Below are 113,007 nucleotides of genomic sequence, written 5' to 3'. Positions count from 1 at the left end.
CTACTCGACAGACGGGACCACTGCCGAGCAACTGCCGGACCTGCCGATTCCCGACGGCGTGACCGCGCTCATCGTCTACCTGCCCGGCAATGCCGGAGACGTGTTTCTCGGTGACGACGCCGAGCAGTTCATCCCGCTGACAGACTCGGGCCACGTCTTCGAGTGGGAAGGCGCGACGACGGCCGACCTGCACATCAAGACCAACACTGCCGGCGACGGCGTGGGCATCATCTTCGAGGGAGGTGGGGCCTGATGGCAGGACTCTCCGCAAGTTCCGGCGGCGGCTGGGACTACATCCAAGCCGCGGAACCGGCCGACCCGGAGATAGGCGCGCTCTGGTTCGACACGGATGCGGGTCCTGATGGACAGGGCGAGGCGAAAGTCTACGACGGTGGCGGGACATGGCAGGCTACGGGCTACATCAGTCACGACCAACTCGACAACGTAGCCCCTGCCGACCATCACGACCCTGTGACGGTCTCGGAGCCACTCACTCGCTCCGGGCAGTCGCTCGGAGTCGATGAGTCGGGTATCTCGCTCTCAAACCTGTCGGGTTATCCCATCGGAACCGGCGACCTGAGCTTTGACACGGCCACACAGGCAGAGTTAGACAACCACGCGAGCAACGCGACGGCCCACCACTCGAAGCCCGGACAGACGCAATCAGCCAGTCCCGGAGAGTCGTGGGTGACGGTGGGTTCTGGCCTGAGTAACGGAGACACGCTCAATCTGCCCCAACCAGTCAATGCAATCCGGATTAGCGCGCTCTACGATAGCAATGCGGACGACAAGTATGACAGGGATGTGGTAGTCTACGAGACGACAGACTCCGATGTAGCACCGAAAGAACTCTACACTGAGAATCTGCTCCCGGGAGAGTCAACCACCGCAACGGCAACAGCACAAAATCCCTCTGGGGGTGGGTTCTTGTGGGCTATCAATCGCATAGAGATCGACACGACATCGGACATGATCGTTGATATTGAGGCGCGAGTCCTCGGCGCACCCCACCAGCATCAGATATGATTCGGGACTACACAGTGCTTGACACGTCGCATTATAGCAATATGGGCGTGGATAAGACAATCGAGCTGAAGGTCAAAGTCGAGAATAGCGGGACCGGTCCCGGCGGCTCGTGGCACGCCTTCAACGACCGGCTGAAATTCGTCGTTGTGAACCGCGTTTACGGCAGATCTCAGTATCTGACCATGCGGGACGGAGAGCGGTTGCCCGTCGAGATCGGCGGCGTCGAAACGACGATGATTGAGGTGCCAGAGGATGAGGCATATGGAGAGCGGCAGTTTGTCGACATCCCGGTAACTGTCAAAAGCGGGACTCACACGGTCACAGTCGACGGTGTGGATATCGGACAGATAGAGGTTTACAACCCCGATTACCCGCCCGAATCGAAATCGACCGAGCCGGACGTGCCGGGGACGACCGACAGCGATCAGACCGATCAAGCGGCCGCCTCGACGCCGACGGCCGACAGTGAGTCGACCGGACAGTCCGACAGTCAGCAGAGCGAGACGACCGGACAGTCCGATAGTGAGCAGCAGGGGAGCAGAGTCACGACGAAGACGGTTGCGGCGGCCGGTATCGCCGCACTTGCACTACTGATATGGGTACGCTAATCACAGGCGGCAGCTACGACGGAGACGCGGGAGAATCGTATGACGGGGTAGTCATCGACGCGGGCGACTACGACTCGACTGAAGAACTGAACGACGCCAACGACGAGGCCATGACCGACGAGTGGGCCGAGGAGGTAAGCAACGTCGAGCATCTGGCGGAGGCTGTCGAGTCGTCCGATAGCAGTCTCTCGCAGGACGAGGTGGAGGCTCTGGTAGAGGCCAGCGACGGCAGCCTATCGGGCGGCGATAGCACTGACGACAGCGGCGAGCCGCAGCCGGACTCCGGCGCCGACGACGGCCAGCAGTCGACCAACCAGCCCATCATCGTACCGCCTTCGAGCGGCGACGACGACGGCGGCATGGGCATGGGCAACCTGCTGTTGGTCGGCGGTCTGGCCCTGCTCGGCGTGGCGGTGGTGACTCAGCGATGATTCCCTTACAGACCATCCCACAGATTACCCCAGACCCGCAGGTCATCAGCCTGTGCCTGCTGTTTTTCATGGGTGGGCTGGCAGTGCCGACCCGCTACGGGATGCAGCAAGTGGAGGGGTTCGGCCGCCTCGTGGCGTCTCAAATCCCGACCAAGAGCAAGTCAGGGGTTGAGCCGTCCGAAACCGAAATCCCAGAGGAGGGTGATAAGTGAGCTTCCCGTATCACGCGGTACCTGACGGCAGCGCAACGCTCCCGCATCACTACGTGACGATGATGGTGGCCGCACTGGTGCCGCTACTCATCATCTGGGACAACCACCCACGACGCGAGCCGTGGATAGTGCTGTGCGGCGTTCTGAGCGGTTTGGTGGGGTTCCTGCTGATATGGCCCCGCTATCCTCGCATCGGCGCGAGTCTGACGCTGGCGGCTAATGGAACAGTGTTACTCGCCCCCCTCCGGCCGGGATGGCGAGAGTGGCCCCGGCGGCACGCTGTGGCGGTGGTCATCGCGGGGCTGGTAGCGGCCGACGACTCCCTACAGCACGCACTCGGCTGGGTGACGCCGATAGACTGGGCTTGGAAGGCCGGCGGCCGAGCGGCCCTGGTGCGTATCTTCAAGATGGTGGCCGGTGCGGTCTGACGACTCACCGCCGCGATAGCTGTCCGGTTCTGCGGTGAGACTCGGACATTCCAGTGCCCAAAATCCCATCCTGTTGTATACCTATCCACTTTCCAGATGATATTTTGATAAAATTCTTGAGCAAGCTACTCCCTGAAGATGTCGAGCGTAAACTCAGGGTTCCGCCAAAATGCCAGCAAGTAACAATATTCCTAAGCATACTATAATGAACCCACCAACTGCAAAGACTACGATATTCAAGGTAGCTCCTAAAACCAGTACATCTTGAGTCAATGAATTATGAATAGTGGATACTATTTTTCCCGGCTCAATTATCCCAGATGGAATGAATTCGAATACTCCAAAAAGGAGCATCCCAAGTGGAGACACTCCTTTTGCAAAGTAGTCTACGGCCCGCCGAATCTCACTTGATTGTTTTATTATATCTGTGCCATGAGCTAACATCAGTGAAATTGTCATAAAAATAAGTGCTGCGCTCAGTGGTGAGACACGAACACGGAATAGCCAGAAGCCTACCAGTATAGTAGATGCTCCTAGATATGCAGAATGCAAACTGGATCCTCTATCGCTGATTGCTCTGCCATAATAATGTCCAGCAGTGGAACCAATAAAATACGATACTAAAAGGGCTGAGTAACTGTTGATGATCCCACTAGACGACATCCCAGATACAGAGTTAATAAACGCACCTCCGGCTATCAGCGACAAAATAAAAAACGCACCTGAACCAAATCCTCGCCAGTCTATCTGTTCGGACGACTGAGTGGCTTCTTTACCTAAATTTTTCTTTGATTGATTGTCGCTTTGTTCAGACACTGTCTGCTTATTTACTATTTACATACAAATCAGTTGCTCCTGATGGTAGCAATCTTTTGGATAGTTCTGCGCTTGGGAATCCGGTAATCCAGTGCAGTCATGTCCGGTTCTCCTCTGAGACCCGGACACATTCGGCCCGATTTTTCCACCTGACTCCCCGAAATGACCCCAAGATTCTAGGATATTGACCGCAAAGCAGAATTTACGGACACCAGATGAACTTAGAGAACTACGACGATCAAGACGGGATGAAAGCATGGCTCTCGGAACAAGAGGTTCAGCAGCTACTCGACCAGTTCGACGACACCGAGAAACGGATAGCGGTCTCGCTCGCGGTCCGGTGTGGTCTCCGGTCGGCGGAGGTGCTGGACATCGCCCCCGAGCATGTTGTCGACACCGATGCGGGCACCATGCTCCGGGTGTGGCAGTCCGCCAAGACCGGCGAGTACCGTGAGACGCCGATTCCGCCGAACCTTGCCACGACCATCCGCACCGTTGGCGACGTGCGAGAGGAGCCGACAGACGCGCCTCTCGTGGACTCTACGACGCGGACCCTCCGGCGGTGGATGGACCGTGCTACGAGCGACCTACTCGAAGAGACCGGCGACGACGGTTGGCAGTTCGTCGGGATGCACGACCTTCGGCGGACGTGGGCCACATCGCTCCGATCTGCCGATGTTGACGCGATGGTAGTCTGTGACTGGGGCGGCTGGGACGATCTACAGACATTCCTCGACCACTACCGCGGGACGCACACGCCTGAGGCTCAGCTGCGTGAGCGCGAGAAAGTCGACTGGCTATAGCGCTTTAATATGTCGTAGCCCTACTTACCAGATTAATACTTTTTTGTTACTAGTTGTCTACGTCTACCGTATGCCGATAGAGCCGCATCTGATGGATGACGAGCAGTTACAGGAATACTGTGTCACAAGTAGTTGGAGTTGGGTTGCAACTAACAAACGTGTAATCAAATATCGAGAGTCCAACGAAACCGTAACCGACCTACACGACCTCTCTTACAGCGAAATAAGGGGTATTAGCCTCGAAACAGACGACCGGAATCATTTCTATGCTGCGTTAGGCGTGAGTGCCTTGATTGTATCTCCGTTCCTTATCCTTGGAACCGCGTTACCCGCCCTCGGAGGACTACTTATTGTTGGTGGTCTGCTCTCTCTGATTAAGTGGTACTTAGATGCTGAAACCTCATATTTTGAGTTTCGGGGAAGTGGTCTAATAGAGAAAGAACCAGACCAGTGGAAACTAGAGGCTGATGCCGATTCAGACGACGCAAGAGAGTTTGTGAAGGCTGTCCGGTCACAGCTGTAGTTCAGCCACGCAAAACACGTTTTACCGCTGGTTCTGGGCGGTGCTGTGCATCTATCATACCATGCAAATATAGAATACCATCTGTCGTCAATTCGTACAGATCGCCGGCATATGGTGATACAAATTCTATATCACGAAGCATCAGACACCGCTCCTCGATGTGCCCCTCAGAAGCTGTGAACTGCTCTGTTCGGGACATCATCCGTGGGGACGCCCACCCATCGGTGTAGAGGTGTTCTAATATGCGTTCATCCAACTGCTTCATCCAGAAAGCCGACTTTCTCTTTTGCATGGATTAGACGTTTTCCTTGGTGTCACCTGCGCTGGATCGCTTTTCATTAGAGGACTTAACTCGGTCGGGGGCGTCTTCAGATGTGTCTATTTCTCCACGAAGGTACTGCTCCCCACGCTCTGTGATCGCATAGACGCCTCTCCCGAGGTTATTCACCAAACCTTTGTCAGCCATTTTTTGGCATCTTTCTGAAACATAGCCGTTTGAGTACCTAACAAACCCGCTTTTCACCATTTCCCCAGGTGTTGCAGTTTCAACTTCACTCAAGTATTCGAGGATTCTGTCATCTGCAAGCACCATCCAGTCACCCGAGTAGCGCTTATTCATGAATGATTGAATCACTATTAGCCGGTGTCTGGTATTATACCACCGCTCGATCACTTTACAGGCCGCTAAATAGGCCGGTATATCGAGTACCGTTAGCTATATCTATTCCCTCTCGTTATTGAATGATTGCATGCCACACGCAAATGTGACTGTGGGCATGGAGCCGTCCATGCTTGCGGACATCGAAGAAGAACGGAAACGGCACGGAATGAGCCGAGCGGAGTATATTCGCCACTGTATCCGGCAAGCACAGGATTCGCCATTTGAGGTTCCTGAGACGATTCTGTGTGCGGATGAGAACCGACGACCTGAAGAATCTGAGACGGGGGCCGCCTAAACTATGTCCAGTAGCAGTCAGGCCCCCACGTCCGGAGACGAGTCGGACGATCAAGAGAGTGACGACGCGACGGAGGACGGCCCATGAGCGGCGACGACACAGAGGCCGTCGATGTAGACCCAGAGATGTTTCAGCGCGGTCTCGATGCACTAGAAGCCGCTGAGTCGTCGCTGGAGCAACTCGGTGAGGAGATCCACGAACTCGACACGGGGCTGACCCATAGCGACACAGTGGCCCTGCTGTACGGCCGTGCGAACTCGCTCAACAAGACGGAGATACGGGACGCCTTCGACACGCTCGAAGATGTGCGCTCGAAGCAGACGCACACTCTTCTGAAGCGACTGCTGGCCGACCAGTCCGCCGAGTTGAATCTGAAGGAGGCCGATGCCTTTCTGGATGAACTCGACCGGCTGACCCGGCGCTACGGGGAGGGTTCGGCATGAGCCTCGCCGACAACCCGGACCCGGAGAACCTGACCAACGTCGACAAGCCGGCTGTTGTCGACGTGGACGGGGCTGGGAACGTGTACGTTGCATCCGCGAAGGTCCGCGACAACGGCTGGCTGTGGCTCAAGCAGTGGGACGGACAGACATTCAAACTGCCGCCTCACCGTGTGAACGCCGTCCAGAGAATCCGAAAGGAGCGGTACGGCGTAGCCGACGATAGGGGGATGAAACCCCAGCGCATCGCCGACAAGAACTGGCGACGGCGAGCGCGGGAGATGACCGCCGAAACTGCCGACGCCGACGGGGCCGGCGAGGCCGTGGTCGGCGATGACTGAAGACGCATTCACCTACACGGTCAAGCTGAAGCGCGGCGACGACACCCAGAAGTGCAAGGTCACCGCACCGGACATCGAGACGCTGACCGAGCGCGTCGACGCCGTCCGTAGGAGGCTGGGTGAGTGGGCGGGCGACTACCGGGAGATTCAGCCCGACGAGGAAACTCGGCTCGCTGATGACCAGAGCGAACTGGGCGAGGTAGGAGCATGACTGAGAGACCGTCACTCTCTCCGCGCGAGGCGAGAGACCGCTATCTTGCCCACCGCCAAACGGATGCGGCCGACGCTTCGATCAAATCGTTTCGGTACCGTTTGAAGCACTTTGTCGAGTGGGCAGAAGAGCGCGATATCACCGCTATGCGAGAGCTGACCGGTTGGAAGCTCGATGAGTACGAGACCTTTCGTCGCGGCTCGGAGGTATCACCGGCCACGCTGAACGGTGAGATGCAGACTCTCAAGAACTGGTTAGAGTATCTGGCACGCATCGACGTGGTTGATGAAGACTTACCCGAGAAAGTCCACGTCCCTACGATACCCGACGGAGAGGAGTCCAACGACGAGATGCTGGAGCCGGAGGCAGCCAAGAAACTGCTTCGAGCTATGCGGTCAGACCCTACGCATTACGGGACTGCGAAACACGCTATGCTCGAACTTCTTTGGTTCACAGGGTGCCGTGTCGGTGCAGCTCGTAGCCTCGATCTACGGGACTACCACAGCGGCGAGCGGTTCGTGACTTTTCACCATCGAGAAGAGACGCCGTTGAAGAACGATAGCGATGGTGAACGAGCGGTTGGTCTGCCGGAGGCAGTCTGCGAGGTACTGGATTACTACATTGAGCATCACCGGGAGAGTAGCCACGACGACCACGGCCGCAAGCCGTTGTTCACCACGACTCAGGGCCGTGCGAGTGAGAACACCGCCCGGGTGTGGACGTATCTCGCTACTCAACCGTGCCTGCATGGCCCGTGCCCCCACGGGAAGGAGCGAGAGACTTGTGCGTATCTCCACATTCACAGCGCGAGTAAGTGCCCGTCCTCGCTCTCTCCCCACCGGATTCGGACGGGGAGCATCACGTGGCAGCGTGACTGTGGCTTACCGGCCGAGGTGGTTTCGGAACGGGTGAATGCCACTCTCGAAGTCATCGAAAAGCACTACGACCAGGCAACGAAGCGCCAGCGGTTGGAGGAGCGCCGACGCCCCTACATCACCAACTTAGAACTCGACTTAGAGGCCGATTCATGACGAATCCACCATCACCAAAAAAGGTATTAAGCGGTTCAGTACGGTACAGTGCGCCAATTTTCCTACGAGGGAATTCTCGGCGGTCCCACTTCAACTTCTACAAAGCCAGATCGGATAGCGACAGCGTTCCATCGCTGAATTGTGTACTAAATCAAGCGAACCGTGGCAGACACGAATAGACTAACAGCGAGGTGAAACTATGGAGGCTGGAAGTGGAAACGAGTGTCGTGTAGCCGTGACGGCGTGAAACTGATTTCCTCTACACTTTTGTAACGCCGATAGCAAGCGAGGGGTATGGGAAAGGCAAACGACGTAGACTACGCTGACCTGCACGACCCGAACGCAGAGTACACGATGCGGGAGCTCTCTGCGGAGACAATGGGCGTTACTGCCAAGCGCGGTGGCGGCCGTGACGTGGAGATCACCGATGTCCAGACGACGATGGTCGACGGGAACTTCCCGTGGACGCTCGTTCGAATCTACACCGACGCAGGCATCGTCGGCACGGGCGAGGCCTACTGGGGCGCGGGCGTCCCGGAACTCATCGAACGGATGAAGCCGTTCGTCGTCGGCGAGAACCCACTGGACATCGACCGACTCTACGAGCACCTCATCCAGAAGATGAGTGGCGAAGGGAGCGTTGAGGGTGTCACAGTGACGGCTATCGCTGGCATCGAAGTCGCACTGCACGACCTCGCGGGCAAGATCCTCGAAGTGCCGGCCTACCAACTTCTCGGTGGGAAGTACCGCGACGAGATGCGCGTGTACTGTGACTGCCACACCGAGGAGGAGGCCGACGCCGACGCCTGTGCCGAGGAGGCCCGCCGCGTCGTCGACGAACTGGGTTACGACGCCCTGAAGTTCGACCTCGACGTGCCGAGCGGCCTCGAAAAGGACCGTGCGAACCGCCACCTCCGCCCGGGCGAGATCCGTCACAAGGCCGAGATCGTCGAGAAGGTCACAGAAGAGGTCAAAGACGAGGCCGACGTGGCATTCGACTGTCACTGGACGTTCTCGGGCAGCTCCGGCAAACGCCTCGCCGATGCCATCGAGGAGTACGACGTCTGGTGGCTCGAAGACCCCGTCCCGCCGGAGAACCTCGAAGTGCAGGAGGAGGTCACCAAATCCACGACGACGCCGATCACTGTGGGCGAGAACCGCTACCGCGTCACCGAGGAGCGGCGGCTCATCGAGAATCAGGCCGTCGACATGATCGCGCCGGATATGCCGAAAGTCGGTGGAATGCGCGAGACGCGCAAGGTCGCCGACGTGGCGAACCAGTACTACATCCCGGTCGCGATGCATAACGTCTCCTCGCCCGTTGCGACGATGGCGAGTGCCCACGTCGGGGCGTCTGTTCCGAACTCACTGGCCGTCGAGTACCACTCCTACGAACTCGGCTGGTGGGACGATCTGGTCGAGGAGACCGTCATCGAGGACGGCTACATCGAGATTCCGGAAGAACCGGGCCTCGGGCTGACGCTCGATCTCGACGCTGTCGAAGAGCACGTCGTCGAGGGCGATACCGTCTTCGACGAAGCGTAAGGTTCGGCTCCCATCGTTGGTGTTGACTGGGACGGCACCGGGTGACGTGGTGGTCACCCGATACCACTCACGGCGGCATAGTTACGCCGTCTCGAACTCGACGCCGGTGATCTCGAAGCGAGCACCACCGGCGTCGCTTTCTGCGACTCTTATCGACCAGCCGTGGGTATCGACGATTTGATCGACGATTCGGAGGCCGAACCCGGGCCCCGAAGCCAGCGAATGGCCGCCATCGAACACGTCCCCTCGCTCGTCGGCCGGAATCCCGACGCCGTCGTCCGCGATATAAAACCCGTCGTTCAGTTCACCGACGGTTACCGTCAGGTCGACGGCTGCTTCCTGCGACTGTGAGACCGAGGGTGTCGCACGCTGCTCGCCGGTGTCTTCCTGTCTCTCGGTGTGTGGCGTCTGTCCGTGTTCTACGCTGTTGCGGATCAGGTTCTCGAACAGCTGCCGGAGTCGGCTGGGGTCCGCGCGGACTACGGCCGAGGTCTGTAGCTCCAGTGTCGCGTCGCCGGTCTCGACGGTGTGCCAGCACTGCTCGACGACGGTCTGGAGCGGCACCGGCTCGCTGTCGAGTGCGGCCTCGCCGTTCCGGGCCAGCGTCAGGAGGTCCTCGATGAGCTGTCCGATACGGTCGTGGGCTCGCTTGACTGCATCGAGATGCTCGCTGTCGTGTTCCATCTGGGCGAGTTCTAGCTGGCCCCGGGCAACGTCAAGCGGGTTCCGGAGGTCGTGACTGACGACGCTGGCGAACTCGTCGAGGCGCTCGTTTTGTTGTTCAAGAGCCTGTTGATGACTGTCGCGGGTAGAAATCTCCCGTCCGATACCGGCCACGCCGAGCGTCGAGCCGTCAGCAGCTGTTATCCGGCCGCCGGTGAATTCGTACGGGACTGTCGTTCCGTCGGCGGTCAGCAGATCGGCTTCGAACGATGTCTCACCGGTCTCAAAAGCCGACTCGATACTTTGGCGAACGGTCTCACGATCGGATGTGGCGAAGAGGGCTGCCAGAGTCATCGATGCGAGATCAGCGTCTTCGTGTCCGGTGTCTGCCGCCAGTGCGTCATTCCAGCGAATCAGATCGCCGTTCTCGTCGAGTTCATAGAACAGATCTGGCACTGCATCGACCGGCGTGTCGGGGCTATCCAGTTCCGTAGCGCGTTCGGACTCGCGTCGCTTCCGCTCGGTGATGTCACGCGAGGCCCCGACGATTCTGGTGACTGTGCCATCCTCGACAATGGGTTGCGCCTCGGCCCGCACCCAGCGCTGTTCGCCATCCGGTTTGGTGATCCGGAATTCGAGGTCGGCAGCGTCGCCGGCTGAGACGCGTTGCATCGCCTGTATGACCCTCTTCTGGTCCGTGTGGTGGATTGCTGTCATGAACTCCGCGGGGTTCGCCTGCAAGGAATCCACGGAGCGGCCGTAGATCGTTTCGTATGCCGGATTGACGAACTGTATCTCGGACCAGTCCCCGGAGAACACCCACAGCAGTTCGTTCGACTGTTCCGCCAGCTCCCTGAGTCGCCGTCTGGTCTGGCTAGCGATCTCTGTCGACTGGTGATGCTCGACGAGCAACCGAATCCGATTGGCGAGGAGGTGGCTATGGTCGACAGCCGCGTCTCTTCTGAAAACGTCGGTGACCCCGTTCGAGACCGCGTCACTGGCGACGGATTCCGACTCGGTCAGCAGCAGTACCGGAACAGTGCTGTCCCGCTCGCGGACCGTGTCAGCGAACGCACGACCGGACCGGTCCGGGAGGTCGTCCGCGACAACGATGCCATCGATAGCGTCGTCTTCGAGATGTTCCAGCGCACTGTCAGCCCGGTCAGTCGTAGTCAGTGTAAACGAATCCGGTCCCCGTCTGTCCGGGAACTCTGCGGTCTTGTCGAGTAGCGGGGTCTCATCTACCTGCAACACGTGTATTGAGTCCGCAATTGCATACGTGTCAGACATATTGTGTAAATAGAACTGCATCATCCCTCTTGAAGTTACGCCTGCAATGACGGATTACGCCCCGAAGCGGTCCGAAACTGCACCCCGATCTATTTTGTCCGGGCCGCTTGTCGGCATCGCCTCGACGAACGCGATGTCACGGGGGTGTTTGTACCGGGCCAGACGGTCATCGAGGAACGTCCGGAGTTCGTCGAGGGTCAACGGCCGACCGTCAGCATCGTCCGAACGAACGCCGGTGGCGGGTTCGATCACGGCCTTCCCGACCTGTCCCCACCTGTCGTCGGGAACCGGAATCACGACGACTTCACCGACCGAGGGATGGTCGGCGATAGCGTCCTCGACCTCCGCGGGATAGACGTTTTCGCCGCCGCTGACGAACATGTGCTTGGTGCGGCCTTCGATGTAGTAGTAGCCGTCCGCGTCGACGCGAGCGAGGTCACCGGTGGACACCCAACCGTCGCCGAACGTCTCGGCAGTGGCCTCGGGATTGTCGAGGTAGCCCGTCGCGGCGTGGGGCGAGCGCAACTGGAGTTCCCCGACGGTGCCGGGATCGACCGACTCGCGTGGACCGCTGGGGCCGCCTTCGTCGTCACTATCTTCCGGCTCAACAACTCTGGCGTCGACGTGCATCGCCGGCTTGCCGACCGAATCAGCCTTCCCTCGGGGCCAGCCCTCGGGCATCGCGAAGTTGTTCGGGCCGCATTCGGTGAGGCCGTATCCCTGTGAGAGATTGACACCACGATCCCACCACGTCTCCATCACGCTCTTGCGGCAGGGGCCACCCCCGGACTTGGCGAAGCGGAGTGACGAGAGATCCGTCTCCGTCCAGCGGTCGTGCTGGGTCATCATCCGCAGGATTGCCGGGACGGCAACGAGGACGGTCCCGTCCTCCGCGTCGATGGTTTCAAGCACGTCGCCGGGGTCGAACTCGCGGGCGATGACCACTGTCCCCCCCATGTGCCACAGCGGGACGGTGAGGACGTTCCAGCCGCCGGTGTGGAACATCGGGAACACCATCGGCGTCACGTCATCCTCGCGCAGACCCCAGGCTGTGATCGTGTTCAGGGAGTTCCAGACGATGTTGCGATGCGTGATCTCCGTCTCCTTTGGCGTCCCCGTCGACCCGCCGGTGTGGAGGAGCAGGTGCGTGTCGCCGGGGGCCGGTGTCGCTGTCTCGACGGGCGTGTCGTCCTCGGGGAGGGCCGAAGCGTAGGGCGTGCTGTCGAGCGTGGCAGCCGAGGACGCACCGTCGGTGGCGGTTTCGAGATGGATGAGTTGGGGAGCAGCCGTATCTGCACGCTCCAGAGCGGCCGAGACAGTCTCGGCAAAGGGAGCCTCGACAACGAGGATTTCCGGGTCCACACGGTCGAGAAGTTCGGCGAGTTCCGGGGGCGCAAGTCGATGGGACAGTGGGGCCAGTCGGCTCCCAGTCTTGCCGGTAGCAAAGAACAGGTCGACGACGGCGGGGCGGTTCCGCGAGACGACGGCAACGGTGCCGGCAGCGTCAGAGCCAGCGGCCTCGTCGTCCGCGCCGACACCGTACTGCCTGAGCAGTCGAGCAGTCTGGTTCGCCCGCCGGTCCAGTTCGGCGTACGTGAACCGCTCGCCGGTGGTCGCGTCGATCAGTCCTTCACGGTCCGGCGTGAGCGCGGCCCGGCGCTCGCTCCAGGCACCGACCCACTTTTGTGGGGTTTCGAGACCTATTTTAGACATCGTCGATAAAATTCTGGATCTGTGTGTTGACACGCTCGTACTCTTCAATGAACAGCAGATGCGGACCCCCGTGGACGGTGACGAAATCGGCGCTCGGCAGGCCCTGCGCCAGCAGTTTTCCGTTCTCGTAGGGAACCACCTCGTCGGCGGTCCCGTGGATGACGAGGGCTGGAACTGTGATCTCACTGAGGCGGTCCGACGCGTCGAACGCCTGGACCCCCGCGCCTTGCCATTCCAGTGCCTGGTCGCTGGCGTCGCTGTCGATGCGCCAGTCGATGATGCGCTCGATGAGGTCCTCGTGGGCGCCCATGAACGAATCCGAGAGCGCTGGCTGCATCTTGTACCGCCGGAGTTCGCGCTCGTCGAGGTCATTGGGGACGGCGAACATCCGCTGCTGTGTCTCCTCGGGGACAGGCTTCGCCTCCGGGCCGCCCGGTGAGGTACACATGAGCGTCAGCGATCTGGCCCGGTCGTACTCTAGGGCGTACTGCTGGGCGATCATCCCGCCCATGCTGGCCCCGACGACGTGGGCCTGCTTGATGCCGGCGTCGTCGAGTACGGCCTCCAGATCACTCGCCATCTGACTCATCGTGTACGGCCCCTCCGGTTCGTCGGAGTCCCCGGTGCCGCGGTTGTCCCACACGATGGTCTGGTACTCATCGACGAGCGTCTCCTGTTGCCACAGCCACATCCAGCGGCCGTAGCCAATGCCCTCGACGAAGACGACGGTCTCTGCGTCGGGCGGCCCCTCGCGCTCGTAAGCGAGCGAGACGCCGTCGTTGGTTGCGTATTGCATACTCTCCGTTTCTGGTTGGATTTTCTTCAAGTGGTTCGGTTCCGCGTTCATTGCTCTACTGGCTCCCTCTCCAAGTGACCACACTGCGTGTCGTTTCCCTGGCGATGCCGCTCCATAGGACGGCCGGGCAGTGACCGGCCACCCCACGCCCAAGTCGTCGTTCTGTCAGGCGGTTCGACGGTCGTTTTCACTGGTTTCGTCATTCCGAATCACCCCAGAGCTTCGCCGGCAACGCCTCGGCAAACGTCCCGCCGAGACGCGCCCGGAGCGTCCCCAGCAGGCCGTCGGGGACGTAGAGGACGAACAGCACGAACACGAGGCCGACGTAGAGGCTTGCGTGGCCGTTCAACAGCAGGTCGATGAGCCCGCCGATGGTCGTGTCCCCGACCAGGGTCGCGTCAAGCGTTTCCTGCCCCAGCAGCGCACGGAGGTAAGGCAACAGGCCGCCGCCCTGCCCGGCTTTCGAGAGGAACTCTCTCACCGTTTCGTCGAACAGGTGGCCGTACAGCGAGCCAGCGAGGGTCCCGAAGCCGCCGATGATACTCGCCAGCAGGGCGTCGCCGGTCACCAGAAAGTAAAAGGCGTTCTCCGGGCTGGCCGAGCGCTTGAAGCCGGCGAACAGTCCGCCGGCGACCGCGGCGAAGAAGCCGCTGATGGCGAAGGCCCCGAGCTTGTACAGATATGTGTTGTAGCCGATAGCAACGGCGCGCTCCTCGTTTTCCCGGATAGCGATCATCACCCGTCCGAACGGGGAGTGGATGACCCGCTGCATGGCGAAGTAGCAGGCCAGGACAACCAGGCCGATCATGTAGTAGGACACTTCCGTGCCGGACAGCGTCGACCCAAGCAGAGCCACCTCGTCGCCGGTGAGGACGCCGATCGACAGCGATAGCTGGTCGATACCGGGGACCCCGATCTGAAAGCCCTCTGCGTGGCTCGGCCCGACCGCCGGGCCGTCCCGGGGGTTGGTCGCCACGTAGTCCCAGCCGCGGACGAACACGTAGAAGACCTGTGCGAAGCCGAGTGTGATCATCGCGAAGTAGACGCCCGACAGGCGGAACGAAACGAGGCCGACGAGCATCGCCAGCACAATGGCGATGAGACCGCCGACCAGCAGCGACAGCATGAACGGCGTTCCGGGACCGAGTAGCGGCAACTTCCCATTAGCGATGAGGATGACGGTGTACGCGCCGGTACCATAGAACACCGCGTGGCCAAACGAGAGGTAGCCGGTGTAGCCGCTGATGAAGTCAAACGAGATGGCAAAGAGGCCGAAGTACAGGACGCCGACCATCGTCTCCACCGTCGGCAGGAGCATCTGTGTCTCGGCGCTGACCGGCGAATTCAACAGGATGTGATACACCGGCGGGTACAGCGCCAGCAGGGCGATGACGAGGATGTGAGCGGTGTGGTCCCGCAGGTATTCGCGGGGCCATCCAGCTTCCACAGTCGTCGCCGGTGGCTCGGACGCCGCCTCAGCGTCGGCCTCGGTTTCGGCGCTAATGGCCGCCCACCTCCTCGACGCCGAACAGGCCTTGCGGGCGGACGATAAGCGTCACCACGAGGACCAGAAACAGCACGAGTTCCGGCAGACCCGTGAACTCGATGGCGTTCTGGAACCACCAGGTCGTCACCGCGTCGGCCATCCCCACGACCAGTGCGGCGACGACGGTGCCTCGGAAGGTTCCGAGGCCGCCGACGATGACGACGATGAACGCCGGCAGCAGCGTCTCGGCCGCGAGCGGGACGCTCGCACCCCAGGTCGGGTCCCACATCAGCAGCGTTCCGGCTGCGCCGGCCAGGCCGATACCCAGCGCGAACACGACGGTAAACACCTGGCGGACGTCGATACCGAGCGCCGACGCCATCTCCGCGTCCTCGCTCCCGGCGCGGATGTACAGGCCATAGCGGGTCCGCGTGAGGAACGCCCAGATGCCAAGCACCGTGACCGTCCCGAGGAGTATCTGGAACAGCGACATCCACCCGGCGCTGACGGGACCGAGGGCGACCGGTTCGCGCAGGAACTGCGGCTTGGTCGCCAGCGCGGCCTGCCAGTCCGACAGCGGCTGGAGGCCGTAGACACCCAGCACAATGCGAACGACCTCCTCGATGACGAGCGTCAGGCCGAACGTCAGCAGGATCTGGTATATCGGCGGCCGGTCGTACAGCGGCCGGATGATGGTTGTCTCGATAGCCCCGCCCAGCATCGTCAACAGTGCGAAGACGACGACGATGGCGACAAAAAACAGGCCGAGGCGGGTCAGCGGCGCTGTTCCGCCAGTGACTGTGACCACCATCAGGAGGCCGCCGAGGTACGCCCCGACCATCGTCAGCGACCCGTGGGCGAAGTTCAGCACGCCCATGAGGCCGAAGATGAGTGTGAGGCCGCTGGCGATCATCACGTACAGCGCCGACTTGGCGAGTCCGTTGACGATGACACCACCGAGTTCACCGAGGGTCAAAAACTCCGCGAGCGCTTCGACAATCATGCCGAGAGATACCTCCTGAACCGCTCGTCGTCAGCCGTCACCGCCGCTGTCTCGCCGTCGTCGACGACGCAGCCCTTGTCGAGGATGTAGAACCGGTCGGCGAGGTCGAGCGCCAGCGGAAGGTTCTGCTCGACCAGCAACATCGTCACCTCCTCGCTCGCCTTCGACAGCGCCTCGGCCACGTCGGCGACGATCTGTGGGGCCAGTCCTTCGCTCGGTTCGTCGACTAGCAGCAGGTCGTTATCGCCGACCAAGCCGCGAGCGATGGCAAGCATCTGCTGTTGGCCGCCCGACAGCGTGCCGGCGTCCTGCCCCCGCCGCTCTTCGAGGATGGGGAACGAATCAAAGGCCAGTCGGAGGCCGTCGCGCACGTCGTCGGGGTCCGGTATCGCCGCCCGGAGGTTCTCCTCGACACTGAGTTGGCTGAACATCCGACGGTCCTCCGGAATCCAGCCCAGTCCGCGCTCGGCGACCTCGTGTGTCTCCAGCCCGACCAGCGACTCGTCGCGGAACGTGATCGACCCCTCGCGAGGCGGCGTCAATTGAAGGATGGTCCGGAGTGTCGTCGTCTTACCGACGCCGTTGCGCCCCGCGAGTGCGACCACTTCTCCCGCCTCGACGGAGAGGTCGACGCCTTCGAGGATGTGGCTGTCGCCGTAGTACGTGTGGACGCCGTCGAGTTCGAGCAGGCTCACGCCATCCCCTCCTCCGAGTCTCGGTCGGACCCGGCCGCAGTCGTATCGTCATCCAGACTGCCCGGTTCGTAGCCACCGAGGTATGCCGACTGTACGTCGGGGTTGGCCCGCACCTCCGCCGGCGGCCCGTCAGCGATGACTGCGCCCTGATGGAGTACGACGACGCGGTCGGAGACACCCATCACGATGTCCATGTTGTGCTCGACCAGCAGGACTGGGTAATCCTCCGCCACTGCTTCGATGAGGGCCCGGATCTCGTCGACGCTCTCCGAGGAGACGCCGGCGTTTGGCTCGTCGAGCAGGAGGACCGTGGGGTCGCCCGCTAGCGCGATAGCGACTTCGAGCTTGCGCTTCGCACCATGGCTCAGTGTGCTCGCGAGGTCCTCTGCCCGGTGGGAGAGCCCCACCCGGTCCAGAATCTCGTGGGCGCGCTCGGTGAACTCGTCGTAGTGGTCGACGTTGCGCCAGAACGACGTGGCGTCGTCGCTGTGGGCCTGTTCCGCGACCCGGACGTTCTCCAGAACCGTGCTGTTGGGGAAGACGTTCGTCACTTGGTAGGAGCGGTGGATGCCCTTGCTGGCCGTCTCGTGGGGCGACGCGTCGGTGATATCCTCCCAGGTCCCGTCACGACGGAGTTCGACCGTACCCTCGGTGGGCGAGAGGGTCCCGGTCAGCAGATTGAAGAACGTCGTCTTGCCGGCCCCGTTCGGGCCGATGAGCGAGCAGAGTTCAGCGTCGAGTTCGAAGTCGACGCTGTCGACGGCGGTAAGCCCCCCGAACTCCTTGGTCAGTCCCTGTGTTCTGAGCATACTTACAGTGAACAGTCCATCTGGTCGCTGTCCTGCGGAATGGTCGTCTCGTCGGCGCTGATGCGGGCGAGCGGTTCGCCGGGCATAATCGCAGCTCCCCAGTTGTCGGCCCACTCGTCGGTCGTGGGAATCGGGTTTGCGACGGTCATCGCCGAGCGCGCCTGGTTGTTGTACCCTTGGAAGGTGTAGGCGCCCTCGCCTTTCGGCGTGTCGGTGACAGTCATTCCTTTCAGGGCATCGGCGATGTCCGCACCCTCGGTCGACCCGCTCTCCTGGACCGCCTGGTGGATCGCCGACGCACCGGTGAAGGTCCCCGCCGAGAACAGGTCCGGGACGACGCCGTACGCGCTGGTGTAGCTGTCGACGAACGCGTCGTTGATCGGGTTGTCGTACTGGTTCCAGTGGTAGCGGGTCGTGAACGGCCCCAGTCGGGAGTCCCGTATCTTCTCGGCTGTCAGGGGCTCGCCGAGCACGCTCTGCATCGTCCCGCCGACGACGCTGTTGGTGATTCGCGTGGCGAACCCGCCAAACACCCGATAGGAGTACTCGCCCGAGAGGAAGGCGTTAAACATCGCGGGAAGCGTCGCGACGGTGAACCCGCCAACGACGCCCTCGGCACCCGCTTCTTCGGCGTTGTCCAGCAGCCCCTCCCACTCGGCGTAGCCCTGCTCAACGAAGCGTTCGCCGACGATATCGACCCCTTCGGCTTCCAGCACGTCCCGGTAGTTGTTAACCACTGCCCGGCCGAAGCTGTAGTCCGCGCCGAACAGATAGACGCTCGACACGTCCGTCTCTCTGGCGACGTACTTCCCGCCCGAGCGGGCGTCCATCGCGGTGTTCTCGCTGGCCCGATAGACGAGGTCGCTACAGGTATCCGAGTTGGACGTGATGTCGGCCGACGCCGCCGGCCCGAGCATGATCGGGACCTGCGCCTGATTGACGACCGTCGTGACGACCCGGCTGGCGACTGCTGAGGACGCACACCCGGCGAGCATGTCTACGTCCTCGTTTTCGACGAGGTTCGTCGCCGCTGTCTGGGCCGTATCCGCCGAGAACTCCGTGTCCCGTATCAACAGGCGATACTCTGTGTCACCGGCGGTAATCGTAATCTCGCCGCTGCCGGGGTCAGTCGGTGGGTCGGTCTCTCCCTTGTATGCCAGCCCGGAGAGGAACCCCCACAGCGACTGATCGCCGTAGTACTTCAGGTCGCCAGCGCGGGGCTGAAGGACGCCGATACTGACCGTCTGCATCGAGCCGCCGCCCGATTCACCGTTCGTGCCACTGTCCGTCGTGCCGCCGTCCGAATCGTCCTGTTCAGTCATGGATGAGTCGTCACTGACACAGCCGCTGAGCCCGACAACACCGGCACCGAGCGCGCCGAGAACGCGCCTCCGTGTGGCCGTATTCTGCATAACAAATTATTGTAGATCTGCCGGCCACATAGTGTTCTGAGTTAACATGTTAATGCAGCGGCCAGAACGCAGTTCTCGTCCGTATCAGGACTGGCACAAAAACGGCGGCAGATCGCCTATATCGTTCCTCACTCGGCGAATTATACACTCAGGACTATTTGCCATCTGCTACGTAGCTGCTTCAGCAGCCGTTATCCGGTACACCTCAGCGGTCACCCACGTTAGTAACGGTGGAATAGCAGAGAGTCCCAGACCAAGCGCCACCACGAACTGTGTGTTAGACGAAATAGAGTAGACGTCTGCGACAAAGGACACTTTGACCGCGGCTAGCCAAACAAGGACCACTGTCGGTATCACTGGGCGCTGACGAAATGATGCCCACACAGACACAGCCAGTAGCGTACTGCCGAAGAGCAGGTACACGAGAGTTATAATTTCGGCTAGGAGCCCGAGTTCGTGGCTGGGATCTATTCGCAGTGTCTCTGATACTCCCTGATCCCCACCCAACAAACATAGAGGCCAGCTAAGTTGAGAACAATAGATGGAATTTGATCCCGAAGTCTCCTACCAATTTCCATGGACGGAATCCATTCTCATATTGTGAAGATCTTGTGTATATTTTCCCACATCCCTGCCGGTGTCTCCCGCAACTTGGTGAGGATGCAGTGAACAGTCCTACTGTATTTAGAACGTTTCACAGTCCACAGCGTGAATCAGGGAACTGGGTATCGGCGGAATTAGATTCTAACCAAGAATGGGTCGTTACTAGCCGTCTCAATCGCACTACGTAATTAGAGAATTTCGTGGTCAGTGTACCGATGCAGGATACCGAGGATGACCACCCACGGCAACATCATTCCGACGGTGATTGAAACCAGAAATCCAATCCGACGGTTCACACCGAGGAAGTCAAACAGTTCCATCCCTCCCGCGAAACCTGCGAAAATGAACACTCCGAGGAATCCGGCAATTGGGATCAGGATGGCCCCAGCAAGCAACCGCCTTGCAAACCTACGATACGGTGCGAGTATAATTCCCAAGAGTAGCCCGAATACCGTTTTGAGGGCTAGCCCAAGCGCTGAGAGTAGTCCTCCAGAAGATGATTCGGCGTCTTCGCCAGCCATTATTATGTCAAATATGGCGTTGTATAAAATACTTTCAGTCGAGATATTATACCCGTCGGCTCCGCTTCTGCACTCATACTGAGTCCGGACATAGGAATGTGACGATCAGCTCACAGTCCCGAAATCATGCGCGGCAGCCGGTTTCGCTTTGTCTCTCTGGATGGAACCAGCGGGGACGGTCTATATTTTGACCCACAGCATCAGTGTTCTCTTGTGGCGATGGAGGTCTTGTGACGGTCTATTACTCCCAGCGGAGAAACGATTAGACCGACCGGGACATCGAACTCAGTTCTCGATGTCGTCCAGTGCTTCGACGACGCGCTCGATCATCTTCCGCTCGCCGCGCCGGAGGTTCTTCGAAACGGCAGGTTTGGACACGCCGAAGTCTTCGGCCAGCGACCCCAGCGTCGCATCACGGGGTGACTCGAAGTACCCTTCGGAGACGGCGGTTTCCAGCGTCTCGCGTTCGGTATCCGAGAGGTCGCGACAGCCGTCGACGAGCGTCATCGCCGCGCCGGCGTTCTGGACGAGGTCCTGCAGCTGTGGGAGCGTCGTCGACGTGCGTTCGATTACGTCGTACTCGTTGTCGCGGTCCAGTTCCGAGAGCGTCGTGTCTGCGTCCCGGCCGCGGTCGAAGCCGACGTGCCATGTCTCGCTGCCCGCCTCGATGTGGAACGGCCCAGTGATGTAGCCGCCGTTGTCCCTGATGGTCTGCATCGCCGCCGTTTCTTCGATAGTTGTCCTGATGTGAGCGGCGTTGTCTTCCCGGCGCAACAGCGCACAGTTGTTCATGTTCTCGTGGGCTTGCAAGCTGTCCAGCCCCGTATCGAGTACCCCCGCATCCTCGGCTTCGACGATCATCCGCGTCTCCAGCTCCCGCGCGCGCTGGTCGAAGTCCCAGTGTACCGCTGCAAAGGCGACATCGTGGTCTGCCGTCGTGTCGATGAACGGGCAGTCGTACTGCTCCATGTCCAGTGCGATATCTATCATTGGCAGTCCACTGTCTCGTGTGTGATTCGTGTGATACGGTAAAGAATCCCACGATTAATAATAGCTATTTCCCGCAACTGGGTTCTTCACGAACGTCTATCCCTGATACACCGTTTCAATAGTGTTTTAGGGCTCGGTTCTGGATGAAGTGGTATGACTTTGCACGCCAGAGAGATAAACCAGGACGTACGGGAGCTGGGTGCGCTCCTGGGCGAAGTGCTGGAGGCACAGACCTCGACCGAGGCATTCGAGACGGTGGAAACGATCCGGAACTCGTGTATCGACTACCGGCGTGGAGACGCCGAGACGCGGGAGGAGGTCCATCGGGCTCTGAACCGACTGAACCCGGAGACGCAGGATATTGTCGCACGCGCATTTACCACCTATTTCGAACTTATCAATCTCGCCGAGGAGCGCGAACGGGTCCGCGAAATCCGAGAGGGCAGTCAGGAAGGCGTGCTGGCCGACAGCGTCGAGGAAGCTGTCCGCGATTTGGCCGAACGCGGTGCAGACCCGGAGGAGTTCGAGCAGGTCCTCGAAGACGTGCTCATCCAGCCGACGTTCACGGCCCACCCGACCGAGGCCCGACGGAAGACGGTGAAGGCGAAGCTCCGGTCGGTCGCCCGTGACATCGAACGACTCGACGAACGGCGGCTCACCGACCGCGAACGGAAGCGCATCGAGCGGAACCTCGACGCCGAAGTGACGAGCCTCTGGCAGACCCCACAGGTCCGTGACCGTCGCCCGGAGGTCACCGACGAGGCGCTGAACGTCCAGTGGTACCTCGAAAACGTCCTGTTCGACGTCATCGACGAGGTGTACGACGAACTCGAACACACCTTCGAAGACGTGTACGACGAGGACATCGACATCGACACGCTCTACGAGTTCCGCTCGTGGGCCGGGTCCGACCGGGACGGGAACCCGTTTGTCACCACCGAAGTGACCGAGGAAACGCTGGAGCGCCAGCGCGACACTGTCCTGCCGCTGTACCGCAACAAGCTCAAAGAGCTCTCCGGCGTGCTGAGTCAGGACGCCTCGAACATCGCGACTGACGCGCTGTTCAACGAGCGACTGGACCGCCACAAGTCTAGGCTCCCCGGCATTGCCACTGAGGCCGAGGAACGGTATCCCGATGAGCCCTACCGCCAGAAGCTCCGGTTGATGCGCGAATCCGTCATCCGAGTCAGCGATGTCCGCCAGGGCGGCTACGAGAACGAGGAGGAACTGCTGACCGACCTCCGCGTCATCGCCGACAGCCTCCGGGAGAACGACGCCGAAGTCATCGCCGAGGCCCACGTCGACCCACTGATTCGCAAGGTCGAGACGTTCGGCTTCACCCTCGCTAGCCTCGACCTACGCGACCACCGGAAGATGCACACCGACGCCATTGCCGAGGCTGTCGACCGGCAAGGCATCGACTACGCGTCGATGGACGAGGACGAGCGTGTCGAGTTCCTGACCGAGGCCATCCTTCAGGACAACCCCGTTATCGACATGGAAGACACCGAGGGGCTCTCGGAGGACGCCACCCGCGTCCTCGAACGCTTCCTCGCGGCCGCCGACTGGCAAAACGAGTTCGGCATCGACGCCATAGACACCTACGCCATCTCGTGGTGTGAGGAGCCCAGCCACGCGCTCGAGGTCCTGTTCCTCGCCGACCAGGTCGACATCGTCGACCTGCCCGGCTACTGCGGGTTCGATGTGGTCCCGCTGCTTGAGTCGGAGTACGCCCTCTCCGGTGCCCGCCGCATTATGGGCACGCTGTTCGAGAACGAGGCCTACTCCCAGGCACTGGAGGCCCGGGACAACATCCAGGAGATCATGCTGGGGTACTCCGACTCGAACAAGGAGAACGGCTTCCTCGCCGCCAACTGGTCGCTGTACAACAACCAGAAGCGACTCGCGGACATCACTGACGACTACGACGTGGAGATGCGCCTGTTCCACGGCCGCGGTGGCTCTATCTCCCGCGGTGGCGGCCCGATGAACGACGCCATGCTGGCCCTGCCAAACGAGACGGTGACCGGCCAGATCAAGTTCACCGAGCAGGGCGAGGCCATCGCCGAGAAGTACGCCAACCACGACATCGCCGAGCGAAACCTCGAACAGATGCTCAACGCCCAGATCCGGGCGCGGCAAAACGCGATCGAGGAGCCCGTCGAGGAGATCCCCGACGAGTGGGAAGAGGCGATGGAGATAGCGGCCGACGCCGCCCGCAACGAGTACCAGGACCTGCTCGAGACCGACGGCTTCGTCGAGTTCTTCGACCAAGCGACGCCCATCACCGTCATCGAGAACCTCAACATGGGTTCGCGGCCGGCCTCCCGGAGCGAGGACCGTAGCGTCGAGGACCTCCGGGCCATCCCGTGGGTGTTCTCTTGGACGCAGGCCCGCTGTATCATCCCCGGCTGGTACTCGATCTCGACCGGGCTGGACGCCTACCTGGAAAACGGCGGCGACATGGAAACCTTACAGGAGATGTACGAGAACTGGCCGTTCTTCCGGACGAAACTCGACAACGCGTCGCTGGCGCTCGCCCGGACCGACCTCGGCATCGCCGAGGAGTACGCCGACCTCGCTGACCCCGAACTCCGCGAGCGCATCTACCCGCGTATCGTCGAGGAGTACGAGGACACCGTCGAGAAGGTGCTCGAAATCACTGGCCAGGACGGCCTGCTCTCGCGGGACTGGCTCAAGGAGAACCTCGAGCGCCGGAACCCGTACGTCGACCCGCTGAACCTGTTGCAGGTCCGCCTGCTCAAGCAGTCCCACCGGACCGAAACCGAGCGCCGGACTCTTCGGCTGACCGTTCAGGGTATCGCAGCCGGGATGAAAAACACCGGGTGAGCCACTGAATCTCACCGGTTGAGGCATCGCTGCAACGACTTACTACGAAAGTAGTACCCATCGAAGGATTTACGCGTCTGCCCCCGGAGTAGCCGGTATGGCACTCGAAACTGTTCTTCTCGCAGTTGGACCGAACGACGCCGACCGAATCGACGAACTCGCAGACGCTGTGCTCGATATCGCGAGCCCGGCCGGTGCGACGGTCATCGTCGCACACGTATTCACCGACGACCAGTACGACGGCGTCGTCAACAGGCTCGAATTCGAATCGACCGGCGAAGCCGACCCCGACGAAGTTGCCGACCGTCACACAACCGTCCGGGAACTCGTCTCGCGGTTCGACGACGCCGGGCTGTCGACACAGGTGCGCGGTGCTGTGGGCAACCACGGCGAGCAGATCGTCAGCCTCGCCGAAGCCACGACCTCAGACCTCGTCGTCGTCGGCGGCCGCAAGCGCTCGCCGACCGGGAAGGCCGTCTTCGGCTCCACCGCACAGGAAGTCATGCTGAACGCGCCGTGCCCGGTCACGTTTGTCCGCGGCGAAGACTAAAACCGCAGAAAACGAGCTTTTTCAGTTACTCTACAAGCGCGGCTTCGAGGAGTTCGAGCGGATGTCGGATCTCGTAGCCGCTGCCGTGTTCCATCTGCATCGCACAGGTCGGGCACTCGGTCATGCCGGTTTCACCTTCGGCGTGCTCCATGTGCTCGAACATCTCCTCGCCGATCTCCATCGATTTCTCGTATTTCTCCTCTTTCCAGCCGTAGGTCCCCGAGATGCCGGAACAGGAGTCGCCGACATCCTCGACTTCGGCGCCATCCAGGTCGCGGAACAGTTCGACGGCCTGTCGGTCAAGTCCCTGATTCCGTGAGTGACACGGGGCGTGGTAGGCGAACTCTTCGGCGAGGTCACCGTCCACGTCGGCCGCCTGCACTTCGCCCTTGAGGTCTTCGTGGATACGGAGGTACTCAACGGCCTCGAAGGTGTTCTCGGCGACCTTGTCGATGCCGTCGATATCGAACAGTTCGGGGTATTCCTGTCGGAGTGCCATCGAACACGAGGTACAGGAGGCGATAGCGTGGTACCCTTCGTCGACGAGTTCGGACATCGACGAGACGTTCGTCTCGGCGTGGCGGCGGGCGTCGTCGAGCATCCCGTTGGCGAACATCGGCGTTCCAGAGCACTTCTGCTCGGGCGCGACGACCTCGTAGCCGAACTCCTCGTACACCCGGACCATTGCCTTGCCGACTTCCGGCGTGTTGTAATTGGAGTAACAGCCGTGGAAGTACGCCACTTTCTTGTCGGCATCCTCAGGGAGTCCACGCCGTTTTCGTGCCGCCTTCGCGTTCTCCCGTGACTGGACTTGACCGCCGCGGTCGGCCCACCAATCGCGGAAGGTCTGTTTTGCGAAGGCAGGGAAGTCACGCTCGCTGGTAACGCCGAGCGTCTTCTCCATGACCCAGCGGGCCGGGCCGAAGTTCATGGCGAAGTTGGCAAGTCGGGGGACCTTGCTCGCGAAGAACGCGGAGGTGCGGTAGTTCGCGAGGATGCGGTTCCGGATGTACTCGACGGAGAGCTTGTCCATCTGCTCGCTGACGTACTCCCCGCGGGCGGTGTTGTGCATCTGGCTGAGCGGGACGCCCGACGGGCAGGCGTTGTCACAGCGCATACAGTTCGAGCAGTCCATCACCGAGTCGTCGATCTCGTGGTCGTCGTCGGACTGCTTGAGCCGCCACTGTTCGGGGCCCTGGAACTTCGGGCCGGGGAAGTCGTCGTCGACCTCCGCGACGGGACAGTTCGTGTCGCAGGTCGAGCATTTGTAACAGGAGTCCGCGCCGGGACGGAGGTCGAAGTCGTCGCTGTCGGGGAAGACATCGACTGGTTCGAACTCCTCGCCTGTATTCGGTGCTACCGGGTCAAACTCTGTCTCTGGTGGGGTTTCAGCGTCACTCATCGTGCCTCCTGTGCGGCGCGCTGGCCCGCCGCGTAGCCTGTTGCGATCGAGACGCCGCTACCGGATTTCTCGGCGGCGAAGTCGTAGCCGCCCAACACCGAGCCGGCAGCGCGCAGGTTCTCGAACTCGCTGTGCTCGCTCTCATCGAGGGGCCGCAGATCATCGTCGGTCGCCACGCCGTAGCGAGCGAACTCGTGGTCGCCGAACAGTTCGCCCTCGAACCAGTCGTAGCGGTCCGCAGCGTGGGGGACGTGGCAGTCGAAGACGGGTTCGTACACGCCCTCGCGGTCGGACTCGACGCCCTTGCCGACGAAGCCGCCGGTTGCGAGGACGTACTGGTCGGCGCTGTTGGGGATCTTTGCGCCGTTTTTCTCGATGCACACCTTTTCGATTCGGTCCTCGCCCTCGAAGTCGACGACGGGATTCCCGGTCTCGATGCTGGCCCCGGCCTCGTCCAGTGCCGAGAACAGCGCGTCTTCGAGGCGGAGACCCGGCAGGGATGGCGGCCCCATCGGGACCTCGAACACGTCGACGCCGAGGTGGTCGCCCAGTGCGTCGCGGATCGCGCCGGGGTTGTCGTCGCCGAGAATCGCCGGGAAGCCGACCCGCTCTTCGCCTTCCAGCAGCGGGTTCACACGCTGGGCCAGCGCCTCGCGGGCCGGGACCATTCGCCCGCGAACCGCAACCTCGCTGTTGGTATCGAGCAGTTTGGCATACCGTGTGACCTTCGCGTCCGCGCGCAGGTCGCCCGGGAACCGGATCGTCTCGCCGCGGACATCGAAGGGCACGCCCGTCGCATCGAGATGGGAAGCGACGTGGGGCGCGTCGAAGTCTACCATCTCCTCGATGCCGACCAGCAGCGTGTCGCGGGTGTCGCTGGCGAGGCCAGCACTGGCTCCAGCCGGGTAGCGGGCGGTCGGCTTGATGCTTCCGCCGTGGGTCGGCAGGAGCGCGTTTGTGTCCGTGTGCTCGCCTTCGTAGGTCGGAACCGCGTCGTCGAACAGCGACAGTGCGTCCCGGACCGTTTCGACGCCAACTTTCCGGTACGGATGGGATTCAGGCAGCGACGGGATCGCCTCGTACGGATCGGTCAGCGGGCCGTCACCGTCCGGCGTGTAGCCGAGCACGTCCACCAGACCCGACGCCTGTCGAAGCGTACTCTGTTTGTAGGACACCAGTCGCACGTCCGCTCCCTCGCGGGCGGCCGCCAGCGCACTGGTCAGCCCACCAAGGCCGCCGCCGATAACGAGTACCTCAGACTCAATAGCCATCTGTCCCTCCGTCGGCGGCTACGTCCGCGCTGTCGACGCTACCGCCTGTTTGCCCACGGCCCGAATCGAACGCCGAGAAGTCGACCGGGTCGCCGTCCGCCGGGTCCTGATCGCGGTTCTGCGTGGTGGCATGCAACGCGTAGTTCAGTGCCGCCTGGGAGAGCTGCTCGCCCCAGAGGGCGTGGCGCTGACCCTTCCAGCGCTCCTGAAGCAGTTCGTCCCAGGCCTCGCGGACGACCGACTCGTCGTACTCCGAGTGGAGTTCGCTCGCCATCCGGTGCGAGCAGAAGCCGCCCTGACAGTTGCCCATCGACGCCCGGGTTCGGATGCGGACGGCGTTGAGGTCCGAGCCCGACCCCTCGATAGCGTCCTGAATCTCGGCGCGGGTGACGCCCTCGCATTCGCAGACGGTCGGGTTCGGCCCGTCGGTTTTGAGCACGTCGTCGGCCCGGGAGCCGAGTCGCTCGACACTCCGGCGGCCGATCGGCGACCGGAGCCCGAACTCGTCCATGTAGTCCCGGAGGACCGAGAAGTCCTCGCTGCCCGGCAGTGGCTCGTCGGCGGTCCGGCAGTCAGCGTCGATGCCGAACTTCCCGCAGACGTGGTCGGCGATCTGTTCGCCCATCATCCGGTAGGTGGTGAACTTCCCGCCGACGATGCTGGTCATGCCGGGCAGGTCGTCGCGCTCGTCGTGGTCGAGCAGGAAGAAATCCCGCGTGATGTCCGTCGGGTCGTCACTGCCGACGTCCGGTGGTTCGTACAGCGGACGAACGCCCCAGAACGAGCGGATGGTCCGGGCTTCGTCAAGCATCGGAATCAGCTCCGAGAGGGTGTCGATCATCATGTCGACTTCCCACTGTTCCTCGGGGTAGTCCTCGGGGTCTTCGACCTCCTCGTCGGTCGTACCCAGAATCGCAGTCGTCTCGTGGGGCACGACGATGTCGGCGTCGCCCTTGGGCCGACAGCGGTTGATGACGGTGTCGACTTGCCGGATGTTCATGATTGTCATGACGCCCTTCGAGGGGCGGACTTCGATGTCCAACCCGGCCATGTCGCCGATGCGACCGGCCCAGGCTCCCGTCGCGTTCACGACGTAGTCAGCACGGATTTCCTCGGTTCCGCCCTCGGTGCCGTGGACCCGCTTTCCGGGACCGGAGTCGTGTTCGACTTCGATGCCGACTACTTCGCCGCTCTCGACGATGAGGTCGGTGACCTTAGAGTGGGTCTCGATGCGTGCGCCGTGTTCCTGTGCGCTTGCGGCGTTCGCGACGACCAGTCGGAACGGGTCGATAGCCCCGTCAGGAACGCTGATGGCCTTGTCGATGTCCTTCGCCAGGTGTGGTTCCATCGCGCGTGCCTCCTCGCCCGAGACGACCTCGGCGGGAATACCGCATTCCTCACAGCCGTTGAGCTTCTTCTGGAAGTACTCCTCAGAGTCCTCAGGACGCTTGACGAACAGGCCACCGGTCATCTCGACACAGTGGCTTGCGATATCACGCAGAACCCGGTTTTCCTCGATACACTCGGTCGCACTGGCCTGGTCTGAAACGGCGTATCGACCGCCGCTGTGGAGCAGCCCGTGCATCCGACCGGTGGTCCCGTGGGTCAGATTTCCCTGTTCTACGAGGGTCACGTCGAGCCCGCGCATCGCGAGGTCCCGCGCGATGCCCGCCCCAGTCGAGCCGCCACCGATGACGGCGATGTGTGGTGTCGGTCCCATCTATCTTTCCGTGGGTTTGGAGCGCATACACTTCACTTTACCGTTGCTGGTGTTTGGGTAGTAAATTTTCTAAGTAATCATGAGGAATAGCTCAGACGCATACTGTTAATTGTGGACTATTAGCATACAAGTCCCACTAACTATTGAGCGGGGGAACTGTACACTCTTTACTATATTCGAGTAGTAGGTAGAAATATTCAATTTTCGCAGCTTCAATACGGCTGTCTTGGCACTGTATCTGTACCCGAACAGTAGTTATCACTCCTACCGTTTCGACAGTAACTATTATATATTTTGATAGTGGACTATTCCCGAGAACGTGTTGGCCGTTCGGCCAACTGGAGTGACAATGAGTAAATGGAACCCACTTGACTCAGAAGACGACCCGCCTGATGGAGAACGTACCGACGGCGGCGTCACAGAGGGGCGGGATGGAAACGAGCCGGAGACCGAACCGCCGTCGGCAGGAGCCCTCCAGAAGGACACAGAGACCGAAAACGACCCTGAACAGGCGGAACTGGAAGCACGATGTGAGCAACTGGCGGTGGAACTCGAACAGGAGCGGGCGGAACGTGAAGCGCTCGAAACCGCTGTCGACCGTCTCACTTCTGTAGCCAAGGCAAACGCCGATGGCGACCTGACTGCGAAACCCGGGCAGCCACCATCTGAGGCGGCTAAGCCGCTGTACGACGCATACAGTGAACTGCTCCGGGAATGGACTGACACCGTCGACCGGATGGCGTCGTTCAGTGAACAGGTGACCGCCGCGACGGAACAGGTCGACACCCGCCTCGGGTCGGTCAAGTCCGCCAGTCGGGACGTGAGCGGCGCTGTCGGTGAGATTTCGACCGGTTCGGACGAGCAACGCGACGAGATACAGTCGATCTCCGACGAGATGCGGAACCTCTCGGCGACGATAGAGGAGATAGCGAGCGCCGCAAACGAGGTCGCAGACACGTCCAGCGAAGCCAGCGTTCGAGGCGAATCCGCACTGGAGTCGGCGTCCTCGGCGATGACGACGCTCGACCGGCTGACCGACAACGCCGAAGCGACCGTCGACAAGGTCGAACAACTGAACGACCTGCTGTCGGACATCGAGGAGATTGTGGGCTTCATCACGGACGTCGCGGATCAGACCAACATGCTGGCACTGAACGCCAACATCGAAGCGGCCCGAGCAGGGGAATCCGGCGACGGGTTCGCCGTCGTGGCCGAGGAGGTCAAATCGCTCGCGACCGAGACGAAGGAAGCGACCGACGAGATCGCGGCTTCCATCCAGGAAGTGCACGAACAGGCCGACGCAACGGTGTCAGAGATGTACGACACTCGGGAAAGCGTCGAGGACACTCGGTCGTCGGTCGCCAGCGCACTCGACGAACTGGATTCCGTTGTTTCGATGGTCGAGGAAGTCGATTCGAGCGTTCAGGAGATCGACGATGCGACGGATACGCAGGCCGACTCCACACAGGAAGTCGTCTCGATGGTCGACGACGTCGAGGACATCAGCACCCGGACGGCTGAAGAGGCGGCTATTGCCGCCGACGCCGCAGCGGACCAGACGACGGAACTCGCGGAGGTTTCGACGCGGGTCTCGACGCTCACCGAGCGGGCCGAATCGCTGGACGCGTCGCTGGATTCGTTCGAACTTGCGACCGGTTCGGCGGCGGCAAACACGGACGGAACCGTCGTCGAGTTCTGGCACGCGATGGGTGGCGAAAAAGCGCTACTGCTTGAAGAACTCGTTCGCGAGTTCGAATCACAGACGGAGGGTATCAGTCTCACACTGCGGTCGAAAGGGAGCTATCGCGGAACCCTCGATGCGACGCTGAACGCCGCCGAAAACGGTGACCCACCGGCGATTGCGCAGATATTTGAGATCGGTACTACGCGTGCGCGCGACAGTGGACACTTTACGCCCGTCGAGGAACTCCTCCCCGCAACTCATATCGACTCGCTACTTGACCCGGTCACGAACTACTACCGGTTCGACGGGACGCTCCACTCGCTGCCGTTCAACGCGTCGAACCCGGTGATGGCCTACAACCGCGACGCGTTCAGGGAGGCGGGGCTCGATCCCGACTCGCCCCCTGAAACTCTCGCTGACGTGCGAAGTGCGGCTGCGCAGCTCGTCGACGGGAGAGGCGTGGACACCGGTATCACGTTCGCGAACTACTCGTGGTTCGTCGAACAGTGGTTTGCCGAGGCTGACCAGCTCCTCGTGGACCAGAACAACGGGCGGTCCGGGTCACCGACGGAGAGTTATCTCGACGGGCCGTTCGCCCACGACTTGTTCGAGTGGTGGAAAGGCCTCGAAGCGGATGGACTGTACCACGACCCCGGCATCGAAGCCAGAGGCGCAGCTCGGGCCCATTTCGCCGAAGGGAACGCCGCGATGCTGATCGGCTCGACGTCGTCGCTGAACAGCATCGAAAGCAGTGCCGATTTCGATGTCGGGACCGGCCGGTTCCCCGTGCTCAACGACCGGACCGGCGTACTCGTCGGCGGCGCATCCCTCTGGGTCGGCGATGCCGTTTCCGAGGCCGTACACGACGCTGTCGGCGAGTTCCTCACCTGGCTTACCGAACCAGCCCAGCAACGTCGGTGGCACCAGGAAACCGGGTATTTCCCGGTCCACGAAGAGACGATTCCACAGCTCCGGGCTGACGACTGGTTCGACCAGAACCCACACTACAAGACGGCGTTCGACCAGCTCATTGAGACGCGCGATACCACCGCAACGCGGGGCGCACAGATCGGCCCGTTCGATACGGTTCGAACAATCATCGAAGACGCAGTCGACAGTATGGATGGGCCCGATTCAGTCCCGGTCGCACTCGATCGACTCGACACACAGGTCACAAAGCAGCTTGAGCGGTACGATTCCGACCGGTAGCGCCGTCTCCTCCTTTCTTTACTAGCCAAACATCACCATTAGTAATCTTTATAATGGTTCACTATGTTGTTTACTGGCAAGGTGGTAGCTTTCATAAATAAGCTACCTCCACCACGGAGAACACAACAATGGCAGACACATACGTTGGCGCGATCGACCAGGGAACGACCGGGACCCGCTTCATGGTGTTCGACCATAGCGGCCAGGTCGTTGCGAACGCCTACGAGAAGCACGAACAGATCTACCCGGAGCCCGGCTGGGTCGAGCACGACCCCGTCGAGATCTGGGAAAACACGCAGGAAGTCGTAACGAAGGGGCTGGCGGATGCAGGTGTCGGTGCCGAACAGCTTGAGGCGCTCGGCATCACGAACCAGCGTGAGACGACGATCGTCTGGGACAAGGAGACCGGCAAACCGGTCCACAACGCGCTGGTCTGGCAGGACCGCCGAACCACCGACCGCGTCGAGGAAATCCAGGAAGAGGACAAAGTCGAGTGGATCCGGGGGAAGACCGGGCTGGAATGTGACGCTTACTTCTCGGCGACCAAGACCGAGTGGATCCTCGATAACGCGGAGCCGCTCAAGATGCAGAGCTCGCGCGGCGCTGACCTCCGCGAGCGGGCCGAAGACGGTGAACTCCTCATGGGCACCATCGACGCGTGGCTCATCTACAAGCTCACCGGGAACCACATCACGGATGTCTCGAACGCATCGCGGACGATGCTGTACAACATCCACGACATGGAGTGGGACGACGAACTCCTCGAAGAGTTCGGCGTTCCGAGGTCCATGGTTCCGGAAGTCCGCCCGTCCTCCGACGAGAGTCTGTACGGGCACACTGACGCGGACGGCTTCCTCGAAGAGGAGGTCCCCGTTGCGGGCGCGCTGGGCGACCAGCAGGCCGCGCTGTTCGGCCAGACTTGCTTCGATAAGGGTGATGCGAAGAACACCTACGGAACCGGCGCGTTCTACCTGATGAACACTGGCTCCGAAGCAGTCGCCTCGGATAACGGCCTGCTGACGACCGTTGGCTTCCAGATGTCCGGTGAGCCCGTCCAGTACGCGCTGGAAGGCTCCATCTTCATCGCTGGCGCGGCCATCGAATGGCTCGAAGACGTCGACCTCATCAACAACGCCGCCCAGACGGCGGAACTGGCCCGCTCGGTCGAATCAACCGACGGTGTCTACATGGTGCCGGCCTTCACGGGTCTCGGCGCTCCACACTGGGACGGGCGCGCACGCGGGACGATTGTCGGTATGACTCGCGGAACGCGAAAGGAGCACATCGTGCGTGCGACCCTGGAATCCATCGCGTACCAGACCCGCGACCTCGCGGAAGCGATGGAGGAAGACTCCGGTGTCGAGATGACGACGCTGCGAGTCGACGGTGGTGCAGTCAAGAACAACTTCCTCTGTCAGCTCCAGTCCGACATCATCCAGACGGACATCGCGCGACCGCAGGTCGACGAGACCACAGCCCTCGGGTCGGCATACGCAGCCGGCCTCGCCGTCGGGTACTGGGACACCGTCGACGAACTCCGGGACAACTGGCAGGTCGACGAGGAGTTCTCGCCGGAGATGGACGTCGAGAAGGCAGACAAGATGTACGCCCGCTGGGACGACGCTGTCGACCGTTCCCGCGACTGGGCACAGGAGGAATAACAGATGGCAATCGCATTCGGACTCACGGCAGTCGATATGCTCGTTCTCGCCATCGCGGCGTTCGCGGGCGGCGCGTTCGGAGCATCTATCGGTGCACTCCCGGCGTTCTGTTTCACCGGCTTCATGGTGCTGATTGGAGAAGCCGGCAACGTCGTCTCAGAGTCGTTCGTCGGCGGTTCGCCTGACGTCATTTCCGGTGCCGCCGGTGGGTACGGAGCCGGCATCGTCGGCCCGCTGGCTTTCGGTCCCGTGTTCGGGCCACACGTCGCCTTCGCTGGTGGTGTGGCAGCAGCCGCTTACGCCGCAAAGTACGACGGAATGTACGAGCCGGACGACGGTGACTACCACCCAGCGAAGGACATCGCCTACGCCCTCGGCACCCGACCGGACGTCCTTGCTGTCGGTGGGGTATTCGGTATCCTGGGTATGGCGATCCGGCAGACGTCCGGTGGACTCGGAGTTCCAATCGATCCGCCTGCAGCAGGCGTCATCCTGACCGCTGTTATCGCCCGTCTGGTCTTTGGCTACCCGGTTATCGGCCGTGCCCGCGGAAGCGGCCTGCTCGATATGTCACCGTTCGAGAGCGGAAAGATGCGGTCGGGTGAGGAAGTCGCAACGGACGGTGGAATGGCCGCCGAGCGACCGGCTGTCGAGCCGTGGCTGCCACACCAGTACAAATGGACACACGTCGCAATGCTCGGCCTCATCACCGGCATCCTTGGTGCATACATCTTCGCGAAAACCGGGAGTCTCTTCCTCCCATTCGGTATCTCAGCAGCGAGTCTGCTGTTCCTGAACCTCGGTGTGGAGAAATTCCCGGTTACGCACCACATGACGCTCCCGTCAACGTTCGTCGCCAGCATGGCGATGACGGATGGAGCGAGTGTCCTAGTCGCGCTCGGCCTAGGCGCGTTCTTCGGTATCCTGGGTGCGCTGTTCGGTGAGGTCTACCAGCGCATCTTCTACGCGCATTCGGATACGCACTTTGACCCGCCAGCCGCATCGATCATTACGACGACCCTCATCCTGGGCATTCTGGCACTGGCTGGAGTGTTCACGACGTCCGCAGCTGTCCCCCTGCCGTAAGAACTCATACGGCTTTTTATTTACAGGTCCAATCGAATATACACACGATCTAATTTCCAAGCATGGACATCGAAGCGAGAATCAAGCGTCGACAACGCCGGAACGGTGAGCCACGGCTCATTCAGGATTACGAGTCGATCTCACCGATCGTCCACATCGAGGAGCCGGCTGACCGGGGTCCAGTGCTTGAACGGCTTCTCGACCACCTTGATCCGGTGTTCGACGGGCAGCTTCCGCCGAACGCGTACGTGTACGGACCCCGTGGTTCAGGGAAGTCCGCAGTTATCACAGCGCTTTTCGCCAATTTAGAACAGCTTCCCACGGAGCAACAGGCGATCATCCACACGACGACCCGTGCACAGCCACCGACCTCGCCGTCGTTCGTGTACGTGAACGCCCGAGAGACCGCAAGCGAGTTCGCGTTCTACCATGCAGTGCTGGACTCGCTTGTGGACGACTCGGTGCCGGAACACGGGATCGGGACGGAGACGCTCAAGTCGCGACTCCACGAGCTAGTCCGAGAGCAACGCACAGGTATCGTCATCGCGGTCGACCACATCAGCGAACCGGAGAGCATTCAGGCCCCGGCTCTTGTTGACCTGTTTGCTGGCTTACCGAGTAACGTCAGCTGGCTCGCTATCGGTCGGGATGACCCGTCGACGACTGAACTGACGCGGTACACCGCTGAGTCGATCAGTATTGACCGCTATCAACGGCAGATGCTTGTCGACGTGTTGATGACCAGGGCCTCGAACGGACTGGCCCAGCAGGGACTCGACCACAGTCTGGCGAGGCATATCGCCGATTGGGCGGACGGAAACGCCCACGATGCCCTTGCCGCGCTGTTTATCGCCGCGGAGTTTGCCGAGGAACAGAGCCAGAACCGCATCACACAGGCCAACGTCGACGCGGCCATCGCAGAGGTGCCCGATCCCTGCGTTTCGTTGGGGGTCGTCCTCTCCCTGCCGACGAACCGGCAGGCCGTCCTCAGAGAACTCATCGACTTAGAGGAGAGCGAACGCTCCTCGGTAACGGCAACGACGGAGGCGATTGCGTCGGTAGAATCGGTCGATCTCTCCGCCGGGACCGTCAAGCGGTTCCTCTACGAAATGGCGGAATCCGGCGTCGTTGATCGCGTCGAGGCGACGGTCACTAACGGTCAGGGACGCCCGCCGAGCCGTGTCGAACCGCGGTTCCCCGCGACGGCCTTCCGGCGGCTGTACGACCTGCAACAGTAGCCCGACACTCCGCGGGCTGATCGACGCTTTTCAGACGCGCTGTGATGGGTCACCTGTGCCGCCAGTCAGCGCGGACGCCAGTGCACCGCGAACCACAACGTCGTCGCCGAACTGCGTCAACTGGATGTCCGGGATGTTCGACATCACCATGTCGTCAAGCCGCTCCCGGATCGGATCTAGCACTTGATCGGGGTTGTTGAGCGCAACGGCCCCGCCGACATAGACGACGAGTGGCGCGTACGCGTGAACGATGTTTGCAACGCCGATCGCGTTCCAGTGACAGATCTGATCGAGGACGTGGGACGCGAACTCGTCTTCGCCAGCATACTCGAAGATATCCGCCGCCGAAAACTCCTCAGTCTCGATTGGGAGCGCCGTCTCGACGGGGTCCTCCCGGTGTAACTGCGTGGCGTATCGCGGGATGTTCTCGCCCGAGCAGTACGCTTCCCAGTGGCCGTCGTGGCCGCAGCCACAGGTCATGAATCCGTTCGGATCGATTGTCAGGTGACCGACCTCGCCGGCGTTGCCGTCCCAGCCTGACAGGATGTTCCCGTCGACGGCGACCCCGGCACCGACTCCGGACGAGATAGTGAGATACACCATGTCATCGGGGCTCCGGTCCGAGTAGAACCGCTCGCCGATGACGCCGGCGTTGGCGTCGTTGTGCAACGACACCCGCTCGCTGCCGATGAGGTTTTCGACCGGCCCGGTCAGCGGAATCCGGTCGATGGTGTCGGGAAGGTTCGCCGGGTTTTCCACGACGCCTTCGGCCAGATCCATCGGACCGAAGGAACCGATCCCGGCGGCAACCACGTCTGTGGGTGCGATGTCGGCGGCATCACAGGCCTGCCGGATCGAGTCGAGGACCGCCTCCGTGACCGCGATACCTGCCGGTCCACGCGGTGTCTCAGTTTTGTGTGACGCGACGATCGAGCCCGTCTCGTCACCGATAACAGCCCGAATATGTGTCGCTCCGAGGTCGACCCCTGCGTAAGCGCCCATGCTGGTCGAAGGGTTGCCCCACCGATACTTAACTACACAGATTCTACTGCGGCTAGTAGTCTCGCTCCCTGCCCGAGATATCCTCTCGCCCAACGGCCTCCTCGTAGACGACGCCGCGTTCGGAATCTAGGGTGACGGTCGACCCGTCCGAGACAGCATCAGGCAGGTCTGCGTTCGATATCATCGGAATCGACAGTTCGCGGGCGACGATGGCCGCGTAGCTCGTCACACCCTCGTGGCCGTCGATAATGCCGCCGATGCGGCTGGTGTCGCCGACGAACTCGCCGTCGAACCCTTCCGGAACCGCCAAGATCGCCCCGTCGGGGACGTTCGAGAGGTCGCCCGGCGACTCCCGGGGCGGGGCCGTCGAAATCCGATGGACGGGGCCGGTCACCAAGCCGTCGACGATGGACCGACCGCTGGCGACCGTTTCGGCCGCGACGTGTACTTTCAGCATGTTTGCCGTGTTCATCCCCTCCAATTCGGTCATCATCCCAGACAGGACGACGACCGTGTCACCACTGTCCGCGGCCTCGGTGTCGAGGGCCGACTGCACTGCTGTCTGAATGACGGCATCAGCGCCCTCGGTAGTGTACTCGGTCGTTACAGGCGTGATGCCCCACGAGAGCGCGAGCTTCCGGCGGACGCGCTCGCTTGGCGTCGACGCGACGATGGGAATCGACGGTCGGTACTTCGCCGATTTCAGGGCGGTGTAGCCGGACTCGGACGCGGCGACAATCGCCGATGCCCCGATGTCGCGGGCGAGGAACCGACCGGAGCGTGCGAGCGCGTCCGTCCGGGTATCTCCGGCGTTTGGCACGCGCTGTTCGCGGGACTCGGCGTACTCCTCGCTGCCCTCGACATCGCGGATGATCCGATCCATCGTCTCGACGACGCGAGTCGGATGGTCACCGATCGCCGTCTCGCCGGAGAGCATCACTGCGTCAGTTCCGTCGAGCACGGCATTAGCCACGTCGGAGGCTTCCGCGCGTGTCGGCCGCCGGGAGTGGACCATCGAGTCCAGCATCTCGGTTGCCGTGATGACCGGCACGCCAGCCTCGTGGCACCGGCGGATGATGCGCTTTTGAATGATCGGGACATCCTCAAGCGGGCATTCCACGCCGAGATCGCCGCGGGCGACCATCACACCGTAAGCCTCGTCGATGATCGAATCGAGGTTCTCGACGGCCCCCGCCCGTTCGATCTTGGCGATGATCGGGATGTCGACGCCGCGCTCTTCGAGTGCCTGGCTGATCTCGTAAATGTCCTCGCCGTCGCGAACGAACGACGCGGCCACGAAATCGGGCTCCTTCTCGGCGGCCACGTCGAGTTCTTGCCTGTCGTTCTCTGTGATGGTCGGTAGGTCGAGTTCGACGCCGGGAACGTTGACGCCCTTGCGGGCGGACAGCTCGCCGCCGTTCTCGACGGTCGCAAACACTGTGTCACCCTCGACGCGTTCGACAGTCGTCTCGATGCGTCCGTCATCAAGCAGCACGCGGTCGCCCGGTTCGACCGCCGTAATCGACTGTGAGAGACCGACCTCCTCCGGTGTCGCGTCGTCACCGACGACGTACCGGATAGTAGACCCTTCCGTGAGCTGAATCGGTTCGTCGATCTCCGCGGTCCGGACCTCCGGGCCTGGCATGTCGAGCATGGCCGCAACTGGCTCCTCGACCGCTTCGTCTACCTCACGGATTCGGTCGATCATTTCACGGCGGTGTTCCGGCGAGCCGTGGCTCGCGTTCAGTCTGGCAACGGACATGCCGGCCTTTGCAAGCGACGCGATGTCATCGACCGAGTCTGACGCGGGACCGAGAGTACAGACGATCTTTGCGCTACGCATTGTGACCTCCGTCTCCGGGGACCCACAGTTTACAGCGTTCATAGTTAATCATACCCTGCCGTTCCCCGCGAAGGGATAAGAAGCTTGCTGGACGGCGTAGCTACCGCGAAATCGCTTCCGTGTCGCCACTGAGAACCGAGCGGACTTCGTCGGGCGACACGACCGCAATGTCGCCCGGGATGGTTCGTTTGAGTGCGGCCGTCGCGGCACCCCAGGCAAGCCCGTCCGCAACAGTACCGCCGGAGAGATACTGCGAGAGGAAGCCACCGACAAAAGAGTCGCCGGTCCCGACCGGATGTGCGTCAGTCGACTCGAACGTCGGCTGCTCCGTTACGGTCCCGTCGGCAAGCGCGAGCGCGCCGTCGCTGCCGCGGGTGATCACCGTCGCTTCGAACCCGTACTCGGCTGCGAGGTCCCGAGCAATCGTTTCCGCATCACCGGTCCTGTCCAACACGACGTTTGCGTCGCGTTCGGCGACGACGAGCACATCGACAGACGGGAATAGATCGGTCAGAACTGAACGGGCTTTCGCCGGCGTCCAGAGCTTCGAGCGGTAGTTCAGGTCGAAGCTCGTGGTCGTACCCACGTCCTGTGCGAGCGAGAGGAGGTCAGCAGTGGTCGATTCGAGCGTCTCGGAAAGCGCTGGTGTGATACCCGAGGTGTGGAATCCCGCAGCGTCTGTGATGGTCCCCGTCGGAAGTTCAGCGGGTGTAGCGGTTGTGACACTGGCGTTTTGGCGGTCGTAAATAACATCGTTACCCCGTGGTGGACTGCCCTGTTCCAGATAGTAGGTGCCCTGCCGGGCGCTGCCGGATTCGTCCCAGGCAATCTCGACCGACACGCCGTGGTGTTTGAGTTCACCCGTGACTCGGCGACCGACCGGTGAATCGGGGAGTTTCGAGGTCCACAGCGAATCGAGCCCAAGCCGCTGAGCGGCGACTGCAACGTTTGATTCTGCGCCAGCTGCCCTGACAGTGTACTGGTCTGCGGTCTCCAGTCGCTCATCGTCAGGTGGCGATAACCGCAACATTGTCTCGCCGAACGTCACTAACTCCGTCATATCCGACGTTGCTCACTGGCTGGGTATAAATCCCGGAGAACCAGTCGTCTGACGGGGCTGGTAGTATCCGCTTACTATATTATAGTCAGTTACTTTGTAGTTTTAATTGTTGAGTACCGTCAGCATTAGTTTTCTCCAAAAGTTTATGTGCTATAGTAATTTACACACGCCAGTATGGATTCAGGGAGAAATGGTGGTGGGCCGTCTGTCTTTAGGCGGAACCTACTCCGCTCGATTGGTGCGGCCGGGCTGGCCGGACTTGCGGGTTGTGGTGGCAGCGAGGGTGTGACAAATGGGGACGAGACGCCGACCCCAACTCCAGTTGGAAACTTTCCGGTGTCCGGGGATTCGGTGACGTTCGGTTTTAACGTCGCTTCTTCGGGAGCGTATTCAACGGCCGGTAAGCAGGAACTACGGGGTTTCAAACTCGCGGTCAAACACATTAACAACGGTGGTGGGTGGGTAACGAGCGAGGCGTACGAGTCGCCGCTTGACGGTGATGGCCTCCTGGATAAGGAGGTCGAATTCGCCGTCGAAGACACGGGCGGCAGTTCAGATACCGCCCGGAGCAACGCACAGCGGCTTGTCGATAGTGAAGATGTAATTATGCTTGCTGGTGGCACGTCCAGCAGCTCCGGTCTGGCCAATCAGGAGGTTGCGGCGCAGAACCAGGTCATCTACATGGCAACGATGGGTAACGCGAACTCGCTGACGGGTGCTGACTGCAACCGGTACTCCTTCCGCGAGATGTTCAACAACCGTATGGCGGCCGAAGCGCTGGCCCCGGCCCTCAGTGATGAGTTCGGAGACGACATCAACTACGTCAAGATCTCTCAGGACAACGAGTGGGGACGGACACTTCGGGACGATATGGATGCAACCCTCGGGGACCTCGGCTGGGCACCTGTCTGGGATACGACTGCACAGGTCGGAACAAGCGACTACTCCCAGTACGCAGCAGACATCAAGTCGGTCGATTTCGACGTGATCGTCCTCGGGCTCGGTGGCCTCGACGCAGTAAACGCACTCAGAGCGTTCCGAGACGAGTTCCCGGACTCGAATATCGTCCTTCCGATAGCCTCGAGAGATATTGCCCAGACCGCAGGCGGTGCGATAGAGGGCGTTATCGGAACAGTCGCCTGGAGTCCGGAGATCAACTCGCCGCTGTCGAATACTTTCCGAGAGACGTTCCGTGAAGAGTACGGCAGTTCGACGGGGACCTCGAAATCGGCGTCCCCATCAGGAGCAGCCCACATCGCATACACGCAAACGTTACAATATGCCAGCGCAGTCGAGCGGGCGGGAACGTTCAACCCGGTCGATGTCATCGGAGCGCTCGAAGGACACGAGTACGACGCCGGTCTCGGAACACAGACCCTCCGGGCCTGTGATCACCAGGCGATGCGTCAAGTGCCGATTGTGAGAGGAAAGCCGGAGGTGCGGCAGTCCTATGGCAGCTACTACGGCCTAGTTGGAGAACCAGCGGATGTACAGTACGCCTGCGATAGCGGGCCAGCGGCTAACTGTTCGCTTGGGGGGAGCTAAGTATGAGTTCAGGAGATACACAGATACCAGACAGTTCAGAGACCGATTCGAACACCTCCGGTGGGATTCTAGCGACAGTCGTCCCGGATTTTATCCGGCGAAACTTCGCACTCAAATTCGGCATCGTCCTCTTCATTATGGCGCTGTCGGTTGGGCTCATCGGCCTTGCCGCGACAGAGCAAGTCAAGAACTACACCGAACAACAGGTTCTGAGCGACTACGAAAACGCCGCCGCACAGGAGGCAGACATCCTGTCACAGTGGGTTGACCGAAACCGCCTATCGACCCAATTCGTTTCTTCCGACGATATCTGGGCCAGTAGTGATACCGACGATATCGATATCGAACTTAACAATCGGAAAGCCGCCTTGTCCGCAGATGCTACCGACATCCATCTGGTCGAACGGAATGCCGGCCAATCACAGGTTGTCGCCAGCACATCTAACTCACAGGTGCTGACTAACTCACCGCTCGGATCGACGAGCAGGGCTTGGCTTACCGGTACGAACTTCGAAACGGCAAGCGATGTCGTCGTCTCCGACGTGTACCAGACGAACTCCGGCCCGGTCGTCGGCTTCGTCAGTCCTGTTGATGCCTCGCAGAACCGATATATCCTCATCGAGTATTCGCTTGACGAGATCGCGAACTCGCTTCAGGGGAACAACAGGGCCGAAGGCGGATTCACGCAGGTCGTCAACGGATCGGCGGTCGTCATGATCGACGAACCAAGAGACGGGAGCCGCGGCCTCGGCGAAAACATACTGCAGTCGTATAGCTCGAACAGCCCTGCTACCGAACCGATCGACGCGGCAGATGGCCTCCGCTCGTCGGAGCAACAGTCCGGCGTCACCGCTGACATGCCGGCGACCGACGTACTCAACGAGCGCTACACTGTCGGCTATGCACCGATTCAGGGCACTGACTGGGTCGTTCTCGTACACGCACCCAACTCCGCGGTCTTTGGCTTCGTCCAGAACGTCCAGCAGTACGGACTTATCGGCACGGCACTGATGGTGTTGCTCATCGCGGGTGTCGGTGCGATACTCGGGTACAACACGGCAACGTCGATCGACCGCCTGACCCGAAAAACGGACCAGATGCGACAGGGGAACCTCGACGTCGAGATCGCCACAAGTCGCATCGACAATATCGGCCGCCTGTACAGCGGGTTCGCTGATATGCGCGACGGACTCAAACAGCAGATCAACGAGGCCGAGCGTGCACAGAAAGAGGCGGAGGTTTCCCGGGCCGAAGCCCTTGAAGTCAACAAATACCTCCAGAAGAAGGCCGAAGAATTCTCCGATGTGATGGAGGAGACGGCCGCTGGCAACCTCACCGAGCGGATGGCAACCGACGGCGAGAACGAGTCAATGGACCGTATCGCCAGCGAGTTCAACGGCATGGTCAATGAACTCGAAAAGACGATCGGTCAGCTCAACAGCTTCGCCGACGAAGTCGCGGAATCCGGCGACGTCGTTCTGTCGAGTGCGGAGTCCGTCCGCGATGCATCCGAGCAGGTCGCCGAATCGACACAAAAGATCTCCGACGACGCTTACGATCAGAAGGATCGCCTCGCGACCATCTCAGAGGACCTCGACACCCTCGTGGACACGCTCGAAGAACTGGAAGCGGACAATCCGGACATCGATCTGGGCGACTCGCTCGAACGGTTCCGGACAGTTGCGACGACACTACAGTCAGCCGCCGAAACGAGTGACCAGATGATGGCCGAAACCCAGACCGTCGCTGGCGCAGCCGAAGAGCAGGCCGCAGAGCTCAACGAAGTGTCGTCACGGGCCGAACAGCTCAAACGCTACGCGAAGCCACTCGGGGATATCCTGAACCGCTTCGAAACCGAAGCCGAGCACGAGTTCGTCTTCTCGGGCGGTCCGTCACAGAGTCTTGGCGAAGAGGAAGAAGAGTAACCCGACCCACCGCTGTCACCGAAACCGATTTTCACGCCGGCGACGTATCTCGCTTAATGAGCGACGACACGGGCGATATCTCACGGCCTGAACTCGCCGAGTACTGTCGAACCCAGGCTGCGATTCTTGCGGGGCATCTGGACCAGCGTAGTGCGGAGCTCTCCGATTTGCTCGAAGAAATAGAACGGGACACTGCTAACGCTCGTACGACATTGGCCGAGCGTTCCGGGCCGGATACCGATGCGGAAGCTACTATCGCCGAAATAGAGACCAAACAGGAGCGAGCACAGGCGCAGCAGGAGGAAATCAACGAATACCGGACGCTCGCTGAGGGATATACTGATCTTGCCGAACAACTCGCCGGGGGCTCCGGTGATCTCGAAACCGTTCTTGAATTCGAAATCGAAACCGACGCGCCGACGTATTTCGACGCAGAGACGACGATTCTGGGAGTTGCGACGGGAGAAGACCGGGGCTGAAGATTTTACCGGGCCTGATCAAGACCAGGCTGTCATACAACGCTGACATCTGCTGACGGCCATCGTTCTCACGGTGACCCAGTGCTGAATTCGAATAGCTTACGAGCAGAGACGATCCTCACTGCGAGGGTACGTGGCCCGGCTCGGCCCTTCTAGAAGTAAGTTGCCGTCCCAGCACGATGTGGCTACGCTCATCGAGATATTGATTTCCAGTCCGAATCGGTAGCGCCGAGCCCAGATTAGATATAGCGACATGGGATTTATTTGTCCCAGGTAGGCCACTGAGATGTAGTATGAGAATTACCAATAGTAATCACAGAATCACACCACCCACGAAAATCTTAGCCAGGAATCCCTGCAGACCTGAGCTTACGAATTGAACGTGCGCTCGACGAGGTATTTGACCAGATAGAACCCGCCAATAAGAGAGATAATCATGACTACCAGTACAATCGCGATCATGAACAGAAGGACAAGTGCGTCGTTAGCCATCAGGCTCACCCGCCTGAGAGGGGGCGTCTCGTCGGGAACGCATATCGTTAGCTTCAGCCTCGGCACGCTAATGTAGCAGGGTTTCGGTTCACCAGTCTATGGCACTCGTAATCTATCTGGCCTCCAGAGATCAGAAGTACTCAGTGTTACGTGCGTAGAACTAAGTGACAGAGCCACGTCGATGGAGGACGGCTTGAACGGAGGGCAGCGCTGCTTTCGGAGCACTGACCACTCAGCAGGTGTCGGTAGACCGTGAAGCTTGGTGCGGATGCTTCGATACGAACAACAAGTGACGAGCCGAATACGTCGGTCATAAACACTACCCTACCGGCTTCCGTGGCAACTATCGCGATGAGCATGTACGCAAAGACATCATTCGCAACATAGCATGTATGTCAGATTAGACGAACGATCTCGGCCTGCGACACCAATCAAGAGCGAACTGAAAGAACCGATACAATCCCGGGCGTTCCCAACTGGAAATCGCTGACAGCCCGAATTAGTCGACTACGGGAAACGGGGCTGTTGGACCGTGGTATGACGGGATTGATCACTTCTGCGGAGTCTCTCAGCCCGTGACTGCTTCTGGCGGGGCACAGGACACGCCACTGGCCGACGGAACAGCCGTGCTAGATAGCGGTGCGAATGCTCCCGTCACCTGTACCACCACAGCCGGCGAGCAATACCTGCGCGAAGGCCGTGAACTGTTCCAGCGATTCCGTGTGATGACGCGAGAACCGCCCAAATGCAGTCTGAATTGCCCGACAGACGAATTCTTTCGGCAGCAAGGAAGGCAGAGTCTTCCGGACGACTACGCGAAGGCCGATACAATAGCGGATGACTCCGACAAGTACCCGAAGCTACCTGATGCCGCGGTCACGCCCGAGGAACACTATCCCCTGCCCTGCTGACACGGCTGTATGAGGTGACGTAGACACAGTGTCTCTCGCTCAAAAGCGTGTGCCTGCCTGAAGTGCTCGCGTGTGCCGGCACAGGCCCGACGGTACGGCATCAAGGCCACATTCACTGTCGTCATGCGGGCCGACAGCTCCGCCGATCTTAGGGTGTTAGAAACGGTTCTGAAGCGGCACGTAGAACCGGCAGTCAAGCCGGTGGCACGCTCGTGGGATTGAATGGGACGACCACGTCTAGCCTCGGCTGATGTATCATGGATGCTATGTAGTGTGGGAGATTCAGGGAATAACCGTGCAGGCAAGTCAGTGATATCGAACTGTTGGAGGGCTGCCAGCCCTGCACGGCTGGCTTGGCTGGGTAGTAAACCAGATCTAATCGACCCGACTCATTCCGCGTGGTCGTTCACTCTATCTAATCAAATATTGGGGCCTGTTGACAGGCAGTAGTCTGCTTATGTCCCCCTAAATCTGGCCGGGCAGGCGAGCTACCCAGAGAGAGTACAGCAATCTGCGGACATCTTTGTATTTGTGAGTGTAGTCCTACTCTTTGATTTAGTGTCAAGATATTGCCAGTATAGCGGCAAATAGCGGCGAAATAGGGTTACACATACCCAAATAAAGGCTTTTATCTCCAAGTATGGGACTACATTGAAGTCCCCCGCGTCCGAGGGGTAACTGTGTCCAGTGACAGCGAGCGAACGACGGTTCGGACGTACATTCCGGCCTATCAGAAAAAACAGTGGCAAGCCCACGCTGAGGAACTGGATATGAGTCAAAGCGAGTTCGTCCGGACGATGGTACAGGCGGGTCGAAGCGGATTCGAGTCAGCAGCCTCCGAGACACCTGAATCGGACGCCGCTGAGAGCGATAGCGAGGAACCCCGTTCTCCGGACGCTACCCCTGGGGGTGACGGGCTGAAAGACCGGGTCCGAGAGATTCTGGCTGACGGGGATTACTACGAGTGGGACGACCTGCTCGCCGAACTGACCGATGATATCGAAGAACGACTCGAAGATACGCTACAGGAACTGCAGTCCAACAACGAAGTGCAGTACAGCGGGCGACACGGGGGGTACGTTCGAGACGAATGAGCACGGATACAGCCACACCAGACGCCGAGTCGGACCCAGTCGGGTATTTCCTCGATGACATCACGTATCACGGAAAGAGCGACCGGACTCGTGCATCCTACGAGCGCGTCCTTCGGGACTTCGAATCCTATCTGGCTGATGGCCACCAAGCCATTCCCATCCGAGAGGCTTCCCACCGAGACTGCATGGCATATGTCCACAGCCTTCGTGGAAACGTCGAAGAAAGCACAGTCGCAACGTATGCATCCTATCTACACCGGTTTTTCGCGTACATGACCCAGGTGGGGGTCTTCGAATCGAATCCGATGACGCTGGTCATGGAGGAGATGGACGAGTCTATCAACACCGACCCAACCCGCCGAGAGATAGGCCTCCATTCGATGCGTGCGTTCGTCGACAGCATCTCCCATCCGCTTGAGCAAGCTATCGTGGTGACGCTATTGAAGACGGGAATGCGGGCCGGCGAACTGTGTAACCTCGATATCCGTGACCTCAACCTCCAAACCCCCGGCTCCAGGCCGGAGATACCGGTCCGGGCGGGGCTCGACGGGCGTCCGGACTCGTTGTTCGTCGCAGCGGAACCGGCCCACGGAGAGACCAGTAATGGGGAAGAACGAACAGCATCCAACAAGCGCAAGCGCGAGACAACAGTCCCAATCGATGCAGAGCTGGGCTCAGTACTGCGACGGTGGCTCGCAATCCGACCAGACACGCAGTCCCCGGCAGCGCCGCTGTTCGTCTCTACGAGCGACAGCTGGGGAGAGCGGCTCACACCGAATATGGTACACCATATCGTCGAGTCTCACGCCCGCGAGTTCGGTTGGTACACGGAGGGTGGGGGAGCCGAAGAAAACGTGACGCCGCACTACTTTCGGCACTTCTTCACGACGCATCTCCGGGATCGGACCGGGGACCGTGGCGTCGTCAAATACCTCAGGGGCGACGTGGCACAGGATGTCATCGACACGTACACCCACGAATGGGGGACCCGAGTCAGGGATGTGTACGAGGCCGAAATCTACTCGCTACTGTGACTGTTCTATTAGTTATCTAACACTACAGCGACAGTGTGAATGGTAGCTGTGACACTCGTAAATCATATGCCGCTATATAGAAATAGTCGGATTCTGCTTCGCAGCTGTGCTATCTAATGGACGATCTCAGTGACCGCATACGACAGGGGTATCATCGGCGCGAACGGAATGTACCCCAGAGACCGAAGACGCCAAGACTACACACGTCTCGGGGCTATCTACCCGGATGAAGTACTGATAGGGCTACTCGGGGTCCAGAAGCTTCGACTCGGCAGTTCTGAGGTGTTCGAGGAGCGTCGTCTTCGAGATGTCCATCTGGGCGGCGAGCTCGCGAACCGAAATTCCACGCGGCCACTGATAGTAGCCGGCTTCGCGGGCCGCTTCGAAAGCCCGTCGTTGAGCCGGCGTTAGCGAGTCGGTTCGCAGCCCACCCACCGACCGCTCGGTATCGCTGTCCGGCGTGACGATGGATTCGACCGACACGTCAGCGTCGGCGTCGGCTTCGACGGCATCGAGTGCGGACTGGATTTCGGGCCGTTCGCCGGTAAAACTCACCTGCCACCGTTCGCGACCGTCTTCAATGCGAACGGGGGCACTGTGGACGAACCCGTGTTCGAGCAGCGTCGGACAGACCAGCTCCTCCGGATCGTACTCCAGTAGGAACTGTCTGACGACGGTTCCCGGCGCGTTGCGCTTGTGTCCGATACGTGCCTGAAGCTCCTGTATCTCTCCGGCGTGGGGCGATGCACGGACTGCGTCGAGGCAGTTTTCAACGTCTGACTTCGTGGCTCCATACGCGGTAAACACGCCGTTGACCGATGCTGTCGACGACTGTACGCTCTGTTGCACCGTGTGTGCTAGGATGCCGCCATCGGTTCGGTCGGTGGCTTCGATAGCCCAGCAGTTCGGGTGCCACAGGTCGAGTGTTAGCCGTGCTCCGGCGCTATCGGTTTGACTCATGAGATGTGCTGCAATGTTTGATTGGTAACGGTAAGAGAGTAGTCATTGTCTGGTGTGTCCGACACCGGCGGTTGCGGCGTGCGATTCGACGCGGTCCATCAGTGCTGATGCCGACACGACCAGCGCCAGATACAGTATCGCTACCAGCACGAACAGCTCTGTATACTGGTACGTTTCGTTAGCGATAGTGCTTGTCCTGCCGTACAGTTCCTGAACGGTGATGAAACTCGCCAGCGAGGAGTACTTGATAAGGTACACGAGTTCGTTCGTCCAACTGGGAAGCGCGAGTCGGAGGCCCTGTGGAACGACGACGTACCGTATCCCTTCGAGCTTCGAAAGCCCAATGGCACGTGCGGCAGTCAACTGCCCGCCATCGACCGATTCCAGCGACGCACGCAGGTATTCGGACTGGTAGGCGGCGCTGTTCAGCGTGAAACTGATCACGGCTACCCAGAACGCCTGTGCCGGGACGAAGCCGACACCGACTCCGGGGACGCCCCTGAGAACCTGCGTCAGTGAGGTCGCGAAGTAGAGCACGAACAACTGTGCGAGCAATGGCGTCCCGCGGATGAGTTCCGTGTACGACAGGGCAAGCCAACGGGCCCACCGCCCCCCGTACACGCGGACGACGCTGAGCGGGAGCGCCAGCGTGAACCCGAGACAGACGCTGAAGACCGTCAGTAGGATCGTCGTCCAGATGCCATGCGCCAGCGCCGGCAGATACGCCGTCGCGTCGGCAGTGAACCGGAGCGTATCAGCGACCCACACTAGAGGCGCTCCAGCAGCACCAAGTGGCGTGGCGAGCGACGCGACGGCATCCGCTGTTGTCAGGAACGGGGCCGCCGGAATAAATGGTGTGCCGCGGTCGAATCCGGAGACTCCTGCGAGGACGAAATCAGTGGTCCAGCGGGCGAGAACCCAGACCCAAAACAGTGCCAGGCCCACTGTGAGTGGGCGGACGGTGAAGACCGTCCCGATGCGGTCCCAGAGCCCCGGGTTCGGGGATGTTGTCGATTCAGCTGTGCTCATGCCGTTTCCTCGTGTGCGTGCAATCTGCTCAGGAACTGTTCGGTTCGGTCCGCAGTGGGGTTCTGGAACAGTTGCTCCGGCGGGCCGTGTTCGACGATCTCACCGTCGTCGAGGAACACGATGTCCGACGCGGCCGACCGGGCGAAGTCCATCTCGTGACTGACGACGAGCATCGTGATGCCTTCGTCGGCGAGGTCGCGCATCACCTCGACGACCTCGCCGACGAGTTCGGGATCGAGGGCGCTGGTCGGCTCGTCGAACAGCAGTAGTTCCGGGTCCATCGCGAGTGCGCGCGCGATGCCGACACGCTGTTTCTGCCCGCCGGAGAGTTCAGCGGGGTAGGAGTCCGCTTGTTCCAGCAATCCGACCTGTTCGAGGTGGTTCCGTCCGGCCGCTTCGGCGTCAGCGGCGTCCATCCCGAGTACTTTTTTCGGGCCGAGCGTGACGTTCTCGAGCGCCGTCAGGTGCGCAAAGAGGTTGAAGTCCTGAAACACCATGCCGACCTGCTTTCGCAGTTCGTTGACGTCGGTTTCGGCTCCAGTCACGTCCTGCCCATCGAGGGCGATCCGGCCACTGTTGATCTCCGTCAGTCGGTTCACACATCGGAGCAACGTGGACTTGCCCGAGCCGCTGGGACCGATAAGGACCGTCACGTCACCTTGGTCCATTTCGAGGCCGACGCCTTCCAGTACCTCTTCGCTCCCGTAGGACTTGTGCAGATCGTCGATTGAGAGTAGTGGCTGTGTCATGTCGTTCCTTCCGGTACTGCGTAGTAGTCGCTGAGTCTGTCGAGTGACCGATTCGTCGCGAACGTCAGCACGAAGTAGACGAGGCTGACGGCGAGGAAAATCTCGAGTGCCGCTGTCGACTGTCCGCCTTCGTAGAGGTTCTGTCCCGTCGTCAGCAGCTCGCCGATTCCGATGACGATGGCGATGCTTGTATCCTTGAGGACGATAGTAAACTCGTTCTGGAAGCCCGGAACGCTCCGGCGGAGCGCCTGCGGGACGACGACGTGCCGAATCGCTTCGAATCGGGACATCGCGACGGCGCGTGCCGCTTCCAGCTGCCCGTCGTCGACGCTCTGGAGCGCACCGCGGAAGATCTGTGACTGGTAGGCGGCACTCCGAAGGCCGAGTGCGATAGTCGCCGTGACGAACGCGCTACTGGAGATAGAGAGGCCGAAGTACAGGATCATAATGATGACCAGCAGCGGGGTACCACGGAGGACAACCCCGATCTGTTCGACCACCCGCCGGGCCCTGTCCGAGCCGTACACTTCTATCGCACCGGCCGGAAACCCGACGACGAATCCCAGGAGAATGCTGGCTACGGTGAGCGCGATAGTGACGACTGTCCCTCCGAGCAACAGGCCCATGTTGTCGATGACGAACAGCCAGTCAGCGGCCTGCAGTAGGATTGCTGCCATGGCCTCACTTCTGTCCGAACCACTTCTCGGTCAGGTCCCGGTACGTCCCGTCGTCCTCAACTGTGGTCAGCCCACTGTTGAGCGCGCCCGCGAGTTCGTCGTTACCAGACTGAATCCCGAAGCCGAATTGCTCACCAGTCTCATGGACGAACGCGGATTCGATGGGGCGATCTGCCACGAACGAGTTCGCGACTGGGACGTCGATGATGATGACGTCGACGTTTTCGTTCAGTAGATCCTCGACGGCGAGCACGTAGTTGCCGTATGCGTTGTACTGGGACGCCGAAATCGTCCCCGCGTCGATCAGCCGGTCCTTGATAACGGATTCACCGGTCGTCCCCTTCTGTGCCCCGACTGTCGCTCCGGAGAGATCGTCCAGCGACGACGGCGAGAACGACCCGTTCTCCCGGACGATGATAGCCTGATTCGAACTGTAGTACGGGTCGGAGAAGTCGATCGCTTCGTCACGGTCGTCGTTTATCGTCATGCCCGCCGCGACGATGTCGACGTTACCGTTGTTCAGCGCTGGAATGAGTGATTTGAACTCCAGTTCCTCCCAGCCGCTCAGTTCGTACTCCGTCGCCGCGACAACGGCCTCCAGCAACTCGACGTCGAAGCCGACGAGTTCGCCGTCCTGTTTCATCTCAAACGGCGGAAAACCCGGCGCTGTGCCCGCGGTGAGCGTCTGTGAGTCCCCGCTGCCCGATTGACAACCAGCGACCGACAGGGTCGCGACAGTGCCACCGATTGCCTGCAGATACCTCCGTCTGTCTACGCGTGCCTCTCGTGGCATAGTGCCACAATTGAATTAATCATATTTTAACATTGCGGTTACCGCAAAAGTAGCGAGAGTCAGGCCGACGCGACAGGGTCTGCAACCTCGGTAAACACCGAATCGAGGATGTCGAGACAGAGTTCAAGTTCACGCCCGGTGACGTCGAGTGGCGGAAGGAGTCGGAGGGATTTCTGGCCACAGCCGAGCGTGAGGAGGCCGTGCTGGAGCGCTGTTTCCATCACGGCGTCGCGACGGTCGGCCGTATCGAACTCCAGCGCGGTCATCAGGCCGAGGCCACGCACGTCCTCGACCAGCGGACGGTCCGCCGAGATATCGCGGAGTCGGTCCATGAAGTACGTCCCCTTCTCGGCGGCGTTGTCCAGTAGGTCGTGGTCCTCGATAGCGGCAAGCGTCAGGGCGCCACGCATCGAGCCGAGGATGTCGCCGGCCCCCCACGTCGAGGAGAGCCGAGACGTTTCCGACGGGAAGATGTCCGACCGAGAGATGGTCGCGCCGACCCGGAGCGCTTTGGCGCTCGTGATGACGTCCGGCTCGATGTCGTAGTGGTCGACGGCCCACATCTCGCCTGTGCGGCCGGCTCCCGACTGGATTTCGTCGGCGATGATCGGGATGTCGTGTTCCCGGCAGAGGTCGTCGACGGCCGAGAGGAACTCGGGGTTCGGAACACGATAGCCGCCTTCACCCTGTATCGGCTCCAGAATGAGGAACGCGACTTCTTCAGGCGGGATGTGGCCGGTGTCTGCGTCGAGTTTCGACCGGAGGCGCTCGACCCCGGCCTCCGAGTACTCCACGTCGTGAATCCCGCTGAGTTCGGGGAACTTCCGTCGATAGACCGACTTCGAACGGTTCAGGGAGAGTGCCCCCAGGGTCCGTCCGTGGAACGCGCCGTCGAAGGTAATGCCGTACTTCGGCGTCTCGCAGTTGTCGTAGCAGATCTTCATCGCGTTCTCGACGGCCTCTGCGCCGGAGTTCGAGAGGAAGACGGTGTCGAAGTCGTAGTGACTAGTAATGTCGGTCAACCGATCCAGCAGGTGAGCAGGTCCCGGCAGCGACGTTTCGTCGGGCGAGCCGCCGGTGCTGACGTAGAAGTCCTGGCCGGCGATTTTCAGCGGGTCGACCATGTCGAACTCGTCGGCCCGGTCGAGCACTTTCGGGTTGTTGTAGCCGAGCGGCGACGCGGCGACGTGGCAGGTGAAATCGAGCAGGACGTTGCCGTCCGCGTCTGTACAGAACGGACCGATTGCGTCCTCGGTGATGTCCCAGACGAAATCGTACACGTACGTACTCGGCGCGGCGGTTTCGTGGTGGTACTCGACCCACTCGCTGCTCCGTGGGCCAGGAAGGCTATCGACACGCGGCTCCGCAGTATCGCGGTCCATGCTAACATAAAGGCAATCATTGGTAATAAATCACTGTGTTCCGGCCCGCGTTGCGGACACGCAATTGAGTCCGTGCTGCGGTTCGAAACTGGGCTACAGGATCCGCTTGCCGAACGCGCTGGCGGCGAGTTCGGCCGCTCGCTCGCCCGTCGTGTTGCGCTGGTCGAGGATGGGATTGACCTCGACGACGTCGAGCGAGCGCAGCACCGATTCGGCGGCGTCGCGGTCGGCGACCCGTTCCATCGCCGTATGTGCCTCCCGATAGGTGACGCCGCCTGGGACTGGTGTCCCGACCCCTGGCGCGTCGTCCGGGTCGAGCCAGTCGAGGTCGAGACTGACGTGGATGTCGTCGACGCCGTCGGTCGCGATATCGAGCGCCTCGTCGGTGACTGGTCCGATACCACGCTTGTCGATGTCGGCCATCGTAAAGACGGATATGTCGCTCTTACGGAGGACCGCTCGTTCGTCGGCGTCAAGGCTCCGTGCGCCGACGATGACGGTGTTCTCCTCGGCGACGTTCGGGGCAGTGGCCCACGGCATCTCTGCGAAGTCGCCGTAGCCGTGGGCGGCCGCAAGCGGCATCCCGTGGACGTTCCCGCTGGGTGACGTAGTCGGGGTGTTGTAATCGCCGTGGGCGTCGAACCAGATGACGCCGAGTTCCGATGACTGAGCCGCACCGCGCATCGTCCCCATTGCGATAGAGTGGTCACCACCTAACACCAGTGGGACGCTGCCGTCGGCTATTTCGGTCGCCACCCGGTCGGCGAGGGTGCCGGTCATTTCAGCGATAGCATCGAGGTACTTCGCGCTGTCGTCGTCGGACACTGGCTGGGACTGTAGCGTCGGCGGCGAGAGGTCGCCAACGTCAGTGTAGTCGACGCCGGCCGTGTCAAGCGCGGCGGTGAGGCCGCCGTAGCGAATCGCCGACGGGCCCATGTCGACGCCACGCCGGTCGGCACCGAGGGCGAACGGGACACCGAGCACCGCGACAGGTGACACGGAACGACTGTGGTCTCGCGAGTGGGTGGACTGAAGCGACATCCGTTGCTACGGCCATAGCCCACGGGCGTTCATAGCGTCACCGATTCGCGAGAGCGCGACGATGTAGGCTGCCGTTCGCCACGTGACATCGCGGTCCTCGACTTCAGCCTGAAGCGCTTCCCAGGCATCGAGCATCTCGGCTTCGAGTTCCTCGTTGACCTCCTCGCGCGACCAGCTTCGTCGGTTGATGTGTTGGAGCCATTCGAAGTAGCTCACGGTGACGCCACCGGCGTTCGCCAGGATATCCGGGATGACTGGGATATCGCGCTCCTCGAACACTGTATCAGCCGCTGTCGTTGTCGGGCCGTTCGCCCCTTCGACGATAATGCTCGCCTGCACGTCCGCGGCGTTCTCCTCGGTCAGGACGTTCCCGACTGCTGCAGGAATGAGGACATCGACATCGAGTTCCAGCAGTTCGGCATTGGATAGCTGCCGTGGTGCGTCAACAGCCCCTAACTGGCCGTGTTCGTCGCCGTCAGCGGAAATGGATTCGATATCGAGGCCGGATTCGTCGTAGATGCCGCCGTCCACATCGCTGACAGCGACGACGGACGCACCCCACGAGTCGAGCAGGCGTGCGGCGTTCGCGCCCACGGCACCGAAGCCCTGAACGGCGACAGTCGCACCATCGATGTTTCCGTCGTAGTAGTCGAGTGCTTCGCGGGCGACGATAGCGACGCTTCGGCCGGGTGCCTCCTCACGGCCGTGTGTCCCGCCGACCGCCGTCGGTTTGCCTGTCACGATGCCGGGTACCGTCTCGCCTTCCTGCATCGAATACGCGTCCATGAACCAGGCGACGGTCTGCTCGTCGGTCCCCATATCGGGTGCAGGGATGTCTTTCGTCGGCCCGACGACTTCCCGTAGCTCCTCGGCGAACCGACGGGTCAGTTGCTCGGTCTCCTGTGCGTCGAGTGTCGACGGGTCGACGACGATGCCGCCCTTCGCGCCGCCGAAGGGGAGGTCCATCACCGCACACTTCCACGTCATCAACATCGCCAGGGCCGTACACTCCTCGGCGGAGACGCTCGGGTGGTATCGCATACCGCCCTTGTACGGCCCTCTGACTTCGAAGTGCTGGACGCGATACCCGCCGAACACCTCGACACTCCCGTCGGACCGCCGGATCGGGACGGACACCTCAACGGTTTTCGATGGGTGGCGGAGCTGTTCAAGCATTCCCTCAGAAAGGTCGAGGTGTTCGGCCGCTTGCTCCAGCTGGTGGCGGGCAGTCGCGATTGGCGATTCGTCCTCGTCTGTTGCTTGCTCTGGTGGCTCCTTCTGTGTGCTCATGATTGGTTTGTGTTCGGTGGTGCGTACGCCCACTTGCTTCGGGCAAATGGAGCGAGTACGCTACGTCGTTCAGCACGCTGATTCCGTCCTCACTGTCACCATCCGACGGCTGGAGTGAGACAGTGTATCGGCACCAATACCGGTATTGTTAATAAACATTTGGGACTGTCTGCGAGACAGCTAGTTTGAATATAGCAAAATCCTCTGAGTACCCTTATTCGACGCTTATAGAGTATTATGGGGTATTTCAGTGACTTATATGCGGGATGTCTCACAGATACGAGCTTGACATACTCAATATAGATGCGGCCACATTGGTCAGCTGATGCCCCGACAGATGGGACAAATATCGATGTATGCATGCTATGACCTGATCTAAGCACTGAATTGAGAATCGGCCAGTATTTTGACTACCTCAAAAATAGATTTGACATGCAGTGGCGGAGTACTATACTGGAAGCGACCACCCACGACAGGTGTCAGTCCCGCATCGATCCGCTCGAAACAGCCTGTAGGCATGGCTATCGGGCCTGCTGCGCTATCACCGACCTCTTACTAACGATGGTACGACTGTTATTGTGGCTCATTTGCCGGGAGAACCGCTCCGTTCGACGGTCACAGTAGCGCAGCCGGGATTTGAGCTATCCAAATGTCGGAAACCGGACGCCGTCGTCGTTTCGTGGTCGTCGCCGACACATAGCGACAAGTGTACGACGCCGTCGTTATGTGCCCCGATCGAACGATGTCATTTCGAGATTGACTTCGATGAGGTTTGCGGCCTCCATCACCATCTCGGGAATTTCGGTGTCGAACCGGCTCCCTTTCAGACGGCTGGTCGGTGCAGTCACACTGACCGCGCCGACGACGGTCCCGTCGTTGTCCAGGATCGGCGCACCGACCGCCCGGAGGCCACGGATCTCTTCCTCGTCGTTTGTCGCGTATCCTCGCTCCTGAATTGTTTCTAGCTCGTCACAGAGCGTCTCTCGGTCCGTAATCGTATGCTGTGTCTGTCGTGAGAGGCCCTCCCGATCGATTATTTTCTCGACGCGCTCGTCCGGGAGACACGAGAGGATTGCCTTCCCCGAAGCGCTGTCATGGAGGTGTTGTGGTGCCTCCCGCAACTGGAGGTGGTAGTCCATCCCGACGGCGTGTTCGCCCCGCCGCTCGTAGATGGCGACTTCGCGTCCGTCGTTTTCAACGACCAGATGGACGTACTCGCCGGACCTGTCGGCCAGTTTGTCGACTTCTTCCTGGCCGGCAGTGTAGAGCTCTGTTTCGTTGCGGACGTGTTCGCCCATCGTGACGAACCGAAAGCCGAGCTGGTATGTATCATTGTCCTTCGTGAGAAAACCACAGTCGGTCAGGGTCGCAAGATACGTGTGAAGCGTTCCCTGGGAGAGCTCGATTCGCTCGTTCAGTTCCTGCAACGTCGCGCTGTGTGACTCCTGAACGGCTTCGATGATCTCACAGGCGTTCTCCACGGACTGTATCCGCCGGCCCGTGTTTTGTGTGTCGGCGTCGTCGGTCATTACCCGAGTAGAGTTGCCGTCATTATTTAAAAACCCGGATGTGAGCGATGAGCGACCGGAACAACTGATCGACTGCTACCGACCGACAGATAGCAATGCATAGCACGGTAAAACCATTTGACTCCTCCGTTACAGAATTACTTGGAGACGAAACATGGCGAAGTCCACAGTTCTGATCCCACAACTGCCATCTGTCGAGATATGTAGTCATATGCCATCATAGTATATTCAGAAATAGCTAATGCGCAACCATATTTTGAATTTATACCTACAAAGCTCGTTAATTTTGCCTGCCATTCCAGTTTTCACATTATACCGTTCTAAATAGCACAGGTCTATGAGCAAATCGGAAATTGATGCTCGTTCTCGAAATCAGATGCTATTCTACGGGCACTGACACTGTTGAGAGAGCGAAACCGCACGACACACCCCGATCCCAACACTGTTGACGCGCTGAGACTATATAAATAGCCGTCCAGAACACGGGGGTGTTGACCGGTAACTAAAACACTTATTGTTGTTACTGAACGAGACACTAGTATGGCAACGACGCCTGCGCAGGACGGCACGCAGTGGTTCCTGCATACATGGCGAGACCACATTCTCGAGCCGATAGAGACGGCTCTCACTGTTCTTGACGAGGAGCATACGGAGCTTGCCGCCGAGCAGGCTGGTCTCGAAGAATTCCTGCAGCGCCTCCGTGCCGTCGACCCCGTCGAACAGCCCTCCTCCCCCGTCGGTGCGCGAAGTCGACAGTCCGTATCCGATCCCGTTGAAGCGCTACGGGACGCCTATGCTGACACGGTGCTGGCTGTCGACCACTACGAGTCGGTATACGATGAATCACTGGTCGAGAACGTCGCTATCGAGTTCGGGCCGGACTACGCAGCGCTGTTCCATCCTGAGACAAATGTCGGATTCTCGCCGCCGCTCAAACGCTCGCTGGTGGCCGCGACCGAGCAAGCAATCGACGAACGGACCTCGCTGGACCGGGCTGTCAAAATCGAACAGGAATCGATTCGGGAGTACCGCGGCAGTCTGCGAGAGATCATCGAGACACTCGACAGCACAGTCGTTCCCGAGTGGTATCGCGAGACGTTCCAGAGCGACGTTACTGCGCTGTTACAGCAGCGACAGGACCAACTCCACTCAAGCGTCCACCGGTTCGAGACCCACGAGTTCTGCACGTATATGTACGAAGAGCAACTCTGGACGTATCCGGTGTTGACCAGTCTCGCGCGGCTACAGGAATCTGTCGACAGTTGAGCGAAGGCGGTCCCCGGGGCAGACAGCTGTAGGCGTCACCGAAGCGCGGTGCACTGGATGCTGCCACTCACCACATGACCCGGGGACCTCAGAGACGATTGCATAGCCGTTGTATTTTGTGCCGGCCTTCACGAGTAGTCACCATTCACTATTTACGGGGGAACATATTCGCCCCACTTCCTGCGAGCTGAGAGTGCGGTTCCCTATATATACAGGTAGGTCTTCGAGTTGCAGCCGTGAGCTACAATGGCAACGCGTAGAACATTCGTGCGCGGTCTGGGCGTCGCGGCTGGAGTCGCGCTAGCTGGCTGTTCATCGGGCGGCGGGTCCGACAGCGGCGGTGACGGCGACTCGGGTGGCGGCGGTGACGGGTCAGACGGCGGCGAGACTGAGTCCAGTGACGGCGGAAGCGGGTCCGAGTGGACCGAGACGAGCACCGTCGAAATGACGGATGAACTGGCATACGAGCCGAAGAAAATCCAGGTCGAGGCAGGGACGACGGTCACGTTCGAGAACGTCGGTAGCATCGGCCACACGGTGACAGCCTACGAAGACAAGCTCCCCGACGGTGCGGACTACTTCGCGTCTGGCGGGTTCGACTCCCAGCAGGCCGCGAAAGACGGGTACAGCAACGGACAGGAAGGTAACATCCCGAAAGGCGAGAGCTACGAGGTCACGCTGGAGACGGCGGGCACGTACGAGTACTACTGCATCCCTCACGAGATGAACGGGATGGCCGGCAAAATCAAGGTGGTCTGATATGAGCAAGAACGAAACCCCACGCGATCCGAACGAGGTCCTCGAAGAGTACGAAGAAACGCTCGACTCGGTGCTTGCGGAAGTCGAGTCTCCGGACGAAACGACCGAAGACGACGACCTCTCGCTTGGACTGCCCGGCCTCTCGCTCGGCCGCCGGGACTTCATGAAGGCCGGCGTCGCCGCCGGTGCAATGGGATCTGTCGCCGGCTGTTCGGCGCTGACCGGCGGCGGTGGCAGCGCGGGCAGCCAGTCGACCCCTTCGGGCAGCGGCGCGAGCCACACGGTCGAACCCGGCGAACACGACGAGTACTACGGCTTCTGGTCCGGCGGTCACTCCGGCGAACTGCGGGTCGTCGGCATCCCGTCGATGCGCGAACTCACCCGCATTCCGGTGTTCAACACCGACTGTGCGTCGGGGTACGGGTACACCGACGGCACGCAGGAGATGCTCGAAGAGGGCGGCGGGTATAGCTGGGGTGACAACCACCATCCGAACCTCTCGGAAACGGACGGCGACTACGACGGCGAGTACCTGTACGTCAACGACAAGGCCAACGGCCGCATCGCCCGCGTGAACCTCACGTACTTCGAGACGGACGCGATCACTGACGTCCCGAATATGCAGGCCATCCACGGCTGTACCGTCCTCTCACCGGACACGAAGTACGTGCTGGGGAACGGCGAGTTCCGCGTGCCGCTACCCAACGACGGGACCGACGTGAAGAATCCAGACAACTACACGTCGCTGTTCGTCGCCGTCGACCCCGAATCGATGGAGACCCAGTGGCAGGTCAAGGTCGATGGGAACCTCGACATCGTCGACACCGGTAAAGAGGGTCGATGGGCCATCTCCTCGGCGTACAACAGCGAAGAGGCCACCGACATTCAGGGTATGACGAAGGACGACCGGGATAACGTCAAGGCCTTCGACATCCCGGCCATCGAGCAGGCCGTCGAGAACGGCAACTACGAAGAGGTCAACGGCATTCCCGTCGTCGACGGGACGCAGGACAGCCCGCTCAATAAGGGCGACCGTCCGATCGTGAAGTACATCCCGACGCCGAAAAGTCCCCACTGCGTCGAGGTCGGACCCAACGGCGACTACGCCTTCATCGCGGGGAAGCTCTCGCCGACGGTGACGATGCTCGACCTGGACGCGCTGGCCGACTCATCCGACCCCGAGGAGGTCGTCGCCGGGCGGCCACGCGTCGGACTCGGGCCCCTTCACACCACTTTCGACGGGAACGGGCACGCCTACACGTCTCTGTTTATCGACTCTCAGGCGGTCAAGTGGGACATCGAGGCAGCCGTCGAGGCCGAAGAGGGGTCCGAAGACCCCATCATCGAGAAGCAAGACGTCCACTACAACCCCGGCCACATTCAGGCGCTTGAGGCGATGACGACCGACCCTGACGGGGAGTGGCTCGTCAGCCTGAACAAGCTCTCGAAGGACCGGTTCCTCCCCGTCGGCCCGATCATGCCTGACAACGACCAGCTCATCCACATCGGGCAGGGCGAAGAGGAGATGGAACTGGTCGCGGACCACCCGGCTTACCCCGAGCCACACGACTGCGTGTTCGCCCACAAGGACAAGATCGACGCGAAGAAGGTCTACGACAAGGACGACTACGAGGAGACCTACATCACCGAGGAGGACTCCGGTGTCGAGCGCACGGGCGAGAGTAGCGTCCACGTCAAGATGACGACCAAGCGCTCGGAGTACGGCCTGCCTGACTTCACAGTGCAGGAGGGCGACGAGGTCACGCTGACGACGACCAACATCGAGGGCGTCCAAGACATCATCCACGGTGTCGCCATCCCCGAACACGACATCAACTACGCCGTGGCTCCCCAGGACACTCGCGAGGTCACCTTCACGGCGGACGATCCCGGCGTGTACTGGATCTACTGTACGTTCTTCTGTAGCGCCCTGCATCTGGAGATGCGCAGCCGAATGATCGTCGAGCCGGCGGAGGGGTAGCGCCACAACCCATTTCAGAGGTGTTCAGCCATGCAACGACCCACCATCGACGACTTCCGCGAGATCCGGCGGGGCCTGCCCGCGGTAGCGGCGCTGCTATTCGTCGCAGCGCTCGCGTTCCCGATGTGGCACATCAGCGTCGACGCCGTCCAGTACCCCAGTACAACGCTGCACCTCAATCTGTACGCCTACCCGCGGCTGACAGGAGACTACACCGAGATGGCGCGGTTGAACCACTACATCGGCTTCTACTTCCCGGACCCGGTGTTCCTCGAACCGAACTACCCGGTGAAGGCGCGGGCCATCGACGTGCCCGAATGGGCGCTCGGGCCGGTCGCGTTCGTCGGCGTGTCACTGCTGTCGGTGTTCGTCGCCGTCGCACCGACTACCGAGAAGCTCAAGCGCGGGCTGAAATACCAGTTCGGCGGCACCGTGCTGGTGTTCACCGTGATGCTGGCCGACATCCAGTACCGACTCTGGCAGGCCGGCCACACGCTCGATCCCGGAGCGCCGGTGATGGGCGTCGCCGGCTTCACGCCGCCGCTGTGGGGCCAGTATCAGGTCGCAAACATCACCAGCGTCTCCCGGTTCGGCCTCGGCGCGTACATGGCTGCCACGGCCGTCGGACTGCTCGCGGTTTCGTACTACTACCGCGATCAGGCAGCGGCGTTCAGCGAACTCCCCGCCCGACTGCGCGACGGACTGACCGGACTTCCCGACGCCGTTCGGGACCGCCTGGGTAGTGACGGCGACAGCGACGAGGAAGACACCCCGCACCGTCCGACGACCACCGCGGCCGAACCTGACCAACCGGAAACACACTCATGAGCCCACTGTCCCACGATTTCGAGCGTGTGTTCGCCATCGGTACCGCGGCTCTGCTCGTGCTGTCGGTCGTGGCTGTCGGGATGGCCAGTGCCGGCCCGACCGGCAGCGACGACCTCGCCTTCGATCCCGACGTGCCTGACACCGACTCGTTCACTGCCCCGTCGGCCGACGGCACCGCGACGGTCGATAGTGAAACGTACGACAGCGCGCAGGCAGCGGTCGATGCCGCGGACCCCGGCGACACCGTCACGCTCGACGGTCGCTTCGACGAGACCCTCGTCGTGACGACGCCGAACGTCACGCTGTCCGGGAGCGGTCCCGGGTCGACGCTGCTACATGGCGACGGCGCAGGCGATGTGCTCGCCATCGAAGCGCAGGGCGTCACCGTGGCGGACCTCTGGGTCCGCAACAGCGGTTACGACACCGCAACGAATGACGCCGCGATATTCGTCAACGCCAGCGACGTCACGGTTCGCGACAGCCGCGTGACCGATATGACCTTCGGCATCTGGCTCGACGGCGTCGACGACGCCGAGATCCGCAACAACACCATCGTCGGCCGCGAGGAGATTACGCAGTTGACCAAGCGCGGCAATGGCATCCAGATCTGGAAGACCGAGGACAGCGTCATCCGGAACAACGACATCACCACTGTTCGGGACGGGCTCTATTTCAACTGGGCCAAGGACGTGAACGCGACCGGTAACACCATGTGGGACCTCCGGTACGGTGTCCACTACATGTACTCCGACGACTGCCACCTGCGGGACAACACCGCTTTCGACAACGACGTCGGGTACGCGCTGATGGTGTCGAAACACCTCGTCATCGAGGACAACGTCGCGGTCAACAACAGCGGCCAGTCCGGCCACGGCATCCTCGTCAAGAGTATCGACGACACGGACATCCGCGGTAACCACCTCGTCAACAACGAGAACGGGCTGTTTATCTACAACTCCGTCAGCAACCGCATCGTCGGGAACCTCGTCGTCGGTAACGACATCGGCGTCCACATCGCCGCCGGTAGCAACGACGAAACCGTGACCAAGAACAGTTTCATCCGCAACGACAGGCCGGTGCTCGCGGTCATGGGCGACCAAGTTCACTGGAACGAGAGCGTCGGGAACTACTGGTCCCGGGCGAACCCGACGGATGTTGACGACGATAGTATCGGCGACACCCGCTACCAGCCCGCTGGGACCGTCCAGCAGGTAACCGCAAAAAAGCCCGCCGCGCGGGTGTTCGCCAGTAGCCCGGCCTTCGACGCCGTTCGGCTGGCCGAGTCGTCCGTGCCTGTGGTCAAGTCGCCCGGCGTCGTCGATGCCCGCCCGCTCACCGAACCACCCCACGAGAACTGGAGGAGCTACTATGAACGTGATTGACGTCGACGACGTATCGAAAGCCTACGGCGATGTGCAGGCGCTTGATGGACTGAGTCTGTCTGTCGAGCAGGGGGCCACCCTCGGCGTGTTTGGCACGAACGGGGCCGGCAAGACGACGCTGTTCAAACTGTTGGTCGGGCTGAACCGGCCGGACGATGGCAGCGTCTCCGTCGCCGGCGCGGACCCGACCAACGGGACCGCCGTTCGCGAGCGGGTGCGCTACCTGCCGGAACACGCCGGCTTCCCGCCGAGCCTGACTGGCCGCGAGATACTCAGTTTCCATGCCCGGATGCGCTCGGTGCCCCGGGGAGACAGAGACCACCACGTCGAGCGCATCCTGCACACTGTCGGACTCGCCGACGCCGCGGACCGCCGGGTCGGCGGCTACTCCAACGGGATGAACCGCCGGCTCGGCCTCGGCACGGCGCTCGTCGGTGAGCCGGCCGTGCTGATACTCGATGAACCGACCGCGGGGCTCGACCCCGACGGTATCCGGGCGTTCCACGAGGTCGTGGAGTCCCTGGCGTCGGAGACGGACGTGACAATCGTCTTCTCCTCGCACGCGCTCGGGGAGATTCAGCGGCTCTGCTCGGAGGCAGTCATCATCGCTGACGGACAGGTGGCGACTGCGGGCCCGGTCGAAGAGCTTCGCCGCGCCGCCGCCGACGAGGTGACAGTGTCGCTGTCGCTGGCATCCGAGGCGGCTGCGAGCGATGTGGCAGGCATGCTTCGCGACCACGAGGGTGCATCGAGTGTCAGCCGTGCCGGCGTCGACCTGACTGTCACCGCCGCCCCGACCGACGCCTACGACCTGCTAACCGCCGTCGGTGAGGGGTACGACATCGACCGCTTCGAGGTCCGGGAACCCGGCCTTGAGGCCGCGTTCCACGAGGCCGTCAGGGCGGATGGCGGCGATGGCTCCGGCTCCGACGGCACAGCGGCGACAGCGGCTGCGGAGGCGGCGACCGAGGACTCGAGAGGTGAGCCGGCATGAGCGAGGCTGACTCCTCGACAGATCCGACCCCGGACGGCGGCGTTGTCGCGGCCGACACTCCAGCTACCCGGTTGCACGATGGCGGAACCGAGACGGGGACGGCGACGGACGCGGCCGACGAATCGACGCTTGCTCGGCTCGCCGACAGCAGCCTGCTCACGATCGCTCGCCGGGAGTACCGGCTAGCCGTCCGGTGCCGGTGGGCATTCGGCGTAGCGCTGCTGTTCGGCCTCTTTACGACCGCAGTTGTCCAGTTCGGCGCGAGTTCGGTTGGCCCGGGTCGCTTCGACGCGGTGATCGCGACTATCGCCGAACTTGGCGTCTACCTCGTGCCGCTGACGGCGCTGGCGGTCGGCTACGACGCCATCGTCGGGGCCGACGAGCGCGGGTCGCTGGAGCTCATGCTCGCGCTCCCGGTGACGAAAGGCCGTGTCGTCGTCGGCACTGCTATCGGCCGGGCGGCGGTGCTGTCCGGCGCGATGTTGCTCGGCTTCGTTCCCGGCGCACTGTTGACCGTCCGATACATTGGTCTCGCCAGCGTCGGCCAGTACGCGGCGGTCGCCCTCGCAGCGGTGCTGACCGCCTGTGCGATGCTGGGCGTGGCGGTGTTAGTCTCGACGGTCGCTCAGACCAAAACACACGCACTCGGTGCCGTACTGGCCATCTGGCTGTGGGTCGCGCTGTTGCACGACCTGATCGCGCTCGGGGCGGTCGCAGGGTTCGACCTCGGGTCCGGCGCTATCGCCGCGGCGATACTGCTCAACCCTGTGGACTGCTTCCGCGTGCTCGCGCTCTCGCAGGTGGACGTGGTCGCCGGTGGCTTCGGTAGCGTGCTGGCACAGGCCGGGCTGACCCCGCCGATGGTCGTTGCGGGGCTCCTAGCATGGGTCGTCGTACCTGTCGGCGTCGCTGCGAAACTCATCCAGCGGCGGCGTCTCTGAAGCTAAATCGACTGCAGCGCTGTTTCTTCTGGCTCTTCGAACAGACTGGCGACCTGTTCCGTCGTCTCAGTACGCTCGTGGGCGTTTTCCAGAAGGACAGTCTCGCTGGGGAACAACTGCTCGCCGAGTTCGAGGCCGTGATCGCGAGCAGTCGACCCCGTGACGGTGAGGTAGACGCCGAGGCCGGTCGCCGCGATGTCTGCTTCCTCTTCACCACCCTCCATGGGATACGTAAAGGAGACGCCGTCGAGCGCACTCGTCCCGAGAACGGCTTCGACGAGCCGCTCGTACCGCGGTGAGATACAGAGTTCGCCCTCGTAGTTGGTGACGAAAGTCCGGTCGAGGGGCCCATCCTGTGAGTCCATGACCTCCGGCGTCGCCAGGAGCGTGTGGTACACCGTATCGCCCAGCCCGGTCACGACCCGCACGTCAGTGTCCAGCGGGTCGATACGGTCGTTGATTTCGTGGATGGCGGTCAGCGGCTCGTCCCGAAGCTGGACAACTTCTTCGAGCACGAGGTCGGCGCTGTCGAACCCGAGCGCGAACTCGTGGGTCCGGAGCGCCCGAAACGGTTCCTCGCGGCCGACCAGCTGGACATCCCCGTATTCGGTCGGCACAGTAACGCTGTCGAAGACGATTCGTCGGGGCATCCCGTCGCGGTCGTCACGGAGCAGCGTGTATTCCGGCTCGTATGGCGTATCGAGCGAGGAGTAGTCGCTGATGCGATGGTACACGTCGGCGACCGCGTCCTGTTTGCCCTTTGTGACGGCCTTCTCGTAGCGAAGCGTCGAGATGATCTCGTCGGCCAGGTCGGTCGTCCCCGTGCGTCCGGCGAGTCGCTCCAGCACTGCTTCGAGAGGCCGGCCCTTTCGCGGAACGGCCACTCTCGTCGTCGTCATTATGCAGGCACAGACGGGGGATCGGTAAAACGAGTTCGGTTAGTCGCCGCCGCCGATAACCGACGATAGCTGTTCGCGCCACTGTTTGAGCTCCTCGATCTCCGATTCGGTCTCGTCGATCCGCTCTGCGAGGTCACCCTCGTCTATCTCCTCGCGGACGGCTTCGATATCGTCTTCGAGATCGTCGAGCTGGCCTTCGACGCTCTCGACTTCCTCGGAAAGGTCGTCGACCTGATCGGAGGCCGAAGTGGCTGTGTCTGTCGCCGACTGGACTTCGTCCTGGAAACCCTCCAGAGCCTCTTCGAAGGAGTCGAGGCGCTCGCCGAACTCCTGAATCATATCCTCGCCGGTACCGTTCTCTTCAAGGAACTCTTCGAGGGCATCGGTGTACGCACGGAGGTCTGCGACATCGCTCTGGATGCGCTGGATCCGGGCGTCGTTGACGCCGCCGGTGTCACTGTCGTTGTCATCTTCGGAGACGGCGTCGAGCGCACGCTTGAGGAGCTTCACGTCTTCGGGGGAGACGTTCTGGTCGCGGATTTCCTGTGCCATCGTCGCGACGACTGCGCCGGATTGGACCTCGGAATCTGCCGGCGCAGCGTTGCTCTCTTCGGGTGCTTCGACGCTTGAGTCCGGGTTGTTCGGGTCAGAGAGGTCCAGCGTCTCGATGTCTTCGTCGTTATCGTCTTCGAGGCCGGGAACGCTGTCGGCGTCACCGGCGATGACGTCCCGAACAGCCTCGTCGCCCCCACCGACGAGGTCCTCCTCGTCCTCGTCCAGGGGTGGGTCCACACTCTCGATTTTTGGTTCCGTCAGGAACTTCTCGACGTCGTCGGTGCCCGTCGCACGGATACCGTAGACGGTCGTGTAGTCGGCTTCGGGTTCGAGTTCTTTCTCGAAGGCGATCCGGTTTTCGTTGATGTCCCAGTACTCACTGCCGTACTCGGGGTGGAAGCCCAGATCCTCGACCGCTACGTCTTCTGGAACGGTGTCGACTAACCTGACTGTCACCGCAACAGACCGTCGCGAAGTGAGATTGAACGCTATCGCGGGTACGGGGAACTCGTCCGCCTCGAACCGCTTGGTCACTGTCACGCCATCTGCGGCGACAGTGACTTCGTCGTAGGCTTGCGAATTGCTCATGGTCTGTATGGTCTCAGCAATAGTATTAAAGGTACGTACCTGACCAACATTTACACCTTTTTTCTATACTATACTAATTAATATAATCTAGAGACGTAACCTCAGTAACACGAGCAGGACGTGAGCCAGCAAAGACGGACAGTCCGCCCGTGTGGTACTGGCGAGTCGTTTTCAGTCGAGATCGTACCGGTCGCCGATTTCAACAATTGAAAGCGTCGAGGGATACGCGAAGCTGTTGGCGTGGTTGTGCAGGACGGTCGGCTCCGTCGTCATCCCCTTCCACATATCCCAGTGGGTCGGGACGAGGGTGTCAAGCTGGAGTTCGTTCGCGGCTTCGATAATCATGTTCTCGTCGTTGTACCACTGCGTTCGCGTGGGTTCGCCGGTCTCCTTGTCGTCGATCATCCCGACGGTCCCGAACGCGAGGACACCGACATCGATGTCGTAGCGCTCACCGATGGGTTCGAACTCGCCGGGACGGGCGTCGCCGCCGTGGAAGAACGTGCCGGAGTCGTGTTCGAACACGTACGACACCGGATGCTCGGCGTCGGGGTCGTTGGCCGGTTCGACATGGATCGTCAGGTCGCCGATTTCGAGCGTGTCACCCTCCGTGACCTCGTGCAACTGGTCGTCGGTGACGCCGTAGTTCTCCAGCCACGCTTCCTCCCGGATGACGTCGTGACCGCTGTCGGTCGTGTAGTAGTCCGCGCCCGTCCCAGCGAGAATCGGGGCCTGGGACGGCCCGTGAACGTGGTCGGTATGTTCGTGGGTCCCCAGAACCGCGTCGCATTCGGTGATGTCCTCGGGGTTGAACGGCACTGGGACCATCCGAACGGTTCGCGGCGGGTCGCCCGTACCGAGATACGGGTCGATGAAGACGGTCGTCCCGCCGCTCGATTTCAGGATGAAGCCGTTACAACCCAGATACCAGAGTGCCAGTCCGTCAGGCGTCGCCGACTCCACCGCACGCGGGAGCCAGTCATCCCAGTCAGATTCGACTGTCATGTCGGAAGATGCCACGCCCGGTCGCTAAGATGTTTCGAAGACGCCAGGCCGTCTCCCGCTATCTGAGAACGGAACCCTCAGTTTATTTCCTACCTGAGAGAAATTCGACCTGTATGTACGATCACATCCTCCTCGCCTCAGATGGGACAGAAGCCTCGACCAACGCCGAATCCCACGCGATTGCCCTCGCAGCGGAACACGGCGCAGTTCTCCATGCGCTGTATGTCGTCGACGAAGACGTCTACACGGCCTACAGCGGCGACGAGTACGTCGACGAATCGGAGGGACCGGAGCACGGCCTCGAAGAGACAGGCCAGGAGACGCTGGCCCGGATAGAGGCCGATGCAGAGGCATCCGGCGTCGACGTGACGACGACCCTGAAACACGGACGACCGGCCGAATCCATCATCGAGACCGCCGACGAGGCGGATGTCGACCTGCTCGTCCTCGGGACGAAGCGGCGGCCAGCGGAGTACCGGAGTCTCCTCGGCAGCATCACCGACAAGGTGCTTCGACTGACCGAGCGACCGGCGGTCGTGGTGAAAACCGAAGTCGAGGAGTAACTGCCCAGTCGGTCGAGTGTGTCACTGACTGGCGATAACTGTTGGCGGCATCGGCAGTCCTGACCGGCCGCTTCAGAGTCGGCGAAGAGTACGACCGCGAGAAGTACCGCTGTTCAGTCCTCGCAGCAACCGCCGGCTTTCTGGCCGAAGTCGACGGCCAGTTCCTCGGAGACGATCTCGTTGAGTTCCTGCAGGCGCAGTTCGAGTTCGTTCTGGGCCTCCAGATAGTCACTCATTACCGGGATGTCGTGGAGTTCCTCCTGCTTCTGCTGGACCTTTCGGAGGTCTTCCTGAGAGGCATTACCGGTCTGGCGGGCGAGCATGAACTCCTCACGGATCTGCTCGAACTCCTGGATGGCCGCCTGCGCCTCGTCGTGGTTCTCGACGGCGTCTTTCGTCTCCTTGAATCGCTGGTACACCGGCAGATCGGCGATCGCTTCGCCGAACTCTGTAGCGAGCGCCTCGACGTGGTCACCGTCGATATCAGCGGCGGTATCGGTCTCGATGCTCATCACCGATTAGTATGAACTCGGGCGGTATAGACCTGCCGAAACCGGGTTGTTCTCTGCGGGATATCGGTCCCTGACAGCGTTCCTGCCGTGCTGTCGCTCGCATCGGATTCTCGGCCCGGCAGTTGTTCAATGTTGAATCGGGAAGCCGTGTGTATCGCGGTCATTGTGGTCTGCATGAGCGCCGCTATACTGGTCGCTCTGTAGCTTCGCTCCTGGTGAGATTCGCTCAAACCAGTTATCAGCTGATATAATCAGTCGAAAACGGTATATTAGTTTCTAAGATAGGTCTTACAATGGCAAAAACTGCATCCGAAGACGGGCTGCTACCGGAGTCCGTGGACGACAGCGGAGAGTTCTGGCTTCACACGTTCGAATCGCTTGTTGAGGATATACCGGAGGCGGCATTTGTAGTCGATACAGACGCTAATATCACACACTGGAACGACACGGTTGGACAGATGCTCGGGCTCCCGGCGAGCGAGGCGGTCGGGATGAACGCATACGACGTGTTTGGCACAGAGGGGCAGGACGAAACGCTCGCTCAGGAGGTCATCAGGACGGGAGAGCCAGTCTGTGAAAGTGAGTTCCGCTCGGCCGAACGGCCAGACGGGACGATGGCTCACGCGCGGGCAGTGGCAATCCCGCTCAGGGGTCCTGGTGGGGACACTATCGGTGCGCTGGAGCTACTGATCGATTTCAGTGATATCGTCGAACAGCGTGAGGCGCTCCAGAACCTCCAGTCACAGATGGCGACGGACGTCGAGTCAGCGGTCGGTGAAATCAGCGACTCCGCCGCAGCCGTTACCGAGCAGTCCGACGAAATCAAGGAGATGGCAGGCGAGCAGTCCGACAACCTCGATGAGGTCCAGTCCGAGGTCTCCGGGTTCAGCGCGACCGTCGAGGAAATCGCCTCAAGCGCTGAGGAAGTGAGTAGTCAGAGCGGCGAGGCCAGAGAACTCGCCGAGGAATCCGTCGAGACGGCCGAGGACACAATCGAACGCGTCGAGGATGCGACGGAGTCCGCCGAACAGGTCGCGTCGGACTCGACGGAGCTCCGCGGCCACATCGAGGAAATCGACGAGTTCGTCGAGGTCATCAACGACATTGCGGACCAGACGAATATGCTGGCGCTAAACGCCAACATCGAAGCCGCACGGAGCAACAGCGACAGTGACGGGTTCGCGGTCGTCGCCGACGAAATCAAAGAGCTGGCAGACGAGTCGAAACAGCACGCCGACGAGGTCGAGCGAATCGTCGGGGAGGTCCGAGAGATGGCCGACAGCACCGCCGAGAATGTCGAGGAGACGACGGGCGCGATTCAGCAGGCGCTCACTGACTTAGAGACGGTGCTCGACAACCAGCAGGCCATCGTCGACGCGACCTCAGAGACAGAACAGGGTATCGGCGAAGTCGCGGCGGCGACGGACGACCAGGCTGCAAGCGCCGAAGAGATCGCTAGCATGATCGACGAAATCGCCCAGCGTGCTGCCGAGGTGTCCGAGTCCATCGACGAGCTGGCTGGCGCAAACGAGACCCAGCACCGGATGGCTCAGGACTTAGAAGAGAACATCGAGCGGGTCGAGCGCCGACTCGCCGAGATTATGGAGTGACTGTCGCTCACCGAAACACGGGGGTTATCACTCTCGAACGGATACAGGGGTGCAATGAGTCAAGAGCGGACTGACGGCGACCTCCGGAACACCGGACTGTTGCTCAAGCACGACCGCGAGTGGGATTACGAACTCGACCGAATCATCGAAGCTGTCGAGGAGCGCGACGCCGAGAAGGTGGGCCTGCAGTTCCCAGAGGGACTGAAGCGCCGCGGCCCGGCCGTGGCCGATGACCTCCGCGAGCACCTCCCCGACGACGTGACGGTACTGCTCTCGGGCCAGCCCTGTTATGGTGCCTGCGACCTCGATACGTACATGATGCGCCGGACGGACGTGTTCGTCCACTTCGGCCACTCACCGATGAAGGAATCGGACAAGATCATCTACGTGCCGCTGTTCTCCAACGTCGACGTCTTCCCCATCATGGAGCAGGCCCGCGAGGAGCAACTGGCCGACCCCGAAGAGGACCCCGACGTGGGGCTGGTGACGACGGCCCAGCACATGAACAAGTTCGACGAGATGCGCGAGTGGCTGGAGGAGCGCGGCTACACCGTGCACACCCGGCGCGGCGACGAGCGACTGACCCACGAGGGACAGGTGCTCGGTTGTAACTACGCCAGCGCCGACGTTGACGCCGACCAGATGCTGTACGTCGGTGGCGGAAAGTTCCACCCGCTGGGGCTCGCGATGGAACACCCCGACAAGCACGTCGTCATCGCCGACCCGGTCAACAACGTCGTCACCGTCGCGGACACGGAGAAGTTCATGAAACAGCGCTACGGCGCAGTCCACCGTGCGATGGACGCCGAGTCATGGGGCGTCATCTTCTGTACCAAAATCGGACAAGGCCGCTGGGATCAGGCCCAAGAAATCGTCGAGAACAACGAGAACGCCTATCTCATCACTATGGACGAGGTGACGCCGGACCGGCTGACGAACTTCGGGATGGACGCCTACGTCAACACTGGCTGTCCGCGTATTACCACCGACGACGGTCCGCAGTTCAAGAAGCCGATGCTCACCCCCGGCGAGTACGAGATCGCCATCGGCGAGAAGCCGCTCGATTCGCTGGAGTTCGACACCTTCCACGGCACCTGGTGACCCATGGCCCGGAGGGGGGAACACGAACCACTCACAGTCGCTGCCGTCGGCACAATAGAGCGAGAGACACTTGAACTCGCCGTGGATGCCGTTGAGGAACACTTCTCGCTGACCGCGCGCGTCGATCATAGGCAGTTTCACACCGACGGAATCCCCGACAGCGCCCAGCCTACCGGTGATAGTGATCAGTACGACGCAGTTGAGCTGGCGAAATACGTAGCTAGTGAGACGGATGGCAGCCGAACGCTTGTTGTGACGAATCAAGATGTCTCACAAGGCCGGCGGCAGTCGCTGTTCGGAATTGGAATCCGGTACGGCCGGACATCGTTACTCTCGACGTTCCGTCTGGGTGAGAACAAGTTCGACGACCGGGTTCGAAAACTGGCTGTCAGTGAGGTCGGGTACATGCTGGGGCTTGAGCTCTGTCCAAACGAGCAGTGCCCGTTCAGGAGAACAGACTCAGTAGCGACGCTGGATGCGGTCGACGAGTCTCCCTGTGAGGCCTGCCAGACGAAACTTGCCGAGGCCATCACGTCTGGCGATGCGACAGCGGACTCCGAGTCGGCAAATAATGGACGCACTGAGAAATCGGTGGGCCAATCAGATAACACACCGCAAGATCGTTCGACGGATCAATTGACACACCTCCTCGCTGGCACTGCTCGCTTCTGGACGTCAGTACTCGGCTACGGCGTCGCATTCATCGTGACGCTGCTTGTTCTGATTGGTCTGCTTGAAGAAGTCGTCGGACTCGCCATCATGGACTCGGATGCAGCTACCTGGGTGATTGTCGTCATCACTGCTGCTGTTGCATGGGTCGTCTACAGGAACTGTCGAGCGATTATCAAGGTAATCAGCCGTGTAGTTATCGAGAGTATCCGGTAATCTACGCGCCGAGAAATATCTGTGCGATACCCGTCAGCCAGAGAAACACAGCCAGCGAAATGACTGCAACGGCGATGCCGAGCAGCCCGTTTTTCGCAAGCACGAACCGTCGCTCCCGGAGCAGCTCGTCCGGATTCTGGTCGGAGAGGAAAAACAACCCATCGCGGCCAGTCAGGACGAGCGGTTTCGATTGCTCCCCGGACAACGAGTTGTCCAGTTCAGCCGTCCCGTACGCATACACGGTATCGCCGGGTTCGATGTACGCCATCTCATAACGTCGGTCGTCACCGGCCCGCAGGTCCGGGATTTGCCAGTCGCGCTCAAAGCGCGCCAACTGATCGTCAGGCGAGGTGTGGCTCTTGCGCTTCTCGCTCCAGCGACGGTCCTCGGAAACGTGGAAGTCGAACTCCGCATTGCAGACCCGGACCGAGCCCTCATCAGTCACAATGTCGAACGGTACCGCTTCCGACTTGTTGACGTGTGTCCTGCTCGAATCGCCTCCCGTGTCCTCAATTTTGAGTTCGTAGGCAACACAGGCCTCGCAGTCGTACAGCGTTCCGATATGTCGATCAGCAGGTTCGATGCGACCCTGGACTGCTGTCGGACCAGCAGCAACTGAATCGAGTTCCGAAAGCGGTGTCGTTCGAATTGCGTGCTCTTCCTCGTAGCGGTCAAATCCCATCAGTATTGATCCGATTCCCCAGAGAACACCAAACCCCGAGAGTGCCAGAATACCGAGATACAGCAGAATGGCAAACAGCATCAGTTTTGAAGACGGTCACGTACGGAGAATTCTCCTTTTGCAGCCTCGTCAGCTTCAAATGAGTCACGAGGCTTGTATCCCCTGTGGGCCGCGAGATACCGCTCTGGGATCTGTTGTAACAGCGCGTTGTACCGTCTCACGGTGTCGTTGTAATACTCCCGACGGTTTTCCAGTCGCTGCTCGATGGTTTCGAGAGCATCGCGAACGTCGTCGAACTTCTCGTCGGTTCGCAGTTCTGGCGTCTCCTCGGCAATCGAGTAGAACTCGCGGACAGATTCTCGGACGTCAACTTGGGCCATCGCTGCCTCCGCAGGCGTGCTTGCATCAATCGCGCTCTCGCGAGCCTCGACCATGCCAGCGAGAACGTTCTGCTCCATGGACATGTACTCGTCAGCGATTTCGATGAGGTTTCCGACCTGATCGTGACGGCGCTGAAGTAGCACTTCGACGTTCCCCCAGGCAGCGTCACAACTCTCGCGGGCCTCGACAAGATTGTTGTGTGCCCATCGAAGGTACGAACCGACCAACCAGGCAGTGAGGAGGATACAAAACCCTCCAACGATAGATACATAGAGCGCCATATTCTTTCAGGATATCTGCCGCCAACATATAATTTCACCCATCTAATTGAGGACAGAAATAGTACGCTGAACAGAAATAATGTGTCCCTTGACTGGAATATAACTCCCAATCTTGGTGGACTCTACCTCGGCCCGCGTGTCTATCAACTCAGTGTAGATAAGAATCATATATGATAACAGAAAGCGTACAGTCTTGTAGCCTGCCAACGCACCACACGTATGGCTTCTACGGAGGACACTGCTCTTTTCCGCGACGTGTTTCAGGCGAATCCGGACCCGATTATGATCCACGACGCCGACACCGGGACTGTCGTCAGAGCTAACGAGGCAGCGGGCGCGTTGCTCGGGCGTCCCCCAGCAGATGTCGTCGGGATGCATGTCGGCGAGTTCAGCCCGCCGGGGTTCTCGACGGCGGACGCAAACGCCCTGATTACGGAGGCAGCCACGTCGGGGTCGGCGCAGGTCGAGTGGACGACACAGGGCCCGGACGACGAGAGCCGGCGGGTCGAAGTGTCGCTCGAACGCGCCGTCATCGACGACGTAACCCGTGTTGTGGCGTTCATTCACGACGTGACCGAGATCCGCCGACAGGAGCGTAAACACACTGAACGGAGCAGACAACTCCAGACGCTGATCGAGAACCTCCCGGTCGTCGTGTTCACACTCGACCCTGATGGCGTCTTTACCTACTCGGCCGGGAAGGGGCTGGACGAACTCGGGATCGAACCCGGCGAGTTCGAAGGGGCCTCTGTGTTCGAGGTCTATAGCCAGTATCCGGACATCATCACTGCCGTCGAGCGAGCGCTGGACGGGGAGGAGGTCCGGGTGACCCAGGAGATCGACGGCCTCGTCTTCGAGACGTGGTATCGGCCGGTGTTCGACGACGGAGAGCTAACGCAGGTGGTCAGCGTCTCCCGCGACATCACTGACCTCAAACAGCGCGAAGCACGCATCGAAACACTCAGCGAGGCGACGAACGAACTGCTGTACACTCGCACGGAGCGTGCGGTCGCGGACACGGTGACGCAGATCGCACAGCGCATCATCGACCAGCCGCTGGCGGCGATGTGGTCCTACGACAGCGACGACGACACCCTCTATCCGATCGGTGCAACAAGCGAGGCGGCAGACTTCGCGGCGGTGGAGACGGCATCTGACCTCCCACCGATGGGTCCCGAAAGCGACGAAAACCGCCTGTTCCACGATGGCAGCCCGACCGTCGTCGAGGACTACCAAACGCTATCGAACCCATCAGTCCCTCAGACACCGCTGCGGACGGTGCTGTTTCTCCCGCTTGAGGACTACGGGATGCTGTGTATCGGCTCGCCAACTGTCGAATCCTTCGACAGCCACGAGCGGTTCTTGCTCGAAATTCTTGCGAGTACCGGGGCCGCTGCGCTGGACCGGGTCGAACGGGAAACCCGGCTCAAATCCAAGCAGACGGAACTCGAACGATCGAACGAGGCACTTCAGCAGTTCGCCTACATCGCGTCGCATGACCTACAGGAGCCCCTCCGAATGGTGTCGAGTTACGTCGACCTGCTGGACAGCGAATACGGCGACGACCTCGACGAGGAGGCGGCCGAGTACATGGCCTTCGCCGTCGACGGGGCTCGCCGAATGCAGGAGATGGTCAACGCCTTGCTCCGGTACTCGCGGGTCGAGACAAACTCGGGCGACTTCGAGGAAACAGACCCGGAGGCGGTGCTCAACCGGACGCTAGACGCCTTGCAGATGCGAATAGAGGAGGTGGACGCGACCATCACAGCGGAGTCACTGTCACCCGTCGAAGCCGATCCGAACCAGGTCGGGCAGGTGTTCCAGAATCTGCTGGAAAACGCCATCGAGTACTCCGTGGAAGCCGACATCGAACCCCGCGTCAAGGTCAGCGCCGAAGAAGACGACGACATGGTGACGTTCACCGTCTCGGATAACGGGCCGGGGATTCCGGTTGCGGACCACGAGGAGGTGTTCGACATCTTCCACCGCGCCGGAGCCCACGACACGGAGGGAACCGGCATCGGGCTGGCCGTCTGCCAGCGAATCGTCCTGCGCCACGACGGGCGTATCTGGGTCGAACCGTCGGACGACGGCGCGACATTCAAATTTACGCTGCCCGCGGTGACGGAGGTGAGTGGCGATGACTGAGTCCTCCGAAGGTCGGCCAGTGGAGATTCTGCTGGCGGAGGACAACCCCGGCGATGTCAAGCTGACCGAGAAAGCGCTGGAGAAGGGGAAGGTGCTGAACAATCTGCACGTGGTCAACGACGGCGTCGAGGCACTGGCGTTCCTCCGGCAGGAAGGAGAGTACGACGACGCACCGCGGCCAGACCTGTTGTTGCTCGATCTCAACATGCCACGTAAGGGAGGACAGGAGGTCCTCGAAGAGATGAAAGACGACGAGTCGCTCCGGCGGATTCCGGTCGTCGTGCTGACCAGTTCCGAGGCGGAAGAGGACATCATCGAATCGTACGACCTCCACGCGAACGCCTACCTGACGAAACCGGTCGACTTCGACGGGTTCGTCGACATCGTGAGCAGCATCGAAGATTTCTTCCTCACGGTCGTCAAGCGGCCGCCGAAATAACGATGGCTGAGTCGGTACATCTCGACGTGCTCCTCGTCGAGGACAACCCGGGCGACGCTCGACTCGTCGAGCACCACCTGAACTCGCCGGCTGTGGCGCACTTCGTCGATGACGTGACGATTTCCCACGTCGAGTCGCTAGCGCCGGTTGACGAACAGTCGGGGGCAGCCTACGACGTGGTGCTGCTCGACCTCGGACTCCCCGAGTCGACAGGGCTTGCGACGCTCGACCGGGCAACCGAGATCGTAGAGGGGGTGCCGATCATCGTCCTCACTGGGATGCAAGACCGGGAGGTGGCTATCGAAGCGATCAACCGGGGCGCACAGGACTACCTGCCGAAAACGGATCTGGACGGCGATCGACTCGTGAGAGCACTCCGGTACGCAGTCGTCAGGAGCCGCCAGCAGCGTGCGATTCAGCGCCAGACCGACCAGATGGACTTCTTCAACAGCATCCTGCAACACGACATCCTCAACGGGATGAACGTCATTCGGGCGCGGGGGGAACTCCTCGAAGACACGCTCGACAGCGAGGAACGCGAGTACGCGTCGACAATCGTCCAGTGGAGTGACGACCTCATCGAACTCACCGAAAAGGTCCGGTCGGTGCTGGAGACGGTCACCGAAGAGGACGGACGGGACCACGAACACCGGGAGATACAGGCCGTCCTCGACAATGCGGCGGACCGCGCCCGATCGGTCAGCGACGACTGTACCGTCACAATCGAGCCACAGGCGGTCACTGTTGTCGCTGACGAGTTACTCGATGACGTGTTCGGGAACCTCTTTCTCAACGCAGTCGAACACGGTGGCAACGACGTGACTATCGACGTGACGACGACGGTTGCGGACGGCACTGTGACTGTCTGTCTTGCGGACGACGGGGAGGGTATACCGAGCAGCGACGCTCGCCGCATCTTCGAGCGTGGTGAGAAGGGGTCTGAGTCCGGCGGGACTGGCTTCGGCCTCTACTTCGTGGACACGATGGTCCGGAGCTATGGCGGCGACGTCTGGGTCGAGGACAGCGACCACGGCGGCGCGGCGTTCTATGTTGAACTCCCGCGTGCAACTCTATAGGGATGATCGATCGTCATACGATTATTGCTCGGCCGCATTTCAGCTTCTGAGAAACGGGTCCGAATCTTCAATTCCGGGGAGGTCGACTCACCTGCTATGGATGATCCGCTGGACGGGACCGAAGGTAGCGATTCGGAGGAGCGAGATCGCTATCTGGCAGCTATGCAGGACCTCACTGCGGCGATGGCGGCCAGCGGAACTACCTTTCAGGAGCGTGTAGAACCGGTCTTGGCCGTCGGGCGAGAGCATCTGGGGTTCCCGAACGGCCACATCACGGTCGTCTCTGGGGACGAACACAAAGTCGTCGCCAGCAGTGGTCTGGCATCAACGATTGCAGCGGGCGTCGAACGCCCACTCTCCAAAACGTACTGTAAGCACACCCTCAACGACTCCGGGATTCACATCATCACTAACGCGAGCGAATCGATGGCGGCCGACCCTGCATACAAGGAGGCCGGACTGGAGGCGTACGTCGGCACGACGCTTCGGGCGAACGGGTCAGAATACGGGACGCTGTGTTTCGTCAACGATGATGAGGCGATTTCGGAGTTCTCAGATTGGCAGCAGACGCTGCTCAAGCATCTGACGCAGTGGGTCGAAGCGGAGATTGAACGCGAGATCGCTGTCGATTCACAAGAGGAGAGCCAGCGGCTGTTGGAAGCGACGTTCAACTCACCGGAGACGTTCATCGGCATCCTTGAGGCCGATGGAACCCTTATTAGGGCAAACGAAACAGCACTTGGGTTCATCGAGGGTGACGCTGAAGGCATCTCAGGAAACGCGATCTGGGAAACGCCCTGGTGGAACCACGATGCGGCGACAGCGCACCGTTGTCGGGATGCTGTCGAGCGTGCGAGTGAGGGCGAGATGGTCAGGTTCGAAGCCGAGCACGTCAGCGCGGACGGCCAGCGCATCTCGACCTCCGTCGTGGCCCGGCCGGTAACGGTCGACGGGAGCGTGCAGAAAATAATCGTCGAGGGAACAGACATCACCGACCTCAAGCGCCGCGAAGAGCAAATGGAGTTTTTCAACAGTATTCTCAGGCACGACATCCTCAACGGGATGACGGTCATCGAGGCGCGCGCAGAAACGCTTGCAGACGCACTTGACGGGACACAGGCGACCTACGCCGAAACGATTCTGGACTGGAGTCAGGACATCGTCGACCTCACACAGAAGGTCCGGAGCGTCCTGAGCACGATGTCGGATGACGGGCTGACAGAGGCAGAGACAATCGCCCTGGGACCGGTCGTCGAAGGGGCAACGAAAAAAGCGGCCTCGATGGACGAGGACTGCACGCTCAGGACGGACATCCACGGCGATATCGAGGTCGTGGCTGACGACCTTCTCGACGATGTCGTCGGAAACATCTTGACGAACGCTGTCGAGCACGGCGGCCCAGGTACCACAATCGAGGTGACGACGGAACGTGTCGGGCCGATGGTTCACCTTCATATTGCTGACGACGGGCCCGGGATACCACCCGCAGAGCGTGATGCAATCTTCGAGAAGGGAGAGCGTGGAACCGAATCGACAGGGACCGGGTTCGGACTCTATTTCGTCTCGGTGATGGTCGATAGCTACGGCGGCAACATTTGGGTTGAAGAAAGCGACCTCGGCGGCAGCGAGTTCGTCGTTGCGCTCCCGGTAAAATAACTACTGGGCATTTCCAAACGTTTTTGAATGAATCGGACGTATCTCAGGTAATGCCGACAAAGAGTGCGCTCGCCCAGCAACTCGCCGTTGTCGCCGGGTTTGACAACCCGCGGGCCAGTCTCGAACAGTACCGGACACCACCGGATCTGGCCGCCCATCTGGTCCATACGGCTGACCTCCAGGGCGACATTCAGGGACAGACGGTCGTCGACCTGGGCTGTGGAACCGGGATGTTGGCGCTGGGTGCAGCGCTGCGGTCGCCGGCTCGGGTGGTCGGGCTAGATATCGACCCCGCACCGCTGTCGACGGCGCGTGAAAACGAGCGGAAGGTGGGGTCGACGACGCCAGTGTCGTGGATTCGAGCAGATGCCACCACAGCCCCGCTGTGTCCGCCTGCCGAAGAAACCACCGTCGTCATGAACCCGCCCTTTGGCGCACAGTCGGACAACGAACACGCCGACCGACGGTTCCTCGAAACTGCCGCGTCCATCGCGGGCGTCTCGTACTCGATTCACAACGAGGGAAGCCAATCGTTCGTCGAATCCTTCGCCGGGGACAACGGCGGCGAAGTGACCCACGCCTTCGAAACGGAGTTCGACCTGCCGCGACAGTTCGACTTCCACGAATCGGATCGACAGGCCATTACGGCGGAAGTGTACCGCATCGACTGGACCTAACTCCGCGTCGCTTGCTGGCGGTACTCGGCGATTTTGACGCGAGTGCCGTCCGTGCGTGCATACAGCTTCGAGCGGTTCCGCTCAAAGGTCAGTCCGCCGATCCGCGTCCGCGTCATGTTCGCCGGGAGCGGTGCCTGCCCGAGCGTTTCGTTCCGCCGTGTTACGACCACATCGAATCCGTTCTGCCGGGCCGCCACTGTTACGTTCCGTCCGTCGAGTATCACGTCCGCCGTCGACGGCTCCGAGGTGTACGCCGTCCGGGGCTGGCCGCCCTCACGCCTGAGTTGGACCCGGTAGACGCTGGAATTGCCGAGGACCGACCAGTCCGTCCGGTTTGCGTACACTGACTCGCGCCAGGTCGCCCCGCCGACCGTGACTCGCTCCTGACCGTTGACGGCGAGCCGGCCCGGTTGGACGGCGGCGATCCAGACCTCCCGCTCCGCGCTGGCGACGATGACGCCGCTGGCGTTGACGCTTGTCCCCGCTTGCTGCGTTGGAACCCAGATGCTCTCGAAGTACGCGTTCGGGACGTTCTCGTCGTAGGTCACCACGTAGTCTCTGACCTCAATGCCGTCTTCGGGGAGCTGGTCCGCCTGCAGGTCGACGACGTTCGTCGGGACGGCAGCGAGACTCAGTGCACCGAGGACGACAAGCAGAACCATCACTGCGAGTGACGCCGGGCGTCGGTCGAACGACGGGCGAAAACGCCGGTCAGAACCGATGGTCGCCGCGGCGACGACGAGCGCGAGGACAAACACCAGTGCCGTCCCGACCCAGCGGAACAACCGAAACCGGCCGCCGCCGAGCGGGATGTACACTGCCCAGAGTCCCTGTGCGACGGCAAACACGAGCGTCGCGAAGAACACCCGCAGCGTATCGGGGCGTTCGTCCCGGTTCCACAGTAGCACGAGGGCCACGATGACGCCGGCCAAGATACCGATAGCGTGTCCCTGAATGGCGATGTTGGACCACCACGGCGTCACGAAGCGGGTCTGACCCGAGGCCGTCGACACGGGGTAGCGAAGCGCCGAATACAGGAGGTCGAGCACGCGATTTCCGAGAAACGCACCGAGAAACAGCGTCGGCCGCGTTACGAGCGCGAACCCGGCAATGGCAAACACCACGCCCGAAAAGCCCACAACCGGCCCGATAGCGAACACCGCGGAGAACACGCCCACAACGAACATGGTGACGGGAACGGCCAAAATCCGGGCGAACGGGTTCGTCCGAAGCGACGTGAAGGTCTGGACACCCCGCTCGCGAGGGTAGTGTCCCCAGACGTACTCGGCGACCGTTCCGTACACCAGTGTCCCCATGAGGTTCCCCGTGATGTGGCCCTGACTGCCGTGGGTAAAGGCCCCGGTGAGCATTCCGAACGGGTAGAAGTACGACCACGTCCGGAACGGGGTAACAAGCGGGTTCCGTGGATGCCACCACGCGCCCTGCAAGAACAGGTACACTGCCGCGACACCCGCAATCGTCAGCAGCGTTCCCCACGGGACTCCGAGGAGGAGTCGCGCCCGTATCCCGTCGCCAACTCGCGCATCCGAGAAGCGCCGGACGGCAAGGAGGACAGCGAGCACCACGGCGAGGACGACCGCTTCCTGCCACGGGAGCCATGCAGGCATGGCCGGCGTCGGCAGCGACTGCATCATTCACGCACAGTTCAGGTACGGGACGGCTTATGGATGGCGGCAGGTGTCATTCCCGAATAGTGATTGGTGGGGTACGGGCTGTGGTCAGGCGACCGGACTAGACAGGATCGCCGCCTCAGAACAGGGACAGACCGACGCTGTATGGCCACGCCGTGCCGGCCACCGCAAGCAGCGACAGCGCGCCGCCAGCAAGTGCGATGTTCTTGAGGAACTGCGTCATCTCGTCTTGCATCTGGTCGTCCGGGACCGCCCAGAAGTCGTGCATGGTGATGGCGGAAGCGATGAGGAACGTCGCCAGCGCCCCGGCTGCGATGACGGGGTACGCACCGAGGATGACGAGGATACCGCTGACGAGGAGCAGTCCGCCGCTCCCGTAGACTGACGCCGCGGGTGCCGGGAGCCCCTTCGCCTCCGCGTAGGGGGTCATCTGTCCGGCGTTCTGGAAGTGATTTAGGCCCATGAAGGCGAGCACCCCACCGAACAGGAGTCGGCCCAGTAAGAACAGTTCGCCCGCACCGGCGGACTCGAACGCCATCAGGCGCTCACCTCCGGGGCAGAGATAGTTTCGCTACGAGACTGTCGAACCGCGATTGGTGGTTTCATTACGTTACTTGGTTCGTATCCGAACCTATTTGTACGTTCCCGGACAAAGAGGATACCAGGTAGCACCGATGTCATCTGAAGTATTCACTGCCGCGGACGAAGAAGAAGAGAGCGGACCGTGTGCCGTCATCGAGTCGCTGGAACAGATCGGATCGCGCTGGCGACTGGTCGTGCTCCACGAACTACAGAAGGGCGAACAGCGGTTCAACGAACTCAAACGCGCCACCGACGCCAGCTCCCGCACCCTCTCGCGGGTCCTCGACGACCTTCAGGAGATGGACTTCGTCGACCGACGGCTCGAAGAGGACGCACCCGTCGCGACGTACTATCAGCTCACGCCGAAGGGTGAATCCCTCTGTCCGGTGTTCGACGAAATCGAGGACTGGGCCGCGGAGTGGCTGGCCGGGTGCAAGAGTTGAGCCGACAACGTAGACTTTTCTATCCCCCGGCCCCATCGCTTTAGCAATGGGAGTACGGCCACCAGCCGATAACAGCGACGAGCCAGACGTCATCGAGTTCGGTATCGCGGCACTCGACGCCCGCCTGTCGGACGTGGATATCGAGTATCCCGCGACACCAGGGGAGGTTCGGGACGCCGCCGGCCACATCGCGGTCCCGTTCGACGCGTCGGGCCACTCGATGACCGTCGCCGAGGCGCTCGAGGAGACGAACGCCACGGAGTTCGACAACGAGCAGGAGCTACTCAACGACCTCCATCCGATATTCGAACGGAAACGGGAAGCCACGAAAAACAGTCTTCTCTCCCAGCTTCGCGCGCTGGTCCCGTTCTAACTCACTCGTCGGGCTGGTACGGAGACACCGCCGGCTCTGTCTCTGTGTCGCTATCTTCGGTGCCCTCTGCGTCGCCGACCTGCTGATCGTCGAGCAGGTCCACCGACCGATTGCGGCTCTCGTGTGTGAGTTGGACGGCGATATCCTCCAGCCGGCGCGTCTGTTCGCGGTTCACTGCCACGAGCATATCGGACAGGACGCCGAACATGAGAAGCTGAATCCCCAGCAGAATAGCAAAGGAGCCGATAACTGCAATCACTTCGTGTGAAATGCTGTTGACAACCCAGTCGTAGGCCACGTACGCGCCGAGCAGGAACCCGACCACGGTGCTCCCGAGGCCGACGCTCCCGAAGTAAAACAGGGGGTTGTTGGTCTTTGCCATCTGGTACAGCGTCAGAATGATCGTCGCGCCGTCACGGAACGGGCGGAGGTTCGTGTCGGACTCGTCGGGCCGGGGCTGGTAGGTGATCGGCACCACCGCCGTCGAGATGTTGTGTTTGACACACTCGACGGCCATCTCCGTCTCGATACCGAAGCCCGACGCCGTCAGCGAACTCCGCTGGAAGGACTGTCGTGTGAAGGCTCGATACCCCGAGAGGATATCGGTGAGGTCGCGTCCGTGAATCGTTTCGAAGGCACTGTTGATGATGCGGTTGCCGATCTGGTTCAGTTTCGTCATCGCGCCGGGTTGCATGTCCGCAAACCGGTTGCCGATGACGTGGGCGGCCTGGCCCGACAACAGTGGTTCCAGTAGCCTGTCCGCCTCGTCGGGCCGATAGGTCGCGTCGCCGTCGGCCATCAGGACGTACGGCTGCTCGATGTGGCGTGTCACTGCCTCCCTGACAGCCTGTCCCTTCCCCGAGCCGGACTGTTCGACGATTTGTGCGCCGGCCGATTCGGCGAGATCCTGTGTCCCGTCGGTCGAGCCGCCGTCGATGACGAGGACGTTGTCAAAGCCCTGCTCGCGGAACCCGGACACGACCGACTCGATAGTCTCGGCCTCGTTGAATGTCGGCAACAGTATACAGACGTCGTCTCGGTCGGCCATTGATTCAACGTCATCCACCCGAAGGCAAATAAATGCGGGTCTGGCCGCGTCCGGGTTTTCGGTCCAGATCCTTGCCAGTCATTGGCGAAAAAGCGGTGACAGCCGGGAATAGCCGACGACAACCGTGTCAGTCGTCGCGCTGCTCGCTCATGTGCTCCCAGACCTCCGCACAGCCACAGCCGTCTTCGATGTCTGCCAGGTGATCGTCGTCCTCGGTCTGGGATGTCGCAGTCATGTTACTCACTCTGCGAGTAACTACTTGCCGCCACCCACTAATAGATTCCGGCGTCGGGCGACGCGTTTTACATCCCCTGCCACACATGGGCGTGTATGAGCGACCCTGCGGACGTGTTCGACCTGGTTGGGCTGACCGAATACGAGGCGACGGCGCTGGAAGAGTTGCTCTCGCTCGGCCGGACGACGGCCCCGAACCTTGCGGAGGCCAGCGGCATCCCGAAAGCCCGCGTCTACGGCGTGCTGGAGTCGCTGTCCGACCGGGGCTTCATCAAGGTGATCCCCGGCCGTCCAAAGGAGTACCAGCCGAAATCTCCTAGCGACATCCTCGACCGGGCTGTCGAGAACCGCAGGCAGTCGTACGAGTCGTTCGCCGCGGACATCGACTCCTACCGCGACAGCTTCCTCGCCGAGTACGAACCGCGGTTTGAACGGGCGAGCGAAGACATATCACCGACAGCTGAACTGTTCCACGTCGTTGACGTGGGCGAACCGAGCGAACGCGAGACCCGCCGGCTGTACGACGACGCAGAGGAGACACTTCGCGTCATCACCAATAGCTTCGCGTACCTCGATAACGTCGAGCGCGCACTGGCAGAGACACTCGACCGCGGCGTCGATATCAACGTTCTCTTTCTGCATCCCGATGCACTCCCACCGGAGAAAGCTGCTGTGCAGGCCGACATCGTCGACCGACTGACAACGGAGTTCCCCGCCGTCGACCTGCGGTTCAGCACGGAGAAGCTCCCCTGGCGCGGGACGCTCGTCGACCCGAGCATGGACTACGACAGCGGCGAGGCGATTCTACTGGTCGAGGAGCCGGACGTTCCAAACCATATGCGACAGGCCGCAATTACCGACAACGGCTCGTTTGTCGCTGGGATGAAGCGCTACTTCGATCTGATCTGGGAATACGAGAGTATCGCTACGTTGGGCTAGCTGTAGGTACTGAGATTCTGTTTCTTACCGCTATCAAAAACAGCCAGAGGGACGTTTGGCTCGTCCGACATGGCTACATGTATCCGAGGTCTTCGAGGTGCTCTTTGACTTCCGTCCCCGACCGACTGCCCTCGTCCGATGCTGTCACCTGCGGCGTCGACGTGTGGTCGGTCTCGTCGAGTTCGGCTTCGATAGCCGCTCGGACATCGACGACGCTCTCGATCGCATCGACCATGTCGGGGTCGGTCCCCGCGACCATCGCCTCGTCGGTGTGGACGCCGTCCTGCAGGCCGTGGTCGCTGACCAGCAGTAGTTCGTCGTCGTCTCCGAGGTCGTCCCGGACCTCCCCAACGAACTCGTCGAGTTCCTCGTAGGCGCGGTCCTGCAGCGAGGGCTGTTCGTACGCGACGTGACCAATGAGATCGAGTCCGCTCGTGTATGCAAACACCAGTTCATGTCGGCCACCTCTGAGCGCCCGTCGTGCGCGAGCGAGGCGAACCATCGACATTTCGAGACACTGCTCGTAGAACAGCGCCGGGTCTGTCGACGAATGCCCGCCTTTTGCTTCGAGATCCCGCTCGAAGAGGTCACCGAGGTTCCGTCGGAGGCTGTGTTCGCGGTCCTCTGTGTCCGGATCGATCACATAGTTGGGGATGCCGATCGGTGCCGCCTCCCGACCGTCGAACACCGTCGTCAGATCGTTCTCGTCGTAGTAAGTCGCCGGAATCCGGAACGCGTCCTGTTCGGTATTGTTCAGGAGCCACGCTCCGAGACGCGTCTGTAGCCCCGACGGGAGGAGGTAGTCCGCGGCAGCACTCCCGAATCGGAGGATGGGATTCTCCCACGCGACGCCGTCGTCGAGCGTGATGCCGTGTTCCGGGGGCCTGAGTCCCGTAATAATCGTCGGCCAGAGTTCGTGAGTGCTGGGGCCACCTTCGACGCTCCTGATCGTCTCGATGGCGTGGTGGTCGGCGAGCGTCAAGTTCGGATGTGCCGTCGAATCTACTAGTTCCGGGTCGAGTGCATCGATACCCAGCACTACGAGGACCATATCTACCACGAACGTCTCAGCCGACGGCTTAAGACCTTTCGATGCAGGTGATAGACAGCGGCACAGCGTTATGTGGACAGTGAACGGTACAAGTCGAGGTACTCTTCCGCGATCTTTCGCCAGTCGTACTTTTCTTCGACACGGTGTCGCGCCTGCCTGGAGATCTGTTTCGTGAGTTCGTAATCGGAGAGCAAGGTAGTGACAGCATCAGCGATTGGCTCCGGGGACTCTATCGGAACGACAAAGCCCTCCTTCCCGTCCCGAACCATCTCGTTTGCTCCAGAGACATCAGTAACAACCACTGGACATCCACTCGACATCGCTTCCAGACGGACCAGTGAGAACCCCTCTGACCGGGAGGGGTGGATGAAGGCGCGTGCCCGAGACAAGTGTTCCCGAACGATAGACTGGTCAACGTACCCGTGGAACGTGACGTTTTCGTCTATGTCGAGGCGCTTGGTCTGCGCGACCAATTCGTCTTCTAAGGGCCCGTCACCAAAGACGTGGAGGTGGACCTCGGGATATTCCTCCTGAATTTGGTCGAATGCTTCGAACAGGATATCATAGCCTTTCCGTTCCCGAAGGCTACCGATGGCTACGAGTTCCTGTGAGTCGTCTGGTTCACTGTATTCGAAGACATCCGGGTCAACGCCCAGCGGTATCGTCCGGAGCTTCGATTCATCAACGAGGTCAGCATACATCTCGTAGGCTTCTTGATCGACAACCACAATTCGGTCTGCGGCGTCAAGCGTCCGCCGGAACAAATCCATCCGGGGTGGATCAAGGATTACATCGCGAGTCGCATCAACAATTGTGTGAAGTGGATCAGTAAGTGGCCTCGGAAGGTTTCTCCCCACCCAGAAAGAAAGCATTCGATTGAATTCTTCAGCCATGATGGCATGCCCCGTTTGGCACGGCCCAACGACGACAGGAATATCGGCATGAAGTCCCGATACGAGGATTGGATTGAACCACCTGTAGCTAAGATTCATGTGATGATATATATCAGCAGCCCCTTTCCGAAGCTCTGTAAAAAGCCTATAATATAGCTTACTATAGAACGAGATCCTGTTAGAGCCACCCAGCGGATACACAGTAACGTTTTCCGGGCTAAGAGTATCAGAAACTGTTCTCGTGTATATGTCGACGGTAAAATTATCGTCGTACAGGTTATTCAGGAGATTGTAACTCTTACCGTACTCATTATTATGAATGTTTGTTTTGGTCGGTCCGATGAGAACTCGCGGCATAACTGATGGTGGACGATGGGGGAATTAACAGTTATTCTTGTCGTCTCTCTATCGGCCAGATAGCTATAGAGTATATTCAGATATGACCGTCATTTATACCCCAAGGCCTCAAGTTGCGATTCACGGGCAGGCGTTTGATCATCTTCGCTTCGATCAGAGTTGTTATATTCCGGAGTGTATTCCTCAGTATCTATCCCGTCTAATGTGATCCAGGGAACTTCTCTTACAGCACTGACCGGCACTCCTTTGGGGTGTCCATATACCCCCCATTCACCTTTTGCATTGCCGTGGTCAGCGGTTAGAGCGATGGAGCCATCAATAGACGTCGAGAGGATGCTAACTTCTTCCAGTATCCACTCAAGATTGTCAATGTATGCAGTCCAGAAGTCATCGTGCGAAACGGTTCCATCACAGAGGCGCCACCAGACTTTGCTACCGAACTTCTTCGTACCTTTGAATTCACGAAACCACTCTGGGCGCGACCGGAAGGGTGCATGCGGTTGCATATAATGAATAATCATTCTATCAACGCCCTTCTCGTCGCGTTTTCTCCAGGTATTAATCGCGTGATCAGTCAGTTTCCGAGGCGAAACCGTCCGAATATCATACTCCGTACTGGCAATCCCAAAGTGGGTGAATTCTGAAAACTCGTCGTATTGTATCTGGTCCGTGTATGGATTACCCGTTATATATGCTGTCTCTTTGATCTCTTCCGAATGTTTTTCATTAAACGTCTTTTTTATCCATTCAGAGCTGGTACCACCGACTGACCAGCGTGTCTCAAGCTTGCTATCGGAGAAAAGAGATTGATAAGAAGTTCCCTGTACGATCTCTTCCATGGCGTCGGCCCTGCATCCGTCTAAAATAACCAGTATATCCCAGTCTTCATCCCAAACCACCTGCTCTTCCTGTTGCTTCGGGACGAATCTCCCGAGCAAGCCAGCCCATAACTTTCTGAGTGCTATCTCGACATTTTTTGGAGAGGGATCTGATTGTAGGCGGTCCACTGTATCAAAAAACCAATCAGAGAAGCTCATCTGTGCTGTGTTGATTTGGTGGTCGAATGAATGTTTTGAAATGACACTCTGTCCATTCCCGAATAACCAAATACGGTACAATAGAGTGGTGGCCTAAATGGTGATATCTAGCACGGTTAAGGTTCCCAGTTGTTTTAACAAGAACAGAATAATAATCACATGGGAGAAATCCACAGATATCGATGGACATCGACCGATCGAGTGTTATTATATATGCCAGTAATATCGTCCTGAGTCTAATTGGCTTTGTTGGAACCGCGTACTTTGCTCAGACCCTCGGTGAAACGGTTCTTGGAATCTTTTTTACTTTCGATGCGGTCACGAGCGTGCTGATGACCGGAGCACGGCTTGGTGTCGATACTGGGATAGAAAAGCGCATTAGCGAAACGACGACTCAACGGCGCGGGTCGTACCTGACTGCAGGATATCTCATAACACTTGTTCCAATCGCAGTCATGTCTCTCGGGTTGTTCGTACTTGAGAACCGTGTAGACGAATATATCGGTGTAGCAGCTGTTCCCTTATTGATTGTCTTTATTGTATCCAGTACCGGGAGATGGCTTACTGGAGCGGCCGTTCGTGGTGAAGGTCGAGTGGCGCTTAGTTCTCTCATTGAACTCTTCGGAGAAGTCATTCGAATAGTAATAAGTATTGTACTGATCATAGCCGGATTAGAAATATTTGCTCTGCTATATGGTGTTCTGATTGGTGTTGTCGTGAAATTCATTATATTTTATTTCTCGCTATCAAGTACGCTATCTATCCCGACTTGGGAAACCATCAGAGATCTCTGGGGATTCTCGAAGTACACGTCGTTCAATAGCGTGAGTTCGCTAGCGTACAACTGGGCAGATACGCTCGTATTGGCGTATTTCGCGTCAAAGTCCGCTGTTGCTGTATACGAAGCTTCTTGGAAGGTCAGCGTAGTTGCAGTAATTGCTAGTCAAGCCCTGAGCCAGGCTGTGTTTCCGTCGATCAGCGAGTGGGCGTCCCGGGATGAATACGGTCGCATTGAAACGGCTCTAAGCGAAGGCTTCACATATGGTCTCCTGCTTGTCATCCCCGCCGTCGTCGGTGTAGCGATACTCGCCGATCCATTCATGAAACTCGTCTATGATTTCGATACGGGTGGGTTGATTCTCATCCTCCTGATGGCGGAGAAGTTGTTACAAGCGCCGCGAATCCTGATCCAGCGGACGCTTACGGGGATCGGTCACCCGGACCTCGTGTTTCGGACAGCAGCACTGACCCTCGTTGCGAACGTTGTACTCAATCTGTTACTGGTTCCGGAACTCGGATCGCTTGGGGCAGCGGCGGCAACGATAACAACAGTCAGCATCGCGCTCGTCATTCAGATCGTGTACCTCCAGCGGTTCATCACTGTGACTGCAAACTGGCGAGCGCTCGGAAGGCAGACAGTCACAGCGTTAGCGATGGGCGCAGTAGTGTACGCGGCGGCGACCATTTTACCGCCATCGACACTGTTGAAGCTTGGTGGTTTAGTCGCACTCGGCGTCGTGGCGTACGGCCTCGGAATGGCGACGGACCGCGAAATCAGAGAGCGCGTATTACAGATGGTGTAGTGCCTACTGAGTACACGCTGCAAGTATCAACCTGTACCGCTCACAGGCCGCCTCAAAGCTGTATTCGTACTCAATCAAGTCACGTCCATTCTCACTGACACTTTCCAAATCATCTCGTTCCAAAATATTGAGTATGGTCTTCCGGAGAGCCGCTGGTTCTCGCGAATCGAGCAGGAACCCCGTTTCGCCCTCGCGGACAACGTCGGGAATGCCCGAAACCGGCGAGGCCAGTACCGGTGTTCCACAGGCTAGCGCTTCCAGAATCGTTGTCGGGAGTCCTTCGGTCGGCTGTGACGGCAACACGAGCAGGGAGAGGGCGTTCAGTTGGTCCGGAACGTCGTCGTGGTCAACCCAGCCAGTGAGTTCGACAGCGCCGCGTTCGATTTCCGCCGCGAGTTCGGTTTCCAGCCACTCTCGGAGGTCACCGTCGCCGATGAACCGAAAGGTCACGTCGTCGGGCAGCTCGGCGGCGACAGCAGCGAGCTCCCGGATGTTCTTCTCTTCATCGAGTCGTCCGAGGAATCCGACGATAGGGTCGCGGTCGGCGTAGGGCCGCTGGACATGAAACTCGTCTGTCCGAACGTAGCGCGCCCCCGACGGATACACAGTCGGGGATTCCGGATGCAGGTCCAGTTGGCGAGCCATCTCCGGCGTGTAGGTGACAACGCCGTGGGCTGCGGCGAAGCCGGCCCGTTCGAGCGCACGCACCGCGCTAGCGAGTACTGCGGCCATCTCGTCAGGCAACTGCTGTTCCCAGTTCAGCCGGAGCGTTAGCGGTACGTCGCCGCGGGGTTCGACGAGAACCGTTTTACCGAGCAACCGACCCACGACAATGGGCAGCAGGTACGATGTCGCACCGAAAAACAAAATTACGTCTTCGTCACGGTTGGCGATGACGCGGCACATCCGGAGCTGGTTCAACAGGAACCGGAACGCAGCAGTGACGACGGACTCACCCGCGCCTTTCCGCGTGAGTTCGACGAGTTCGTGACGGTCGCGAATCTCGGAGTCAGCCGGCAGATCAGCCGTTACAAGCGCGACTGATGTCACAGCCGACAGAATGTCTAGCAGGCTTCGTGTGGCGTTCTCGCCTGCGGCGGCGAGGGGATGGGTCACGACGCAGACGCTCGGGGGTGATTCGTCAGTCACGGATTCTGACCTCGTTCGTCATCGCGGTTGAAACGCTGGCTTCCAGATACCGTCTGTGAGAGGAGAGGGAAGGTCGAGGAGGGTGGTTTCGGCGCACAGTTGTCATCAGCAGGTCGGTTCATCGTCTATCCGCTTCAGCACAACGATAGTCGGGTTCCCGTCTTCAGGGAACGATGAAAACCCAGCGCTGTCTTTGAATTTCCGTTCGGCGCTGAGTTCAGTATCAATTGGCGGGCCGAACGTCCGGACAATTTCGTAGTCCTCCTCGGCGAGCAACGCCGACATGCGCTCAGTCACGTCGGGGAATACTGACGGGTCCTGGAAGAACCGATAGTAGTGATAGCTCGAGAGAACGACGTACTCAGGCGCATTACAGTCCAAACGTTCAAGACCTGGTTGCCAGTTTTCTCGGGGAAAAGTAGAATGGATTTCATATCGATTCACAGTTGTCTCCTCGGGAAATTCTGGGAGGTACACTTGCTGCGAGTACACGTCAACAGTGTCAGAGCTATCTAAATTGGCGTGTGTCCACGCCGTGGCCTCCTGGCGAGATTCGTTGATCTCGGAGACACCGACAGTCGTGTGTACGCCCGAAAAGACAATGACAAGCGTGAGAAGTCCGATACCGACCAGACGGACCGGATGAGAGAACTGACTTAACTCCGAGCCAGCGAGACCAGCGAGGACCGCGAGAATCGGGAAGAGCGGCATTACCCGAGGGAACTGTGTCATATTCCCTTGCGTGATGACGATGAAGTACGGGATGGCATAGACGAGCAACAACCAAACCGCACTGTCGAGCGTCCCTCGCAAGAGGAAGGTGACGACAAGCAGTACGGATAGTATAGAAAACAGGAATAGCACGATTCCCTGCCCTTCTGCGAGGTGTGCGAGCTGGATGAGCCACCCGGGGTCCGACCAATTGTACGCGACGGAATCGCTCGTACTTCGGTAGACGTATCGAGATATCTCATCAGCCCACGAACCCGGATGGACGAATATCGATGGCGTCGTAGTGACGTAGCTAAGTATCGTCAGCGTTGGGTATAGCCAGACTGCCTTGACGAACTCAACAACGGTTCCCGACTCGTCCCAGTGGCGCTCAATGATGACGATGGCGATGGGCAGGACGAGGAGTCCGGCGGTCGCCTTCGTCGACGCTGCCAGGCCTGCGACCAGCGCCGCAGCCAACAGCGTTCTGGTATCCCCTGAATGAAACGAACGAACCGTCAGAAGGAAGCCAAGCATGAGGAAAAACGTCATCGGGACATCTTCAGTCGCGTAATGGCCGGTGATGACGTACCCGACAGAAGTCGTGAGAAACACCGATGCGAAGATTCCGGCACGCCGGTCCAGCAGTTCCCGGCCGAGGTAGTAGAGGACAACCACAGTCCCGACACCGAACACGACAGAGACAAGCCGCCCGGCGAACAGCACGTCGTAGAACGCTGTGAGGAGATCCGGAGACACGCCCCAACTCGGTGAACTACCCACGCTAGCCGCGCCCGACATGATCTCGCCGAACTGTCCGGTCACGAGCCAGTACAGCGTCACCGGAACAAAGGAGAGCGCAAGCAGGTAGAGGTGGAGGTTTCCACCCTTCCGGAAGTTGTCTATGAAGGGATTCTGCTCGTATCCCATCCTGAGAGCGAGTTCGATAGCGCCGGTTTCATCGGGGAAGGTCAGATGTGGCCGTAGTCGCCAGGTGCCGAAGAACATCAGCAGGAACGCAGCAAGCGCAACGAGCGGCACAAACGGCTCGCGTCGGACCGACGTGCGTATTCTGTTCCACAGACTAAAGGGCATTTTCTCGTGATTGACCACTGACTGTAATAGTCTGTGCGATTTCAGGAGAGCACTCTCCGCACGTGGGTATCGTAACTTGTTCTCTATATTGTCATTACTGAGTATTGGCGGCCATCATTCAGACCCGGGATACAATTAATAACAACTACCGAGACTACGATTTATATCTGGTTTCTATCCTGAACAGCATTGGGAATGACAACTGTTAATAAACCTGCTTAAAGAGTCACAGTCACGGCATTAGATAATGGCGACGACAGAGGACGTGCGGGATAACGCAAGCGAGTTCACAGGCGAAGACCGTGACAGGGTTCGGACCTCCGTTGTACTGCCAGCGTACAATGAGGTGGATAATATTGAACCGCTAATCGAAGAGATCCAGTCAGTATTCCAGACCGAGCCGACGTTTTCGCCATATAATATCGTTATCGTTGATGATGGTAGTACCGATGGTACTAGGGGTGTTATCCGTGACTTGGCAGAACACAATGAGAACGTTCTCGGATTATTACTGTCGCGTAACTTCGGACAGAGTGCAGCGTTGAACGCGGGTATCAAACAAGCAACCGGCGAATTCATCGTAACTCTCGATGCTGATCGACAGAACGACCCACAAGACATTCCAGACCTCCTCAATATGTTGGTAAGTGGGGACAGCGAATCCGATAGCTATGATTGCGTCAGTGGTTGGCGGCGAGACCGGAACGACCCGCTGACAAAGACGATACCATCCGCGATACAGACACGGATGGCACGCTGGACTGGTCCAGACATCCATGATTTCGGCTGTACTCTGAAGGCATATCGATCAGATGCTCTTGCTGAAATAGAGTTATATGGCGAAGGTCACCGGTATATTCCAGCAAAATTGTACAACCGGGGCTACAGAATTACAGAGATCCCAGTCAACCATCGGCCCCGGACAGAGGGCAGTTCAAAATATGGCACAAAACGACTCATAAGAGGTTTTGTTGATCTCTTGTTTCAGGTATTCTGGAACCGGTACTCAACCCGACCGGTTCACTTCCTCGGTGGATTCGGGTTGGTTTCGTTTGGGACAGGGATGTTGATCGGGATTCACGCAGTGCTCTCGAAGTACATACTGGGTGTCCCACTACTTCCAAACCTGCCCCGACTTGTGCTAACGGTTGCACTCGTTCTATTTGGGCTTATCTTGATTATGTTCGGATTCTTGGCCGAGATGATTACGAAGTTGCACTACATTGAGAGAGACCCCTATCGTGTCGAAGTAGTTATCGGCGGTGGCGCGGACAACAAGTGACCTATAGCTGACACGCCTGTATTAGTATGTCAATAAGAGACACAGACCTCCGTAGCATCCTCTCGGCTTTACTTCGCGTTTCTATCAGTGTAATACTACTCTGGTATGTAATCAGTAGAGTCGGATTGGACACACTCATTGAAAACTTCCAAACGCTTGAGCCTATCACGTTGGTTATCGCTGTTGGCTTTAGCGTCCTTGGTGTTGGCCTTAGTGCTTGGAAGTGGCGAGTTCTGCTCGCTGTAAAAGACATAAGACTCACCCTTCGTACCGCTTGGATTTACTACTATATCGGTCAGTTCTTCAACGCGTTCCTTCCATCGATTATCGGTGGAGATACTGCACGGATGTACTATCTCTATGCTGATACAAACGACGGATCCGCATCAGTTTCTTCTGTCGTGATTGAGCGGATTGCTGGCCTCTACTCGATCTTGTGCATCGTTCTGATTGCGGTCGCATTTGGCTACGAACTAGTTCCGACTCGGATCGCAGATATGGTACTCATCGGCTGTGCGGTTGGGATAGTTACAATACCGCTATTGTTATTTACTGACCTGTTGCGTCCGATCCTGGAAACAACGATTTTTGACTTACAAGTGCTCGACATCGGGAACCGGGCTGAAAGATTGTACACCGCAGTGTACGAGTATCGGCAAGCCAAACGAGCAGTGGTTATTGCACTTTTACTTTCCGTCGTGTTCCGGGTCTTACTGATTGCCAGCAACTATGTTGTCGCCTTGGGGCTTGGAATCGAGATACCACTCGTGTACTTTTTTGTATTTATTCCACTAGTGGAACTCTTCCTCTTTTTGCCGATATCAATCCAAGGGTTTGGGGTACGTGAGAGCGCGTATCTATATCTTTTCACTTCGGTGGGAGTCGGAGACGGTGTCGCGTTGACGTTCGGGGTTGTAATGCAGCTCATTCTCCGAGTAATAAACAATCTTATCGGTGGCGTTGTGTATGCCGTTCATACTCTTCGCTCCTGAAACTGCAGAGCTCGATTCAAGAAGGGATATAGTACCCGACAGTCTATCTAAATCAAATGAACGATATCGTGCTGATCACAGCTGATTCGGTTCGACATGATTACATCGAAGAGATGGAGTTTCTCTCGGGATATCAGACGCAATCTGGAACGACAGTCGGTCATTACACTAGGCCAAGTTTAGCAGGTCTCATATCTAGTCAGTATCAGGCAACTATGAAATCAGCTGTGACCAGGCCAACGATACCAGAGGTCTTGTCGAACGCCGGGTACACGACAATTGGTCTGGCCCCAAGTCCACAACTTGACGAAGTGTTCAATTTCAACCAAGGGTTCGATAAGTACGAGAATTTCGTTGATGCAGGCAATCGCGGCAGCAATCGACGGGAGATTCTCGGGCAGTTTGACCTTCTTCGAAAAGTCTACCATCGGTTCTTTCCGCCACATGCGAAAATGTCTGATCTTCCGAGTGATGAAACAGTTGTCGAGCAAGCAATAGAGCAGTTCAACGAAGCTACGGGACCTCGGTTCATGTGGGTACATTTAATGGGTAGCCATCGGCCATATGGCCGTGGTGATGACGCTATTTCGAGGTCACTCGATAGGAAAGCCCTGTTTTCACCGTCCTCGCTCAAAGATTCCGAACATCAACAGATTACATCAGCCTATAAAGACGCCCTCTCAAGAGTCGACACCGTCATTGAACATCTTTTGATGGAGCTCGATGGGGATCCGACGTTCATATTCACCTCAGATCACGGCGATGAGTTCGGGGAAGAGGGGTACTACTATCATCAACCACAGCGCAGGCGAACAGCCGATAAGCTGGTCACCGTTCCCATTGTAAGCAACGACATTTCGCTCACTGGAGATCGGTGTAGTCTCCTCGACATTGGGCCGATGATCGCTAATCAGGCGGACATAGATCCGCCCGCAGAGTGGAACGGTATCGATATCCAATCAGAATCCAGGTCGTATACGTTGACAATTGCGCCCTGGCACAATACGGCTTCACTCCGACTCGCAACCGACGATTACACCGTTACCAGCACCGATGGACGTGTATCGATGACGGAATCAGGTACTGATATCCATATCGAAAGGAACGAACAGGCAGAAGAGGTTCAGGAGCGACTTCAAGACCTTGGATACGTTGAGTAACGTTCGTACTGTAGACCGCTCAGTATTATCTCCAGACGTACATTCCGTAAAGGTATCCGACGCCGACGCTGCCGGTGAGAAGAAAGAGAAAGAACAGCTGCAGAACTGCGCCGAGCGACGGGGACGCAACTAGTTCACGGAGACGTGACGGGAGGAACCGAAACAGCAGGTCTCCGAGGAAATCGGACTCCTCACCGGTCGATTCGGGAACGAACACTTCCATCCCGCGCTTCGAGTACCCCTGCCAGAACGCGCGGTCGACAAGCCAGCCGGGATCGGTCCGGTAGTCGAATATCTTGTGAGCGACGAGCGCATCCGGTGTGTAGTACACACCTTCGTCGTATTCCGATCGCAGGCGCGCGCAGAGTTCCGTCTCACCACCCTGCAGGTTCTTTTCGCCCTGTCGGCCACCGATATCGTCGTCGAAGCCGCCCAGTTCGAGAAACACGTCCCGGTCGAAGGAGATGTTCGAGCCGAAGGTGTTGCGAACGACGCCGGGTTCGTCGGGGTCGCCGTTCGGTCCGAACCCGCGGTGTGTGACACCGATGAGCCAGTAGAACTCCGCGGGCAGAAAACTGGGTTTGCCGGCGACCCATGCCGGCGTCATCCGGCCGCCGACCGCGAGCGCGTCGTGCCGTTCGTAGGCATCGACTAGCGCCGCGACCCACTCCTCGTCAGCGATCGCGTCGTCGTCGATGAATGCGACAACGTCTCCGGTAGCGACTTCGGCCCCGTTGTTCCGGCTCTCTAGCAGCCCGACGTTTTCGTCGTTACAGTGAGTCAGGACATCGTCACGGTCGCCGAAGTCAGACTCGTACTGTTCGTACATGTCCCGGTCACCGTCCGAGACTAGCACCAGTTCCACGTCGTCGTAGGTCTGGGCTAAGACGCTCTCGGCCGCCGCCTGGCAGTCGTCGTATCGCTCCATCGTGTGCGTACAGAGCACGACCGAGACTCGCATGGTCGGTGGTGTGCCACCGGTGCTGTTATGCGTTTCCATCCTGCGCTCGCATAGAGGTCAAAAGGCTTATGCGCGCCTTGGCAGTTTTTCCGTGCAATGAGTCAATCACGGGGCTATCTTGACGACAACCCCGAACTCGAGTCCGCCCTGGAGTGGGCCGAGCGCTGGTACCACGTTCCGGTCCTCCTGGTACTGCTCGGGTTCATGCTGTGGAATCGTGTTCAAAGTTGGGAGAACTTCATTGTTGACGGCGAGGTACTCTTCAGTGGGAACGACGCATGGTATCACTACCGTTCGACCCAGTACGTCGTTAACAACTGGCCCGCGACGATGCCGTTCGACCCTTGGACGGCGTTCCCATACGGGACCAATAACGGGCAGTTCGGGACGCTGTTCGATCAGATCGTCGCAACGGTCGCCCTGATTGTCGGTCTGGGTTCGCCCAGCGATCAGACTGTTGCAATGACGCTCCTGTTTGCTCCCGCCGTACTCGGGACGCTCGTTGCGATTCCGACGTACCTTATCGGACGGCGACTCGGCGGCCGCCTCGGCGGCGTAACTGCAGTTACTGTGATGGCATTCTCCACGGGGTGGCTCCTACGACGAAGCCTCGTCGGGTTTTCCGACCACCACGTCGCAGAAGCCCTCTTCCAAGCACTCGGCGTCCTTGGCGTCATGGTGGCCGTCAGCGTCGCCGCGCGGGACAAACCGATCTACGAGCAGTTCATCGAACGAGATATAGACGCACTCCGGGATACCATCAGCTGGTCCATGCTGGCCGGTGTGGCAATTGCGATGTATCTCTGGGTCTGGCCGCCCGGTGTACTCCTTCTCGGGATACTCGGTGTCTTCTTCCTGATCCGACTGTGTCTGGAATATGTTCACGACAGCAGCCCGGAACACACGGCCATCGCGGGCGCAATCACGATGGCGACTGCCGCTGTGGTGAGTGCATCGAGAATTACCGTCCTAGAGGTCACAGCAACCTCTCAGTCCCTGCTACAGCCGGGACTGGCGTTGGCTGTTGGCTTCGGTTGTGTGTTCATGGCGTGGCTAGCCAGATTCATGGAGCAGCGCGAGTACGGCCGGTACGCGTATCCAGCGACCGTGTTCGCAATCCTCGCTGTCGGAGCCGTTCTGATGGCAGTACTGACTCCGAACTTGTGGAATTTCCTGACGCGGAACGTCATGAGAGTCATCGGGTTCAGTATCAGCGAAACGGCCGGCACCGTCGGCGAGGCCGCGCCACTACGGGACGCCGGAGTCTTGTTTGAGGCCCATGGGTTCGCTGTCATCGTTGCGGCGATCGGTGGCCTCATTTTGCTCGGGAAGCAGTTCCTCTCGGACGACGCCCCTGCAGAAGAACTACTCGTCGTCGTCTGGGCGCTGTTCATTCTATCTGCGACGTTCACCCAGCAGCGATTCGCGTACTATCTGGTAGCGCCGATTGCAGTGCTGTCTGGGATGCTTGTCGGTCGCTTCGTCGTCTGGTTTGATTTCAGCGCCGACGACGGGGTCGAGTATTATCAGGTTATGACAATTCTCACGGTACTTCTCGTCATCGTTGTCCCGCTGTTCGCCTTCGGCACGACGCCGGTCGAAGCCGGCGCGGATAACGGTCCCGGGCCGAGTATTCAGGGCTGGGACGAGAGCCTGCAGTGGATGGAGGCGAACACGCCCGCGGAAGGGGCATACGGCTCCGGTGGTGACGCGACACTCGATTATTACGGCACCTACCAGCAACAGGAAGACTTCGACTATCAAGAAGGGCAGTACGGCGTTCTGTCGTGGTGGGACTACGGGCACTGGATTACCACCAGAGCCGAACGGGTTCCGAATGCGAACCCCTTCCAGCAGGGAACGGATACGGCCGCGCCCTTCCTGATCGCACAGAATGAAACGCAGGCCAACAACATCCTCGACAGCACGGACGAGGACGACGCGAAGACGCGGTACGTCGCCGTCGACTGGAAGATGGCCGAAACCAACGGCAACCTCGGTGGCAAGTTCTTCGCCCCGCCGGCCTTCGTCGATGGGGTGCAATCCAGTGATTACTACAGTCAGCTGTACGTCCAGTCTCAGGGCGGTGTCCGACAGGTGACGTTCCAGCAGCAGGCCTACTACGAGACGACGGTGGCACGACTGTACCGGTTCCACGGCAGCGCCGCGGAGCCGCGACCGGTCGTCGTTGACTGGGAGAACAAGCAGACAAGCCAGGGGGCGCAGTACCGCGGGGCGCCGACCAACGAGGAAGAACCGGAGGGCCAACAGCAGGGACGGGTTATCCGTCAGTTTGAGAACCTCGAACAGGCCCGTCAGTACGTCGAGCAGGACACGACCTCGCAACTGGGTGGCTACGGTGACAACCCCAGCGAGCGGGTGCCCGCAATGGAGCACTACCGCATGGTCGGTTCCAGTGAGACCGAGGCATTCCCGAACAGTCCGCAGTACCGGCACTCCGCCTGGACGAAGATATTCGAGCGCGTGCCCGGGGCGACGGTCGAAGGGACCGGACCGGCGAACACGACAGTGCAAGCCGCCGTTCAGATGCATAATCCGGCGACGAACAAGACGTTCTTCTACCGCCAGCGCACCCAGACAGATCAAAACGGGAACTTCGAGATGACCGTTCCCTACTCGACCACTGGGTACGACGACTGGGGGACTGACGAGGGCTACACGAACGTGAGCGTCCGTGCCGAGGCCCAGTACCAGTTCAGGGCAGTCGGGACCAACAACGGAGAACGGACCGGATTCATCGGCACTACCGATGTCACCGAAGGACAGGTCATCGGCGAGGACGACGCTGCCGCAACCGTCGAACTGGAGCCGATATCGATTCAGCAGGGCAATGAGACCAGCGATGAATCGCGCGCGCCGATGAGCGAAGACGCGGCTGAAGCGGGCGCATAGCGAGTCCTAACGATCGATCGCTAGCCGGCCGCCTGTTGGCTACCGGAGATGTTTTGCAGGATTCTGTTGTCGGACTTCGTTCTATCAGGGACGTGCCTGTCTATCGAAAAGTCGACAGCAGCGGAACGGTGAACTCACTCGGCCAGCGGATTGAACGTGCCGTTGATGTCCCACTCGTGAAGACAGTGCGGGTCGCCGGACTGCTTGGTGCCGTCGTCGGTGACGATACGCCAACTGTGTTGGTCCGGGTCCCACTCGTCGACCCGCCCACACCGTTCACACTCGCGTTTGCGTGGGGTGACGATTTCAGCCATATCTGGTGCAAGCGCGTGGGTGATTATCAGGCTGCCGGTCCCTGACTAGTCGTTCGGAACGATTCAGCGCCGACGACCGGGAGTGCTGTACCGACACTGACGACAGGGGGTGCAACCGCTGCCGTGCTCAAAAGTCTGGGAGGTCATCCGCGCCGACCTCCTCCGCTTCCCAGTCGATGTACTCGTCGGCCAGCACCTCACAGACGACCTGTCCGAACTCGGTCAGTCCGGCGTTGATACCTGAAACAGTGCCCCAGGAATCGATGTCCGGGTGGATCTCCCGCTCGCGCCAGTCCTCGGGCAAGCCCGGGGCGTGGTAGCCGACACGACCTGCGAAGGAGTCCCAGAAGAAATCGAACTCCTCGATGAGTCCCAGATCCGTGACGATCTCCCACTGATCGACATCGAGCGACGCGTCCGCGGCCCATTCCTCGAAGGCGGCCGCCCACGCACCGTCGTCGAGGGCCTCGGCGAGGTCCTCGCGACGGTATTCGTCGCCCTGTACGTCCGCATCGTCGTACTCGTCGGCAGCGACGCCGGTAGACAGCTCCGGCCGCTCCGGCGTTTCAACATCGAGTGTCATAGTCGTGGTACGTGGCGGAGCCGAATAAAGCTCATACTGTTGGCTGTCTCTTCGTAGCGGTGTTCGTCACTCCGAGATGACAATACGATGATTGCAGCAGACGGTATCAGCGCTTTGCTTCCCCATCGAGGGCACCCTGCCGCAGTCGTTCACCGCGGTCAGTGTCGGTCGTCACGTCGGGAACGGGAACCGGGTTCCTGTCTTCGTCGACCGCGACGTACACCGAGTACGACTCAGCGGTCGACTCAGTCTCGCCGGTTCTGATATTCTCTCGGGCGGCCCGGAGCCGAACTTTGACGCTCGTTTCGCCAGCATCGTAGACGAAAGCTTCAATCAGGGCCGTATCACCGACAGGTATCGGACGCTTGAAATTCACCTGATCCATCCGAGCGGTGACGCAGGTTTCGCCGGCAAAGCGCATCGCCGACATCGCTCCGAGTTCGTCCATCCACTTCAGCACGTTCCCCCCGTGGGTCGAACCCAGATGGTTCGAATGGTTGGGCTGGACCATCCAGCGGTTCTCGATATAGGTTTCCAATACCGTTGGCATGGCCCGAGGTTGGCCAGCACTTGGGTTGAGTCTGTCGGACGGGCTTCGAAAACGTTGCTACGCCGAGACGTACTGCGCTTCCCACTCTTTCCGGGCGTCGAGTTCACGCTGGCCGCGCTTGGTCAGCGTGTAAAAGTTCGTTCGGCGGTCGCGTTCGCCCTTCTCGATAAGCGCTTTCTCGACGAGCGTGTCGAGGTTCGGATACAGTCGGCCGTGGTTGACCTCGCTCTCGTAGTAGTTTTCGAGTTCTTCCTTGATCGCTAACCCGTGGGGCTCGTCAAGGCCTGCAATGACGTATAGCAGGTCCCGCTGGAATCCAGTCAGGTCATACATTGTATATCCGATACAGTCTGACCCTGTACATATCAGTCTTTTGAATCGGTAAATCTATTACGTATTTATAGATGCCGTCAGCGTCCAGTAGTTACCACGGCATCTGCGGCTGTATTAACACGAGAGTGCGTAATAGCTTCGCCCCGTGACGTGAACATACAATGCCACAAACATGATTTTGGCCCCCGTTTCTCGGCGGTCACTCGGACCCGACAAGGGTAAAGGAAACGAATGTGTAACGCGGGTGATGACCGAACACGCGGAGTCGGCGGCAGACGAGTTCCCGGAACCGTCAGGGACGGGGCGCGTCGACGTCGTCGGAACCGCTCACGTTTCCGAGCACAGCGTCGAAGAAGTGGAATCAGCGATTGAGGAATCCAAGCCCGATATCGTCGCCGTCGAACTCGACGAGGGTCGGTATCGGCAGATAAAGGGCGAAACGCCCGACGACCTCGATGCGAGCGACCTCCTGCGCGGGAACACCGTCTTTCAGTTCCTTGCATACTGGATGCTGTCGTACATCCAGACCCGGCTGGGCGACCGGTTCGATATCGAGCCGGGGGCAGACATGAAGGCGGGCATCGATACCGCCGAACGGCTCGGTCTGGGCGTCGCACTTGTCGACCGGGACATTCAGACGACCGTCCAGCGGTTCTGGGCGCGGTTGACGGCCGTCGAGAAGCTCAAGCTCGTCGGCAGTCTCGCAGCCGAGATGGGGCCGCCGTTGACCGTCGGGCTGACCGTCGGTGCTGTCTTCGGCGGACTGTTTGCGGTCGTCGCCGGGGCCTTCGGTGGTCCGTTTATCGTCCCGAGTGGAGCGCTTTCGGGGGTTTTTCCGGGCGGCCTCGGTGGGACGGTCGAGGGCCTCCTCGATACGCTGTTGCTCATCTGTGTTGCTGCAGCCGGTATCGGGATTCCCATCGCCGCGCTACTGGTCCAGTTCCGTGGTGAGGCCGATGTCGAGGAGTTCGACATGGAGAAACTGACTGACACCGACGTGGTCAGCGCGATGATGGAGGAGTTCCGTCAGTTCTCCCCCGGCGGCGCGGAGGCGCTCATCGACGAACGCGACGCGTTCATCGCCCACCGGCTCGTTGCTCTCCGCGAGGCCGGCTATCACGTCCTCGCCGTCGTCGGTGCCGGCCACCGCGAGGGCATCCAGAACTATCTCGACAACCCGGAGACGCTTCCGCCGATGGAGTCGCTCACCGGAACCGAGGGTGGCCGTCGCGTCTCGCTGTACAAACTCGTCGGCTACGGCTTCGGGGTCGTCTTTCTCGTCTTCTTCGGCCTACTTATCCTCGGCGGCGCGAGTCAGGCCGTCTTACTGCAGCTGTTCGTCGCACTGGTGGTGGTCAACGCCGTGCTGGCCGGCGGGCTGGCGAAGGTGGCCGGCGCGCACTGGTCGAGTGCGGCCGCCGCCGGGGCCTTCGGCTGGCTGACGAGCCTGTTCCCGCTGCTCGCGGCGGGCTGGTTCGCGGGCTACGTCGAACTGCGATACATCTCCGTCAACATCAGCGATATCGCGACGCTCAACGAGATACTCAACGATCAGGAATCACCGGTGATGGACCTCGTCAGCCGGATGCGTGCGGTACCGCTGTTCCGCCTGATTCTCGTCGTCGCGCTGACGAACGTCGGTAGCGCAATCGCCTCCTACGTCGTGTTCCCGGTGCTGATTCCGTACATCTCCTCGGACATCGGCGGGATGCAAGGTGTCTCACGCCTGCTCTGGCAGGGTGTCCGCGAAGGGACTCAGATACTCGTGGGAGTGCTCTGATGGCGGGCCGACAACGGCGAACCGCCACGGGCTGGACCGTCGCCGGGCTCAGCTTCAGCCAGCGCGAACTCCGGGACCTTCTCGTCGCTTGGCTTGCGCTCGGACTGGCATTTACCTTCTTCCTCGAACGCGAGTTCCGCCGCATCGTCTTCCTCCAGTTCGGAGGGCTGTCGGCGGGCGAAATTCTCAGCACGTTCGCGGTCAGTCTGCTGACCGTCGGCGTCGGCTTCCTGCTACACGAACTGGCTCACAAGGTCGTCGCCGTCCGCTTCGGTCAGATCGCTGCGTTCCAGGCCGACTACCGGATGCTCGGGTTTGCAGTTCTGGGCGGCCTCGCTGGCTTCCTGTTCGCTGCGCCGGGTGCGGTCGTCCACCGCGGCCGCCTCACGGCGAAGCAACACGGCCTCATCGCCGTCGCCGGCCCGGTGACGAACCTCGCGCTCGCTGTCGTGTTCCTCGTTCCCTTCATCGCGGCGCTGCTGTTGAGTACAAGCGGCTTCCTCTGGGAGGTCGCGCGGATGGGCCTGCAGATCAATCTCTTGCTCGCCGGGTTCAACATGCTTCCCTTCGGCCCGCTTGACGGCCGAACGGTTCGGGAATGGAGCACACCAGTGTTTCTCGCCGTCGCGGTGCCGTCGATTCTGCTTGGAGTCGGCGCCCTGTTCGTCCTCTGAGACGGGCGGGGACGCCTCCGCCGGAACGACGCTCTTTTGCCCGCGCCACGCACGCTCTCGGGTATGACCAACAGCGAGTCCGAGGCTGACGACACAGACGACGAAGATGCGGAGGGGTTGACTTACGCAGAGACCGGTGTGGACATCGACGCCAGCGAGGCGGCCACAATGGCGCTCATCGGCGCGGCCGGCGAGTTCGAGGGCGACTACGCGGGGCTGGTGGACATCGGCGACCAGTACCTCGCACTCGCAACGGACGGCGTCGGAACGAAGCTCTTGGTCGCAGAAGCCGTCGACGACTACTCGACTATCGGGATTGACTGCATCGCGATGAACGCTAACGACCTCATCGCGACCGGTGTCGAACCGGTGGCGTTCGTCGACTACCTCGCGGTCGAAACACCCGACGAGGAGACGAGCGAGGACATCGGCGCTGGGCTCCGAACAGGGGCTGAGCGGGCCGATGTAGCTCTCGTGGGCGGCGAAACTGCTGTGATGCCGGATGTCATCAAGGGGTTGGACATCGCCGGGACCTGTGCCGGACTGGCACCGAAAGACGCCGTCTTCCCCGGTGAGGCCGAACCAGGTGACGCTATCGTCGGCTGGCCATCCTCGGGCATCCATTCGAACGGGCTCACGCTCGCTCGCGAGGCAGTCACACAGGATCACGAGTACACCGATCCGTTCCCGCCGAATCCCGACAGGACCATCGCCGAAGAGCTGCTGACGCCGACGCGGATCTACAGCGAGGTGCTTGCGCCGTTGCGGGCCAGCGAGACGCACGCGGCCGCACACGTCACCGGCGGCGGCTGGACAAACCTCACGCGGATGGGGAGCCACCGGTACGAGATCACGGACCCTTTCGAGGCCCAGCCCGTCTTCGAGTTCGTTCAAGCGGAAGGCGAGGTCTCTGACGAAGAGATGCATCGGACGTTCAACATGGGGACTGGGTTTGTCGCTGCGGTCCCCGAGGCCGATGCTGCGGAGATTGTCGCCGACAGCGAGGATGCCCGCGCGATCGGCGAAGTGGCTGACGGAGATGAGGCGGTGTCGATTCGTGATCTCGAACTCACCGAGTGATCTATTCGGGGGCTGCCAGAAACCGATCAGGTGAGCTCAGGCGGACAAGATGTCTTTGCCGGCAGTCTCCTCCGCAATCCGAATCTGGAGCGCCTGTCGGATGTGGTATCTAGCCGCTTCGCTTTCGGCGGTTTCGAGGGCCTTTTCGAGTTCGGCATACAGTGGGTCGCTGGGATTGACCATATGCGTACGTCTCTCATTGGTGAGAATAGACATATACCCCTGACACTGTTTTCGGTAGTAAGCCCCTCCTACAGGTAGTACGCGACCACTATCACAGTTCGTGCTTCTGAGAATTAGAGTTAGCTGACCGTACGCGCGATGTCCGCTTCGGTTATGACACCGATAGTTTCCCCACCTTCGACGACCATCACAGCGGCATTATGGTTCAGGTACGCATCGACTTCGTCGATAGGTGCATCAGGCTCGACGGTTGCGATAGATTCGTTCATCACTTCAGCCACCGGGAGGTCGCCGACGTTCTCCTCGGGCCGCTGGCGGATGTCGGAGTTACCGATGAGTCCCTGCGGTGCCCCGTCCCGGATGACGGGGACCTGTGAGTACCCCTTCTCGTCCATCACGTCTTTCGTCTGATGGACAGAGTCGTCGGGCGCGACGCCAACAACGGGTGAGTTCATCAGGTCGCGGGCCTTGATGATGCCGCCTTCAGCCTCCTCCAGAGCGGTCACGATTCGCCGAAGTGTCGACAGCCGTGGGTCCACGTCGCCACCTTCGATACGCGCAATAAGGGGTTGGGAGACGTCAGCCCGCTCCGCCAGTTCGCTCTGGGTCAGCCCGAGTTCGTTGCGGCGCTCCCGCAGGTCCTGTGGCGTCGGTAAGTCCATACCCGTAATTACCACGGGTAATATAAAAAGCCCACGGCTACTGCGCCAAGCGAATCAATAGGACTTCGATTATGCTTCGGCTTCGGCTTCGTCCTCGTCGGCTTCGGTCTCGAATACCTCGACGACTTTCAGCGGGACGTCCCGGAGTGCGCCACCGATCTCGCTCTTGGCGATCCGCTGGGCGTGCTCTGGGGATTCGGCGTTGAACACGTCCATCTCGAGTACCAGTCCGACGAGCGCCGTGTCGGCTGCGATGAACGCCGAGTCGAACGGTTCGCCACAGGCCGGGCAGCCGGTCGCGCCGACCTCGACCTCAACGTAGTCCATTTCGGCCTCGTTGAGCCGCTTCCCCGCTTCGCTCACTGCTACACCGATAGCGTCGTCGATGTCGTCTACGTCACGAACCAGCCAGGCTGCTTCCATCGCCACGAGGTAGTTCATACACTAGCTCTCGTGGCCCGACTATTCGATAGTTTTGATTCACGTCTGTTGCGCACGTCACCATTACTATCTCTATAACTTATGCGAACCAGCCATCTGACACACACTCCCATTATGTCTGATCGAGGAGTCGTTCGTGTAGTCGTCCGTTCTCTCAGCCATTTCAGCAAATCGCAAGACGGTGGCCCCATAGTTCTTCACAATCGATACTCCGTAACTGAAATTCGGTGACAAGACTTATATACCGGACTCACTCTGGAATGACCGAGGAAGATGGTAGCTCGACTGTACACCGCAACGCTGTTCGCACTGTATCAACTCACCCTGCTACTGGGCATCATGCTGCTGCCGGTGGCGATGCTCACGGAGCAGTTCGGACTCCGACTGCCGATGGACCGAGCCGTGTCGGGACTCAACGAGGCCTACGATCAGGCGAACGCGTAAGACGGAGCAGCCGACTGAACCTGCCCGCAGCGGTGGCGGCCAGGTTCGTCAGGAAAAGAGGTTTTATCAGCGCCCGACTAGTACCCCACAGTAATGCGAGATATGACTCCGGGGCCGGACCTTTCTGGACCCCAGGCTGCTGACGAGTTCCAGAGCGACCCGTACGCGCCCGAAGTCGGCGCGCTCCCCGAACAGTCCGCACAGGATTCGGAGAAGGTGAACAAGACTGGCACAACCACCATCGGTATCAGTACCTCCGAAGGTGTCGTCATCGCGACAGATATGCGTGCCTCGCTTGGCGGGCGCTTCGTCTCGAACAAGAACGTCCAGAAAGTCGAGCAGATTCACCCCACCGCAGCGCTCACCCTTGTCGGGAGTGTCGGCGGCGCACAGTCGTTCATCCGGACGCTTCGCGCGGAGGTCAACCTCTACGAGGCCCGGCGCGGTGAGGACATCAGCATGAAGGCCCTTTCGACGCTGGCCGGCAACTTCGCCCGCGGCGGCCCTTTCTTCGCTATCAACCCCATCCTTGGCGGCGTCGACGACGACGGCCACCACGTCTACTCCATCGACCCGGCCGGCGGCGTCATGAAGGACGACTACACTGTCACTGGCTCCGGCCTCACCGTCGCGTACGGGACCCTTGAAGACCGCTACGAGGACGACATGACAAACGAGGAGGCAAAAGAGGTCGCTGCCGCCTCGATCAACGCCGCCGCCGAGCGTGACACCGGCTCCGGTAACGGTATCTACCTCGCCGATGTCACCGCCGAGGGCGTCGACATCAACGGCTACGACTTCGACGAACTGCTGTAGCCACACGAACCAATCGTTACGGTCGGGTCTCGGCCCAGACGTTTTTCGTGCCGAGGTCAGCTTTGTTCCACCGCAGTGAGAGACTACAAGGCGACGACTGGCGCACTCTGTCTAAGCTGTAGATATATGCAACCGTGTAATGTGATCGTGAAACGACAAGTATAGGTAGTTAGTCTGAATAACTTATCTAAATGATATCTTCAGACGCCGTCGTTCAGTTTGCATCCCGGACCGGAGTCAAACCACTACTCAACCGGTGTTACAACCAGTATCGTGAAGTCTCGTACTGCCTTGCTGGCGATACATACGTGGTCACAGTCGATGATGTCAGCACAGAGTTCCTGATACCAACCTACAATGAGTTTACTGACCTATGGAAGATAGACGAACGACCGGTACTCGCTGATCTGCTGGAGGAACTCCAGCCCAACGACGTGTTCTACGATATCGGGGCTAATATCGGTCTGTATGCCTGTCTGGCATCGGAGGTGACCGACAATCCGGTCATCGCATTCGAACCACACCCCGACAACGCCGAGCGGTTACGACAGAATATGCAGCACAACCGCGCCGATATTTCGCTATTCGAACACGCGATGGTCGATGAGGACGGTGAAGCCGAACTCTCCATTACGCTCGAAAAGATCGGTTCAGCCGGGCATTCGCTGGTGACGACAGCGACAGAGCACGAGACAATCACAATTAGCAAGCGACACGGCGACGAGTTCATCGCCGACAACCAACTGCCGACACCGACTGCGATCAAAATCGACGTCGAAGGGACTGAGGGCGCTGTTCTCAATGGTCTGTCGGCGACGCTCGACCAGCCCTCGTGTCGGCTCGTGTACTGTGAAGTCCACGGAAACCGACTCGAGACCAACGGTCATTCCGTTGCTGGCATCCGGAGTCGACTGGAGGGACACGGCTTTGCTGTGACCAAGCGAGTTATCCGTGACGGCAAGGGCGACACCTTCCTTATCGGGAAGAAGTGAGGGCCGAACGAGAGAATTATACGGTCGGCTTCCGCATCGCCGGTATGGAACTGTTCGGGACCGCGGGGATCCGCGGTGATGTCGTATCGAAGGTGACGCCGGACCTCGCGCTGCGAGTTGGACAGGCAACTGGGCAGGACGGCGAGACGTTCGTGCTGGGGTACGACGGTCGCGTGACCTCGCCAGCCCTCGCTGACGCGATGGCCGCGGGACTGCAAAGCGCCGGCGCGCGAGTCGTCAGAATCGGCCGCGTGCCGACGCCGACGCTGGCTTACGCCTCGCAGGGCCGCCACGGCGTGATGATTACCGCGAGCCACAACCCGCCGACGGACAATGGCATCAAAGTATTCGCCGATGGCACCGAGTACAGCGACGACGACGAGACGCGCATCGAAGGGCGAATTGAGGACGGCTCGACGCCGACAGCCTGGGACGACTGGGGCGACACAGAGGCGGTCTACCACCTCGACGAGTATCGGAGCGCTGTCGCCGACTACGCCGAGTCGCTTGGTGGCGACCCAGCAGGGCTGACGGTGGCAGTCGACTGCGGGAACGGGATGGCCAGCGTGGCGACGCCACAGGTCCTCCGAGAACTGGGTGCCGACGTACTCGCGACGGAAGCGAACGTAGACGGGACCTTCCCCGGCCGCGAGAGCAAGCCTACACCGGAGACACTGGCCGATTTCCGCGAGTTCGTTGCCGAGTCCGACGCCGACTTCGGGTTCGGCCACGACGGTGATGCCGACCGTATCGTCGTTGTCGATACCGACGGTGATGTCATCCACGAAGATACGATACTCGCGATGCTGGCCGAACACTACACGCGTGCCGCGGACATTTCGGACCCCGTCGTCGTGACGACGCCCAACGCGTCCGGTCGTATCGACGAACGGGTCGAAGCCGCTGGCGGCCGCGTCGAACGCATCCACCTCGGCTCGCTCCACGTGGGAATCGCTGATGTCCGCGCGGACGCGACCGACGAAACCGAGGTCGTCTTCGCCGCAGAACCATGGAAACACATCCACACCGCCTTCGGCGGTTGGATCGACGGTGTCGCCAGCGCAGCCGTGCTGACGCGCCTGTTCGCTGCGGAGGGTGTCGCTGACAGGCGGGCCGTCATCTCCGAACGGCCGTACGAGAAGGTGAGCGTAGAGTGCCCCGACGACGCCAAAGCCGAGACGATGGGGCGACTGGAATCCAGCCTGCCCGAGACGTTCCCTGAAGCCGATGTCTCGACGGAGTACGGCGTCCGGCTCTCCTTCGACGACGGGTCGTGGACGCTCGTCCGGCCGAGCGGCACCGAGCCGTACGTCCGGGTGTACGCAGAGAGCGACGATATCGACGCGCTGGTCGCCGACACCACACAGGCGGTCCGCGACGCTGTCGCGGCCGTCAGCGCCGCCGACGCCTGATACCTGCAAACCGACTGCTACCGAGACCGATAGAATTTCTACACGGCCCTGCGACGCCCAGTGCATGGAGGACCTCCTCGACGCAGCGAGAGACGCCATCGACGAGGCGTACGCGCCGTACTCGGAGTACACCGTCGGCGCGGCGCTGGAAACGAGCGACGGTACCGTCTACACCGGCTGTAACATCGAGAACGCGAACTACAGCAACAGCTTACATGCCGAGGAAGTGGCCATCGGTGCGGCCGTCAGCGACGGCTACCAGTCGTTCGAACGCGTCGCTGTCACCTCTGGCAAGCGAGACGGCGTCACCCCCTGTGGGATGTGCCGCCAGACGTTCAGCGAGTTCTGTGACGAGTCCTTCGAGATAATCACCGACGGCGACGAGCCGACGGTGTACGAACTCGGGGAGCTCCTGCCGACGACAATCACCAGCGACCATCTGGACAAATGACAAGTGACAGTGAAGACCCGAACGACGACGTACAGTACCATCTGGAAGTAAGCGATGACGATGTGGCCGACAGCGTCCTGCTGCCGGGGAACCCCGAGCGGGTCGAAAAGGTCGTCGACTACTGGGACGACCACGACATCGTCGCCGAACACCGCGAGTACCGCACGGCGACGGGTACCCACGACGGGACGCCCATCTCCGTGACCTCGACGGGTATCGGTGGCCCGTCGGCCGCTATCGCGCTCGAAGAACTGGCCCGCGTCGGCGCTGATTCATTCATTCGGGTTGGCTCCTGTGGCGCAATCCAGGAGGAAGCCAGCATCGGCGACCTCGTCATTACGACCGGCGCGGTGCGACAGGAGGGGACCAGCAAGGAGTACGTCCGCGAGGACTATCCTGCCAGCGCCGACCATCGGATCGTTTCGGCGCTCGTCGCCGCCGCCGAGGAACTCGGCTACGACTACCACCTCGGCGTCACCTGCTCGACCGATAGTTTCTACGCCGGGCAGTCACGCCCGGGGTTCGAGGACTTCGAGGCCAGCGGCAGCGATGAGCGCATCGCGGCGCTTCAGGAGGCCGGCGTCCTTAACTTCGAGATGGAGGCCGCAACGATTCTCACGCTCGCGAACCTGTACGGCCTACGGGCCGGCGCTGTCTGCACGGTGTACGCCAACCGCGTTACCGGCGAGTTCCGCACCGAAGGGGAGCGTAAAGCGGCCAAGTGTGCTAGCCTCGCTGTGTCGTATCTGGCGGAGATGGACGCGGCTGTCGAGGAAGCCGACGCCGATGGGTGGCACGCTGGCCTGTCTATCGACCGATAGTCCCATTCATACGCGGTGCTGGCCGTGAGCAGATACGTTCAGAGTATAGTTGCGGCGCGGTAGAAACAGCATACCGCGCGAGCGGAGCGAGCGCGGTTTCCCCGGACTCGCCGCCTCGCAGCGAGTCCGGCCTTTTTCGCCCACGTTTTTCAAGGAGTGGTTCGCGCGGTCAGCGCGAACCCGACGCAGAAAAAGGTGGTCTCACATGTCAGGCCAGGCCTTGGCGGCCCGACCCACGCTGGTCACGTCGTTGATCCAGCGGGCGGCGATCGCTTTCTTCAGCAGTTTCGCAGGCAGCCCGCCAAAGGTTTCGATAGGCATGTTCACCACGTCGTGGGCGACAGCTTTCTCGCCGACCGAAACGACTGTGCCCTTGTCCTTGTGGGTCCAGGTCTTGAGCGGTTGGCCTCGCGCCGCGCGAGCGAGGTTTTCGCCGGCGACCTCGGCGGCTTGCCAGGCGGCCTGAGCGGTCGGCGGGGCGGGCTGGTCGCCCGGCTGATCGATCAGTGCCGAGTCACCGATGGCGAAGACGTGCTCGTCTTCGGTCTGGAAGTTCCCTTCCGCGTGGACGCGGTGGTTGCGCTCGTCCTTGTCAAGGTCAACGTCTTGCATGCAATCGCGGCCGGTGATGCCGCCGGTCCAGACCAGTACGTCGTAGTCCAGTTCGTCCTCGTCGCCGATGTAGACCGTCTCTTCGTCGACCTCGCCGATGAACTCCCCGCACTTGATGTTCACGTCGGCGGCTTCCAGACGCTTGCGCAGGGCACCCTGGAGTTCGGGGTCGCTGTTGGGCAGAACCTGATCGAGGCCCTCAACGAGGTGGATGTCGATGGGCGCGTTGTGTTCGTCGCGGAACTCGGCAACCTCGCCGGCGGTCTGGATACCGGAGAGGCCAGCGCCGCCGATGACGACCTGTGCTGGGTCGTTTGTAGAAGCGTCGCGGGCGGCC

At 60.3% G+C, this 113,007-nt stretch carries 109 protein-coding genes and 1 pseudogene (1 of these 110 only partly in view); 59 read left to right on the top strand and 51 right to left on the bottom strand.

The genetic code is table 11. From position 1 onward, the window contains the following. The 6 genes in view from IEY38_RS07605 to IEY38_RS07580 are tightly spaced (at most 47 nt apart) and all read left to right on the top strand, a layout consistent with a single transcriptional unit that may run on beyond the window. Positions 1 to 253, top strand: the 3' portion of a protein-coding gene (locus IEY38_RS07605) for a hypothetical protein (RefSeq protein WP_229775242.1). It extends 143 nt beyond the left edge of the window; the window shows 253 of its 396 coding nt (coding positions 144–396); its start codon lies off the left edge, out of view; the stop codon is at positions 251 to 253. Then, entirely contained in the window at positions 253 to 1,026 is a 774-nt protein-coding gene (locus tag IEY38_RS07600) for a hypothetical protein (protein ID WP_188976711.1), read from the top strand. Before IEY38_RS07605 ends, IEY38_RS07600 begins: the two co-directional genes overlap by 1 nt. Before the next feature lie 47 nt (positions 1,027 to 1,073). After that, positions 1,074 to 1,634, top strand: coding sequence for a hypothetical protein (locus tag IEY38_RS07595; protein ID WP_188976709.1), 561 nt, complete (start codon positions 1,074 to 1,076; stop codon positions 1,632 to 1,634). Then, positions 1,622 to 2,065 carry a hypothetical protein gene (locus IEY38_RS07590; protein WP_188976707.1) on the top strand — a complete coding sequence of 148 codons (444 nt, stop codon included), beginning with the start codon at positions 1,622 to 1,624 and terminating at the stop codon, positions 2,063 to 2,065. Before IEY38_RS07595 ends, IEY38_RS07590 begins: the two co-directional genes overlap by 13 nt. Further along, positions 2,062 to 2,277, top strand: a complete 216-nt coding sequence (locus IEY38_RS07585; RefSeq protein ID WP_188976705.1) for a hypothetical protein — start codon at positions 2,062 to 2,064, stop codon at positions 2,275 to 2,277. Before IEY38_RS07590 ends, IEY38_RS07585 begins: the two co-directional genes overlap by 4 nt. Then, positions 2,274 to 2,705 (top strand): hypothetical protein, encoded by a 432-nt coding sequence (locus tag IEY38_RS07580; protein WP_188976704.1) that lies wholly within the window; start codon positions 2,274 to 2,276, stop codon positions 2,703 to 2,705. Before IEY38_RS07585 ends, IEY38_RS07580 begins: the two co-directional genes overlap by 4 nt. 153 nt (positions 2,706 to 2,858) lie before the next feature. Here the strand turns inward: IEY38_RS07580 and IEY38_RS07575 are convergent, their stop codons facing one another. Then, positions 2,859 to 3,521 carry a hypothetical protein gene (locus IEY38_RS07575; protein ID WP_188976702.1) on the bottom strand — a complete coding sequence of 221 codons (663 nt, stop codon included), beginning with the start codon at positions 3,519 to 3,521 and terminating at the stop codon, positions 2,859 to 2,861. Between the two features lie 215 nt (positions 3,522 to 3,736). Here IEY38_RS07575 and IEY38_RS07570 point away from each other — a divergent pair, with 215 nt between their 5' ends. Then, complete coding sequence (locus tag IEY38_RS07570; RefSeq protein ID WP_188976700.1) at positions 3,737 to 4,324, top strand: tyrosine-type recombinase/integrase; 588 nt, start codon at positions 3,737 to 3,739, stop codon at positions 4,322 to 4,324. 70 nt (positions 4,325 to 4,394) lie between these two features. After that, positions 4,395 to 4,847 carry a PH domain-containing protein gene (locus IEY38_RS07565; protein ID WP_188976699.1) on the top strand — a complete coding sequence of 151 codons (453 nt, stop codon included), beginning with the start codon at positions 4,395 to 4,397 and terminating at the stop codon, positions 4,845 to 4,847. A 295-nt stretch (positions 4,848 to 5,142) separates the two neighbouring features. Here the strand turns inward: IEY38_RS07565 and IEY38_RS07560 are convergent, their stop codons facing one another. Next, positions 5,143 to 5,439 (bottom strand): winged helix-turn-helix domain-containing protein, encoded by a 297-nt coding sequence (locus IEY38_RS07560; RefSeq protein ID WP_229775241.1) that lies wholly within the window; start codon positions 5,437 to 5,439, stop codon positions 5,143 to 5,145. Between the two features lie 157 nt (positions 5,440 to 5,596). Here IEY38_RS07560 and IEY38_RS07555 point away from each other — a divergent pair, with 157 nt between their 5' ends. The 6 genes from IEY38_RS07555 to IEY38_RS07530 all read left to right on the top strand — a co-directional run bounded on the left by IEY38_RS07555 (position 5,597) and on the right by IEY38_RS07530 (position 9,371). Further along, positions 5,597 to 5,803: a ribbon-helix-helix domain-containing protein gene (locus tag IEY38_RS07555; RefSeq protein WP_188976696.1), complete on the top strand. Its 207-nt coding sequence runs from the start codon at positions 5,597 to 5,599 to the stop codon at positions 5,801 to 5,803. Positions 5,804 to 5,886: 83 nt separating this feature from the next. Continuing rightward, positions 5,887 to 6,246, top strand: a complete 360-nt coding sequence (locus IEY38_RS07550; RefSeq protein ID WP_188976694.1) for a hypothetical protein — start codon at positions 5,887 to 5,889, stop codon at positions 6,244 to 6,246. Further along, on the top strand, positions 6,243 to 6,584 hold the full coding sequence (locus tag IEY38_RS07545) for a hypothetical protein (protein WP_188976692.1): 342 nt from the start codon (positions 6,243 to 6,245) through the stop codon (positions 6,582 to 6,584). The genes IEY38_RS07550 and IEY38_RS07545 overlap by 4 nt, the downstream gene beginning before the upstream one ends. Then, entirely contained in the window at positions 6,577 to 6,795 is a 219-nt protein-coding gene (locus tag IEY38_RS07540; RefSeq protein WP_188976690.1) for a hypothetical protein, read from the top strand. The genes IEY38_RS07545 and IEY38_RS07540 overlap by 8 nt, the downstream gene beginning before the upstream one ends. Further along, on the top strand, positions 6,792 to 7,826 hold the full coding sequence (locus tag IEY38_RS07535) for a tyrosine-type recombinase/integrase (protein ID WP_188976688.1): 1,035 nt from the start codon (positions 6,792 to 6,794) through the stop codon (positions 7,824 to 7,826). Before IEY38_RS07540 ends, IEY38_RS07535 begins: the two co-directional genes overlap by 4 nt. A 294-nt stretch (positions 7,827 to 8,120) precedes the next feature. Then, positions 8,121 to 9,371 carry a mandelate racemase/muconate lactonizing enzyme family protein gene (locus IEY38_RS07530; protein ID WP_005534800.1) on the top strand — a complete coding sequence of 417 codons (1,251 nt, stop codon included), beginning with the start codon at positions 8,121 to 8,123 and terminating at the stop codon, positions 9,369 to 9,371. Positions 9,372 to 9,452: 81 nt separating this feature from the next. Here the strand turns inward: IEY38_RS07530 and IEY38_RS07525 are convergent, their stop codons facing one another. The 10 genes from IEY38_RS07525 to IEY38_RS07480 all read right to left on the bottom strand — a co-directional run bounded on the left by IEY38_RS07525 (position 9,453) and on the right by IEY38_RS07480 (position 21,352). Further along, a complete protein-coding gene (locus tag IEY38_RS07525) occupies positions 9,453 to 11,324 on the bottom strand; it encodes a PAS domain S-box protein (protein ID WP_188976686.1) in 1,872 nt (623 codons plus the stop codon). Positions 11,325 to 11,378: 54 nt separating this feature from the next. Then, positions 11,379 to 13,037, bottom strand: coding sequence for an AMP-binding protein (locus IEY38_RS07520; protein WP_188976684.1), 1,659 nt, complete (start codon positions 13,035 to 13,037; stop codon positions 11,379 to 11,381). Continuing rightward, complete coding sequence (locus IEY38_RS07515; protein WP_188976682.1) at positions 13,030 to 13,884, bottom strand: alpha/beta fold hydrolase; 855 nt, start codon at positions 13,882 to 13,884, stop codon at positions 13,030 to 13,032. The genes IEY38_RS07520 and IEY38_RS07515 overlap by 8 nt, the downstream gene beginning before the upstream one ends. Before the next feature lie 148 nt (positions 13,885 to 14,032). Then, positions 14,033 to 15,196, bottom strand: a complete 1,164-nt coding sequence (locus tag IEY38_RS07510; RefSeq protein ID WP_188977339.1) for a branched-chain amino acid ABC transporter permease — start codon at positions 15,194 to 15,196, stop codon at positions 14,033 to 14,035. A 136-nt stretch (positions 15,197 to 15,332) separates the two neighbouring features. Beyond that, positions 15,333 to 16,322 (bottom strand): branched-chain amino acid ABC transporter permease, encoded by a 990-nt coding sequence (locus IEY38_RS07505; RefSeq protein WP_188976680.1) that lies wholly within the window; start codon positions 16,320 to 16,322, stop codon positions 15,333 to 15,335. Then, positions 16,319 to 17,017, bottom strand: coding sequence for an ABC transporter ATP-binding protein (locus IEY38_RS07500; RefSeq protein ID WP_188976678.1), 699 nt, complete (start codon positions 17,015 to 17,017; stop codon positions 16,319 to 16,321). The genes IEY38_RS07505 and IEY38_RS07500 overlap by 4 nt, the downstream gene beginning before the upstream one ends. Next, entirely contained in the window at positions 17,014 to 17,826 is an 813-nt protein-coding gene (locus IEY38_RS07495) for an ABC transporter ATP-binding protein (RefSeq protein WP_188976675.1), read from the bottom strand. Before IEY38_RS07495 ends, IEY38_RS07500 begins: the two co-directional genes overlap by 4 nt. A 2-nt stretch (positions 17,827 to 17,828) precedes the next feature. Further along, entirely contained in the window at positions 17,829 to 19,238 is a 1,410-nt protein-coding gene (locus IEY38_RS07490) for an ABC transporter substrate-binding protein (RefSeq protein WP_188976673.1), read from the bottom strand. A gap of 791 nt (positions 19,239 to 20,029) precedes the next feature. Further along, positions 20,030 to 20,362 (bottom strand): hypothetical protein, encoded by a 333-nt coding sequence (locus IEY38_RS07485; RefSeq protein ID WP_188976672.1) that lies wholly within the window; start codon positions 20,360 to 20,362, stop codon positions 20,030 to 20,032. A 285-nt stretch (positions 20,363 to 20,647) separates the two neighbouring features. Next, the gene (locus IEY38_RS07480) at positions 20,648 to 21,352 is read right to left on the bottom strand and encodes a helix-turn-helix domain-containing protein (RefSeq protein WP_188976670.1); all 705 of its coding nucleotides are present in this window, start codon (positions 21,350 to 21,352) and stop codon (positions 20,648 to 20,650) included. Positions 21,353 to 21,505: 153 nt separating this feature from the next. On the opposite strand from IEY38_RS07480, the gene ppc reads away from it, so the two are divergent. Both ppc and IEY38_RS07470 read left to right on the top strand, forming a co-directional pair. Further along, positions 21,506 to 24,202 carry a phosphoenolpyruvate carboxylase gene (gene ppc / locus IEY38_RS07475; protein ID WP_188976669.1) on the top strand — a complete coding sequence of 899 codons (2,697 nt, stop codon included), beginning with the start codon at positions 21,506 to 21,508 and terminating at the stop codon, positions 24,200 to 24,202. A gap of 97 nt (positions 24,203 to 24,299) precedes the next feature. Then, positions 24,300 to 24,752 carry a universal stress protein gene (locus tag IEY38_RS07470; RefSeq protein WP_188976667.1) on the top strand — a complete coding sequence of 151 codons (453 nt, stop codon included), beginning with the start codon at positions 24,300 to 24,302 and terminating at the stop codon, positions 24,750 to 24,752. A gap of 25 nt (positions 24,753 to 24,777) precedes the next feature. Here IEY38_RS07470 and IEY38_RS07465 read toward each other — a convergent pair whose 3' ends face one another. The 3 genes from IEY38_RS07465 to glpA are packed head-to-tail and all read right to left on the bottom strand — an operon-like array spanning position 24,778 to position 29,145. Beyond that, a complete protein-coding gene (locus IEY38_RS07465; protein WP_005534829.1) occupies positions 24,778 to 26,154 on the bottom strand; it encodes an anaerobic glycerol-3-phosphate dehydrogenase subunit C in 1,377 nt (458 codons plus the stop codon). Continuing rightward, complete coding sequence (gene glpB / locus IEY38_RS07460) at positions 26,151 to 27,425, bottom strand: glycerol-3-phosphate dehydrogenase subunit GlpB (RefSeq protein ID WP_188976665.1); 1,275 nt, start codon at positions 27,423 to 27,425, stop codon at positions 26,151 to 26,153. The genes IEY38_RS07465 and glpB overlap by 4 nt, the downstream gene beginning before the upstream one ends. Further along, on the bottom strand, positions 27,415 to 29,145 hold the full coding sequence (gene glpA / locus IEY38_RS07455; RefSeq protein ID WP_188976663.1) for an anaerobic glycerol-3-phosphate dehydrogenase subunit GlpA: 1,731 nt from the start codon (positions 29,143 to 29,145) through the stop codon (positions 27,415 to 27,417). Before glpA ends, glpB begins: the two co-directional genes overlap by 11 nt. 349 nt (positions 29,146 to 29,494) lie before the next feature. Between glpA and IEY38_RS07450 the strand changes: the two genes are divergently transcribed. From IEY38_RS07450 to IEY38_RS07435, 4 genes are all read left to right on the top strand, one after another. After that, positions 29,495 to 32,038, top strand: a complete 2,544-nt coding sequence (locus IEY38_RS07450) for an extracellular solute-binding protein (protein WP_188976661.1) — start codon at positions 29,495 to 29,497, stop codon at positions 32,036 to 32,038. 128 nt (positions 32,039 to 32,166) lie between these two features. Continuing rightward, positions 32,167 to 33,699, top strand: coding sequence for a glycerol kinase GlpK (glpK, locus tag IEY38_RS07445; RefSeq protein WP_188976659.1), 1,533 nt, complete (start codon positions 32,167 to 32,169; stop codon positions 33,697 to 33,699). A gap of 3 nt (positions 33,700 to 33,702) precedes the next feature. Then, positions 33,703 to 34,785, top strand: a complete 1,083-nt coding sequence (locus IEY38_RS07440; protein WP_170097881.1) for a hypothetical protein — start codon at positions 33,703 to 33,705, stop codon at positions 34,783 to 34,785. 62 nt (positions 34,786 to 34,847) lie between these two features. Further along, positions 34,848 to 36,023: a Cdc6/Cdc18 family protein gene (locus IEY38_RS07435; protein WP_188976657.1), complete on the top strand. Its 1,176-nt coding sequence runs from the start codon at positions 34,848 to 34,850 to the stop codon at positions 36,021 to 36,023. A 30-nt stretch (positions 36,024 to 36,053) separates the two neighbouring features. Here the strand turns inward: IEY38_RS07435 and IEY38_RS07430 are convergent, their stop codons facing one another. The 3 genes from IEY38_RS07430 to kdgK1 form a co-directional block, all read right to left on the bottom strand. Then, on the bottom strand, positions 36,054 to 37,025 hold the full coding sequence (locus tag IEY38_RS07430) for an ROK family protein (RefSeq protein WP_170097883.1): 972 nt from the start codon (positions 37,023 to 37,025) through the stop codon (positions 36,054 to 36,056). A gap of 52 nt (positions 37,026 to 37,077) precedes the next feature. Then, positions 37,078 to 38,868 (bottom strand): pyruvate kinase, encoded by a 1,791-nt coding sequence (gene pyk, locus IEY38_RS07425; protein ID WP_188976655.1) that lies wholly within the window; start codon positions 38,866 to 38,868, stop codon positions 37,078 to 37,080. Positions 38,869 to 38,968: 100 nt separating this feature from the next. Further along, the gene (kdgK1, locus tag IEY38_RS07420; RefSeq protein WP_188976653.1) at positions 38,969 to 39,928 is read right to left on the bottom strand and encodes a bifunctional 2-dehydro-3-deoxygluconokinase/2-dehydro-3-deoxygalactonokinase; all 960 of its coding nucleotides are present in this window, start codon (positions 39,926 to 39,928) and stop codon (positions 38,969 to 38,971) included. 336 nt (positions 39,929 to 40,264) lie between these two features. On the opposite strand from kdgK1, the gene IEY38_RS07415 reads away from it, so the two are divergent. The 3 genes from IEY38_RS07415 to IEY38_RS07405 are packed head-to-tail and all read left to right on the top strand — an operon-like array spanning position 40,265 to position 43,877. Then, positions 40,265 to 41,473 (top strand): ABC transporter substrate-binding protein, encoded by a 1,209-nt coding sequence (locus IEY38_RS07415; RefSeq protein ID WP_188977338.1) that lies wholly within the window; start codon positions 40,265 to 40,267, stop codon positions 41,471 to 41,473. 2 nt (positions 41,474 to 41,475) lie between these two features. Further along, on the top strand, positions 41,476 to 43,398 hold the full coding sequence (locus tag IEY38_RS07410) for a HAMP domain-containing protein (protein ID WP_188976651.1): 1,923 nt from the start codon (positions 41,476 to 41,478) through the stop codon (positions 43,396 to 43,398). A 56-nt stretch (positions 43,399 to 43,454) separates the two neighbouring features. Then, entirely contained in the window at positions 43,455 to 43,877 is a 423-nt protein-coding gene (locus IEY38_RS07405) for a hypothetical protein (protein ID WP_188976649.1), read from the top strand. Positions 43,878 to 44,246: 369 nt separating this feature from the next. Here the strand turns inward: IEY38_RS07405 and IEY38_RS21630 are convergent, their stop codons facing one another. Continuing rightward, positions 44,247 to 44,369 (bottom strand): hypothetical protein, encoded by a 123-nt coding sequence (locus IEY38_RS21630; RefSeq protein WP_268238755.1) that lies wholly within the window; start codon positions 44,367 to 44,369, stop codon positions 44,247 to 44,249. A gap of 596 nt (positions 44,370 to 44,965) precedes the next feature. Here IEY38_RS21630 and IEY38_RS07395 point away from each other — a divergent pair. From IEY38_RS07395 to IEY38_RS07385, 3 genes and pseudogenes are all read left to right on the top strand, one after another. Further along, positions 44,966 to 45,204: pseudogene (locus IEY38_RS07395) on the top strand (transposase); the annotation flags it as partial. Between the two features lie 756 nt (positions 45,205 to 45,960). Beyond that, positions 45,961 to 46,374, top strand: coding sequence for a DUF5805 domain-containing protein (locus IEY38_RS07390; protein ID WP_188976643.1), 414 nt, complete (start codon positions 45,961 to 45,963; stop codon positions 46,372 to 46,374). Further along, positions 46,371 to 47,408, top strand: a complete 1,038-nt coding sequence (locus IEY38_RS07385; protein ID WP_188976641.1) for a tyrosine-type recombinase/integrase — start codon at positions 46,371 to 46,373, stop codon at positions 47,406 to 47,408. Before IEY38_RS07390 ends, IEY38_RS07385 begins: the two co-directional genes overlap by 4 nt. 243 nt (positions 47,409 to 47,651) lie before the next feature. On the opposite strand, the gene IEY38_RS07380 is transcribed toward IEY38_RS07385, so the two are convergent. The 9 genes from IEY38_RS07380 to IEY38_RS07340 form a co-directional block, all read right to left on the bottom strand. After that, positions 47,652 to 48,368, bottom strand: a complete 717-nt coding sequence (locus tag IEY38_RS07380) for a helix-turn-helix domain-containing protein (RefSeq protein ID WP_188976639.1) — start codon at positions 48,366 to 48,368, stop codon at positions 47,652 to 47,654. A gap of 42 nt (positions 48,369 to 48,410) precedes the next feature. Continuing rightward, complete coding sequence (locus IEY38_RS07375) at positions 48,411 to 49,397, bottom strand: amino acid ABC transporter permease (protein WP_188976637.1); 987 nt, start codon at positions 49,395 to 49,397, stop codon at positions 48,411 to 48,413. Next, on the bottom strand, positions 49,394 to 50,146 hold the full coding sequence (locus IEY38_RS07370; RefSeq protein WP_188976635.1) for an amino acid ABC transporter ATP-binding protein: 753 nt from the start codon (positions 50,144 to 50,146) through the stop codon (positions 49,394 to 49,396). Before IEY38_RS07370 ends, IEY38_RS07375 begins: the two co-directional genes overlap by 4 nt. Then, entirely contained in the window at positions 50,143 to 50,823 is a 681-nt protein-coding gene (locus IEY38_RS07365; protein ID WP_188976633.1) for an amino acid ABC transporter permease, read from the bottom strand. The genes IEY38_RS07370 and IEY38_RS07365 overlap by 4 nt, the downstream gene beginning before the upstream one ends. Positions 50,824 to 50,827: 4 nt before the next feature. After that, positions 50,828 to 51,616: a basic amino acid ABC transporter substrate-binding protein gene (locus IEY38_RS07360; protein WP_188976631.1), complete on the bottom strand. Its 789-nt coding sequence runs from the start codon at positions 51,614 to 51,616 to the stop codon at positions 50,828 to 50,830. 59 nt (positions 51,617 to 51,675) lie between these two features. Further along, positions 51,676 to 52,998 carry a class-III pyridoxal-phosphate-dependent aminotransferase gene (locus IEY38_RS07355; protein ID WP_188976629.1) on the bottom strand — a complete coding sequence of 441 codons (1,323 nt, stop codon included), beginning with the start codon at positions 52,996 to 52,998 and terminating at the stop codon, positions 51,676 to 51,678. A 93-nt stretch (positions 52,999 to 53,091) separates the two neighbouring features. Beyond that, on the bottom strand, positions 53,092 to 54,039 hold the full coding sequence (gene rocF, locus IEY38_RS07350; protein WP_188976627.1) for an arginase: 948 nt from the start codon (positions 54,037 to 54,039) through the stop codon (positions 53,092 to 53,094). A gap of 6 nt (positions 54,040 to 54,045) precedes the next feature. Beyond that, entirely contained in the window at positions 54,046 to 55,329 is a 1,284-nt protein-coding gene (gene gdhB, locus IEY38_RS07345) for a glutamate dehydrogenase GdhB (RefSeq protein WP_188976625.1), read from the bottom strand. A gap of 722 nt (positions 55,330 to 56,051) precedes the next feature. After that, positions 56,052 to 56,858: an IclR family transcriptional regulator gene (locus IEY38_RS07340; protein ID WP_188976622.1), complete on the bottom strand. Its 807-nt coding sequence runs from the start codon at positions 56,856 to 56,858 to the stop codon at positions 56,052 to 56,054. A 540-nt stretch (positions 56,859 to 57,398) separates the two neighbouring features. Here IEY38_RS07340 and IEY38_RS07335 point away from each other — a divergent pair. The 7 genes from IEY38_RS07335 (at position 57,399) to IEY38_RS07305 (ending at position 65,009) form a co-directional block, all read left to right on the top strand. Further along, positions 57,399 to 58,124 carry a DUF7260 family protein gene (locus IEY38_RS07335; protein WP_188976620.1) on the top strand — a complete coding sequence of 242 codons (726 nt, stop codon included), beginning with the start codon at positions 57,399 to 57,401 and terminating at the stop codon, positions 58,122 to 58,124. A 246-nt stretch (positions 58,125 to 58,370) separates the two neighbouring features. After that, on the top strand, positions 58,371 to 58,883 hold the full coding sequence (locus IEY38_RS07330; protein WP_188976618.1) for a plastocyanin/azurin family copper-binding protein: 513 nt from the start codon (positions 58,371 to 58,373) through the stop codon (positions 58,881 to 58,883). Position 58,884: 1 nt separating this feature from the next. Beyond that, positions 58,885 to 60,864, top strand: a complete 1,980-nt coding sequence (gene nosZ, locus IEY38_RS07325; protein WP_188976616.1) for a TAT-dependent nitrous-oxide reductase — start codon at positions 58,885 to 58,887, stop codon at positions 60,862 to 60,864. 30 nt (positions 60,865 to 60,894) lie between these two features. Continuing rightward, positions 60,895 to 61,692 carry a hypothetical protein gene (locus tag IEY38_RS07320; RefSeq protein ID WP_188976614.1) on the top strand — a complete coding sequence of 266 codons (798 nt, stop codon included), beginning with the start codon at positions 60,895 to 60,897 and terminating at the stop codon, positions 61,690 to 61,692. Continuing rightward, positions 61,689 to 63,074 carry a nitrous oxide reductase family maturation protein NosD gene (nosD, locus tag IEY38_RS07315; protein ID WP_188976612.1) on the top strand — a complete coding sequence of 462 codons (1,386 nt, stop codon included), beginning with the start codon at positions 61,689 to 61,691 and terminating at the stop codon, positions 63,072 to 63,074. Before IEY38_RS07320 ends, nosD begins: the two co-directional genes overlap by 4 nt. Further along, positions 63,061 to 64,068, top strand: coding sequence for an ABC transporter ATP-binding protein (locus tag IEY38_RS07310; RefSeq protein WP_188976610.1), 1,008 nt, complete (start codon positions 63,061 to 63,063; stop codon positions 64,066 to 64,068). The genes nosD and IEY38_RS07310 overlap by 14 nt, the downstream gene beginning before the upstream one ends. Beyond that, complete coding sequence (locus IEY38_RS07305; protein WP_188976608.1) at positions 64,065 to 65,009, top strand: ABC transporter permease; 945 nt, start codon at positions 64,065 to 64,067, stop codon at positions 65,007 to 65,009. The genes IEY38_RS07310 and IEY38_RS07305 overlap by 4 nt, the downstream gene beginning before the upstream one ends. Positions 65,010 to 65,011: 2 nt before the next feature. Here the strand turns inward: IEY38_RS07305 and IEY38_RS07300 are convergent, their stop codons facing one another. The 3 genes from IEY38_RS07300 to IEY38_RS07290 form a co-directional block, all read right to left on the bottom strand. Then, the gene (locus IEY38_RS07300) at positions 65,012 to 65,908 is read right to left on the bottom strand and encodes a hypothetical protein (RefSeq protein WP_188976607.1); all 897 of its coding nucleotides are present in this window, start codon (positions 65,906 to 65,908) and stop codon (positions 65,012 to 65,014) included. A 39-nt stretch (positions 65,909 to 65,947) separates the two neighbouring features. Beyond that, on the bottom strand, positions 65,948 to 67,051 hold the full coding sequence (locus IEY38_RS07295) for a coiled-coil domain-containing protein (RefSeq protein WP_188976605.1): 1,104 nt from the start codon (positions 67,049 to 67,051) through the stop codon (positions 65,948 to 65,950). A gap of 171 nt (positions 67,052 to 67,222) precedes the next feature. Next, positions 67,223 to 68,056 (bottom strand): MBL fold metallo-hydrolase, encoded by an 834-nt coding sequence (locus IEY38_RS07290; RefSeq protein WP_188976602.1) that lies wholly within the window; start codon positions 68,054 to 68,056, stop codon positions 67,223 to 67,225. A 113-nt stretch (positions 68,057 to 68,169) separates the two neighbouring features. Between IEY38_RS07290 and IEY38_RS07285 the strand changes: the two genes are divergently transcribed. Further along, on the top strand, positions 68,170 to 68,619 hold the full coding sequence (locus IEY38_RS07285) for a universal stress protein (protein ID WP_188976601.1): 450 nt from the start codon (positions 68,170 to 68,172) through the stop codon (positions 68,617 to 68,619). A gap of 113 nt (positions 68,620 to 68,732) precedes the next feature. Here the strand turns inward: IEY38_RS07285 and IEY38_RS07280 are convergent, their stop codons facing one another. Next, positions 68,733 to 69,131: a YlbF family regulator gene (locus IEY38_RS07280; protein WP_188976599.1), complete on the bottom strand. Its 399-nt coding sequence runs from the start codon at positions 69,129 to 69,131 to the stop codon at positions 68,733 to 68,735. A gap of 293 nt (positions 69,132 to 69,424) precedes the next feature. Here IEY38_RS07280 and IEY38_RS07275 point away from each other — a divergent pair, with 293 nt between their 5' ends. Genes IEY38_RS07275 through IEY38_RS07265 form a run of 3 tightly spaced genes read left to right on the top strand, consistent with a single transcriptional unit; the run spans position 69,425 to position 72,727 of the window. Continuing rightward, positions 69,425 to 70,741, top strand: coding sequence for a methyl-accepting chemotaxis protein (locus IEY38_RS07275; RefSeq protein WP_188976597.1), 1,317 nt, complete (start codon positions 69,425 to 69,427; stop codon positions 70,739 to 70,741). A 54-nt stretch (positions 70,742 to 70,795) separates the two neighbouring features. Next, on the top strand, positions 70,796 to 71,842 hold the full coding sequence (dph2, locus tag IEY38_RS07270; RefSeq protein WP_188976595.1) for a diphthamide biosynthesis enzyme Dph2: 1,047 nt from the start codon (positions 70,796 to 70,798) through the stop codon (positions 71,840 to 71,842). A 3-nt stretch (positions 71,843 to 71,845) separates the two neighbouring features. Beyond that, complete coding sequence (locus IEY38_RS07265) at positions 71,846 to 72,727, top strand: zinc metalloprotease (RefSeq protein WP_188976593.1); 882 nt, start codon at positions 71,846 to 71,848, stop codon at positions 72,725 to 72,727. 1 nt (position 72,728) lies between these two features. Here the strand turns inward: IEY38_RS07265 and IEY38_RS07260 are convergent, their stop codons facing one another. Beyond that, the gene (locus IEY38_RS07260) at positions 72,729 to 73,490 is read right to left on the bottom strand and encodes a hypothetical protein (protein WP_188976591.1); all 762 of its coding nucleotides are present in this window, start codon (positions 73,488 to 73,490) and stop codon (positions 72,729 to 72,731) included. Beyond that, a complete protein-coding gene (locus tag IEY38_RS07255; protein WP_188976589.1) occupies positions 73,490 to 74,071 on the bottom strand; it encodes a LemA family protein in 582 nt (193 codons plus the stop codon). Before IEY38_RS07255 ends, IEY38_RS07260 begins: the two co-directional genes overlap by 1 nt. 219 nt (positions 74,072 to 74,290) lie before the next feature. Here IEY38_RS07255 and IEY38_RS07250 point away from each other — a divergent pair, with 219 nt between their 5' ends. From IEY38_RS07250 to IEY38_RS07230, 5 genes are all read left to right on the top strand, one after another. Beyond that, the gene (locus IEY38_RS07250) at positions 74,291 to 76,219 is read left to right on the top strand and encodes a PAS domain-containing sensor histidine kinase (RefSeq protein ID WP_188976587.1); all 1,929 of its coding nucleotides are present in this window, start codon (positions 74,291 to 74,293) and stop codon (positions 76,217 to 76,219) included. Further along, entirely contained in the window at positions 76,212 to 76,658 is a 447-nt protein-coding gene (locus IEY38_RS07245) for a response regulator (protein ID WP_188976585.1), read from the top strand. Before IEY38_RS07250 ends, IEY38_RS07245 begins: the two co-directional genes overlap by 8 nt. A gap of 2 nt (positions 76,659 to 76,660) precedes the next feature. After that, positions 76,661 to 77,734, top strand: coding sequence for a hybrid sensor histidine kinase/response regulator (locus IEY38_RS07240; protein WP_188976583.1), 1,074 nt, complete (start codon positions 76,661 to 76,663; stop codon positions 77,732 to 77,734). Positions 77,735 to 77,830: 96 nt separating this feature from the next. Continuing rightward, positions 77,831 to 79,390: a sensor histidine kinase gene (locus tag IEY38_RS07235; RefSeq protein ID WP_188976581.1), complete on the top strand. Its 1,560-nt coding sequence runs from the start codon at positions 77,831 to 77,833 to the stop codon at positions 79,388 to 79,390. Between the two features lie 50 nt (positions 79,391 to 79,440). Beyond that, complete coding sequence (locus tag IEY38_RS07230; RefSeq protein ID WP_188976579.1) at positions 79,441 to 80,067, top strand: METTL5 family protein; 627 nt, start codon at positions 79,441 to 79,443, stop codon at positions 80,065 to 80,067. On the opposite strand, the gene IEY38_RS07225 is transcribed toward IEY38_RS07230, so the two are convergent. Together IEY38_RS07225 and IEY38_RS07220 are read right to left on the bottom strand one after the other, a co-directional pair. Continuing rightward, positions 80,064 to 81,722: a rhomboid family intramembrane serine protease gene (locus tag IEY38_RS07225; protein ID WP_188976577.1), complete on the bottom strand. Its 1,659-nt coding sequence runs from the start codon at positions 81,720 to 81,722 to the stop codon at positions 80,064 to 80,066. The two genes, IEY38_RS07230 and IEY38_RS07225, sit on opposite strands and share 4 nt — an antisense overlap. A 115-nt stretch (positions 81,723 to 81,837) precedes the next feature. Then, positions 81,838 to 82,257, bottom strand: coding sequence for a DoxX family protein (locus tag IEY38_RS07220; RefSeq protein WP_188976575.1), 420 nt, complete (start codon positions 82,255 to 82,257; stop codon positions 81,838 to 81,840). A 136-nt stretch (positions 82,258 to 82,393) separates the two neighbouring features. Here IEY38_RS07220 and IEY38_RS07215 point away from each other — a divergent pair, with 136 nt between their 5' ends. Beyond that, positions 82,394 to 82,744, top strand: coding sequence for a winged helix-turn-helix transcriptional regulator (locus IEY38_RS07215; RefSeq protein ID WP_188976573.1), 351 nt, complete (start codon positions 82,394 to 82,396; stop codon positions 82,742 to 82,744). Positions 82,745 to 82,790: 46 nt separating this feature from the next. Further along, on the top strand, positions 82,791 to 83,117 hold the full coding sequence (locus IEY38_RS07210) for a hypothetical protein (RefSeq protein WP_188976571.1): 327 nt from the start codon (positions 82,791 to 82,793) through the stop codon (positions 83,115 to 83,117). 1 nt (position 83,118) lies between these two features. On the opposite strand, the gene aglJ is transcribed toward IEY38_RS07210, so the two are convergent. Further along, positions 83,119 to 84,165, bottom strand: a complete 1,047-nt coding sequence (gene aglJ / locus IEY38_RS07205) for an S-layer glycoprotein N-glycosyltransferase AglJ (protein WP_188976569.1) — start codon at positions 84,163 to 84,165, stop codon at positions 83,119 to 83,121. Between the two features lie 330 nt (positions 84,166 to 84,495). On the opposite strand from aglJ, the gene IEY38_RS07200 reads away from it, so the two are divergent. Continuing rightward, positions 84,496 to 85,338: a TrmB family transcriptional regulator gene (locus IEY38_RS07200; protein ID WP_188976566.1), complete on the top strand. Its 843-nt coding sequence runs from the start codon at positions 84,496 to 84,498 to the stop codon at positions 85,336 to 85,338. Positions 85,339 to 85,411: 73 nt separating this feature from the next. Here the strand turns inward: IEY38_RS07200 and IEY38_RS07195 are convergent, their stop codons facing one another. The 3 genes from IEY38_RS07195 to IEY38_RS07185 form a co-directional block, all read right to left on the bottom strand. Continuing rightward, complete coding sequence (locus IEY38_RS07195) at positions 85,412 to 86,389, bottom strand: alkaline phosphatase family protein (protein ID WP_188976564.1); 978 nt, start codon at positions 86,387 to 86,389, stop codon at positions 85,412 to 85,414. 68 nt (positions 86,390 to 86,457) lie between these two features. Further along, positions 86,458 to 87,639 carry a glycosyltransferase family 4 protein gene (locus IEY38_RS07190; RefSeq protein WP_188976562.1) on the bottom strand — a complete coding sequence of 394 codons (1,182 nt, stop codon included), beginning with the start codon at positions 87,637 to 87,639 and terminating at the stop codon, positions 86,458 to 86,460. A gap of 89 nt (positions 87,640 to 87,728) precedes the next feature. Beyond that, on the bottom strand, positions 87,729 to 88,676 hold the full coding sequence (locus tag IEY38_RS07185) for an alkaline phosphatase family protein (RefSeq protein ID WP_188976560.1): 948 nt from the start codon (positions 88,674 to 88,676) through the stop codon (positions 87,729 to 87,731). Between the two features lie 182 nt (positions 88,677 to 88,858). Here IEY38_RS07185 and IEY38_RS07180 point away from each other — a divergent pair, with 182 nt between their 5' ends. Beyond that, positions 88,859 to 90,259 carry a flippase gene (locus tag IEY38_RS07180; RefSeq protein WP_188976558.1) on the top strand — a complete coding sequence of 467 codons (1,401 nt, stop codon included), beginning with the start codon at positions 88,859 to 88,861 and terminating at the stop codon, positions 90,257 to 90,259. A gap of 3 nt (positions 90,260 to 90,262) precedes the next feature. On the opposite strand, the gene IEY38_RS07175 is transcribed toward IEY38_RS07180, so the two are convergent. Continuing rightward, entirely contained in the window at positions 90,263 to 91,408 is a 1,146-nt protein-coding gene (locus tag IEY38_RS07175) for a glycosyltransferase (RefSeq protein ID WP_188976556.1), read from the bottom strand. Between the two features lie 105 nt (positions 91,409 to 91,513). Then, the gene (locus tag IEY38_RS07170; RefSeq protein WP_188976554.1) at positions 91,514 to 93,214 is read right to left on the bottom strand and encodes a glycosyltransferase family 39 protein; all 1,701 of its coding nucleotides are present in this window, start codon (positions 93,212 to 93,214) and stop codon (positions 91,514 to 91,516) included. Positions 93,215 to 93,461: 247 nt separating this feature from the next. Here IEY38_RS07170 and IEY38_RS07165 point away from each other — a divergent pair, with 247 nt between their 5' ends. Genes IEY38_RS07165 through IEY38_RS07155 form a run of 3 tightly spaced genes read left to right on the top strand, consistent with a single transcriptional unit; the run spans position 93,462 to position 96,648 of the window. Further along, a complete protein-coding gene (locus IEY38_RS07165) occupies positions 93,462 to 94,496 on the top strand; it encodes a glycosyltransferase family 2 protein (protein WP_188976552.1) in 1,035 nt (344 codons plus the stop codon). A gap of 26 nt (positions 94,497 to 94,522) precedes the next feature. Next, complete coding sequence (locus IEY38_RS07160) at positions 94,523 to 95,488, top strand: lysylphosphatidylglycerol synthase transmembrane domain-containing protein (RefSeq protein WP_188976550.1); 966 nt, start codon at positions 94,523 to 94,525, stop codon at positions 95,486 to 95,488. A gap of 56 nt (positions 95,489 to 95,544) precedes the next feature. Next, positions 95,545 to 96,648 (top strand): sulfatase-like hydrolase/transferase, encoded by a 1,104-nt coding sequence (locus tag IEY38_RS07155; RefSeq protein WP_188976548.1) that lies wholly within the window; start codon positions 95,545 to 95,547, stop codon positions 96,646 to 96,648. 25 nt (positions 96,649 to 96,673) lie between these two features. Here IEY38_RS07155 and aglG read toward each other — a convergent pair whose 3' ends face one another. Further along, entirely contained in the window at positions 96,674 to 97,609 is a 936-nt protein-coding gene (gene aglG / locus IEY38_RS07150; protein WP_188976546.1) for a glucosyl-dolichyl phosphate glucuronosyltransferase, read from the bottom strand. A gap of 96 nt (positions 97,610 to 97,705) precedes the next feature. Here aglG and IEY38_RS07145 point away from each other — a divergent pair, with 96 nt between their 5' ends. Next, a complete protein-coding gene (locus tag IEY38_RS07145; protein WP_188976544.1) occupies positions 97,706 to 100,522 on the top strand; it encodes an oligosaccharyl transferase, archaeosortase A system-associated in 2,817 nt (938 codons plus the stop codon). Positions 100,523 to 100,656: 134 nt separating this feature from the next. Here the strand turns inward: IEY38_RS07145 and IEY38_RS07140 are convergent, their stop codons facing one another. From IEY38_RS07140 to IEY38_RS07125, 4 genes are all read right to left on the bottom strand, one after another. Next, on the bottom strand, positions 100,657 to 100,836 hold the full coding sequence (locus IEY38_RS07140; protein ID WP_004593110.1) for an HEWD family protein: 180 nt from the start codon (positions 100,834 to 100,836) through the stop codon (positions 100,657 to 100,659). Between the two features lie 127 nt (positions 100,837 to 100,963). Further along, positions 100,964 to 101,419 (bottom strand): hypothetical protein, encoded by a 456-nt coding sequence (locus tag IEY38_RS07135; protein WP_188976542.1) that lies wholly within the window; start codon positions 101,417 to 101,419, stop codon positions 100,964 to 100,966. Positions 101,420 to 101,525: 106 nt separating this feature from the next. Further along, positions 101,526 to 101,969, bottom strand: coding sequence for an acyl-CoA thioesterase (locus IEY38_RS07130; protein ID WP_188976540.1), 444 nt, complete (start codon positions 101,967 to 101,969; stop codon positions 101,526 to 101,528). Positions 101,970 to 102,026: 57 nt separating this feature from the next. Continuing rightward, complete coding sequence (locus IEY38_RS07125) at positions 102,027 to 102,302, bottom strand: PadR family transcriptional regulator (RefSeq protein ID WP_004515723.1); 276 nt, start codon at positions 102,300 to 102,302, stop codon at positions 102,027 to 102,029. A 247-nt stretch (positions 102,303 to 102,549) separates the two neighbouring features. Here IEY38_RS07125 and IEY38_RS07120 point away from each other — a divergent pair, with 247 nt between their 5' ends. From IEY38_RS07120 to purM, 3 genes are all read left to right on the top strand, one after another. Continuing rightward, complete coding sequence (locus IEY38_RS07120; protein ID WP_188976538.1) at positions 102,550 to 104,082, top strand: TraB/GumN family protein; 1,533 nt, start codon at positions 102,550 to 102,552, stop codon at positions 104,080 to 104,082. Then, positions 104,082 to 104,756 carry a site-2 protease family protein gene (locus IEY38_RS07115; protein WP_188976536.1) on the top strand — a complete coding sequence of 225 codons (675 nt, stop codon included), beginning with the start codon at positions 104,082 to 104,084 and terminating at the stop codon, positions 104,754 to 104,756. The genes IEY38_RS07120 and IEY38_RS07115 overlap by 1 nt, the downstream gene beginning before the upstream one ends. Before the next feature lie 63 nt (positions 104,757 to 104,819). Next, positions 104,820 to 105,836, top strand: a complete 1,017-nt coding sequence (purM, locus tag IEY38_RS07110; protein ID WP_188976534.1) for a phosphoribosylformylglycinamidine cyclo-ligase — start codon at positions 104,820 to 104,822, stop codon at positions 105,834 to 105,836. 36 nt (positions 105,837 to 105,872) lie between these two features. Here the strand turns inward: purM and IEY38_RS07105 are convergent, their stop codons facing one another. The 3 genes from IEY38_RS07105 to IEY38_RS07095 form a co-directional block, all read right to left on the bottom strand. Then, a complete protein-coding gene (locus tag IEY38_RS07105; protein WP_170097938.1) occupies positions 105,873 to 106,052 on the bottom strand; it encodes a hypothetical protein in 180 nt (59 codons plus the stop codon). An 86-nt stretch (positions 106,053 to 106,138) separates the two neighbouring features. Beyond that, entirely contained in the window at positions 106,139 to 106,681 is a 543-nt protein-coding gene (locus IEY38_RS07100; RefSeq protein WP_005534977.1) for a CBS domain-containing protein, read from the bottom strand. A 69-nt stretch (positions 106,682 to 106,750) separates the two neighbouring features. Continuing rightward, on the bottom strand, positions 106,751 to 107,122 hold the full coding sequence (locus IEY38_RS07095) for a DUF555 domain-containing protein (RefSeq protein ID WP_004515717.1): 372 nt from the start codon (positions 107,120 to 107,122) through the stop codon (positions 106,751 to 106,753). A gap of 273 nt (positions 107,123 to 107,395) precedes the next feature. On the opposite strand from IEY38_RS07095, the gene IEY38_RS07090 reads away from it, so the two are divergent. The 6 genes from IEY38_RS07090 (at position 107,396) to IEY38_RS07065 (ending at position 112,058) form a co-directional block, all read left to right on the top strand. Next, a complete protein-coding gene (locus tag IEY38_RS07090; protein ID WP_170097939.1) occupies positions 107,396 to 107,566 on the top strand; it encodes a hypothetical protein in 171 nt (56 codons plus the stop codon). A gap of 93 nt (positions 107,567 to 107,659) precedes the next feature. Further along, positions 107,660 to 108,382, top strand: coding sequence for an archaeal proteasome endopeptidase complex subunit beta (gene psmB / locus IEY38_RS07085; protein WP_188976532.1), 723 nt, complete (start codon positions 107,660 to 107,662; stop codon positions 108,380 to 108,382). A gap of 308 nt (positions 108,383 to 108,690) precedes the next feature. Next, positions 108,691 to 109,374 (top strand): FkbM family methyltransferase, encoded by a 684-nt coding sequence (locus IEY38_RS07080; protein WP_229775238.1) that lies wholly within the window; start codon positions 108,691 to 108,693, stop codon positions 109,372 to 109,374. A gap of 44 nt (positions 109,375 to 109,418) precedes the next feature. Continuing rightward, the gene (locus tag IEY38_RS07075; protein ID WP_188976528.1) at positions 109,419 to 110,786 is read left to right on the top strand and encodes a phosphopentomutase/phosphoglucosamine mutase; all 1,368 of its coding nucleotides are present in this window, start codon (positions 109,419 to 109,421) and stop codon (positions 110,784 to 110,786) included. A gap of 64 nt (positions 110,787 to 110,850) precedes the next feature. Further along, positions 110,851 to 111,237 (top strand): cytidine deaminase, encoded by a 387-nt coding sequence (gene cdd, locus IEY38_RS07070; protein WP_005534987.1) that lies wholly within the window; start codon positions 110,851 to 110,853, stop codon positions 111,235 to 111,237. Beyond that, complete coding sequence (locus IEY38_RS07065; protein ID WP_004515712.1) at positions 111,234 to 112,058, top strand: nucleoside phosphorylase; 825 nt, start codon at positions 111,234 to 111,236, stop codon at positions 112,056 to 112,058. The genes cdd and IEY38_RS07065 overlap by 4 nt, the downstream gene beginning before the upstream one ends. Positions 112,059 to 112,259: 201 nt before the next feature. Here IEY38_RS07065 and IEY38_RS07060 read toward each other — a convergent pair. After that, a partial coding sequence (locus tag IEY38_RS07060) for an NAD(P)/FAD-dependent oxidoreductase (RefSeq protein ID WP_188976526.1) occupies positions 112,260 to 113,007 on the bottom strand: 748 nt, incomplete at its 5' end.

This window comes from Haloarcula sebkhae (assembly GCF_014647415.1).
Classification (GTDB): Archaea; Halobacteriota; Halobacteria; order Halobacteriales; family Haloarculaceae; genus Haloarcula; species Haloarcula sebkhae.
The sequence above is the reverse complement of the archived record's forward strand: the minus strand, read 5'-3'. Positions and strand labels throughout refer to the sequence as shown.

What these genes read in the sequence shown, in the direction of transcription:
- IEY38_RS07600 (WP_188976711.1), top strand. Translation starts at nt 253, where the DNA reads ATGGCAGGACTCTCCGCAAGTTCCGGCGGCGGCTGGGACTACATCCAA.
- IEY38_RS07590 (WP_188976707.1), top strand. Translation starts at nt 1,622, where the DNA reads ATGGGTACGCTAATCACAGGCGGCAGCTACGACGGAGACGCGGGAGAA.
- IEY38_RS07585 (WP_188976705.1), top strand. Translation starts at nt 2,062, where the DNA reads ATGATTCCCTTACAGACCATCCCACAGATTACCCCAGACCCGCAGGTC.
- IEY38_RS07570 (WP_188976700.1), top strand. Translation starts at nt 3,737, where the DNA reads ATGAACTTAGAGAACTACGACGATCAAGACGGGATGAAAGCATGGCTC.
- IEY38_RS07565 (WP_188976699.1), top strand. Translation starts at nt 4,395, where the DNA reads ATGCCGATAGAGCCGCATCTGATGGATGACGAGCAGTTACAGGAATAC.
- IEY38_RS07560 (WP_229775241.1), bottom strand. Translation starts at nt 5,439, where the DNA reads ATGGTGCTTGCAGATGACAGAATCCTCGAATACTTGAGTGAAGTTGAA.
- IEY38_RS07555 (WP_188976696.1), top strand. Translation starts at nt 5,597, where the DNA reads ATGCCACACGCAAATGTGACTGTGGGCATGGAGCCGTCCATGCTTGCG.
- IEY38_RS07550 (WP_188976694.1), top strand. Translation starts at nt 5,887, where the DNA reads ATGAGCGGCGACGACACAGAGGCCGTCGATGTAGACCCAGAGATGTTT.
- IEY38_RS07545 (WP_188976692.1), top strand. Translation starts at nt 6,243, where the DNA reads ATGAGCCTCGCCGACAACCCGGACCCGGAGAACCTGACCAACGTCGAC.
- IEY38_RS07540 (WP_188976690.1), top strand. Translation starts at nt 6,577, where the DNA reads ATGACTGAAGACGCATTCACCTACACGGTCAAGCTGAAGCGCGGCGAC.
- IEY38_RS07535 (WP_188976688.1), top strand. Translation starts at nt 6,792, where the DNA reads ATGACTGAGAGACCGTCACTCTCTCCGCGCGAGGCGAGAGACCGCTAT.
- IEY38_RS07530 (WP_005534800.1), top strand. Translation starts at nt 8,121, where the DNA reads ATGGGAAAGGCAAACGACGTAGACTACGCTGACCTGCACGACCCGAAC.
- IEY38_RS07525 (WP_188976686.1), bottom strand. Translation starts at nt 11,324, where the DNA reads ATGTCTGACACGTATGCAATTGCGGACTCAATACACGTGTTGCAGGTA.
- IEY38_RS07520 (WP_188976684.1), bottom strand. Translation starts at nt 13,037, where the DNA reads ATGTCTAAAATAGGTCTCGAAACCCCACAAAAGTGGGTCGGTGCCTGG.
- IEY38_RS07515 (WP_188976682.1), bottom strand. Translation starts at nt 13,884, where the DNA reads ATGAACGCGGAACCGAACCACTTGAAGAAAATCCAACCAGAAACGGAG.
- IEY38_RS07505 (WP_188976680.1), bottom strand. Translation starts at nt 16,322, where the DNA reads ATGATTGTCGAAGCGCTCGCGGAGTTTTTGACCCTCGGTGAACTCGGT.
- IEY38_RS07495 (WP_188976675.1), bottom strand. Translation starts at nt 17,826, where the DNA reads ATGCTCAGAACACAGGGACTGACCAAGGAGTTCGGGGGGCTTACCGCC.
- IEY38_RS07490 (WP_188976673.1), bottom strand. Translation starts at nt 19,238, where the DNA reads ATGCAGAATACGGCCACACGGAGGCGCGTTCTCGGCGCGCTCGGTGCC.
- IEY38_RS07485 (WP_188976672.1), bottom strand. Translation starts at nt 20,362, where the DNA reads ATGGCTGGCGAAGACGCCGAATCATCTTCTGGAGGACTACTCTCAGCG.
- IEY38_RS07480 (WP_188976670.1), bottom strand. Translation starts at nt 21,352, where the DNA reads ATGATAGATATCGCACTGGACATGGAGCAGTACGACTGCCCGTTCATC.
- ppc (WP_188976669.1), top strand. Translation starts at nt 21,506, where the DNA reads ATGACTTTGCACGCCAGAGAGATAAACCAGGACGTACGGGAGCTGGGT.
- IEY38_RS07470 (WP_188976667.1), top strand. Translation starts at nt 24,300, where the DNA reads ATGGCACTCGAAACTGTTCTTCTCGCAGTTGGACCGAACGACGCCGAC.
- IEY38_RS07465 (WP_005534829.1), bottom strand. Translation starts at nt 26,154, where the DNA reads ATGAGTGACGCTGAAACCCCACCAGAGACAGAGTTTGACCCGGTAGCA.
- glpB (WP_188976665.1), bottom strand. Translation starts at nt 27,425, where the DNA reads ATGGCTATTGAGTCTGAGGTACTCGTTATCGGCGGCGGCCTTGGTGGG.
- glpA (WP_188976663.1), bottom strand. Translation starts at nt 29,145, where the DNA reads ATGGGACCGACACCACACATCGCCGTCATCGGTGGCGGCTCGACTGGG.
- IEY38_RS07450 (WP_188976661.1), top strand. Translation starts at nt 29,495, where the DNA reads ATGAGTAAATGGAACCCACTTGACTCAGAAGACGACCCGCCTGATGGA.
- glpK (WP_188976659.1), top strand. Translation starts at nt 32,167, where the DNA reads ATGGCAGACACATACGTTGGCGCGATCGACCAGGGAACGACCGGGACC.
- IEY38_RS07440 (WP_170097881.1), top strand. Translation starts at nt 33,703, where the DNA reads ATGGCAATCGCATTCGGACTCACGGCAGTCGATATGCTCGTTCTCGCC.
- IEY38_RS07435 (WP_188976657.1), top strand. Translation starts at nt 34,848, where the DNA reads ATGGACATCGAAGCGAGAATCAAGCGTCGACAACGCCGGAACGGTGAG.
- IEY38_RS07430 (WP_170097883.1), bottom strand. Translation starts at nt 37,025, where the DNA reads ATGGGCGCTTACGCAGGGGTCGACCTCGGAGCGACACATATTCGGGCT.
- pyk (WP_188976655.1), bottom strand. Translation starts at nt 38,868, where the DNA reads ATGCGTAGCGCAAAGATCGTCTGTACTCTCGGTCCCGCGTCAGACTCG.
- kdgK1 (WP_188976653.1), bottom strand. Translation starts at nt 39,928, where the DNA reads ATGACGGAGTTAGTGACGTTCGGCGAGACAATGTTGCGGTTATCGCCA.
- IEY38_RS07410 (WP_188976651.1), top strand. Translation starts at nt 41,476, where the DNA reads ATGAGTTCAGGAGATACACAGATACCAGACAGTTCAGAGACCGATTCG.
- IEY38_RS07405 (WP_188976649.1), top strand. Translation starts at nt 43,455, where the DNA reads ATGAGCGACGACACGGGCGATATCTCACGGCCTGAACTCGCCGAGTAC.
- IEY38_RS21630 (WP_268238755.1), bottom strand. Translation starts at nt 44,369, where the DNA reads ATGGCTAACGACGCACTTGTCCTTCTGTTCATGATCGCGATTGTACTG.
- IEY38_RS07385 (WP_188976641.1), top strand. Translation starts at nt 46,371, where the DNA reads ATGAGCACGGATACAGCCACACCAGACGCCGAGTCGGACCCAGTCGGG.
- IEY38_RS07380 (WP_188976639.1), bottom strand. Translation starts at nt 48,368, where the DNA reads ATGAGTCAAACCGATAGCGCCGGAGCACGGCTAACACTCGACCTGTGG.
- IEY38_RS07375 (WP_188976637.1), bottom strand. Translation starts at nt 49,397, where the DNA reads ATGAGCACAGCTGAATCGACAACATCCCCGAACCCGGGGCTCTGGGAC.
- IEY38_RS07370 (WP_188976635.1), bottom strand. Translation starts at nt 50,146, where the DNA reads ATGACACAGCCACTACTCTCAATCGACGATCTGCACAAGTCCTACGGG.
- IEY38_RS07365 (WP_188976633.1), bottom strand. Translation starts at nt 50,823, where the DNA reads ATGGCAGCAATCCTACTGCAGGCCGCTGACTGGCTGTTCGTCATCGAC.
- IEY38_RS07360 (WP_188976631.1), bottom strand. Translation starts at nt 51,616, where the DNA reads ATGCCACGAGAGGCACGCGTAGACAGACGGAGGTATCTGCAGGCAATC.
- IEY38_RS07355 (WP_188976629.1), bottom strand. Translation starts at nt 52,998, where the DNA reads ATGGACCGCGATACTGCGGAGCCGCGTGTCGATAGCCTTCCTGGCCCA.
- rocF (WP_188976627.1), bottom strand. Translation starts at nt 54,039, where the DNA reads ATGTCGCTTCAGTCCACCCACTCGCGAGACCACAGTCGTTCCGTGTCA.
- gdhB (WP_188976625.1), bottom strand. Translation starts at nt 55,329, where the DNA reads ATGAGCACACAGAAGGAGCCACCAGAGCAAGCAACAGACGAGGACGAA.
- IEY38_RS07340 (WP_188976622.1), bottom strand. Translation starts at nt 56,858, where the DNA reads ATGACCGACGACGCCGACACACAAAACACGGGCCGGCGGATACAGTCC.
- IEY38_RS07335 (WP_188976620.1), top strand. Translation starts at nt 57,399, where the DNA reads ATGGCAACGACGCCTGCGCAGGACGGCACGCAGTGGTTCCTGCATACA.
- IEY38_RS07330 (WP_188976618.1), top strand. Translation starts at nt 58,371, where the DNA reads ATGGCAACGCGTAGAACATTCGTGCGCGGTCTGGGCGTCGCGGCTGGA.
- nosZ (WP_188976616.1), top strand. Translation starts at nt 58,885, where the DNA reads ATGAGCAAGAACGAAACCCCACGCGATCCGAACGAGGTCCTCGAAGAG.
- IEY38_RS07320 (WP_188976614.1), top strand. Translation starts at nt 60,895, where the DNA reads ATGCAACGACCCACCATCGACGACTTCCGCGAGATCCGGCGGGGCCTG.
- nosD (WP_188976612.1), top strand. Translation starts at nt 61,689, where the DNA reads ATGAGCCCACTGTCCCACGATTTCGAGCGTGTGTTCGCCATCGGTACC.
- IEY38_RS07310 (WP_188976610.1), top strand. Translation starts at nt 63,061, where the DNA reads ATGAACGTGATTGACGTCGACGACGTATCGAAAGCCTACGGCGATGTG.
- IEY38_RS07305 (WP_188976608.1), top strand. Translation starts at nt 64,065, where the DNA reads ATGAGCGAGGCTGACTCCTCGACAGATCCGACCCCGGACGGCGGCGTT.
- IEY38_RS07300 (WP_188976607.1), bottom strand. Translation starts at nt 65,908, where the DNA reads ATGACGACGACGAGAGTGGCCGTTCCGCGAAAGGGCCGGCCTCTCGAA.
- IEY38_RS07295 (WP_188976605.1), bottom strand. Translation starts at nt 67,051, where the DNA reads ATGAGCAATTCGCAAGCCTACGACGAAGTCACTGTCGCCGCAGATGGC.
- IEY38_RS07290 (WP_188976602.1), bottom strand. Translation starts at nt 68,056, where the DNA reads ATGACAGTCGAATCTGACTGGGATGACTGGCTCCCGCGTGCGGTGGAG.
- IEY38_RS07285 (WP_188976601.1), top strand. Translation starts at nt 68,170, where the DNA reads ATGTACGATCACATCCTCCTCGCCTCAGATGGGACAGAAGCCTCGACC.
- IEY38_RS07280 (WP_188976599.1), bottom strand. Translation starts at nt 69,131, where the DNA reads ATGAGCATCGAGACCGATACCGCCGCTGATATCGACGGTGACCACGTC.
- IEY38_RS07275 (WP_188976597.1), top strand. Translation starts at nt 69,425, where the DNA reads ATGGCAAAAACTGCATCCGAAGACGGGCTGCTACCGGAGTCCGTGGAC.
- dph2 (WP_188976595.1), top strand. Translation starts at nt 70,796, where the DNA reads ATGAGTCAAGAGCGGACTGACGGCGACCTCCGGAACACCGGACTGTTG.
- IEY38_RS07265 (WP_188976593.1), top strand. Translation starts at nt 71,846, where the DNA reads ATGGCCCGGAGGGGGGAACACGAACCACTCACAGTCGCTGCCGTCGGC.
- IEY38_RS07260 (WP_188976591.1), bottom strand. Translation starts at nt 73,490, where the DNA reads ATGCTGTTTGCCATTCTGCTGTATCTCGGTATTCTGGCACTCTCGGGG.
- IEY38_RS07255 (WP_188976589.1), bottom strand. Translation starts at nt 74,071, where the DNA reads ATGGCGCTCTATGTATCTATCGTTGGAGGGTTTTGTATCCTCCTCACT.
- IEY38_RS07250 (WP_188976587.1), top strand. Translation starts at nt 74,291, where the DNA reads ATGGCTTCTACGGAGGACACTGCTCTTTTCCGCGACGTGTTTCAGGCG.
- IEY38_RS07245 (WP_188976585.1), top strand. Translation starts at nt 76,212, where the DNA reads ATGACTGAGTCCTCCGAAGGTCGGCCAGTGGAGATTCTGCTGGCGGAG.
- IEY38_RS07240 (WP_188976583.1), top strand. Translation starts at nt 76,661, where the DNA reads ATGGCTGAGTCGGTACATCTCGACGTGCTCCTCGTCGAGGACAACCCG.
- IEY38_RS07235 (WP_188976581.1), top strand. Translation starts at nt 77,831, where the DNA reads ATGGATGATCCGCTGGACGGGACCGAAGGTAGCGATTCGGAGGAGCGA.
- IEY38_RS07230 (WP_188976579.1), top strand. Translation starts at nt 79,441, where the DNA reads ATGCCGACAAAGAGTGCGCTCGCCCAGCAACTCGCCGTTGTCGCCGGG.
- IEY38_RS07225 (WP_188976577.1), bottom strand. Translation starts at nt 81,722, where the DNA reads ATGATGCAGTCGCTGCCGACGCCGGCCATGCCTGCATGGCTCCCGTGG.
- IEY38_RS07220 (WP_188976575.1), bottom strand. Translation starts at nt 82,257, where the DNA reads ATGGCGTTCGAGTCCGCCGGTGCGGGCGAACTGTTCTTACTGGGCCGA.
- IEY38_RS07215 (WP_188976573.1), top strand. Translation starts at nt 82,394, where the DNA reads ATGTCATCTGAAGTATTCACTGCCGCGGACGAAGAAGAAGAGAGCGGA.
- IEY38_RS07210 (WP_188976571.1), top strand. Translation starts at nt 82,791, where the DNA reads ATGGGAGTACGGCCACCAGCCGATAACAGCGACGAGCCAGACGTCATC.
- aglJ (WP_188976569.1), bottom strand. Translation starts at nt 84,165, where the DNA reads ATGGCCGACCGAGACGACGTCTGTATACTGTTGCCGACATTCAACGAG.
- IEY38_RS07200 (WP_188976566.1), top strand. Translation starts at nt 84,496, where the DNA reads ATGAGCGACCCTGCGGACGTGTTCGACCTGGTTGGGCTGACCGAATAC.
- IEY38_RS07195 (WP_188976564.1), bottom strand. Translation starts at nt 86,389, where the DNA reads ATGGTCCTCGTAGTGCTGGGTATCGATGCACTCGACCCGGAACTAGTA.
- IEY38_RS07190 (WP_188976562.1), bottom strand. Translation starts at nt 87,639, where the DNA reads ATGCCGCGAGTTCTCATCGGACCGACCAAAACAAACATTCATAATAAT.
- IEY38_RS07185 (WP_188976560.1), bottom strand. Translation starts at nt 88,676, where the DNA reads ATGAGCTTCTCTGATTGGTTTTTTGATACAGTGGACCGCCTACAATCA.
- IEY38_RS07180 (WP_188976558.1), top strand. Translation starts at nt 88,859, where the DNA reads ATGGACATCGACCGATCGAGTGTTATTATATATGCCAGTAATATCGTC.
- IEY38_RS07170 (WP_188976554.1), bottom strand. Translation starts at nt 93,214, where the DNA reads ATGCCCTTTAGTCTGTGGAACAGAATACGCACGTCGGTCCGACGCGAG.
- IEY38_RS07165 (WP_188976552.1), top strand. Translation starts at nt 93,462, where the DNA reads ATGGCGACGACAGAGGACGTGCGGGATAACGCAAGCGAGTTCACAGGC.
- IEY38_RS07160 (WP_188976550.1), top strand. Translation starts at nt 94,523, where the DNA reads ATGTCAATAAGAGACACAGACCTCCGTAGCATCCTCTCGGCTTTACTT.
- IEY38_RS07155 (WP_188976548.1), top strand. Translation starts at nt 95,545, where the DNA reads ATGAACGATATCGTGCTGATCACAGCTGATTCGGTTCGACATGATTAC.
- aglG (WP_188976546.1), bottom strand. Translation starts at nt 97,609, where the DNA reads ATGCGAGTCTCGGTCGTGCTCTGTACGCACACGATGGAGCGATACGAC.
- IEY38_RS07145 (WP_188976544.1), top strand. Translation starts at nt 97,706, where the DNA reads ATGAGTCAATCACGGGGCTATCTTGACGACAACCCCGAACTCGAGTCC.
- IEY38_RS07140 (WP_004593110.1), bottom strand. Translation starts at nt 100,836, where the DNA reads ATGGCTGAAATCGTCACCCCACGCAAACGCGAGTGTGAACGGTGTGGG.
- IEY38_RS07135 (WP_188976542.1), bottom strand. Translation starts at nt 101,419, where the DNA reads ATGACACTCGATGTTGAAACGCCGGAGCGGCCGGAGCTGTCTACCGGC.
- IEY38_RS07130 (WP_188976540.1), bottom strand. Translation starts at nt 101,969, where the DNA reads ATGCCAACGGTATTGGAAACCTATATCGAGAACCGCTGGATGGTCCAG.
- IEY38_RS07125 (WP_004515723.1), bottom strand. Translation starts at nt 102,302, where the DNA reads ATGTATGACCTGACTGGATTCCAGCGGGACCTGCTATACGTCATTGCA.
- IEY38_RS07120 (WP_188976538.1), top strand. Translation starts at nt 102,550, where the DNA reads ATGACCGAACACGCGGAGTCGGCGGCAGACGAGTTCCCGGAACCGTCA.
- IEY38_RS07115 (WP_188976536.1), top strand. Translation starts at nt 104,082, where the DNA reads ATGGCGGGCCGACAACGGCGAACCGCCACGGGCTGGACCGTCGCCGGG.
- purM (WP_188976534.1), top strand. Translation starts at nt 104,820, where the DNA reads ATGACCAACAGCGAGTCCGAGGCTGACGACACAGACGACGAAGATGCG.
- IEY38_RS07105 (WP_170097938.1), bottom strand. Translation starts at nt 106,052, where the DNA reads ATGTCTATTCTCACCAATGAGAGACGTACGCATATGGTCAATCCCAGC.
- IEY38_RS07100 (WP_005534977.1), bottom strand. Translation starts at nt 106,681, where the DNA reads ATGGACTTACCGACGCCACAGGACCTGCGGGAGCGCCGCAACGAACTC.
- IEY38_RS07095 (WP_004515717.1), bottom strand. Translation starts at nt 107,122, where the DNA reads ATGAACTACCTCGTGGCGATGGAAGCAGCCTGGCTGGTTCGTGACGTA.
- IEY38_RS07090 (WP_170097939.1), top strand. Translation starts at nt 107,396, where the DNA reads ATGGTAGCTCGACTGTACACCGCAACGCTGTTCGCACTGTATCAACTC.
- psmB (WP_188976532.1), top strand. Translation starts at nt 107,660, where the DNA reads ATGCGAGATATGACTCCGGGGCCGGACCTTTCTGGACCCCAGGCTGCT.
- IEY38_RS07075 (WP_188976528.1), top strand. Translation starts at nt 109,419, where the DNA reads ATGGAACTGTTCGGGACCGCGGGGATCCGCGGTGATGTCGTATCGAAG.
- cdd (WP_005534987.1), top strand. Translation starts at nt 110,851, where the DNA reads ATGGAGGACCTCCTCGACGCAGCGAGAGACGCCATCGACGAGGCGTAC.
- IEY38_RS07065 (WP_004515712.1), top strand. Translation starts at nt 111,234, where the DNA reads ATGACAAGTGACAGTGAAGACCCGAACGACGACGTACAGTACCATCTG.